Origin of the sequence: Agrobacterium genomosp. 13 str. CFBP 6927, from assembly GCA_900012615.1 — a bacterium.
Lineage (GTDB): Bacteria > Pseudomonadota > Alphaproteobacteria > Rhizobiales > Rhizobiaceae > Agrobacterium.
In genome coordinates this window covers 2759996-2874490 of record LT009756.1, presented here as the reverse complement: position 1 = coordinate 2874490, position 114495 = coordinate 2759996, and the positions used below count along the sequence as shown (strand labels likewise).

Here is a 114495-nt window from a genome sequence, read left to right as displayed (position 1 = left end):
GATAAACACGGGCGCCAAGCGCCATGGTCTGGTCACATCCAAGAACCAGAGCTGATGGATAGAGTGCACTGACCGCGAGCGCCTTGGCCCTGGCAAGTTCGAGTGCCACGTCCTCGGGACTGGCGCCATTTCTTTCCAATTCTTCATCGAGCGCGCGCTCGTTTATATCCGCGGGAATCGCCGAGAATGTCAGCCCAGCATTGCGCATCAGCATCTGGCGTGATGCGCTGGACGAGGCGAGGATCAATTCTTGTTTCATCGACTGTCTGCTCCGAATGGTGCGATCCGGATTATCGTGTCCTCGGACGAAGGGCAAGAATGGCCGCGGCCGTTTCCTCGATGGAGCGTCGCGTAACATCAATCAGTGGCCAATTGTTGCGGGCACAGAGCGCCCGCGCATATTTCAGCTCTTCCATGATGGTGGCGCGATCCGTGTAACGCCCGCTGTCAAATCCGCCGGTAACGCCGAGTTCACGATTTTCACGCACCTGCGATATGCGATCAGATGTTGCAACCAGACCGACGATCAGTGGCCTTGTCGCCGCATAAAGGCTTTCAGGCAGGGGCACATTCGGAACGACGGGTATATTGGCGGTCTTTATTCCCCTGTTGGCGAGATAGATGCTGGTCGGTGTTTTCGATGTGCGGCTGATCCCGATAATGACGATATCGGCCTCGTCATAGGTTTCCGGCATCTGCCCATCATCATGATCCATGGCAAAATTGAGCGCTTCGATCCGTGCGAAATAATCCGCATTCAAGACATGCTGCGCTCCGACCCGCCGTCTGGAAGGCGCACCGAGATAGGTCTGAAAAATGCCGATGATCGGCTCGAGGACGTTGACACAGGGTACTCCGATCGCATGGCAGCGTAAGTCCAGGAACTCAGCCAGCTGCTGGTCAACGATGGTATAGAGGACGATGCCGGGTTCCTTGTCGATAAGGTCAACCACCTGGGCGAGCTGCTTCTGGTTCCTGATCATCGGATAAACATGTTCCACTGGCATGGAGGCATGAAACTGGGCCGAGACGGCGCGGCCCGCCGACATGAGAGTCTCTCCCGTCGAGTCCGAAATCAGGTGCAAATGGAAGAAGCTTTTTTTGTTCTCCACGCTGTTTTTCTCCCGCTGTTGATAAACCGGGACAAACTTCCGAATTGTCCTGAAGGCCGAGCCGCGACGTGAATAAGGTGGTGTTTTTCCACAATCCGCAAGTGGCTTCAATCACCATCGGCGTGCCTGTGAATTGTTGGAAGAATGAAGACTTGTCCAGAATTTTCCCCAGGCTATCCACAGATCTGGATATTTTCCGTATAGGCATTAAATAAATGAAATCATTCAATAAATCTTAGTTTTCCTTATTATCGGAGAACTGGCTATCAAATGATATCCGCAAAGACCGGTCGCACTCCTCGACTGCGGCATTTCGACTGGAATGATTTTAATCCTTGCTACCCACAGACTCTAAGAAATAGAAAATCTTTTAAATCTCTTTGATTTTATTTTTTGAGAAGTTGGGTGGCATGAGCGAGCGCAAGGTTTTAAAGGTGTTGAACGGGCAAACGGTCACACCGCCGCCCATATGGCTGATGCGGCAGGCAGGGCGTTACCTTCCCGAGTACAGGGAAACGCGCAAGACCGCCGGTAGTTTCCTCGACCTCTGTTATAATCCCGAACTGGCGACCGAAGTGACCCTTCAGCCTATTCGCCGGTTCGGGCTCGACGCCGCCATTCTCTTTTCCGATATTCTGGTGATACCGGATGCGCTTCATCGCAACGTATCCTTCAGCGAAGGCAAGGGTCCGGCGATGGATCCGATCGATGTCAGCGGTATCGAAAAGCTCGATGCGGCGAATGTCTTGACACATCTTTCGCCTGTTTTCGAAACCGTCTCCCGGCTACGCACAGCCTTGCCGGATGAGACGACGCTTCTCGGATTTTGCGGCGCGCCCTGGACGGTTGCCACCTACATGATTGCTGGGCACGGAACGCCTGACCAGGCGCCAGCGCGGCTCTTCGGTTATCAGGAGCCGGTTGCGATGGAAAAGCTTCTCGCTTTCCTCGCGGATATCTCCGCAGACTATCTGGTGGCGCAGATCGATGCCGGGGCGGATGCGGTTCAGATTTTCGATTCCTGGGCCGGCGTGCTCGGCGAGAAGGAATTCGAGGACTATGCGGTAAAGCCCGTAGCGCGGATCATTGCCTCGGTGCGCGCCCGCCGTCCGTCCGCAAAGATCATCGCTTTCGCCAAGGGGGCGGGTTATCTTCTGAAAGATTATCGCCGCAAAACGGGTGCAGACGCCATTGGGCTAGATTGGTCTGTGCCCCTCAGCTTTGCTCGCGATCTGCAGAAGGAAGGCCCGGTGCAGGGCAATCTGGACCCGATGCTGATGGTGGCGGGCGGTAAGGCGTTGCAGGATGGCATCGATGCCGTGCTAGAGGGGCTCGGACAGGGTCCGCTGATCTTCAATCTTGGTCATGGAATTACCCCGCAGGCCGACCCGGAAAACGTCACGCGGCTGGTGCAGCGGGTGCGCGCTCACGGAGCCGGGGCATGAGCAACGAGAAACAGATCTCTGCCCGTTCGGGAAACAGGGCCGCACTTCGTGCGGGAGTGGCACTTGGTGTCTTTGCGGCATTTGTCGCCTTGCTGTTTTACGCCGATCCAGCCGATCTCTATCTCTGGATCAAAGCGCTTCATATCATCGCGGTGATTTCCTGGATGGCGGCGATTTTTTACCTGCCGCGGCTGTTCATCTATCACACCGATGCGCCGGTCGGTTCACAGCAATCCGAAACCTTCAAGGTGATGGAACAGCGGCTGATCAAGGTCATCATGAATCCGGCGATGATGATATCCTGGGTGCTGGGACTTTATCTCGCCTGGTCGGTTTATGGTTTTTCCGGCGGCTGGCTGCATGCGAAGATCGGACTGGTCGTGATTTTGACGATCACCCATGTTTATTTCACCCGCAGCGCCAAACGTTTCGCGCGGGATGAAAATACCAGACCGGCCCGTCACTGGCGGTTGATGAATGAGGTTCCGACCGTCCTGATGATCCTCATCGTCATACTTGTGGTTGTGAAACCCTTTGGTTAAGACGGGGTAACGATAAATTTCGCGGAATTCGTGCTTTCCTCTTGCGGCGGCCGTGTTCAATCGCTATTTTCGCTTCACTCATCTTCGTGGCATGTGAATTATTCAGTCATCTGCGGTATCTCCCTCAGCATCTGATTCGCGAACACGCCCTCCCCCAAATACATTATCAAACGGTCTTTCCTTCATGGCTGAAATGAAGCTTCAGGAACTTAAGAGCAAATCGCCTACCGACTTGCTGACTTTTGCTGAATCCCTGGAAGTTGAAAATGCGAGCACCATGCGCAAGCAGGAGCTTATGTTCGCAATCCTCAAGGTTCTCGCGAGCCAGGACATCGAAATCATCGGCGAAGGCGTCGTCGAAGTCCTGCAGGACGGTTTCGGTTTTCTGCGGTCCGCTAACGCGAATTATCTCCCCGGTCCGGATGATATCTATATTTCGCCCTCGCAGATCCGCCGCTTCTCGCTGAAGACCGGCGATACCGTCGAAGGCCCGATCCGCGGACCCAAGGAAGGCGAACGTTATTTCGCGCTTCTCAAGGTCAACACGATCAATTTCGACGATCCTGAAAAGATCCGTCACAAGGTTCACTTCGACAATTTGACGCCGCTTTATCCAAACGAGCGCTTCAAGATGGAACTCGATGTTCCGACGTCGAAGGATCTGTCTTCGCGGGTGATCGACCTCGTCGCACCGCTTGGCAAGGGCCAGCGTGGATTGATCGTCGCGCCGCCGCGCACCGGTAAAACCGTTCTGTTGCAGAACATCGCGCATTCCATCACGGCAAACCATCCGGAATGTTATCTGATCGTTCTGCTGATCGACGAACGTCCTGAGGAAGTCACGGACATGCAGCGTTCGGTCAAGGGCGAGGTTGTATCCTCCACCTTTGACGAACCCGCCGTACGCCACGTTCAGGTCGCTGAAATGGTCATCGAGAAGGCCAAGCGCCTGGTCGAACACGGTCGCGACGTCGTCATTCTGCTCGATTCCATCACTCGTCTCGGACGCGCCTATAATACGGTCGTTCCGTCTTCCGGCAAGGTTCTGACCGGCGGTGTGGACGCCAATGCGCTCCAGAGGCCGAAGCGCTTCTTCGGTGCCGCACGTAACATCGAAGAAGGCGGTTCGCTGACGATTATCGCAACCGCACTGATTGATACGGGCAGCCGTATGGATGAAGTGATCTTCGAAGAATTCAAGGGTACGGGTAACTCGGAAATCGTGCTTGACCGCAAGGTCGCCGACAAGCGCATCTTCCCGGCGCTCGATATTCTCAAGTCCGGCACGCGCAAGGAAGACCTGCTGGTGCCGCGTCAGGACCTGCAGAAGATCTTCGTACTTCGTCGAATTCTGGCACCTATGGGAACCATGGACGCCATCGAATTCCTCATCGACAAGCTCAAGCAGACCAAGACCAATTCGGACTTCTTCGAGTCCATGAATACCTGATCCGGAGTTTAGCCGGATTCATCGACCAAACTTTAAAGCCGCATCCGTTTGTTCGGATGCGGCTTGACTGTTTAAACGAGGTGAGTGATGTCAGCTTCCGCCGATACGATCTACGCACTTTCAAGCGGCGCTTTGCCGGCTGGTGTCGCCATCATCAGGATCAGCGGACCAAAAGCCTTTGAGGCTCTGGGAATATTGACCGGCCGTGCGCTTCCTGCTCCCCGACAGGTCACGCTGAGTTCGATTCGGGATCGAAATGAAGATATAATCGATCAGGCGCTGACGGTTGTTTTTCCTGCCCCAAATTCCTTTACGGGTGAGGACTGCGTCGAGATTCACAGTCACGGCAGTCGCGCCGTTATGGCTTCAATTTTTTCCGAACTCGAAAATCATCGGGGGCTCCGGCCTGCGGATGCGGGTGAATTCTCCCGCCGCGCATTTGAGAACGGCAAGATGGACCTTCTCGAAATCGAGGGGCTTGCGGATCTGTTGCAGGCGGAAACGGAAATGCAGCGACGCCTGGCGGTGGAGCAGAGTACGGGTAAATTGTCGGCCCTTTATGATGGCTGGGCAAACCGTTTGACTCGCGCCCGCGCGTTGATCGAGGCGGAACTCGATTTCGCCGATGAAGATGACATCCCGGACTCCGTCGCGTCCCAGGTCTGGCACTCAGTATCTGAGCTTAGGGATGAAATTGCCGTTCATCTTCGGAGCGGCGGGAATAGTGAGATCATCCGTGACGGCTTCAAGGTGGCGTTGGTCGGGGAACCCAATGCGGGTAAGTCCACTCTTCTGAACGCCTTGAGCGGCCGTGACGTGGCCATTGTGACCGACATAGCTGGCACCACCAGAGATGTTCTAAGCGTCGATATCAATCTGGATGGCTATCTGGTTCGGATATTCGATACAGCGGGAATCCGCGATACGCAGGATGTGGTCGAACAGGAGGGCGTTAGGCGCGCGGTTCTGACGGCGGAAACCGCCGATCTCATCCTGTTGTTGCGGGATAACGATTCGATTCCGAAACAATCCTTAACCTCCTTCGCGAACCAGCGTCTTTTGCAGGTGCGAACCAAATCGGCGCTTTCTCCTTTTGCTGAAGCGAGCTTTGACCTGTCTATTTCGGCGCGGGAAGGGCTCGGCCTGGATGAGCTGCGTGCAGCGATCAAGCGTGAGATCGAGAAACGTGTCGGCGCTGGACAAACATTGGTTCCCGCGCGTGCGCGCCATAAAAAACGCCTTGAAGAGACGCTGAATTATGTTAGTGATGCGCTCCATTCCGAAGCCATGGACCTTGCGATAAGGTCTGAATATTTGAGGCTCGCGGCGACCTCGCTCGGACGTATTACGGGCCGCGTGGATGTGGAAGATTTGCTTGGCGTAATCTTCTCGGAATTCTGCATTGGAAAATGATTCACGTGAAACATTGGCTGCGATGCGGCGAAGCTGATGAATAAGATAGGGCGCAGGGATATGCACCAGTCATTCGATGTCATTGTTATCGGGGGCGGCCATGCCGGCAGCGAGGCTGCGGCTGCGGCTGCGCGACATGGCGCTAAAACCGCTCTCGTTACCCATAAGCGCGAAACGATTGGCGTCATGTCCTGCAACCCGGCGATCGGGGGTCTTGGTAAGGGACATCTCGTTCGAGAAATCGACGCATTGGATGGGCTGATGGGCCGCGTTGCGGATGCTGCAGGCATTCAGTTCCGTATGCTCAATCGCAAAAAAGGTCCGGCCGTCCGCGGTCCTCGCACGCAGGCCGATCGACGTCTTTATCGCGAGGCCATGCAGCGCGAAATCAGTGCAATAGAGAATTTGACGATTATTGAAGGCGATGCTTTCGATATCGAAATGGCTGGTGATCGTGTTTCTGCTGTTATCATGGCAAATGGTAGCCGGATTCATTGCGGCGCCGTTGTGCTTACCAGTGGTACTTTCTTGCGTGGCCTCATTCATATCGGCTCCGAAAAGATTCCCGCCGGTCGCGTTGGTGAAGAACCATCTCTCGGCCTCTCGCAAACGCTCTCGCGTCTGGGTCTTGCCATGGGCCGCTTGAAGACGGGAACCCCTGCCCGGCTCGACGGCCGTACGATTGACTGGAATGCGGTGGATCGACAGGCGGCTGACGAGGATCCCATCCCTTTCTCCTTCATGACGGATCACATTCTCAATCCGCAGATCGAATGCGGTGTGACCCGGACGACCCCGGCCGGGCATAAGATCATTCAGGACAATATTCACCTCTCGGCGATGTATTCGGGGCAGATCGAAGGAGTAGGCCCGCGATATTGCCCGTCGATAGAGGACAAAATCACCCGGTTTGGCGAACGCGATGGCCATCAGATATTTTTGGAACCGGAAGGGCTGGACGATCATACCATCTACCCAAACGGAATTTCGACGTCGCTTCCGGCATTCGTTCAGGAACAATTTATCCGCACCATACCGGGCCTCGAAAGAGTTTCTATTCTTCAGCCGGGTTACGCGATTGAATATGACTATGTCGATCCGCGGGAGCTTAAACCCTCTCTGGAATGCCGTAAAATTCCGGGTTTGTTTCTTGCCGGGCAGATCAATGGAACGACGGGTTATGAAGAAGCCGCAGCTCAGGGTCTTGTGGCCGGGCTGAACGCTTCGCTTTATGCTGGCGATGCTGACGCGATTTATTTCAGCCGCACGGAATCTTACATCGGCGTGATGATCGATGACTTAACCTCAAAAGGTGTCAGCGAACCCTATCGCATGTTCACATCGAGAGCGGAATATCGACTTTCGCTGCGCGTCGATAATGCCGACCTGCGGCTAACACCTATTGGTGAAGCTGCCGGCATCATTGGTCGTGAGAGGCAAGAGCGCTTCTCGGGTTTCCTCTCGAATCTCGATAATGGGCGGGAGCTGATGAAAAACATGTCGATCAGCCCGTCTCAGGCGGCAAAGCAGGGATTGAAGTTGAATCAGGATGGCCAGCGCCGCACGGTATATGAATTGCTCGCCTACCCCGAGATGAGCCTGGAGACGCTTGCTGTGCATTGGCCGGAGTTGCGATCGATTGACAGCAAAGTTTCTGAGGTTCTGCAAATTGAGGCCAGTTATGCTGTCTATATGCAGCGCCAGAGCGCAGATATTGTCGATATCAAGCGAGACGAGGATAGAAAAATCCCCGATGATTTTGATTTTCAGACCTTGTCCGGCCTTTCCAACGAATTGAAACAAAAGCTGGAAAAGGCGCGTCCTGAAAACATTGCACAGGCTGCCCGTGTTGACGGTATGACGCCTGCTGCTATATCGCTGCTACTCGCACTGCTGCGGAAAAGCTCTGCAACGCGAAATGAAAAAATGCGCATGCACCAATAGCGAGTCGGACTATGAAGATAAACGGCCAGAGTGTTTCACGTGAAACACAGGAAAGACTCGAGCACTTTGTCGAGCTTTTCAAGAAGTGGAATAAAACCACAAATCTGGTGGCGCCTTCGACTCTTACTGAGCTGTGGAGCCGGCATGTGGCCGATAGCGCGCAGATATTTCAGCTTTCCCCTGAACCTAAAAAGTGGATCGATCTCGGCAGCGGCGGTGGATTTCCCGGCGTCATCACCGCGATTTTCCTGGCCGAGCTCGGCGATGGCTGGGTTGATCTCGTCGAAAGCAACAATAAAAAAGCAGCTTTCCTGCGCATTGCGCTGAAGGAAACCGGCGCAAGAGGCTCCGTTCATCCAGTCAGGATTGAAAAAGCGCCTCAATCGGTAAAAGACTGTGACGCCGTTTCCGCAAGAGCACTTGCGGAGCTGGATTTGCTGTTCGACTATATCCATCCTTGGGCGAAGAATAATCCGCATCTCAAGGCCTATTTTAATAAAGGCCGGGATTATGATTCCGAAGTGCAGAAAGCGCATGGCCGCTGGCAGTTTGATCTGGTAAAACATCAGAGTGTCATTGAGGCAGATTCTGTTGTTCTTGAAATCAGAAACCTCATTTTAAGGCACTGACGAACTGACCGGGTGCGGCATGAGCTTTGAGAAAAATCGGATTATCGCAGTTGCAAACCAGAAGGGCGGCGTTGGCAAAACAACGACGGCCATCAATCTGGCGACGGCATTGGCGGCGATCGGCGAGCGCGTGTTGATCATTGATCTTGATCCGCAGGGCAATGCCAGCACCGGGCTTGGTATCGATCGTAAAGAGCGCAAATTGTCGTCTTACGATCTCCTGGTGGGTGATAATGGCATCACCGAAGTCGCGGTTCCGACGGCGGTTCCGAACTTGGACATCGTTCCTTCGACGATGGATTTGCTCGGCTTCGAAATGCAGGTCGCGAATGTCAATAATCGTGTATTTCTGCTGCGCGCTGCCATGGAAACGCCGGAGGCCAGAGCTTATTCCTATATCCTCGTTGACTGCCCGCCCTCTTTTAACCTCCTGACCATGAATGCTATGACGGCTGCCCACTCCGTGCTGGTGCCGTTGCAGTGTGAGTTCTTCGCACTGGAAGGTCTCAGCCAGTTGCTGGATACGGTAAGTCAGATAAGGGGCTCGGTTAATCCGCAGCTGGATATTCAGGGTATCGTCCTGACGATGTTTGATGCGCGCAACAACCTAGCGCAACAGGTCGTTACCGATGTGCGGACGCATCTGGGCGAGAAGGTTTACCACACGCTTATTCCGCGTAATGTTCGTGTTTCCGAAGCGCCGTCTTATGGTAAGCCAGCAATTCTTTACGACCTCAAATGTGCCGGTAGCCAAGCCTATTTGCAGCTGGCATCTGAAGTGATCCAGAGAGAGCGTCTGCGCAAGGCCGCGTGACGTTCACCGGAATGTATGGAGTAATATCTTATGAGTGATGATCTTTCCAAGCGTCGGCTCGGGCGTGGTCTTGCGGCGCTGATCGGAGAAATGGATCAACCGGTGCCAGTGGGTGAGCCGCAGCGCGCCGTCAACGCTGATCGCACCATTCCGATTGAGTTCATTGCCCGAAGCCAGAGAAACCCACGCCGTCATTTTGATGAGAATGAGCTGCAGGATCTTGCCGCATCCATTCGTCAGCATGGAATTGTTCAGCCTGTGGTGGTGCGAACGGTTGGCGTCAACCGCTACGAGATTATCGCCGGTGAACGGCGCTGGCGCGCGGCGCAGCTGGCTGGTTTTACGGATGTGCCGGTCATCGTTCGTGATGTGGACGATCGCACGGCCCTGGAGCTGGCGATTGTCGAAAACGTGCAGCGTTCCGACCTTAATCCGCTTGAAGAGGCAATGGGTTACGAACAGCTGATTGCCGAACATGGTTACACCCAGAACGATCTCGGTGAAATCATCGGCAAAAGCCGAAGTCATGTTGCAAATAGCTTGCGATTGCTGAAGCTCCCCGATCCGGTGCGCGATATGTTGGCAGACGGGTCGCTTTCCGCCGGTCATGCGCGAGCGCTGGTGTCGACGTCCGATCCGGCGACTTTGGCGAAGACCATCGTCTCCAAGGGTCTCTCGGTGCGTGATGCCGAACGTCTTGCGCAAAATGATATCAAGTCGCAGGGCGATGTTACCGAGAAGCGTCCGGCTGCCGAGAAGGACTCCGATACCATTGCGCTGGAACGCAGCCTATCCGACGCCCTTGGTCTTGATGTGAAGATCAGCCACAAAGGCGGTTCCGGACAAATCCGTATTGGCTACCGTACACTGGAGCAACTGGAAGCGGTCTGCCGACTTTTGGAACAGAAATAAGTAAGCATCTGTTTTTATTGAAAAATACCCGCTTTTAGCGGGTATTTTTTGTTTTACCGATCAAAAATCGATCGCCCGACCTTTTATTTCATAGTCACCGAAACGAACGGGTTCTGCGCCGCCGCGGCCACCGGTTTCCGGTGGTAATTGAAGATCCGCCTGCTGTTTGCGGCGCTCTTCCGCTTCCTTCAATGCGCGTTCCGCCGCCGGCGAAAGCCGCTTCGCCATTTCCGCGCCGTTGTCATTGTCTGCATCCTGCATGAGAATCCTCCCTATGACGGGATATTGAAATATGTTTGCCGTTTACCAGATTATATAATCAAACCGGCTTTATAAACCCCCGGAATATTCCCTGATAGATGATGAGGAGAGTTTGACAGATGAACATGATGCGCACGGCAATGCTTCTGGCCTTCATGACGGCATTGTTCATGGGTGTCGGTTTTCTGATCGGCGGTAAAGGCGGCATGATGATTGCTTTCCTCATCGCTGCCGGCATGAATCTGTTCTCCTACTGGAACTCTGACAGGATGGTCCTTTCCGCCTATCGCGCGAAGGAGATCGATGAGGCCAATGCGCCCGAATTCTTTCATATGATCCGCGATCTCTCGCATAATGCCGGCCTGCCCATGCCCAAGGTCTATATTTACGATAGCCCGCAGCCCAATGCATTCGCGACGGGAAGAAACCCGCAAAATGCCGCTGTCGCCGCCTCGACGGGCCTGCTCGAGCGTCTGACGCCTGAAGAAGTGGCCGGTGTCATGGCGCATGAGCTGGCACATGTGCAGAACCGGGATACGTTGACCATGACGATCACCGCGACGCTGGCGGGTGCCATCTCCATGCTGGGCAATTTCGCTTTCCTGTTCGGCGGTAATCGCGAAAACAACAATAATCCACTTGGCTTCATCGGCGTTCTGGTCGCGATGATCGTGGCACCGCTGGCTGCGATGCTGGTGCAGATGGCCATCAGCCGCACACGGGAATATTCCGCCGATCGGCGAGGCGCGGAAATATGTGGCAATCCGCTGTGGCTGGCGTCTGCGCTACAGAAGATTTCCGGTATGGCGCAGCAGATTCACAATGACGATGCTGAGCGCAATCCGGCAACGGCGCATATGTTCATCATCAACCCGCTTTCGGGCGAGCGCATGGACAATCTCTTTTCCACCCATCCAAATACGGAAAACCGCGTGGCGGCCTTGCACGCAATGGCACATGAGTTTTACCCGCGAGGATCGACGCCGACGCCAGCGAATGATAAGCCTCTGCGCAAATCAGGCTCGGTTCCCACAACAGGCAGGGGCCGAGGCAATGAAAACGAGCGCAAAGGGCCGTGGTCTTGACATCCGATATGCAGAATAAGCCGGCGCGGTCCAAAAAGCCGAGGTCGGCCAATGGCAAGGGCCGTGAAGACGGCCCTTCGTCTTTCCAGGATAAGCCGGGCCTTGCAGCACGCATTGCCGCGACGCGCATTCTCGCAGCCGTTCTTGAAAAGAAGACCTCGCTCGACGGAATGTTGGACAGTGAAAACGGTAATCCCGTTTATCGCGCGCTTTCCCTTGCAGACAGGGCGTTGGTAAGAGCCATCGTCAACAGCGCGCTTCGTCACCTCCCGCGTATCGAGACGGCGCTATCGATGCTGCTTGACGGGCCGTTGCCGCAGGGCGCCCGTTCGCTGCATCACGTCCTTGTTGTCGGTGCGGCGCAGATGCTTTATCTCGACGTTCCGGATCATTCCGCTGTGGATCTGGCCGTGGAACAGGCCCATCGCGATCCGCGCAACAGGCGTTTCGTCAAGCTTGTGAACGCGGTTCTGCGACGGCTGGGTCGGGAAAAACGGACATCGAACAGGCCATTGCGCAGGTTCCGGTGCTTCCGGACTGGTTCTATGCGCGCCTGGTTTCGGCCTATGGCGATGAGACTGCAAAGCGGATTTCCGAGGCGCAGCTGACGCCGTCCTCCATCGATCTCACGGTCAAGGCCGATCCGGCTCTGTGGGCGGAGAAGCTGGGCGGCACGCTCCTGCCAAATGGCAGTGTGCGGCTTGGGGAATTCGACGGCCAAATTCCCTCGCTGCAGGGCTTTGCCGAGGGGGCGTGGTGGGTGCAGGATCTCGCGGCCAGTATGCCGGTGAGGCTGATGGGCGATATTTCCGGCAAGCGTGTTGCCGATCTCTGTGCGGCTCCGGGCGGCAAGACCGCCCAGCTTGCGCTTGCAGGCGCGAAAGTGACCGCGCTTGACCAGTCCGGCAATCGTCTTCGCCGCCTGAGGGAGAATCTCGACCGGCTCGGCCTTCACGCCGAAACGGTGGAGATCAATATGATGAAGTACCAGCCGGAACAGCCTTTCGACGCCGTCCTTCTTGATGCGCCCTGCTCGTCAACCGGCACGCTGCGTAAACATCCCGATGTCTGCTGGACCAAGGATGAAAATGATATTGCCAAACTTGCAGTTCTTCAGGGCCAGATGCTGCGACATGCACTCACCATGATCGATTCCGGCGGCATTGTTGTCTTTTCCAACTGCTCGCTCGATCCCTCGGAAGGGGAAATGATGATCGCGCAGGTTCTGGCGGAAAACCCCGGCATTGAGCGTATCGCCGTCCGCAAGGAGGACTGGCCTGCAATGGAAGCCGCCATCACTGCGGAGGGCGATCTTCGCACGACGCCGGATATGTTCGGTGGGGTCGATGGGTTTTTTAGCAGTGTCTTGCGTAAGAAGTAGAAAAAAGCGAAGCTTTCGCGAATCATTAGATATTTATCGATAACGTTCCGGTCATCGCGGTTCACTGATAAAAACAAAACATGTGAACGGGAAACACAGCTTGTTAGGGTCCTTCGCAGGCAGCATGAATGCGGCCGGTCTTCTTTCACGGATGGCGTATCGGCATCTGTGTGTCGGCCTCACTCCTTTGCGCCTGCATCTATCGCGGTTTGCCAATCGTGTTCCCGATGGGCTGGTGGCAGCGCCCACCGATCTCAGGGCCATCGACCCTTATTTTGCCGAGGAACTCCTGCACGGCCGCATAGCGCTTGCTGGTCGCGTGGTTGAAACCGGCGGCCTGTCGCCATTTCAGGTGGATTATCCTTCGCTGGTTTTCGAAGAGCGGCTACATGCGTTCGGCTGGTTGCGGCATATCCGTTCCGACAGATCGAGCGAGGCGTGTAAGCGCGCCCGCCGCATCGTTGCCGAGTGGATCGCCATCAATGGCAAGCGGCTCACCGGCACAGCCTGGTCACCGGAGATTGCGGCGCAGAGGTTGATCGCCTGGCTGTCCCACTCCCCCGTCGTTCTATATGAGGCTGACGCGGGCTTTTACCGCCGCTTTCTGAAAAGCCTTGCCTTTCATGTCCGTTATCTCGACAGGATCGTGAAACACGCACCCGATGGGGAAGCGAGGCTGCGGATCAGGATTGCTCTGGCCATGGCCTCCATCGCCATGCCCACCCGCCTTTCCCGCATTACCCGGCATGGAATGAAGCTGGCTCAGGAAATGGAACGCCAGATTCTTCCCGACGGCGGTCATGTTTCCCGTAATCCGCGGGTCATGCTGGATCTGCTGCTCGATCTTTTGCCGCTTCGGCAAAGCTATATCAATCTCGGCCACGACCTGCCGTCCGGGCTTGTGCCGGCGATAGACCGCATGTTTCCGGCAATCCGGTTTTTCCGGCATCAGGGCGGGGATCTGGCGCTGTTTAACGGCGCGACGGCCACGCTTGCAAATGAACTTGTCTCCGTGCTCCGTTATGATGAAACGGCGGGCCGGCCCTCCAAAGTGTTGCCCGATGTGAATTATCATCGGCTTGCGACCGATGATACCGTCATCATTGTGGATACGGGCTATCCCGGTTCGGCGGAGCTTTCACGCAACGCCCATTCGGGGTGTCTGTCTTTTGAGATGTCCTGCGGCAAGAACAGGTTCATCGTCAATTCCGGCTTTCCCAAAAATGCAGCACCGGAATATCAGCGGGCCAGCCGGTCGACGGCCGCCCACTCCACCGTGACACTGGCGGACACCTCGTCTTGCAGGCTGTCGCGTTCGAGACTGCTTGGACCCATCATGGTTTCCGGTGTCAGCCATGTCGATAGCCGGCGCGGAGCGGATGGAAACGGCAATGATGTCCTGTGGGCGTCACATGATGGATATCTGCAGAATTTCGGCTGTTATCACGAGCGGGAAATCGAATTGAATGCAGCGGGAACGAAGATAAAGGGCCGCGACCTGCTGCGTGCCGACGAAAATGCCGTGAAAGCGCAATTGCAGTCGGTTTCGGCCGTGTCGCGTTTCCATATCCACCCTCATATCCAGCTGCATCAGCGGGATGAGGAGTCGGTTTATCTGGAGGCGGCGGACGGAACGACCTGGCTGTTTTCGGCACCGGGACTGGAGCTTTTCGTCACCGAGGATGTCTTTATGGCCGATGCCTCCGGCATGCGGCCCTCGCAGCAGATCGAGCTGCCTTTTAACCTCGCCAATACGCGCGAAATCCGCTGGCTCATCGAACGCAGGGCCTAGACGATTCCGGGCGGGTTTCAGGCAAAAACCGCCCTTAGTTTACACCGTTCCTCGTTACCGCTGTTTATTAATACGGCAAGCTGTGTTAACGCGGCGGCAATTGCTGGATCAATCCCAGTCCAGCCTGTCCTCCCCGTTGAACGGAGTATGCCTGATGGCTGTCGTGTCCAAAAAAATCCCCGCGCCCGATAAGGTCAAAATCCGCACGGCGCTTCTTTCCGTGTCCGACAAGACGGACATTATCGAGCTTGCGACGGTTCTGTCGAAGCTCGGCGTCAAGCTCCTGTCGACGGGCGGAACGGCAAAGGCCATCGCGGATGCGGGCCTGCCGGTGACGGATGTTTCCGACGTGACCAATTTTCCGGAGATCATGGACGGCCGCGTGAAGACCCTGCATCCCAACGTGCATGGTGGGCTTCTGGCGATCCGGGATGATGCGGACCATGTCGAGGCTATGAAGGCGCATGGTATCGAGGCGATCGATCTCTCCGTCATCAACCTTTATCCCTTCGAGGAAGTGCGCGCCAAGGGCGGCGATTATCCGACAACGGTTGAGAATATCGATATTGGCGGCCCGGCGATGATCCGCGCTTCCGCCAAGAACCATGCCTATGTCACTGTTGTTACTGACCCATCCGACTATCCCGCTCTGGTGGAAGCCCTGCAGGCCGATGATGGCCAGACCTCTTACGCGCTGCGCCAGACATTCGCCGCCAAGGCCTATGCCCGCACCGCCGCTTATGACGCGGTGATTTCCAACTGGTTTTCCGAGGCGCTTTCCATCGAAACACCGGATTACCGAGCCATCGGTGGCGCGCTGAAGGAAAAGATGCGCTATGGCGAGAACCCGCACCAGAGCGCCGGCTTTTACCTGACCGGTGAAAAGCGCCCCGGCGTCGCAACGGCAACGCTGCTTCAGGGCAAGCAGCTTTCCTACAATAACATCAACGATACGGATGCGGCTTACGAGCTTGTGGCGGAGTTCCTGCCGGAAAATGCGCCGGCTGTCGCGATCATCAAACACGCAAACCCCTGCGGCGTCGCAACCGGTCCCACACTTGCCGAAGCTTACCGGCGGGCGCTGGCGTGCGATTCCGTATCTGCCTTTGGTGGCGTCATCGCCTTGAACCGCACGCTCGATGCGGAAACGGCGGAAGAGATCGTCAAGCTCTTCACGGAAGTCATTATCGCGCCTGACGTAACCGAGGAGGCCAAGGCAATCATTGCCCGCAAGCCGAACCTTCGCCTGCTGACCGCCGGTGGTCTGCCCGATCCGCGCGCGGCGGGCATTACAGCCAAGACCGTTTCGGGTGGTCTGCTGGTGCAGAGCCGCGACAATGGCATGGTCGAGGATCTTGAGCTGAAGGTTGTCACCAAGCGTGCGCCGACGCCGCAGGAGCTTGAAGACATGAAATTCGCCTTCAAGATCGCCAAGCATGTTAAATCCAACGCCGTGATCTACGCCAAGGACGGGCAGACGGCTGGTATTGGCGCTGGCCAGATGAGCCGGGTCGATTCCGCCCGTATCGCCGCTCAGAAGGCGGAAGATGCGGCCAAGGCGCTGGGGCTTGCCGAACCGCTTACACGCGGTTCCGCCGTGGCCTCGGAAGCGTTTTATCCCTTCGCCGATGGTCTGCTTGCTGCGATTGCCGCTGGTGCTACCGCTGTTATTCAGCCGGGCGGCTCGATGCGCGATCAGGAAGTGATCGATGCGGCGAATGAGCATAATGTAACGATGGTGTTCACAGGCATGCGCCACTTCCGCCATTGAGCCAATATCGTCAGTACAAATAGAAAAGCCCGGAAAGCAATTTCCGGGCTTTTTGTTTCACGTGGGACAATCGGGATTTCTCGAATGTAAACCCGTCATTGCCTTTTTATCTGAAGTGCTTCAGGTCACCGCTCCCACCTGCCATGGCACGAATTCATTGTCACCATAGTCGTAAATCTCACTGACTGTCTTGTCGCCCGAAGCCACTGCGAGAATGTGTTCAAAAATTCGTTCGCCGGATTCCTCGATGGTCTCAGCGCCGGTGACGATCTCGCCGCAGTTAAGGTCCATGTCTTCCTTCATGTGTTCATACATTTCGGAATTGGTGGCGATCTTGATGCAGGGCGCAGGCTTGAACCCCGAAACGGAGCCGCGGCCGGTGGTGAAACAGATGACGTTGCAGCCGCCAGCAACCTGGCCGGTGACGGCAACGGGATCGTAGCCAGGCGTATCCATGAAAACGAAGCCCTGTTCGGTCACGGTTTCCGCAAATTCATAAACGGCTTTCAGCGGCATGGAGCCGCCCTTGGCGACCGCGCCCAGCGATTTCTCCAGAATGGTGGTGAGGCCGCCGAGCTTGTTGCCGTGGGACGGGTTGTTGTTCAGCTCGTCGCCGTTGCGCGCGGTGTAATCCCGCCACCAGTCAATGCGCTGCAAAAGCTTTTCGGCGACCGCGGGCGTGACGGCTCGCTTTGTCAACAGGTGCTCGGCACCGTAAATTTCCGGGGTTTCGGAAAGAACGGTGGTGCCGCCGTTGCGGACGATGAGGTCGGAGGCATAACCCAGAGCCGGATTGGCGGATATGCCGGAGTAACCGTCAGAACCGCCGCATTCCAGCGCCACTTTCAGTTTTGAAAGCGGTTGTTTGGTCCGCTTGGCAGCATTGACCATTGGCAACATGGCCCTGATCTCGGCAATTGCCGCATCGATCGTCTTGCGCGTACCGCCGTGCTGCTGAATGGTCATGGTGCGCAGCCGCTCACCCTCTTCCATCTTGTAATGTTCAAGAATGGGGGCGATCTGGTTGGTTTCGCAACCGAGGCCGATCAGCAGAATGCCGCCAAAATTCGGATGGCGCGCGTAACCCTGAATGGTCCGGATCAGGAGGCGATACCCTTCCGATTTGGTATTGAGCGCACAGCCGCCGCCATGGGTGAGAGCCACGACGCCATCGACATTGTCGAAACCGTCAAGTCCGCCCTGCTTGTTGAAATAATCGGCGATGTAACGCGAGACCGTGGCGGAACAGTTCACCGAAGCGATGACGCCGATATAATTGCGCGTGCCGACGCCGCCGAGACCACGATCATAGCCCATGAAGGTGCGGCGCTCGGTTTCCGGCACCATGCCCTTTTCTTCGATATCGACACTGAACTGATGGGCGTGTTCAGATGGCACCATGGCCAGATTGTGCAGATGCACGTGCTTGCCGGGCTCGATATCCTGGGTGGCGATACCGATCACCTGCCCGTATTTCAGCACCTCGTCTCCGGACCGGATGAATTTCAGGGCCACCTTGTGTCCACGCCCGATCAGTTCACGGGCCGTCAGATCGCCCCTGCCCGTCGCACCACCGGCCGGAATCGACCGGCGCGCCACCGCGACATTGTCGTTGGCGTTCAGCAAAATGGTTGCCTCGAAATTCTCACTCACGGGTTTTCCTCCTCCCGGTATATTGCCTGCTATATTTTAGATTCAGCTATCCACCCAGCGCCTCTTGGAGCCTTCCAGATGGATGTGCATGGTGGCCTGCGCCAGCAGCGGGTCCTTCAGCTCCAGAGCCGCCAGAATTGCCTCGTGCTCCTGAAGAGCAAAGGCCCATGTGTCGCGATCTTCGAATTTCACGCGCAGCTGGGCCGAAATGGGGCTGTGGCGCTCATCGAAGAGGTTCGCCACCAGCCGCGCCAAAACGCTGTTTCCGGACTGCTCGGCAATAGTGACGTGAAACAGCCTGTCCTGATCCAGAGGCTTGCGTCCCGCCTCTATTTCCTTCTGCATGGTGTTCAGGATCTGACGAAGGCTGGCGATTGTTTCATCGGTCATGCGGCCTGCCGCCAAAACGATAGTCGCGCCCTCCAGTGCGGCCCGTGCCTGCATCAGTTCAGATGGGCTATCGCCCAGTGACTTGGTGTGATGGGTCGTCTGAAGGGCCTCTGTCGACACATAAACGCCGGAACCCATGCGAATTTCAACCGTGCTGTCGATTTCAAGCGCTATCAGCGCTTCGCGCAGGGACGGCCTTGAAACGCCAAGTTTCTGCGCCAGCTCCCGCTCTGCCGGAAGCCGGGTTCCGGGAAGAAACTCGCCCAAATCGATGAGCTCGCGTATCTGGTCCGCAATCTGCTGATAAAGCCTGCGTGGTTCCGCTATTTTGGCCTGACCATTCATGTGTTTTCTAATGAGCCCTGTCTGCGATCTATATTTGGCCTTACCGTAACGCCAAGCGTGTCAATACGCAAGAAATTACTTAAATATATGAATTTAAAGTATTATTATGAATATCGCTGCTAGGTAATCCTACGCACCTTCGAAGCCATTTTTCAAGTTTTGACCAAATTGGCTTGACCATTCGAAAAAACCGGCCTAACCATTCGGCCTGTTCATGATACCCCGGTGGAGCGGGGAGCACGGCTGGGAGGTTTTCAGATGTCGCAGGGCGCATCGACAATTCGGGGCGATTTTTCGCCTGAGAAGAAGGCGCGCGGCGAGCGTTCCGTTCTTCTGCGTCTCGACAATATCAGCAAGGAATTTCCGGGCGTCAAAGCGCTGTCCAACGTGCATTTCGATTTGCGCAGCGGTGAAGTGCATGCCGTCTGCGGTGAAAATGGTGCGGGAAAATCGACGCTGATGAAAATCGTCAGCGGGGTTTATCAGCCGAGTGACGGCACCATTCTGCACAAGGGCGTCAAGGTGCAATATGCATCGCCGCTGGAGTCCGAAGCCGCCGGTATCGCCATCATTCATCAGGAACTGAACCTCGTTCCGCATCTCTCCGTAGCCGAGAACATTTATCTTGCGCGCGAGCCGCGCCGCGGTTTCCTCGTTGACCGCAAAAAGTTACGCCTTGACGCCAAGCGCTGTCTCGACCGGCTGGGCGTCGATATCGACCCAGATCAGATTGTCCGCGGTCTTTCGGTTGCTCAATGTCAGATGGTGGAGATCGCCAAGGCGCTGTCTCTCGATGCTGAAGTCCTGATCATGGATGAGCCGACCTCCTCGCTGACCGAGCAGGAAACACGGCTCCTGTTCAAGGTCATTCGCGACCTCAAGGCATCCGGCGTCGGCATTGTTTATATTTCTCACCGCCTTGATGAAATGGCCGAGATCGTCGACCGGGTAACGGTTTTGCGCGACGGACGCTATATTTCGACCGATGATTTCGCCTCGATCACCGTTGACGATATCGTCACGCGCATGGTGGGACGTTCGCTGGAGGACAAATTCCCCGAGCGCACATCAAAGCCATCGGAAGACGTTATCTTCTCCGTTGAAGGGCTGACGCGGGCGGGCATATTCCAGGATATCTCGTTTTCCCTGCGGCGCGGCGAGATTCTGGGTTTTGCCGGATTGATGGGGGCTGGGCGCACTGAGGTGGCGCGCGCGATCTTCGGAGCCGATGCGCTGGACAGCGGGAAAATCGTATTTGAAAGCCGCGAGCTTTCCATTCGCTCACCGCAGGACGCCATCAGGGAAGGCATCGCCTATCTCTCGGAAGACCGCAAAAGTGATGGTCTCGCCATCAAGATGTCGGTCGCCGCCAACACAACGCTTGCCAATATAGGCGAAGTGTCCAACCGTTTCGGGCTGATCGATTTCAAGAAGCATGACGATGTCGCCAGGCGTTATGTCGACCTTCTGAATATCCGCACCCCATCGATCGAACAGACCGTGCGGCTGCTTTCGGGCGGCAACCAGCAGAAAATCATCATCGGCAAATGGCTGTTCCGGCAGTCGCGTGTGCTGTTCTTCGATGAGCCGACGCGTGGCATCGATGTCGGCGCGAAATTCGCGATCTACAAGATCATGGACGAGCTGGCCGCGCAGGGCATCGGCGTCATTCTCATCAGTTCGGAACTGCCGGAAATTCTGGGTCTGACGGATCGTATCGCCGTTTTCCATCAGGGCCGCATCACGGGCGTGCTCGAAACCGCCAAGACCAATCAGGAAGAAATCATGCGTTATGCGTCCGGTTACGGCCGGGCCGCGCAGTGAGGAACGACATGGCCAATATTGCAGAACCCAAGAAGAGCTTCGCTGTCAGCGACCGCCAGAAGGATATTATCCAGAAATTTGCGGCGCTTGGCAGCCTCTTTGCGCTTGTCGCGGTCTTTTCCGCAACCAGCAGTGCATTCTTCACCGTCAATAATGGCATGACGATCGCGCTGCAGGTGACCTCCATCGCCCTGCTCGGTATCGGCGCAACCTGTGTCATCATCACCGGCGGTATCGATCTGTCCGTGGGTTCGGTGCTTGCGCTTGCCGGTGTCGTTGCCGCCCTTGCGGTAAAGGAACTCGGCATGCCGGTGCCGATCGGCATGTTGCTCGGCATTCTCACCGGATCGCTCTGCGGTCTCATCAACGGTCTTCTGGTCACGCGTTTCAAGCTGCCGCCCTTCATCGCCACCCTTGGCATGATGCTGATCGCCCGTGGCGTGGCGCTGCAGATCACCGGCGCGCGCGCGGTCTCCGGCCTCGGTGAATCCTTCGGCGAACTCGGCAATGGCGCCCTCTTCCGCATCGTCAATATTGGTGACGACGGCTTTCCGAATGTTGTGTTTCCCGGCATCCCCTACCCCGTTATCCTGATGGTGGTGATTGCGCTTGCGGTTTCCTTCATGCTCAACCGCTCGATCCTCGGCCGTCATATCTATGCCGTTGGTTCCAATGCCGAAGCCGCACGCCTTTCCGGTGTCAACGTCGCCCGCGTTACCAATTTCACTTACATCCTGTCCGGCACACTCGCAGGCTTGACCGGCTGCGTGCTGATGTCGCGCCTCGTCACTGCCCAGCCGAATGAGGGCGTGATGTATGAGCTGGACGCCATTGCCAGCGCCGTTATCGGCGGCACATCGCTGATCGGCGGTGTGGGCACGATTTCCGGCACGGCCATCGGCGCCTTCGTCATCGGCATCCTGCGCAACGGTCTCAATATGAATGGCGTTTCCGCCTTCACGCAACAGATCATCATCGGCCTCGTCATTCTGGTCACCGTCTGGATCGACCAGCTGCGCAACCGCCGCTGATCAAAGGGCTGCGGACCCTTTCCGCAAAAAAGATCGGCAGGGGAGGCCCGGTATGCCGACATCACGGAGGAAGAAATGAAGAAAATTGCGACTGCCCTTCTGACATCCGCAATTGCGCTGTGGAGCGTTTCCACCGTGCAGGCCGGCGAAATCGCCGTCATCGTCAAGACCGTGAATTCCACCTTCTGGCAGAACGTCCAGAAGGGCGCTGACGCGGCGATGAAGAATTCTTCCGGCAATACCATGACCTTTCAGGGTCCGGCTGCCGAATCGGCCATCGCCGATCAGGTCAACATGGTCGAGAACGCCATCAACCGTAAGGTCGCGGGCATTGTTCTCGCACCTTCCGATCCGGACGCACTGGTTCCTGCCGTCAAGAAGGCCTGGGAAGCCCGTATTCCGGTGGTTCTGATCGACTCGCAGCTCGCAAAGGGCTCGGAGCAATATTACCAGTCGTTCCTGGCGACCGACAACAAGAAAGCCGGCGAACTGGCAGCGCAGGCACTGATCGACAAGGTGGGCAAGGAAGGCAAGATTGCCGTCATGTCCTACGTGGCCGGTGCCGGCTCGGAAATCGGCCGTGTTGGCGGTTTCACCGACTACATCCAGATGAATTCCAACCTGAAGATTGTCGGTCCTTTCTATTCGCAGTCGCAGATGGCGACCGCGCTGAACCAGACCACCGACGTTCTGGCTGCGAATTCTGATCTGAAGGGCATTTTCGGCGCCAATGAGCCAACGGCAATCGGCGTCGGCCGTGCGCTCGCCCAGAGCGGCAAGGCCGGTAAGGTCGTTGCAATCGGTTTCGACGGCAACCAGGACCTTCAGGGCTTCGTCAAGGATGGTACGCTGGCCGGCATCGTCGTTCAGGGTTCCTATCAGATGGGTGAAAAGGGCGTGGAGACCATCTCCAAGCTCATCAACAAGGAAAAGGTTGAGAAGTTCGTCGACACCGGCGTCGTTGTTGTCACCAAGGACAATGTCGACAAGCCGGAAGCCAAGAACGTTCTTTATTGACGCATGACGGCGCGCCGCCCCGGCGGCGCGCCTCAAAATCTAGAGATGCGGGGTCCCAGGCGAAAACCGCGTGTTATTTTTCGCTATCCCGCTCTGCAAATCAGAAAGCTCCGCGATGAAAGTTTCCGATACACGTAAATTGCCGCGCCGCGCCGTCGAAGTCACGGTCATGGGCCTCGGATGTGCCCAGATGGGTAACCTCTATCGCGTCACGCCCTATGAGGAATCCAAGGGCGCCTTCGACAAGGCATGGGAAAGCGGTATTCGCTATTTCGATACCGCGCCTTTTTACGGTTATACGCGCTCGGAACGCCGTCTTGGAACCATGGTGACGGAGCACGATCGTGTTGAATACATGCTCAGCACCAAGGTCGGTCGCGTCATGGTTCCGGATGCAACAGTTGGCCCGGAGGAGGACGCCTATATTGCGCCCCTGCCCTTCAGGCCGGTCTATGATTATTCCTATGATGGTATCCTGCGTTCCTTCGATGCGAGCCAGCAGCGGCTCGGTGTTCTGAAGCCGGATATTCTTTATGTGCACGATATCGGCTCCTACACGCATGGCGAAAAGCAACAGCATTACTGGGAGCAGTTGACCACCGGCGGCGGGTTCCGGGCGCTTGGCAAGCTGCGCGAGGAAGGATCGACAGGCGCCGTCGGCCTCGGTGTCAATGAATGGGAAATCGTCCGGGATGCCATGGATGTTTTCGACATCGACGTCGCCATGCTTGCCGGTCGTTATACGTTGCTGGAGCAGCAGAGCCTCGATTTCATGAACCGCTGCGCGCAAACCGGCGTCGCGATTGTGGTCGCAGGCGCTTTCAATTCCGGTATTCTGGCCGGCAACCGCAAATTCAACTATGCCGATGCGCCTGCCGACATCATCACGCGCGTGGATGCGCTGCAGGGTGTCTGTGACGAACTTGGCGTGTCCCTGCAGGCAGCCGCGCTGCAATTTCCGCTTGGGCATCCGGCGTCCGTTACGGTCGTCTCCGGTGCTCGCAATGCGCAGCAGCTCGCGTCAAACATCGAATGGTTCGAGCAGGCGATCCCGGATGAATTCTGGGCGGAGCTGCAAAAGCGCGGCCTGATTTCCGAAGGCACACCTGTGCCGGGCGGAAAGGCCTGAGGCGATGGTCATCGATGCCCACCAGCATTTCTGGCTGATGAAGGATCGTGCCGGGCAATGGCCGCCGCCATCTCTGGCTGCCATCTATCGGGATTTCCTTCCGGACGATCTTTCGCCTCTGCTGGCCAAGGCCGGCGTCTCCGGCACGGTGCTGGTGCAGACGATGGAAGACGCGGCCGATACGGATTTCATGCTGGAACTGGCGGCGAACACGGATTTTATCAAGGGTGTGGTCGGCTGGGTGGACATGAAGTCGGCCGATGCGGCGGTGGAAATTGCCCGCCGCGCAAAACATCCTGTCTTCAGGGGTGTGCGCCCGATGTTGCAGGGCATGGAAGATGTTGCCTGGATTGACGATCCGGCGCTCGGCCCTGCCGTGGACGCGCTGGTGAACCATGGTCTGGTGTTCGATGCGCTGGTGTTGCCACCGAATTTGCCGCATCTCCTGTCCTTCGCCCGCCGGCATCCGCAATTGCCTGTTGTCATCGATCACGGTGCGAAGCCGCTGATCGCCAGCGGTCACTATCGTGAATGGCGCAGGGACATGGCGGCTCTGGCGGCTCTTCCCAATCTCCATTGCAAGCTTTCCGGCCTGTTGACCGAGCGCGGCGAACTGAAGCCCCAAGCGGTGCGGCCCTATGCAGAAACCATTCTGGAGCTGTTTGGCGGCAACCGCGTGATCTTCGGCAGCGACTGGCCGGTGTTGCGGCTGGCCGGCGATTATCAGGAATGGCTGGATTTCTGCCGCGATATCGTCCCGGTAGAGGACCATGCGGCGGTCTTTGGTGGCAACGCCATTCGTTTTTATTCCCTTTCTGACAGGTGATGCATGCTGGCGATTTTCTGTGACACTCCCGGTCAACTCAGCGCCAAGGATCTGCCGAAACCCGTGCGTGGCGAAGGTGAAGTCTTGGTGCGCATTCGCCGCATCGGCGTCTGCGGCACGGATCTGCATATATTCACCGGCAATCAGCCCTATCTTTCCTACCCGCGCATCATGGGACACGAGCTTTCGGGCACGGTGGAAGAAGCGCCTGAAGGCAGCCAGCTTGCGGCGGGCGATGTTGTTACTGTCATTCCGTATATCTCCTGCGGCGCGTGCAGCGCCTGCCGGAAGGGCAAGAGCAATTGCTGCCGCAATATCGGCGTGCTCGGCGTTCACCGCGATGGCGGCATGGTCGAATATCTGAGCATTCCGCAACAATTCGTGCTGAAAGCGGATGGTCTTAGCCTTGATCAGGCTGCGATGACCGAGTTTCTGGCGATTGGCGCGCATGCCGTGCGACGTGGCGCGGTCGAAAAGGGACAAAAGGTTCTGGTCGTGGGTGCCGGCCCGATAGGCATGGCGGTGGCGGTTTTCGCCGTTCTTGACGGCGGCGAGGTGACCATGATCGATGGGCGCACCGACCGGCTGGATTTCTGCAAACGGCATCTGGGCGTTGCCCATACGGTGACGCTTGGCGAGGGCGACAGGGACAGCCTCTCGGATATTACCGATGGCGATTTCTTCGACGCGGTTTTTGACGCGACCGGAAATCCCAAAGCCATGGAACGCGGTTTTTCCTTCGTCGGCCACGGCGGTTCCTATGTTCTGGTTTCCATCGTCGCCAGCGATATCAGCTTCAACGATCCGGAATTTCACAAGCGTGAGACGACGCTGCTCGGCAGCCGCAACGCCACGCCGGAGGATTTTGAGCGGGTGTTGCAGGCGCTGCGGGAAGGCAAGGTATCGGAAGCCCTCATCACTCACCGCATGACACTTGCCGATGTGCCTTCCAAATTCGCCGGGCTGACCGATCCGAAAGCCGGAGTCATCAAAGGCATGGTGGAGGTCGCATGACAGCTGGTACACCCATCCTGCAATTCGGCACCAGCCGCTTTCTACTGGCGCATGCGGATCTGTTTATTTCGCAGGCGTTGGATAAGGGCGAGGCTCTCGGGCCTGTTGCGATTGTCCAGACAACGGGCAATGCGGAAAGCTTGAAGCGCGTTGCGGCGCTGAACAGCGGCGCGCCATACCCCGTGCGCATTCGTGGAATTCGCGACGGGCAGGAGGTGGACGAGGAAATTCAAGGCAAGGCTGTTGCGCTGGCACTGACGGCGGATACGGACTGGACCGAGGTTCGGCGCATTGCCTGCGTGGCCGAGGTCATCCTGTCCAATACCGGTGATCGCGGTTATGAGCTGGATTCGTCCGATGGACCGGCGCTTGCCGACGATTTGGCGCTCGTGCCGAAGAGCTTTCCGGCCAAGCTCTGCCTGCTGCTGCTGGAGCGTTTTCAGACCAATCCGGAAGCGACATTGTCAATCTTCCCCTGCGAGCTTGTTCCCCGCAATGGTGACCGGTTGAAGCAAGTCATTCGCCAGCTGGCAGATGAATGGCAGTTGCCGGCGGGGTTCGCCTTTTATCTGAATGAAAAATGCCGCTTCGCCAATAGCCTGGTGGATCGCATCGTCTCCGAGCCCATCGATCCGGTTGGTGCGGTTGCCGAACCCTATGCGCTTTGGGCGATCGAAAAGCAGGAAGGTCTCGTTCTGCCCTGTATGCACCCGGCAGTGGTGCTAACTGACGATCTTGACCACTACGAAAAGCTGAAACTGTTCCTGCTCAATCTCGGCCATTCCTATCTGGCGGAACGCTGGTTGCAGGATGCGCGGGCAAAGGACGAGACGGTGCGTCAGGCAATGGCCGACGGTGCTCTTGTTGCGGATCTGGAAACGCTCTGGCGAGACGAGGTTTTGCCGGTCTTTGCGGCGGAAGGCATGGGAGATGAGGCGCAGGCCTATATTGGTGTGTTGCGGGAGCGTTTGCGCAATCCCTTTCTCGCGCATCGGCTGGCTGATATCGCCGGCAATCATGATGAAAAGAAGCGTCGTCGATTCATCCCGATCATCGCTGCTGCGGAACGGCTGGGATTGGGCCTGCCGCAGCACCGGCTGCGCGCCGCGCTTGCCACCATCAAGCAATAACGGAGTTTTTCATGCAACGCATGGGCATGGTCATAGGCGTCAAACCGGAGATGATCGCGGAATATAAAAGGCTGCACGCTGCCGTCTGGCCGGAGGTTCTGGCGCTCATCAGCGACTGCAATATCCGCAACTACACAATTTTCCTGCGTGAGCCGGAAAATCTGCTGTTCGGCTACTGGGAATATCACGGCAGCGATTTCAGCGCCGACATGGCGAAGATGGCCGCCAGTCCCAAAAACCAGGAATGGTGGTCCTTCACCATTCCCTGCCAGCAACCGCTCGAAAGCCGAAAGGAAGGCGAGTGGTGGGCAATGATGGAAGAAACCTTCCACCACGATTGAACGATTTCCTTTGACACTGACCGCGAGTGAACGGCCATGACCAAAATTACAGATCTGCGTGTTTTCGACCTGCGTTTCCCCACATCCCAGAGCCTTGACGGTTCGGATGCGATGAACCCCGATCCGGATTATTCGGCGGCTTACGTCATTCTCGATACCGATGAGCCTGGTCTCAAAGGCCACGGACTGACCTTTACCATCGGTCGCGGCAACGACATTTGCTGCATGGCAATCGAGGCGATGCGCCATCTGGTGGTCGGCACCGATCTTGCGACCGTGACCGAGAACCCCGGCAAATATTGGCGGCATCTGACAAGCGACAGCCAGCTGCGCTGGATCGGCCCGGACAAGGGCGCGATGCATCTCGCCACCGGCGCGGTCGTCAATGCTGTCTGGGATCTTCTGGCCAAGAAGGCGGGCAAGCCGGTCTGGCAGCTCGTTGCCGATATGAGCCCGGAAGAAATCGCCGACATCGTTGACTATCGTTATCTGACAGACGTGCTCACCCGTGACGAGGCGCTGGCGATCCTGAAAAAAGCCGAAAGCGGCAAGAAGGAGCGGATCGAGACGCTGAAGAATGAAGGTTACGCCTGCTATACGACATCCGCCGGCTGGCTTGGTTATGACGACGCCAAGCTGCGGCGCCTTTGCCAGGAAGCGATCGATGCCGGCTTCAACCATGTAAAGATGAAGGTCGGCCGCGATCTGGAAGACGATATTCGTCGTCTCACCATCGCCCGCGAGGTGATCGGTCCCGACCGTTATCTGATGATCGATGCCAATCAGGTGTGGGAAGTGGATCAGGCGATCGACTGGGTCAAGAAGCTCGCCTTTGCCAAGCCGTTCTTCATCGAAGAGCCGACCAGCCCGGACGATATTGCCGGTCATCGCAAGATCCGTGCGGCCATCGGGTCCGTCAAGGTGGCGACCGGTGAAATGTGCCAGAACCGCATCATGTTCAAGCAGTTCATCGCCGAGGGCGCCATCGATGTGGTGCAGATCGACAGCTGCCGCATGGGCGGCCTGAACGAGGTGCTGGCGGTTCTGCTGATCGCCGCGAAATACGGCCTGCCGGTGTGGCCGCATGCCGGCGGCGTCGGCCTCTGCGAATATGTGCAGCATCTGTCGATGATCGACTATCTGGTGGTCTCGGGCACCAAGGAAGGCCGCGTGATCGAATATGTCGACCACCTGCACGAGCACTTCATCGAACCCTGCGATATCAGAAACGCTGCTTACATGCCGCCGAAGCTGCCGGGCTTCTCCATCGAAATGAAGCCGGAGTCTATCGAGACCTATACGTTCGAAGAATGATCAAACGGATGACAGCGCTTCTTCGAGGCGCTGCCATTCCACTTCGCTGCCGGGAAGGCCGAAACGCATGTCGTTCGGCCTTTCATCAAAAATGCGCACCAGAATGCCGCGCCGGCCAAGATGGTCGAACAACCCGGCGGCGCGATGGTCACGCACGAGGGTAAAAAGGGACGTGCCGCCCGCAATCGTTAGTCCGGCTTTTTGCAGCAGGCCATTCATACGCTGCGCTTCTTCAGCGAGCCGGAGACGCATGGAGAATTGCCATTCCCTGTCCGCCAAGGCTTGCGTCGCGATATGCAGCGCCGGGCCGGAAACAGCCCAGGGGCCAAGCCTGGCCTCCAGTTCAGCAGCGATATCCGGATGCGCAATCGCGAAACCCAGCCGGACACCCGCCATGCCGTAAAACTTGCCGAAGGACCGCAGGACCACCAGCGCATCGTGCCCTGCGGCACTCGCGAGGCTTTCTGCTCCTCCCGTTTCGATAAAGGCTTCATCCACGACAAGCAGACCGCCCTTGCGGCGCATCGCTTCGGCCAACGACAGCAACGCGTTGCGATCCGTGATGCGGCCATCGGGATTGTTGGGATTGACAACCACCGCATAGTCGTGAGCCGACAGATCGTGGATGTTCTCTACCTCGGTCACAGTCAATCCGGCCATGCGGGCGGTTCGGGCGTGTTCTGCATAGGCGGGGGAAAGCACGGCTCCGCTTTTAGCACCGCGTTTGAGCGCGATGTGAGCCAGCAATGGCATCAGCATCTGGGTGCCGGGAGAAAGCATGACATGCCGGGCTGAAGGTGCACCGAAGGAGGCGGCTGCCATCTCTTTCAATTTTTCGGCGGCGGCAGGCTCCGGCAGGCGGGCGAATGCGCTGGCGGGAACGGGCGAATGCGGGTAGGAGTGCGGATTGATCCCCGTCGACAGATCGATCCACGGTTCCGGCGCTTCAGGAAACATCAGGCGCGCCTTGCCGAGATTGCCACCGTGACGGATCGCAGCCTGCGCCTTTTCTGGTACTGTTTCGCCCATGTTCTTTGCTCTCGCTTTCCTGTCGCTCGTGATCGAACGCCTGACCGGCTATCCGGACTGGCTATTCAAACGCATCGGCCACCCCGTCACCTGGATCGGTTCGCTTATCGCGCTGCTGGACAAAAAATGGAACCGGGAGAGCGCGTCATTTTCGCAGCGTAAGGTCGCAGGCGTCATGGCACTGGCGGTTTTTCTGGGGTTGACAGTGGTTGTCGCATGGCTTGCGCAATCCGTTCTGCTTTTCCTTCCTTTCGGTCTGTTGCTTGCTGCGGTGCTCGGCGCGTCACTTCCGGCGCAGAAAAGTCTGGAACAGCATGTGGAGGCCGTTGCCATCGCGCTGGAACGTGAGGGTGTAGAGGGAGGCCGCAAAGCCGTTTCGATGATCGTCGGCCGCGATCCGCAGGCGCTTGACGAGGCGGCGATATGCCGGGCAGCGATCGAAAGCCTGGCCGAGAATTTTTCCGACGGTATCGTCGCCCCCTCGCTCTGGCTCGGTCTTCTGGGGCTTCCGGGTGGTGCGGGTTACAAAGCGATCAATACAGCCGACAGCATGATCGGCCATCGCTCGCCGCGCCATGAAGCCTTCGGCTGGGCCTCTGCCCGGCTGGACGATCTGGTCAACCTGCCGGCTTCCCGGTTGAGCGGCGGTCTTTTTGTCTTTGCGGCATTTTTTGTGAAGGGCGCATCGCCGGGCGGGGCCATCGCCGCGATACGGCGAGATGCGCATCATCATCGCTCGCCCAATGCCGGCTGGCCGGAGGCCGCGCTTGCGGGTGCCCTCGGTTTCGCCCTTGCCGGTCCGCGTTCCTATGGTGGGCAGATGATCGAGGCGCGGTTCATGGGCGAAGGCGGGAGGGCGTCGCTCGTCGCCGGTGATATTCGCAAGGCGTTGCGGCTGGCGCGGATCGCCGACCTCCTGCTGATCGGGTTGTTCGGGCTGCTGGCGGTCCTTATCGCGCTATAGAAAGCAGTCTGTCGAGATCGAGGTGCTGTTCCATATGCGCTGCCAGACGGTCGAGAACGTCGTCCACCTGCGCTTCGTAGTTCAGTTTCGTGCTGTGTCCGCCAAGCCGTTCAAGCCATGCGCCGCGCTGGCGGTCATCCGCGAACAGGCCGTGTATGTAGGTGCCGAAGATGCCGCCATCGGGCGATATGATACCGTCGGCACGTCCGTCTATGGTCGAAAACGGCTGGGCGCCCGCCGCGCTGTCGGTTTTGCCCACATGCATTTCATAGCCGGATAAGTTAATTCCGTCGAAGCTTCTGCCCTGCACGGAAACAAGCCTCTTGTCGCCGGTCAGAACCGTCGTCACGTCCAGCAGGCCAAGCCCTTCCACCGTCGCTGGCGGTCCTTCGATGCCATGAGGATCGGAAATGGTTTTTCCAAGTATCTGGTATCCACCGCACAGCCCAAGAACATAGCCGCCGCGTCTGGCATGGGACTTGATATCGATATCAAGACCCGCAGCTTTCAGCACGGCGAGATCGGCAATGGTGGATTTTGAGCCGCAGAGCAGGACCAGATGGCAATCCGCGGGAATGGTGTCGCCCGGCCGTATGCGGATCAACTCCACCTCCGGCTCCATGTCCAGCGGATCGAGATCATCGAAATTGGAAATATGCGGCAGGATCGGTACGGCGATGCGGATCTTTGCATCGGGCTTTCGCTCAGCCGGGCCGGAAAGTCCAAGAGCATCCTCCGCCGGCAGTTTCGCGGCATCGGAAAAATGGGGCAAAAGCCCAATTGACGCCCAGCCGGTCTTTTCCGCAATCATCCGCATGCCGTCCGAAAACAGAGCCGGATCGCCACGAAAGCGGTTGACAATAAAGCCTTTTATCATCGCGGCATCGTCTGGTTCGACCACGGTTTTTGTGCCGACGAGGCTGGCGATGACCCCGCCCCGGTCGATATCGCCGATCAGGATCACCGGCGCATCAGCGGCGCGAGCGAAACCCATATTGGCGATGTCGTTGGCGCGCAGGTTGATTTCGGATGCGCTGCCCGCGCCTTCCACCAGCACCAGATCCGCCTGATTTTTCAGGAGCTCGAAGCTTTCCAGCACACGCGGCATCAGCCCGGCCTTCATGTGCTGATATTCGGCCGCTTTGGCATTGCCGACGATTTTGCCCTGCACCACCACCTGCGCGCCGGTTTCACTCTGCGGCTTCAGCAGCACCGGGTTCATGTGAACGGAGAGCGGAACACCCGCTGCACGCGCCTGCAGCGCCTGTGCGCGGCCGATCTCGCCGCCATCGGCGGTGACGGCGGCATTATTCGACATGTTCTGCGGCTTGAACGGCATGACGGACAGGCCTCGCTTGACGAAGGCGCGGGCGAGGCCGGCGACCATCAGCGATTTGCCGACGTCGGAGCCGGTTCCCTGAAACATCAGCACGCGTGCAGCCATGTTAGAATTCTATCCCCGCCTGGGCTTTCACGCCCGCCTTGAAATGATGTTTGACGAGGGTCATTTCCGTCACCATGTCGGCCGCGTCGATGAGCGGTTGCTTGGCGTTGCGACCGGTAACGATGACATGCAGATCGGGCCTGCGGCTGGAAAGCGTTTCGACCACCTCTTCCAGCGGCAGGTAATCGTAACGGAGCGCGATGTTCAGCTCATCGAGGATCAGCAAGCCGACGGTCTTGTCCGCCATCAGGACCTTGGCTTCTTCCCAGGCCTTTGCCGCCGCTGCGACGTCGCGTTTCAAATCCTGCGTGTCCCAGGTGAACCCTTCGCCCATGGTGCGCCACACGACCTTGTCGCCGAACAAAGTCAGAGCCTGCTGTTCACCCGTTGACCATGCACCCTTGATGAATTGCACCACACCGACCCTGCGCCCGGTGCCGAGCATGCGCAAGGCGAGACCGAAAGCGGCCGTGGATTTGCCTTTGCCCGGGCCGGTATTGATCATCAGCAGGCCTTTTTCGATGGTCTTCCCGGCTACTTCAGCATCCTGAACCGTCTTGCGATTGACCATTTTCTGCCGGTGACGTTCGGCTTCGCCGTCGCTGATGTCGCGTGTCATCGCGTTTTCCTCTTTATCCAGCGGCGCGGGATCGGATGCCCCCGCCATTCGGAGCGGCGACTATACTCAATTTGCCGCACCCGGCAATGCGTGAGGGACAGGGGCGCGGCATTGACCCCCACGCCCGTTCAGCCTAAGGGTAAGGCACTGACGGTCTTTTCCCGGCAACGGGAAAAGCTAAGAGGGAACACGGTTCCACCCTGACAGGGTCATTCCGTGGCTGCCCCCGCAACTGTAAGCGGTAAGCCCGCACCGTAAAGCCACTGGACCTCCAATATGGTTCGGGAAGGCGGTGTCTGGGTGTAGAGCCGCGAGCCAGGAGACCTGCCGTTTCAGGAAAACGTCTGCCGGGCGGGGTGCTCCGGTCAGTCGGTTAGATCGAACATCCGGTTTGCGCCGACGCGTAAGCCGTTTTCGACATCCGCACCCCGAGATTTTTGCTAGGCGCGGGAAACGATACGGTTTGGATATTTCAGCGACATCTTCATGTTCGAGCGGGAATCCGCAAGACGAAAAGGCGTCCGGCGTGATCGTCTTCGTTTGCAGAAGCTGTCGCGATGAAGCCGACCCCAATGCCGAACCACGCCCCGGTTCGCGTCTCGCCGACGCCGTCATAGCGAAGGCGGAAGAATCCGGCACTATCGTTCGTTCCGTCAATTGCCTTGCCAATTGCAAGCGCGGCCTTAGCGCGGTGCTGCGCAGCGCCAATGGCTGGTCCTATGTATTCGGCGGGCTGACACCCGGTGACGCGGAAGACCTGCTGACCGGCGCACGGCTGCTCGCTGCTGCTCCCGATGGCCTGATGCCCTGGCGCGGCCGCCCCGACACATTGAAGCGCGGCATGGTGGCGCGCATTCCCCCATTCGATTTTACCGAGGAGAGATCATGAGCACCCTTCTGGACCGCGTTCCCTGCACCATCGTCACCGGTTTTCTGGGGGCCGGCAAAACAACGCTGCTGCGCGGCCTTCTCGAAAAACTCGACGGCAAGCGGCTGGCGATCATCGTCAACGAATTTGGCGATATCGGCATTGATGGTGAAATCCTCAAAGGCTGCGGCATTGAAAGCTGCCCCGAAGAAAACATCGTCGAACTGGCCAATGGCTGCATCTGCTGCACCGTGGCGGACGACTTCCAGCCTGCCATCGAACAGATTCTGAGCCGCCAGCCGAAGGTGGAGCACATTCTCATCGAGACCTCGGGACTTGCCCTGCCCAAGCCGCTGGTGCAGGCTTTCCAATGGCCGGCGATCAAGAGCCGCGTGACGGTGGACGCCGTAGTGACCGTCGTGGATGGTGCCGCCCTTGCCGAAGGGCAGGTGGCGCACGACATGGAAGCCCTTGCTGCCCAGCGGGCCAATGACGAGGCGCTCGATCACGACGACCCGGTTGAAGAGGTTTTCGAAGATCAGGTCGCTTGCGCCGATCTTATCGTGCTGACCAAGGCCGATCTTCTGGACGTTGCCGGCCTCGACAAGGCCAAGGCGCATATCCTCGAGCATTTGCCGAAGGCCGCAAAGATCGTGGTCGCTTCGAATGGCGCCATCGACCCCGCCGTGCTGATCGGTCTTGGTCTTGCTGTGGAAGAGGATATCGAAAATCGCCGTACCCATCACGATGATGAACTTGATCACGAGCACGATGATTTCGACAGCTTCGTCATCGATCTGCCGGCTGTGACCGATCCGGAAGCGCTGGCGGTCCGTATCGCCGAGACGGCGGCTGCGGAAAATGTCCTGCGCATCAAGGGCTTCATCGAGGTTTCCTCAAAGCCGATGCGCCTGCAGGTGCAGGCTGTCGGCAGCCGCGTGAACCACTATTACGACCGGCCCTGGGCGGCGGGCGAGGAGCGCCGCAGCCGCCTCGTCGTCATCGGCGAAAAGGGCATCAACCGCGAAAAGATCGAACAGATGCTGGCCGCCTGACCCATGCATATTCTCGCCACCACATCCTCGTCTCTGGACGATCTGATCGAGCCGGTTGATCTCAACCAGCCCCGTTCGGATGTGGTGGTCATGTCTTTTTCAACGAGTGATCTTGCCGGGCTGGAGCAGGCGTGGCGGCAGGCGGAGCGTGGCCTTCCGTCGCTATCCGCCGCCAACCTCTCCGAGCTTCGCCATCCGATGTCGGTCGATCTTTGGATCGAAAAGACGGCTGAACATGCCAGCGTCATTCTTATCCGGATTCTGGGTGGCGCGGAGCGCTGGCGTTACGGTGTTGAACAGCTTGCCATTCTCGCCCGGCGGCGGGGCATAAAACTGCTGCTCCTGCCGGGCGAATGCAGCGAGAGGGACGAAAAACTCGAGGCGGCCTCAACCGTTGATCGGCAAATTCTGGCCTCTGTCCTCTCCTTCTTCCGCGAGGGTGGGCGGGAGAATATGGGGCGGCTTGCCGCTGGTCTTGCGGCGCTTGCAAGGGGTGGCGCATGGCCAGATATCGAGGCCCAGCCGCTGCCGAAAGCCGGCTTCTACCGGCCGGGTAAAGGTGTCGTGGACCAGGGGGAAGCCAGGGCGGGTTTCTCCGCCGATGCAGCCATCCTGCCGGTTCTCTTTTACCGCTCCATGCTTTTGGCAAGCGATGCTGCGCCCGTGGACGCGCTTTTTCACGCACTATTGCAGCGCGGTTTTGCGCCATTGCCGATTTTTGTCAGCGGCCTGAAGGATGGAGAAGCGATCCGTTTTCTCGAAACGGTGCTACCTGATCTGGAGCCCGCCGCGATCATTGCCGCCACGGCCTTTGCCAGTCAGACGGATGAGGGTGGCAAGACACTCTTCGATCGTCTCGGGGTGCCGGTGTTTCAGGTGGTCATGGCGACCACGCGACGGGATGGCTGGGCGGAGAATGCGCGTGGTCTTAACCCGTCAGATCTTGCCATGCATGTGGTCTTGCCGGAACTCGATGGCAGGATTCTTGCTGGTGCGATTTCGTTCAAGCAAGTGCGGACCGATGGCGGTGTCAGTCTCCTGAACGTGCCCGAAGCGGATCGTGTGGAGCAGGTGGCAAACCGCATCGCCGCCTTTTTGCGGTTGAAGCAATCTGCCCCGCAGGAGCGGCACATCGTCATTCTGATGCCGGATTATCCCGGTGCCGCGCCGGGGCGCACCGGTTATGCCGTCGGCCTCGATGTGCCGCAGAGCGTGCTGGAAATGCTGCGCGATCTTGATGGGGCGGGATATGCGGTTTCGGATATTCCCGAAACGGCAAGGGCCTTGCTGGATTGTGTCGAGCAGCAGGAAGCGACTGTCGAATTTTCAGCCTATCAGGATTTTCTCGCGGGTTTGCCGCAGGAAGTGGTCGCCTCTCTGAATGCGACCTGGGGTTCGGCGGAACAGGACGATGCGCTTGTCGATGGCGCATTCCGTTTCCGCGTCGCCCGCTTCGGGAAGGTGTTCGTGGCGCTGGCACCGGACCGTGGACGAAACGAGGATAGGCGGGTGGATTATCATGACCCTGCTTTGCCGCCGCGCCATGCACTGGTTGCCTTCGGTGCGTGGATGCAGCGGGTCGCAGGCGCGCATGCCATCGTGCATGTGGGCGCGCACGGTACGCTGGAATGGTTGCCGGGTAAGACGGTGGCGCTTTCCCGCGATTGTTTTCCCGAGATCGTCACGGGCTCGTTGCCGGCGGTCTATCCTTTCATCGTCTCCAATCCGGGCGAAGCGGCTGTCGCCAAGCGGCGGATTGCCGCTGTCACCATCGGCCATGTTCCACCGGTGCTGATAGATGCCGGGCTTTCGCCGGCGCAATCCGCGCTGGAGCAGCTGGTCGATGAATATGCACAGGCGGACGGGCTGGATCGCCGCCGGCGTGACCGGCTGGCGAAACTGATTGTCGAAAAAGCGCTGGAAACCGGGCTAGCGGCGGATGCTGGGGTGGGGGCGACGGATGACGCCGATGCGGCACTGTCACGCATCGACGCGTTTCTTTGTGACCTCAAGGATTTCGCAATCAAGGACGGCCAGCACATTTTCGGTCGTTCGCCCGAAGGCGAGACCGATCTTCTGAGGCTCGAAAGCGCTGCGGCGGAAAAAGCAGCTCTGCTTGCAGCGCTCGCGGGCCGGCATGTTGTCCCCGGCCCTTCCGGCGCACCTGCGCGCGGACGGCTTGACGTGCTGCCGACGGGTCGCAACCTTTATGCCGCTGATCCGCGCACCATGCCGACGCCGACGGCTTTCGAACTGGGCCGCATGGCGGGCGAAGAGGTGCTGCGTCACCATCTGCAATCCCATGGAGACTGGCCGAAAAATCTGGTTTTCGATCTCTGGGGCAGCGCCAGCCTGCGCAATGGCGGCGAGGATGTAGCGCAGGCGCTGCATCTGATGGGCGCCAGACCGATCCATGACCCTGCGACGGGGCGCGTTACCGGCATCGAGGTTCTGCCGCCAGCCAGTATCGGGCGGCCGCGGGTCGACGTCACATTTCGGATTTCCGGCCTGTTCCGCGACATGTTTCCGGCGCTTATCGCTCTTCTCGATGCTGCCGCCAAGGCGGTCGCGCGGCGCCACGAAGCGCCGGGCGACAATCCGCTTTCGGAAGAAGCGGCCGCGCTCGGTCATATACCGGCGCGCATCTTCGGTTCGGCGCCCGGCACCTATGGTGCGGGCATAGAAGAGAAACTCGCCAGCGGACAATGGGACGAACGCGAAGATTTGGGGCAGGCCTATCTGGACGCGGCAAGCCATGCCTTCGGCGGCGAAGATGGGCTTGAGATTTTCGAGGATACCGGTTTTGTGGAACTGGTACGGCGGGCCGATCTTCTGGTTCACACCGGCGACGATCCCGGCCGCGATCTTCTTGATGGTTCTTCCGATGTTGCCTTCATGGGTGGTTTTTCTGCCGCAAAGGCCGCCCTTGGCGGCTTTGCCGATATTGTCGCACTGGATACGACCGATCCGGCGCGTCCACGCGCGCGATCCGTTTCACAAGCGCTGACGCGGGTTGTTCGGGCCCGTGCCATCAATCCACGCTTCATTGCCGGCCAGATGCGGCACGGCCCGCGCGGGGCGGCGGAATTTGCTGAGACGGTTGACCGGCTGATCGGCTTTGCCGAAACCACCTATGCGGTTTCCTCCTCACTGATCGAGGCAGTCTATGACGCCTATTTCGGCAATGAGGAGGTTCGCGACTTCATCCTGCGGGAAAATCCGAAGGCGGCGGAGGTGATGGCGGCGCGCTTTTTATCCGCTCGCCGTCGCGGCCTGTGGCATAGCCGGCGCAATGCGGTCGATGCCGAGCTTGAAATGCTGATCCTCCCGCGCCCTGAAAGGGTGAGCGCATGAGGACGGCCGTTTCCGAACCGGTTCAGCCATTCGGCCGCCGTGGGATGTGTCCAGCCCTATCGACACCGATGCTCACCGGTGATGGGTTTCTGTCGCGGATCGCATTCGAGGCGGATATCACGCCCCATGACATGATGGCGCTTTGCGATCTCGCGGAGCGGCATGGCAACGGTCTGATCGACATAACAGCGCGCGGCAACCTGCAATTTCGCGGCCTGACGCCGGAAAGCGCCTGCGCCCTGGAGAATGATTTTCTGGCGCTCGGTTTGCCGCTTCGGGAAGGGCTAGCCGTCGAGGCTTCTATTCTTGCCGGCCGGGACGCGCAGGAAATCGCCGATGGAAGTTCTCTTGCTGACGAGATTCGCAGAGAGGTCGGCGCACTGGCGCTGCATGAAAAGCTCGCAGCGAAAATGTCCGTTGTCATCGATGGCGGCGGCCGTCCCTCAATGGCGGATTTGCTGGCCGATATTCGCCTGAAAGCGGTGCGGCAGGACGGGCAGGTTTTCTGGCAATTGTTTGTTGGCGGCCCCGAGAGCAGGGCGCTGCGCGCGGGATTGGTTGAGACGGACAAAGCGGCTGATGTTGTCCTGCTGCTGCTTGTTTATCTTGCCGGCCAAGGGGTGTCTGCCCGCGGCCGTGATCTGGATCAGCAAACGATAAAAGCGATCTGCGGCGATCGTCTGCTGGATTGCGCAATTGAGAGAGAGGCGCTCGCGCCTTCTTCGCCTTTGGGGCTGATCCTGGCGGATAAGGGTATTTTTGCCGCCGGTATCGCGCCTGCCTTCGGACAAGTGCGGGCCTCCGATCTATCACGGCTCTGCGAGCGGGTGCGCGCAATCGGTATAGAAACATTGCGGCCGTCACTTAATCATAGCCTGCTATTCTTCGGTTCACGGGATGCTTGCAGTGCGGTGCTGGAAGTGGCCAGGGCTTCCGGTTTCATCATTGCGGCAGATGATGCGCGGTCTTTCATTGCCGTCTGTCCCGGGGCGCCGGGGTGCGCTTCGGCTTTCCTTCCCACACGTGATCTCGCCGCCTTTGCGTCGGAGGAACTGGTCTCTCTGCTCGATGGGTCATTTACGCTGCATATTTCCGGCTGCGGAAAGGGCTGCGCATATCCTGCCCCGTCACTTCTCACTTTTTCCGGCAGCGCCGATGGCCTGGGCTTTTCGATTTCGGGCCGCGCCTGCGACCCGCAGGACGGTATTTTACCTTTTGAGCAGCAGAGGAAGGCGCTTTCGCGGCTTGCCCGTCTTTACGAAAAAGAACATAAGCCCGGGGAAAACGCTGCCAACCTCTTTGCCCGGCTCGGCAAACAGGTGATCGGCGCGGCGCTTCGACAGGATGACCGATGACTGACTATGACTATATTCGCGACGGCAATGCGATCTATGAGCGCTCCTTCGCCCTCATTCGCGAGGAAGCGGATTTGTCCGCCTTTACCGAAGAGCAGGCGGATATCGCCATTCGCATGATCCACGCCTGCGGGCAGGTGGAGGCGGCCAGCCATTTCCGCTTTTCGCCGGATTTTGTTGCCGCTGCACGCGGTGCGCTGCTCGCCGGCAGGCCGGTTCTCTGCGATGCGGAAATGGTTGCCCATGGCGTAACGCGCGCCCGCCTTCCGGCTGATAATGAGGTGGTCTGCACCCTTCGCGATCCCCGCACGCCGGAGCTGGCGAAAAAGATCGGCAATACCCGCTCCGCCGCCGCGCTTGACCTGTGGGCAGAGAAAATGGACGGCGCTCTGGTTGCCATTGGCAATGCGCCGACTGCACTGTTCTATCTGCTTGAGATGCTGGAAAAAGGTGCTGCACGTCCGGCCGCCATCATCGGCATGCCGGTTGGCTTTGTCGGTGCGGCGGAATCGAAAGACGCGCTGGAGGCAAGTTTGCTCGGCATTCCCTATGCCATCGTCAAGGGACGCATGGGTGGTTCGGCGATGACGGCTGCTGCCATCAATGCGGTTGCGAGGGCTGGCCTGTGAGCGCGGCTCTTTTTGAACATCCGAAGGGTAAACTCGTGGGCGTCGGTACCGGCCCCGGCGATCCCGAGCTTTTGACGCTGAAGGCTGTCCGCGCCATTGAAAATGCCGATGTGCTTGCCTTCTTCTGCAAGAAAGGCAGTAGCGGCAACGGTCGCGGTATTGTCGAAGCCTTCATCCGGCCCGGAACGCTGGAAATGCCGCTGGTCTATCCGGTAACCATCGAAAGCGATAAAAACGGCAACGATTACCGTGATGCCATCGCCGCCTTTTTCGATCAGTCGGCGAAGGACATCGCTGTGCATCTCGAAGCCGGGCGCAATGTCGCCGTGCTGTCGGAAGGCGATCCGCTGTTTTACGGTTCTTATATGCACCTTCATCTGCGGCTTGCGCCATCTTACCCGGCGGAGGTCGTTGCTGGCATCACGGCCATGTCCGGCTGCTGGTCCATGGCCGGGCTGCCGCTGGTGCAGGGCGATGATATTTTGAGCGTGCTTCCCGGCACGCTTGGTGAAGATGTGCTGACGGAACGTCTGTCCGGCACGGATGGTGCCGTAATCATGAAGGTGGGGCGCAACCTTCCGAAAATTCGCCGGGCGCTGGAAAAAGCCGGGAAGCTTGAAGACGCGCTTTATGTCGAGCGCGGCACCATGGCCAACAGCCATGCGGTGCGGCTCATCGAACGCGATACATCGCCTGCGCCGTATTTTTCGCTGGTTCTGGTGCCGGGTTGGAAAACCAGACCCTCTGCAGGTGAAAAGCCATGACCGGCAGGCTGGTCGTTGTCGGTCTCGGCCCCGGCAGTGCGGCGCAGGTGACACCGGAGGCGCTTGCCGCCGTGGAGGCGTCGGAGGATTTCTTCGGCTATATTCCCTATCTCGACCGGCTGGCGCTGAGACCCGATCAACGCCGCCATGCTTCGGACAATCGTGAGGAAATCTCCCGCGCCGAACAGGCGCTGCGGCTTGCGGCCCAAGGCGGCAAGGTCTGTGTGGTTTCTGGTGGCGATCCCGGCGTTTTCGCCATGGCGGCGGCGGTTTGCGAGGCGATCGAAAGCGGCCCCGCCGAATGGCGCGATATCGATTTCTCCGTCGTGCCGGGTGTGACTGCCATGCTGGCCGTAGCCGCAAAGGCCGGCGCGCCGCTTGGCCATGATTTTTGCGCCATTTCGCTGTCGGATAATCTGAAACCCTGGGGCATTATTGAAAAACGGCTGATCGCGGCGGCGGAAGCAGGCTTTGTAATGGCTTTCTACAATCCCGTCAGCAAGGCGCGTCCGCACCAGCTCGGTACCGCTTTTGCTCTGTTGCGGGCACATTTGCCAGCCTCAGTGCCCGTAATCTTCGGACGGGCGGCAGGCCGGGCGGATGAGCGTATTCGGGTCGTGCCTCTTTCGGAAGCCTCGAGCGATATGGCGGATATGGCTACCTGCATCATCGTCGGCTCGGTTGAAACCCGTCTGATCGAACGTGCCGGCAAAGAACCGCTGGTTTATTCGCCGCGTTTTTCGAGAAGAGAGAGCTGATGGTGAATGGCGGTGAGTGCAGCGGCAATATCCGGCACCGTCACGTCATTCAGGGGCGCGTCGTTCCGCTGTCGCGGCCGGTCGATCATGATGACCGGCAGGCCGAGCCGTCTTGCGGCTTCGATCTTGCCATAGCTCGCGCTGCCACCGGAGTTTTTCGAGACCACCGTCGCGATGCGGTTTTCTTCCAGCATGCGGATTTCGTCGTCCAACGCAAAGGGGCCGCGCGCGGTAATATAGCACGCATGCGGCAGTTTCAGTGGCGGCTCCACCGGGTCGACGCTGCGGATGAGATAGTTGTGCTGGGGCGCGGCTTCGAAAGGAAGAAGCTCCTGCCGTCCCAAAGCCAGGAACACGCGTCTGCCTTCGCTGCCGAGCGCGGTGACAGCTTGTTCGACAGTGTCGACACCATGCCACCTGTCATCCGGCTGGCGCTGCCAGGCGGGACGCGAAAGGACGACCAGCGGAACTTTGGCAAGCCCTGCCGCCTCAACGGCATTGGCGGAAATCTTCGCCGCATAGGGATGGGTGGCGTCCACCAGAATATTGAAATTCTCGGTGCGAATGAAATCCGCGAGACCGCCTGCGCCGCCAAAACCGCCGCTGCGCATCGGCACCGGCTGTTCGACCGGCGAGAGCGTGCGGCCGGCCATGGAGAGCAGAATTCGGTAGCCGGGTTCTTCGGCCAGCCTGCCGGCCAGAATGCGGGCATCCGCCGTGCCGCCAAGGATGAGTATGGAGCGTGTCATGACGTCTGAATATTCCGGAACGGGCGATGCTTCCACAGAAAAGAAAGAGAAGCCGTGGCTTTCCATCGTCGGCATTGGCGAGGATGGGCTTCAGGGGCTGGGCCGGAACGCGATAGAGGCGATAGAGGCGGCCGAGGTGGTTTTCGGCGGCAAACGCCATCTGGAACTGGCGGCCGCGGCCATTCGAGGTGAAGCACGGCGCTGGCCGGTGCCGTTCGACACGGATATGGGCGATGTCGTGGCGCTGCGCGGCAAGCGGGTTTGCGTGCTGGCTTCCGGCGATCCGTTCTTTTATGGCGTCGGTGTTACGCTTCTGCGGCGGATCAAAGCGGGTGAGACAGTTTGTTATGCCTCGCCCTCCGCTTTCTCGCTGGCTGCCGCGCGGCTCGGTTGGGCGCTGCAAGCGGTCGACTGCGTTTCGCTGCACGGGCGTTCTATCGATCTCCTGCGGCCGCATCTCCATGCCGGCGCACGCATCATCGCGCTTACCTCGGATGCCCACGCCCCGGCCTTGATCGCGGAATTGTTGTCCGATTTGGGTTTCGGCCAGTCGGAATTCATTTTGCTCGAAGCCCTGGGTGGAAAGCGGGAGCGGCGGCAGCAGGCCATGGTGGCTGATTTCGCGTTTGCTGATATTGATCCGCTGAATGTGGTGGCGATTGATGTTGTGGCTGATGAGGGTGCGCGTATTCTGCCTTTCACATGTGGGCTTGATGACGGCCTGTTCGAACATGACGGGCAGATCACAAAGCGCGAAATCCGCGCCGTGACACTTTCCTCTCTGGCCCCACGGCGGGGCGAGTTGCTGTGGGATATCGGTGCCGGTTCGGGTTCGATCGGTATCGAATGGATGCTGTCGCATCCCTCGCTCCGTGCCATCGCCATAGAACAACACCCGGAAAGGGCGGAGCGTATCGCTCGTAATGCCGAAGCTTTCGGTGTGCCGGCGCTTGAGGTGATGATCGGTGCGGCCCCTGCGGCTTTTGAAGGCTTGCCTCAGCCGGACGCGATTTTCATCGGCGGCGGCGGCAGTGAAGCGGGCGTGCTAGAGGGAGCTATGGAGGCCCTGAAACCCGGCGGGCGGCTGGTCGCCAATGCGGTGACGCTGGAAATGGAGGCGGTGCTGCTTGCCGCCCATGCGCGGCACGGCGGCTCGATGATCCGTCTGGATGTGTCGCGGGTGACGGCTGTCGGTTCCATGTCTGGTTGGCGTCCGGCAATGCCGGTGACGCAATGGAGCTGGAACAAGCCATGGTGACCGTGGCTGGCATCGGTTGTCGCAGAGGTACGGGTTCAGATGCTGTTATTGCCGCCGTGCGTGCTGCGGAGCATGCTGTGGGTATGAGGGCGGAATGCTTGGCGACTGCGCCGCTCAAAGCCGATGAAGCCGGTCTTGTGGAAGCGGCGAAAAGCCTGTCGCTGCCGCTTGAAATCGTATCGCAGGAGCGGCTCGAGGCGGTTGCTTCGAAAACTATGACATTTTCACAGGCAAGCCTAGATCATGCCGGCTCGCCGAGCGTGAGCGAAGCGGCGGCGCTTGCCGTCGCCGGAGAGAATGCAAGGCTGGTCGCGCCGCGTCTTGTGGTTGGCAATGTCACGGTGGCCATCGCAACAACTGACAATGCCCCACGCGATAGCGGCTGCGCCATCGAATATGGAGAACAACAATGACAGTTCATTTTATCGGCGCCGGTCCGGGCGCCGCCGATCTCATTACGGTGCGCGGGCGCGATCTTATCGCCGCCTGTCCGGTGTGTCTTTATGCCGGCTCGCTGGTTCCGAAGGCGCTTATCGAATATTGCCCGCCGGGCGCCCGCATCGTCGATACGGCAGCACTTTCGCTTGACGAGATCGAGGCGGAATTCGTGGCCGCAGCAGAGGCCGGCAAGGATGTGGCGCGGCTGCATTCCGGTGATCTTTCCGTCTGGAGCGCCATGGGCGAGCAGATCCGCCGGCTGGAGCGGCTGGGTCTCGATTATACCGTCACGCCCGGCGTGCCCTCCTTTGCCGCTGCGGCCGCCACTTTGCAGCGGGAGCTGACGGTGCCGGAAGTGGCGCAGAGCCTTGTGCTGACCCGCATTTCCGGGCGCGCATCGAAGATGCCTGACGGTGAGACGCTGAAGGCTTTCGGTGCGACGGGTGCAACGCTCGCCGTCCATCTCGCCATTCATGCCATCGGCAAGGTGGTGGAAGAGCTGACGCCGCTTTACGGCTCCGACTGCCCGGTCGCCATCGTCGTTCGCGCGTCCTGGCCGGATGAGCGGGTTATCAGTGGCACGCTGTTCGACATTGAGGACAAGCTCGCCGCCGAACCGGTGGAGCGGACGGCCCTGATCTTCGTCGGGCGTGGACTTGCCTCGACGGATTTTCGTGAAAGCGCGCTTTATAGCACCGACTACGTCAGGCGGTTCCGGTCTCCGAAGGAAGATGCAAAGGGCTGATGCGACGGCGTGGAGGCGGTGCGCCCCTTGAGGGCGCCCTGACGATCGAACACCAGAATATCGAGCGCAATGGCTGGCGTCTTCAGCGCCGCCGCTGCGGTTACCCAGGCTTTTTCCGCCACGATCGCGCCGAGGTCTATCCCCGCGTGTTCGGCCAACTCAAAGGCGTGCGCGACCATATTGGCCTGACGAATGGCAATGGCGAGATTTTCATCTCCTCCGGCTTCCGTCGCCAGTGCCGCCAGCGCATCGAGATCGGCGAGCCCCTTCTTGGAGTGCACGTCGAGCATGCCCTGGGCAAGCTTGGTCATCTTGGCGACGCCGCCGGCAATCGTCACCCGCTCGACGGGGTGGCTGCGCAGATATTTCAGCATGCCGCCGATGAAATCTCCCATGTCGATCAGCGCGGTTTCCGGCAGATCGTAAAGCGCCTGCCCGGCTTTTTCGGAGGTGTTGCCGGTGGCGCCCAGCACATGGGTGCAGCCGGTGGCACGCGCCACATCGATGCCGCGCCAGATGGAGTGGATCCACGCCGAGCAGGAAAAGGGAATGACAATGCCGGTGGTGCCGAGGATGGAAATACCGCCGACGATGCCGAGCCTGCCGTTCAGGGTTTTTTCCGCCAGTTTCTCGCCATCGTGGACGGAAATCTCTACCTCGAAATCGGCACTTTCTCCGGCCACCTCGCGAATGGCGGTTTCGATCATCTTGCGCGGCACGGGATTTATGGCGGGTTCTCCCGGCGGCAGGGGCAGGCCCGGCCGGGTGATGGTGCCGACGCCCTTTCCGGCCTTGAAGGTGATGCCGCTTCCCGGTTGACCTCGCCGCACCGTGCTTTCGATCAGCGCACCGTGGGTAACGTCCGGATCGTCTCCGGCATCCTTGACGACGCCGGCGCGCGCGAAGTTTTCGCCCTTTTCCTCGGTGGCAAGGGAAAATGCCGGCCTCGCGCCGCTTGGAAGTTCGACCTCGACAGGGTAAGGAAACTCGCCGGTCAGAAGGGCGGCGCAGGCCGCCTTCGTGGCGGCTGCCGCGCAGGTGCCCGTGGTCCAGCCGCGGCGAAGGGTCTTTCCATCCGTATCCATATGAATTTCTATAGCCGGGACGGCTTTTTCCGTCATCGTTAAAAAGCAGCCAAGAAGAATGTCGATAGCGCAGATTTTGAACAGCATTGCCGCAAAAGGTCCGGTCTTCGAGGCCGGTCACGTCTGGCTCGCGGGCGCAGGGCCCGGCGATGTACGTTATCTGACGCTGGAAGTGGCGCTCGCGCTGTCTCAGGCCGATATCATCGTGCGTGATGCGCTGGTGAGCGACGAAGTCATAGCGCTTGGTCCGCAGGCGGAGATTGTTTTTGCGGGCAAAAGGGGTGGCAAGCCCTCCGCAACACAGGACGATATTACCGCTTCACTGATCGATTTCGCCGGCCAAGGCAAAAAGGTGCTGCGGCTGAAGGGCGGTGATCCCTTTATTTTCGGGCGCGGCGGCGAAGAGGCGGAGGCGCTTGTCCAAGCCGGCATTCCGTTTCGCATATTGCCGGGCATGACCTCGTCGTTCACCGCGCTTGCTTCGGCCCGCATCCCCGCCACGATGCGCGGCATCAGCCGCGCCGTAACTCTTGCCACGGGCCACGCTGCGGGCACCGAAGAGGATCTGGACTGGCTGGCGCTGGCGAAAACACGGGAACCTATTGTCGTCTATATGGGGCTGAAGAATATAGGCACGATCGCCAGCCTTTTGATGCAAGGTGGCCGTTCCGGCGAAACGCCGGTCGCCGTCATCATGTCGGCAACGACGGCGCAGGAGCGGATTTTCATCGGCTCGCTGGAAAGCATAGCTGACGATGCAAAGCGGGAAAATTTCGAAGCACCGGCTTTGATCGTCATTGGCGAGATTGTTTCGATGCGGGCGCGTCTTGGAGTTTCCGGTTCATGACGGCGCGGGCGATCATTATCGGTGCGCCACGTTCGGGTTCCGGCAAGACCAGCGTGACTATCGGCCTGCTCCGGGCCTTTGCCCGACGCGGTATCAAGGTGCGCGGCATCAAGACGGGCCCCGACTACATCGATCCCGGTTTCCACGCTTTCGCCACCGGCACATCGGGTCTTAATCTGGATAGCTGGGCCATGCGGCCGGAATTGTTGCGGCATCTGTTTTCGCAGCAGACCGAAGATGCGGAACTTGTTCTGATTGAAAGCGCCATGGGCCTGTTCGACGGTATTCCGGTTGCGGAAAATCGCACAGGTTCGGCGGCGGATCTGGCGCGGCTGTTCGGCATTCCCGTGCTGCTGGTGCTGGACGTATCCGGCCAGTCGCAGACGGCCGCTGCCGTCGCCCATGGTTTTGCCCACTACGATCCGGCCGTTACCATGGCGGCGGTGGTGCTGAACCGGGCGGGCAGCGAAAGACACCGGACGCTGTGCACGGAAGCCATCGAAAAAATCGGCCTTCCCGTTGCCGGCTGTGTGCTGCGTGATCCTTCGCTCATCCTGCCTGAACGGCATCTGGGGCTGGTGCAGGCCAGCGAACATCCCGAAATCGACGTGCATATCGAACGGCTGGCGGATGCGATGGAAAAATCCATCGATCTCGATGCCCTGCTTTCACTCGCCGCGCCGGTGAATGTGCCCTCCGGCTCGGTGGACACGGCGATTGCGCCGCCCGGCCAGCGCATTGCGCTGGCGGAGGATGCGGCGTTCACTTTCCTTTATCCGCATCTCAGGAAGCATTGGCAGGCGGCCGGGGCCGAGATCGTGCCGTTCTCCCCGCTCGCGGATGAGGCGCCCGACGGGAGCTGCGATATCTGCTGGCTGCCGGGTGGGTATCCCGAGCTTTTTGCCGGAAAGCTTGCGGATGCGGCTGGCTTCAAGGCTGGCCTTGCCCGCTTTGCCGCGACAAAGCCCGTTCATGGCGAGTGCGGCGGTTACATGGTGCTCGGAGAGGCGCTGGAAGATGCGGATGGGGTGACTCATGCCATGACCGGGCTTCTGTCCCATGCCACCAGCTTTGCGACCCGCAAGATGAATCTCGGCTACCGGCAGGCGACGATCGCGGCAACCGGACCGCTCGGCACGGCGGGGGATGTTCTGCGCGGCCATGAATTCCACTATGCGCGGGTTACCGATGCCGGCCGCGATGAGCCCTTCGCACAGATTGCTGACGGGCAGGGTCGTCCGCTCGGGCCATCCGGTGGCAGGAGAGGTTTTGTCTCGGGCACCTTTTTCCACGCCATCGCCAAAGGCGGTTGATCGTTTCCGGGTTTGGTCAGTGGACCTGCGGCAAAGTGGACCAAGCTGCGAAAGTTTGTAGGCCTGGATCACGGGAAAGTGCTATAGATTTCTCTATAGGGCATGGAAGAGCGGAGTTATCTCCCGTGATCCATGTTCGGTGAAGCGCGGTGGGACTGAAAGCCGCTTCATATGTCCCGGTCCGAACCTGCTCTCGCGCATTTATATCGAGCGTGCCTACCGATGATGAAACCCGGATTTTTTGTCTCTGCTGCTCTCGCCGCCTCCATTCTGCTGGCCCCCTTGGGCACCGGTGTCGATGGTATGGCTGCCCACGGCGGTGAAGACTATGCAACGCTGGAAAAGCTCGGTGCAGCGCTGTTCGACGATCCCAGTCTTTCCATGAACCGCACCATGGCCTGTTCCACCTGCCACATGCAGGCCGCCGGGTTTTCCGATGCGCGGGAGAGCGACAAGGTGGGGCGGGACGTATCGCTTGGCGATGACGGTATTTCACTGGGCGACCGCAACGCGCCGACTGCAGCTTATGCCCGCTTCACGCCGCCTTTCGGCAGGAATGCGGCGGGAGAATATGTCGGCGGGCAGTTCTGGGATGGCCGCGCCTCCCTGCTTGAAGATCAGGCGGGTGGTCCGCCGCTCAATCCCCTCGAAATGGGCATGCCGGACAAGGCCGCGGTCGTCAAACGGCTCAGGGAAAACCCGGATTATGTCGCGGCTTTTGGCACGCAGTTCGGCAAGGATGTTTTTGCGAGCGACGATACCGCCTATGCCGCGATGACGAAGGCGCTGGCGAGCTTTGAGCGCTCGGATGAGTTCTCCACCTTCGATTCCAAATATGACCGCTTCCTGCGCGGCGAGGAGAAGCTGACCGATCAGGAAGAGCTGGGTCGGGTTCTGATCTCCTCGACGCAATTCACCAATTGCAATACCTGCCATGAAATCCGCGGCGCCAAGGGCCTGGAAGACGGCCTCTTCACCAACCATAAATATTTCAACATCGGCGTTCCCGCCAATATATCGGTTCGGGCTGTGAACGGCTCCAAGCCGGGCGCGATCGATCTGGGGCTGGCGCAAAATCCTGAAGTTGCCGGCGATGTCGCCCAGCGCGGCAAGTTCAAGGTGCCGACGCTGCGCAATGTCGCCGTCACCGGTCCTTACATGCACAATGGCGTATTCAAGGATTTGCGCACGGTGGTGCTGTTTTATGTGAAATATAAAAGCAAGAAGCCGAGCCGCCAGATCAATCCGGAAACGGGCAAGACGTGGGATGCGCCGGAAGTGCCTGAAAATATCGCCATGGCGGAACTGACATCCGCGCCTGCGCTGGACGACAAGCGTGTGGACGCCATCGTCGCCTTTCTGAAGACGCTGACTGACAAAAGATATGAGCATCTTCTGCCGAAGGAAGATGGGCAGGCGAACGCGCCGCCTGCCCAACCGGTTTCGTCGAGCGTTACGCCGAAAGCGCCTTGAATTCGGCGAGAACCGCATCACCCATTTCGGAGGTTCCGACCTGGCGGCTGCCCTCGGCCATGATGTCGGCGGTGCGGATGCCCTTGTCGAGCACGTTTGCGATCGCTGCTTCGAGCTTCGTTGCCTCATCCACCATGTTGAACGAGTAACGCAGGCACATGGCGAAGGACGCGATCATGGCGATGGGGTTGGCGATACCCTTGCCGGCGATGTCAGGGGCCGAACCGTGTACCGGCTCATACATGGCCTTGCGCTTGCCGGTCTTGGCGTCAGGCGCGCCGAGCGAAGCGGATGGCAGCATGCCGAGCGAGCCGGTCAGCATGGCGGCGACGTCGGAGAGCATGTCGCCGAAGAGGTTGTCGGTGACGATCACGTCGAACTGCTTGGGCTTGCGCACCAGCTGCATGCCGCCGGCATCGGCCAGCATATGTTCCAGCTGAACATCCCTAAACTTGGCGGCGTGGGTTTCGGTGACCACCTGGTTCCACAAAACGCCTGACTTCATCACGTTGCGCTTTTCCATCGAGCAGACGCGGTTGTCGCGGGTGCGGGCCAGTTCGAAAGCGACGCTGGCGATGCGCTCGATCTCGAAAGTATCGTAGATCTGCGTATCGATGCCGCGCTTCTGGCCGTTGCCAAGATCGATGATCTGCTTCGGTTCACCGAAATAAACGCCGCCCGTCAGTTCACGGACGATGAGGATATCGAGGCCTTCGACCAGTTCCGGCTTCAGCGAAGAGGCGGCGGCAAGCGCCGGGTAGCAGATGGCGGGGCGCAGATTGGCGAAGAGTTCGAGATCCTTGCGCAGGCGAAGCAGACCGGCTTCCGGGCGGTGCTCGTAGGGGACGCCATCCCATTTCGGGCCGCCGACGGCGCCGAACAGGATCGCATCGGCGGCAAGCGCCTTTTCCATATCCGCATCGGAAATCGCCACGCCATGGGCGTCATAGGCAGAGCCGCCGACCAGACCTTCCGAGACGGTGAAACCGGCATTGTGCGCGCTGTTCATATAATCGATCAGCTTGCGAACTTCAGCCATGGCTTCGGGGCCGATACCGTCACCGGGCAGCAGGAAAAGCGAACGGACTGTCATGAGAAACCCTCCTTGGGCGGCGCGCCGAAAAACATCCTGAAGGGTTTTCGATTGCGGCGAGCGCGGCGTCAAACTCATTCCGTCCTGCACATGGCAAATCGTATCGCGGCCGGACGGGATCGGAGGCTTCTTATCTCCGCCTCAAGGGCTTTTCAAGCAAAGCAAAAGCCGATCCGGTACTGTTTGGTACAGGATCGGCTTTTTTGAAGAGCGGAAATGTGGTCAGGCCCAGGGGCGGACCGAGGCATTTGCCTTTTCGAACGTGTCGATGGCGCCGGAATGTTCCAGCGTCAGGCCGATATCATCAAGACCGTTCAGCATGCAATGGCGCTTGAATTCATCGATCTCGAAGGTGATCGTGCCGCCATCGGGGCCGCTGATTTCCTGACTTTCCAGATCGACGGAGAGAACGGCGTTCGATCCGCGCGACGCATCGTCCAGCAGCTTTTCGAGGTTTTCGGGGCTGACGACGATCGGCAGGATGCCGTTCTTGAAACAGTTATTGTAGAAGATATCGGCGAAGCTGGTGGAAATCACGCAGCGGATGCCGAAATCGAGAAGCGCCCATGGCGCATGTTCGCGCGAGGAGCCGCAACCGAAATTGTCGCCGGCGACAAGGATCTGGGCGTTCTGGTAGGCGGGTTTGTTCAGCACGAAATCCGGGTTTGGCGATCCATCCTCAAGATAACGCGACTCGGCGAAAAGGCCTTTTCCGAGGCCAGTGCGCTTGATGGTCTTCAGATAGTCTTTCGGAATGATCATATCGGTGTCGATATTTACAACCGGCATGGGCGCCGCAACGCCCGTCAGCTTCGTGAACTTTTCCATCTGTCGCTTCCCGTGTTTCCCTTGAACAAAATCCGGCACTGGCCAAAACCTGCCGCATGTTCTCTGCCGGGAAATACTGCAAAACTCGGCGCTTTAGAAGCGCAAACCCGCGTTCTTCGGTACGCCTCGTACGGCGCCCGCGCATTTTGACCGGATCAAACGATCTCAGAGATCGATAATCGTGCCTTTGCCGTCGTTCCAGACACGCATATCGCGCTGGTTGCGGGGCTTGACCGGAATGGGGGCCGGCTTCAGACGCGCCGAAAGCAGACGGGCAGCGCTAAGAACGGCGAGTACACCGATAAAAGCGACAGTGAGCGACGCCGTGAAAAGAGCGACAATCGCCAGAATTGCGATGCCGGAGGCGGCTATGAAAAATGAACGGATGCCTTGCATGATTCAACCTTTCTTTCTAGACGAATGTGGGCCTTCTTCTTCCGGCTTGCAAGAGGATTCGGTGGATTGTCAGGTTGCAGATGTCACAAAAGCTTGACACAAGTGCGGCATGACTAATTTTTTCGGAAATATTCTTGTGAGACCGCGCCGTTCGCTGCTGTCGGTTCCGGCCATCAATGCCAGAGCGCTCGAAAAAATCCGCGATCTCGATTGTGATGGGGTAATCCTTGATCTCGAGGATTCCGTTGCGCCGGAGATGAAGGGCGCAGCGCGGGAAAATCTCAGCAGGCTTTTTTCGGACGCGCCATTTGCCGGACGCGAGACCATTATCCGTATCAATCCGCTTTCCACGCCTGATGGGGCGGCGGATTTGAAGCTTGTGCTTTCCTGCCGGCCGGATGCGGTTTTACTGCCGAAGGTGGAGCAGCCCGCAGATATTCATGATGTGGCCGACCTTCTGGCGGAGGCCGATGCGCCCCAGGACCTGAAAATTTGGGCAATGATTGAGACGCCGCTGGGTGTTTTGAACGCCGCCTCCATCGCCGACGCTGCCCATACGCCGGATGCGCGGCTTGCCGCCTTTGTAATCGGGCTCAACGATCTGCGCAAGGAAACGCGTGTTCCAGTCCTCCCCGGGCGAACCTATCTCGTGCCCTGGATGATGCAGGTGGTGCTCGCCGCCCGCGCCTATGGCCTTGATGTCATCGACAGCGTGTCCAACGATTTTCGAGACATTGCAGCTTTTGACAGTGAATGCGAACAGGGTCGCGCCATGGGGTTCGATGGCAAGATGCTGATCCACCCGGCACAGATTGAGCCGGCCAATCGGCGCTTCGCGCCAGATGATGCCGCTGTTGCGGATGCGAGAGAGATTATTGCCGCTTTCGCAAAACCTGAATCTATGGAATTGAACGTCATCAACATGAACGGGCGGATGATCGAACGGCTGCATGTGGGGCAGGCCGAGAGGCTGGTTGCCATGGCCGATATCATCGCACAGAGAAAGGCAAAAAAGACGTGAAGGTCTATCGTTTCATAACTGGTCCCGATGACTCGAAGTTCTGCCATCGGGTCACCGAGGCGCTGAACAAGGGATGGGAGCTTGCCGGTTCGCCGAGCTACGCCTTCAACGCCGCAAGCGGCGTGATGCATTGCGGCCAGGCCGTGACCAAGGTGGTCGAGGGCAAGGAATACCATCCGGATATGAAGCTCGGCGAGCAATAAGACGCGCCGTCGGCGGGGCTATCGCTCCGCCGCGGCCTCGTCAGCGCTTTCCTCGATCCGCTCCATGTCATCATCCGAGAGGCCGAAATGGTGGCCGATCTCGTGGATGAGGACATGGGTGATGATGTCGCCCAGCGTTTCCTCGTTCTCGGCCCAGTAGTCGAGAATGGGGCGGCGATAAAGCGTGATGCGGTTCACCATTTCGCCCGTTTCCATGGTGAAACGTTCGGAGATGCCGCGTCCTTCAAACAGTCCGAGAAGATCGAAGGGTGTTTCGAGTGCCATGTCTTCGAACACGTCATCGGTCGGAAAATCGGCGATCTCGATGATGAGATCCTTCGTTAAAGCGCGGAATTCTTCTGGCAGGTGGCCATACGCCTCGATCGCAAGCGACTCGAAGGCGGAAAGTGTCGGCGCATGGCGGTCCCGCCAATCGTCGGTCTGGTCTATGCGGGCCATTTCTGCTCCTTGTTGGTAGGCCCATATAAACACTTGCTGCACAAATTTCGAGACCCGACTGCTTCACCTGCCGAAAAAGCATGAAATTCTTGGCGTTACAGTTACTTTTCAAGCCGTCGTCATCTTGACATAAACTGACGTCTCGCGTAATCGGCACCCAAATTGATGGCGTAGTGCGCCTTCTGTTTATTCCGCCCCTCAAAAGGCGGCTTCACCGGCAGACATTCAAAGGGGCATTCAGTCCTGACGGATTTCCGCTACTCCGACTGATAAAAAGACGGCCAGCTTGCATATGCGGGCAGAGCCGGAACGAACATGAAAGGATAAAAAATGTTCGCAGTCATCAAGACCGGCGGTAAGCAGTACCGCGTAGCGGCCGACGCCGTGCTGACCATCGAAAAGCTGGAAGCAGAGGCAGGCGCAACTGTAGAATTCACCGAAGTTCTCGTTGTTGGCGAAGGCGCCGACGCCAAGTTCGGTGCACCCTTTGTCAAGGGCGCCATCGTCAAGGCTGAAGTTGTCGAGCACAATCGCGGCAAGAAGGTCATCGCCTTCAAGAAGCGTCGTCGTCAGAACTCCAAGCGTTCGCGCGGCCATCGTCAGCATCACACTGTCGTCCGCATCACGGACATCGTTGCTGCCTGATCGGCGCGACACGGGAAACAAGGTTTAAAGGAGAACTCCAATGGCACACAAAAAAGCTGGCGGTTCCTCGCGTAACGGTCGCGATTCCGAATCCAAGCGCCTTGGCGTAAAGAAGTTCGGCGGCGAAGCCGTCATTCCAGGCAACATTATTCTGCGTCAGCGCGGCACGCAGTGGCATCCGGGCGCCAATGTCGGCATCGGCAAGGACCACACGATTTTCGCACTGACCGCAGGTAACGTGAACTTCCGCACGAAGGCCAACGGCCGCGTGTTCGTATCCGTGGCTCCGAAAGCGGAAGCCGCAGAATAAGCCGGTAAGCGTCATATGCAGCCGGTGTCCCATCGACCCGGCTGAGACGTATCAGGTTCAGTCAAGAAAACAGGGGAGATGGGGCACCACCCAACTCCCCTTTTTCTTTAACCCCAAGGAGGGACTGAACCATGCAAGCTGAATTGTTGAGGGTTGACCAATCACGGTCACCCGAGGAACGGCCGAGGCCCGATCGGTCGAGGAGCGATTGCCCCGTTTTACTGTCGCAGAGGCTGGTTTTGCGCAAGCCTCACGAAGAAGACATCGACGCCCTTGCCCATCTTGCCAACAACGCCAATATCGCGACCATGGTGTCGCGTATGCCGCACCCGTACACGGCCAAAGACGCCGCGGACTTCGTGCGACGCACCAAAGCTGGCGAGATTGGCAAGTGCGTCTATGCGATTACCCGCATGGACAATGGCGAGTTTCTGGGCTGCTGCGCGCTGGAACCCCAGGAAGACGAAAAGACGCTGGAGATCGGTTACTGGCTGGGGGAACCCTACTGGAACCGGGGTTACATGACGGAAGCCGCGCATGCGCTGATCGACATGGCCTTCCGCACGCGTGAAATCGACCAGATCGATGCGCGTTGCCGGGTCACCAACATTCCCTCGCGTCGCGTCATCCAGAAGTGCGGTTTCCAGTTCCAGGGCTCCGGCATGGTTGGTTCGCTGGCGCTGGGCGGCATGGTGCCGGTTGAATGGTACCGGCTGGACCGCAAGACCTGGGTTTCGCTGAAGAGCTGGGGGGATATGGGATGAGCACGCTCGAGCTTACCCGTCGCCGTGCAGCTGCAACCGCAGCGCCGCCCGGCCCCTGCCCTGTCATTGAGACGTCGCGTCTGGTGCTGCGCCCGCAGCGGCTTTCCGACGCTGGCAGCATTGCGGAATCGCTTGGCGATTTCGCCGTGACCAGGATGCTGGCTCGTGTTCCCGCACCCTACCACAGGCAGGATGCGCTGGAATGGCTGGTTCTGCGCACCTCCGGCACCCTGCCCGACTGGGATTTCGCCATCACCAGTGGTGACGATACCCTGATCGGGGTTGTCTCGATCGAGCTGCGGCACGGCGAGTGGCATCTGGGCTACTGGCTCAACCGTTTCTACTGGGGCAAGGGTTACATGACCGAGGCGGTGGCTGCTGTGGTCGAGCGGTTCTTCCGCCGCATGCCGGGGGTGGTTCTCCATTCCGGCGTGTTCGCGGATAACCCTGCATCCCTGCGTGTGCAGGAGAAACTGGGCTTCCGGGTGACCGGCTGCCACCAGATCTATGCCACGGCGCGTGCCGCCATGGTGGCGCATATCGATACGGTGATCACGGCTGAGGATTTCATTCCGCCGCATCGCTGACACCTGAAGAGCATCGGGCCGAAAACCATTACAGTTTTCGGCCCGATGCTTTGAACAGGGCCGGTTTATCCCAAACCGACCTTGTCTCACGCAGGGGCTTCCCGCACGATAGTCTTTGACCTCGTGAAGAAGCGCTTGTATTCGAAACGACGATATTTTTGTTTGGCGCAACGCGATTGACGAATGCGCCCGCAAACCGACAGAACGGCAGTCCGATGAAATTTCTCGATGAAGCAAAAGTCTATATCAAGTCCGGTGATGGTGGCGCAGGCGCTGTTTCCTTCCGGCGCGAAAAATTCATCGAATTCGGCGGTCCTGACGGTGGCGATGGCGGACGCGGCGGCGATGTCTGGGTTGAGGTGGTCAACGGCCTCAACACGCTGATCGATTTCCGCTTCCAGCAGCATTTCAAGGCCTCCATCGGGCAGCACGGCATGGGCAAGACCCGCACCGGCGCCAAGGGTTCGGATGTGGTGCTGAAGGTACCCGTCGGTACGCAGATATTCGAGGAAGACAATGAAACACTGATTGTCGACCTCACCAAGGAAGGTCAGCGCTTTCGTCTCGCCGCCGGCGGTAATGGCGGTTTCGGCAACGCCTATTTCAAGTCGTCCACCAACCAGGCGCCCACCCATGCCAATCCGGGTCTTGCCGGCGAGGAAAAGACGGTCTGGCTTCGCCTGAAGCTGATCGCCGATGCCGGTCTTGTTGGTCTGCCGAATGCGGGCAAATCCACATTTCTCGCGACTGTCACCCGTGCGCGGCCGAAGATTGCCAATTATCCCTTCACCACCCTGCATCCGAACCTAGGCGTCGCGACCATCGATGGCCGTGAATTCGTGCTGGCCGATATTCCGGGCCTCATCGAAGGCGCGCATGAAGGTGTGGGCATCGGTGACCGTTTCCTCGGTCATGTGGAGCGTACCCGCGTTCTTCTGCATCTCGTCTCGGCGCAGGAAGAAAAGGTCGGCAAGGCCTATAAGACGGTCAAGGCCGAGCTGGATGCCTATGGCGGCGGGCTGACCGACAAGCCGGAAATCGTGGCTTTGTCGCAGATCGACGTGCTCGATGAAAAAGAGCTGAAAAAGAAGGCCAAGGAACTGGAGAAGGCCTGTGGTCGTCCGCCGCTCCTGTTGTCTGCTGCCGCCCATATCGGCATGACGGAAGCGTTGCGTGCCCTTCGCGATATCATTGTCTCGGCGAGCCATGGCGGCGAAACCGCCCTTCCCGATCGTTCGATGCCTGCCGAGAGCGAGGTTGAGGAAGAGGACGATCGCCTATGAGCCTGACCCGCAAACCGCTGGCCAGCCATCACCGGATCGTCATCAAGATTGGTTCGGCACTTCTGGTGGACCGGAAAAGCGGGCTCAAGAAGGATTGGCTTGACGCCATCTGCGAGGATATCGCCGCGCTGAAGAAAAACGGCGCGGATGTGCAGGTCGTGTCTTCGGGCGCCATCGCGCTCGGCCGTACCGTGCTTGGCCTGCCCTCCGGCGCATTGAAGCTGGAGGAAAGTCAGGCGGCCGCCGCAGTCGGCCAGATTGCCCTGGCGCGGGCGTGGTCGGAAAGCCTGTCGCGGCATGAGATTGTCGCGGGCCAGATTCTGCTGACGCTCTCCGATACCGAGGAGCGCCGCCGTTATCTCAATGCGCGGGCGACCATCAACCAGCTCCTGAAGATCGGTGCCATACCGATCATCAATGAAAACGACACGGTCGCGACCACCGAAATCCGTTATGGCGACAATGACCGTCTGGCGGCGCGTGTCGCGACCATGACGGGTGCCGATCTTCTGGTGCTGCTGTCGGATATTGACGGGCTCTATACTGCACCACCGCATCTCGATCCGGATGCGAAATTCCTTGAGACGATTGCGGATATCACACCTGAGATCGAGGCCATGGCAGGCGGTGCGGCCTCCGAGCTTTCACGTGGCGGCATGCGCACCAAGATCGATGCGGGCAAGATCGCGACGGCTGCGGGCTGCGGCATGATCATCGCCTCCGGTAAGACGCTCAATCCGCTGAAGGCGATCGAAAACGGTGCCCGCTCCTCGTGGTTTGCGCCATCAGGCACACCGGTGACGGCGCGCAAGACCTGGATTGCCGGGCAGTTGCAGCCGGCCGGTGAAATCCATGTGGATGCCGGCGCGGAAAAAGCCCTCTATGCCGGTAAAAGCCTGCTTCCCGCGGGCGTGCGGGTGGTTAAGGGCAATTTCGGTCGTGGTGATGCCATCGCCATCATCGGCGTGGAGGGCCGCGAGGTCGCGCGTGGTCTTGCGGGTTACGATGCGGAAGAAGCGCGTCTCATCATCGGCCACAAGTCGAACGAGATCGAGGCGATCCTCGGTTATGTCGGACGTGCGGCGATGATCCATCGCGACGATCTGGTGATGACCGGTGCTGCCGTCAAAGTCAAAAATGCGAAGAAGGATGAGGTCCATGCCTGAACAGGCCGTGAAGCAGAGCCATGATATCGATGCGCTGATGATGACCATCGGCGCTCAGGCAAAAGCTGCTTCGCGACCGTTGTCCATTGCAGGGACTGAACAGAAGAACCGCGCGCTTCTTGCGATGGCATCCGCGATAGAGGCCTCCAGAGAAACGATCCTTGCGGCCAACAGGAAAGATCTGGCCGCGGCGGATAATGCCGGCCTTGCCGCCTCCTTCATCGACAGGCTCACGCTAAACGATGCGCGGATAGCCGGCATTGCCGAAGGCATTCGCTCGGTTGCCGGGCTGCCCGACCCCGTCGGCGAAGTCATTGCCGCCTGGGATCGTCCGAACGGGCTGAAGATCGAGCGTGTGCGCACGCCGCTTGGCGTGATCGGTGTGATTTACGAAAGCCGCCCGAATGTGACGGCGGATGCCGGGGCGCTCTGCCTCAAGGCCGGCAATGCCGTGATCCTGCGGGGCGGCTCGGATTCGCAACATTCATCGCGTGCTATCCATGCCTGCCTCGTTGAGGGCCTGAAGATCGCCGGACTTCCCGAACATGCCATTCAGCTGGTGCCGGTCACAGATCGTGCTGCCGTGGGTGCGCTTCTTGGCGGATTGAATGGCACTGTTGACGTGATCGTGCCGCGCGGGGGTAAAAGCCTCGTTGCGCGGGTGCAGTCTGAAGCCCGTGTTCCGGTCTTTGCGCATCTGGAAGGTATTTGCCATATCTATGTCGACAGCTCGGCCGATCTCGACATGGCGAAACGCATCGTCGTGAATGCCAAGATGCGCCGTACCGGCATTTGCGGGGCGGCCGAAACCCTGCTGGTGGATGCCGCTGCCGTTTCCACGCATCTGGAACCGCTCATCAAGGGTCTGATCGAGGCCGGATGTGAAGTGCGTGGTTCACAGGCCGTTCGCAATGCGGTTGAGGGCCTGAAAGCGGCGACGGAAGAAGACTGGCGAACCGAATATCTCGATGCGATCATTTCGGTTGCTGTCGTTGACGGTATATCCGGCGCCATCGATCATATCAGCACCTATTCATCCAATCATACCGAAGCGGTGATCGCCGAGGATCCTGATGTGGTGGAGCGGTTCTTCAACGAACTCGATTCGGCCATTCTGCTGCACAATGCCTCGACGCAATTTGCCGATGGCGGTGAATTCGGCATGGGTGCGGAAATCGGCATCGCCACCGGCAAGATGCATGCGCGGGGCCCTGTCGGCGTCGAGCAGCTCACTTCGTTCAAATACCGGGTGCATGGCACCGGCCAGACACGGACCTGATTTTGCCGACCGAGAAACGCCTCGACAGACGTTATCTCACCATGCCGCATGCGGAGCGCGGCATGGTTGTCGGGCTTTTCGGCGGCTCCTTTAATCCGCCGCATGCCGGTCATGCCCTCGTTGCTGAAATCGCGCTGCGCCGGTTGGGTCTCGACCAGCTCTGGTGGATGGTGACACCGGGCAATCCGCTGAAAAGCCGCTCGGAACTGGCGTCTCTGGAGGACCGCATCGCTGCGTGCGAAAGGCTGGTCAGCGATCCGCGCATCAAGGTGACGGCCTTCGAAAAATCGCTGGGAATCAGCTACACGGCCAATACGCTTGCCAAGGTGAAGGCGAAAAATCCGCATGTCCGGTTCATCTGGATCATGGGCGCCGATAATCTGAAAAGCTTCCATCGCTGGCAGAAATGGCGGGAGATTGCCGAGACTTTTCCGATTGCGGTGATTGACCGGCCGGGCTCCACCCTCTCCTATCTCTCCTCCACCATGGCGCAGGCCTTCAGTCAGGCGCGGATAGATGAGGACGATGCGGGGGTCCTGTGGAAGAAACGCGCCCCTGCCTGGGTTTTCATCCATGGCCCGCGCTCCACGCTCAGCTCCACGGCATTGCGTAATGGTCACAAATGACACGCATGATCACAAATGATGTATGCGCCAGAAGCCGAAGCCTCCATATCTTGAAAAGTTAATGCTTTGGTGCCACCTTTATTGAGCGACGCAGAGAATCGCGTCGCCAGTACCTGTTTTGTCATTCTTGGAAAGGGAAAACCTCTGACAACAGTACACGCCAAGGGAAGAGCATTTGTTGCTATCCCGAAGGGCCAGGACAGTGGCGCCGATGCCGCCGACCACGCCCTTGAAACCGTCCTCGCGAGCCTCGAGGACTCCAAGGCCGAAGATATCGTATCTCTCAACATTGCCGGAAAATCGGCGCTTGCGGACTACATGGTTGTGGTCTCCGGGCGATCGAACAGGCATGTCTCGGCGATTTGCGAGCATCTTCTTAAAGATATGAAGGGTGAAGGGTTCGGAAACGCCCGCGTCGAAGGTCTCGAGACCGGAGACTGGGTGCTGATCGATACCGGCGATATCATCGTTCATGTGTTCCGTCCGGAAACCCGCGCCTTCTATAACATTGAAAAAATGTGGGCGACGCCGGATATGCCGGAAGAAACGCTGCATTGACGCGGTGAGCCTTGTTGCGCATCGAGCTTCCCGACTATCTCGTTTGATGTCGGGCCGGTGCGTCTGGCCGGAAAGCGAACCGGCCGCATAGGAATCCGCAGGCTATGCTGTTAAGAGCGTGACCCTGTTGGGTCACGACGAATGCAGGTTTGCGATGCGGATTTCGATTTTTGCGGTGGGGCGGCTTAAATCCGGCCCGGAGAAGGATCTTGCGACCCGTTATATCGAGCGTCTAGCCAAGACCGGCCCGGCGATCGGGCTGGAGTTTTCGCGGGTGATAGAGGTCGCGGAAAGCCGTGCGTCGAATGCCGAGACACGCAAGCGCGAAGAAGCGGCGATGCTTGAAAAACATCTGGTCGACGGGGCGGTTCTCGTGCTTCTGGATGAGCGCGGCAAGGCGCTGGACAGCCCAGGTTTTGCGACATTTTTTGGTGATTTGCGCGATAGCGGCAAGCGCGATCTCGTGATCGCGATCGGTGGCGCCGACGGTCTCGACCCGGCCCTTTACGACAGGGCGGTCGCCGTTCTCAATCTCGGCAAGCTCACATGGCCGCATCAGATCGTTCGTATTTTGATCGCCGAACAGCTCTACAGGGCCGTCACGATCCTTTCCGGCCATCCCTATCATCGCGTTTGAACGGGTTTCGATTCGGCGAATTGTCTCAATTTCAACATGAAGCTCCGCGACACCGCTGACAGCGCACGGCTTTGGCGGCGGCTTTTCCAGGGCCTCTTGGAAGATCGCGGCAAAATCCCTAATATCGGCGCTCCTGCTTCGGCATCAAAGAAAGTTCACATGGACAACAGGTCTCAACGAAAACGGCACGCTGCCCTTGCGGGCGCGGTTATTGCTGTTTTCGTCATGGGGATCGGTCCGACCTATTCGCGGGACGATGCGGGCGCCGTTCCCGCCGCAGGCGATGATTCGTCGCCGGATGCGCTGCAAACGCTGGAAAAGCGCCGGGACCAGAACCGACAGGATCTGGAGGAACTGGTCGACAGCATCGGCCTTTCCGAAGACAAGACCCGCAATCTCGAGGAGAGCATCGCATCCCTCAATCAGGACAGTGCCCGTATCCGGGAGGAGCTGATCGCATCGGCTGCCCGGCGCAAGGCCCTCGAAACCAAGATCAGCGACGGCGAAGATCGTCTGGCGAAGCTCTCGGTTCGCGAAGATGGCGTCAAGGCATCCTTGCGGGAGAGACGCGGTGTGCTTGCCGAGGTTCTGGCCGCGCTGCAGCGCATGGGACGAAATCCGCCGCCTGCCCTTCTGGTCTCGCCGGAGGATGCGCTTGCTTCGGTGCGCAGCGCCATTCTTCTCGGCGCCGTTGTTCCAGGTATTCGCGGTGAAACTGACAAGCTGATTTCCGCTCTCAAAGAATTGACCGATCTCAGGCAGGCAATCGCTCGCGAAAAGGACGATCTTACGGGTATGATGACGGCAAGTCTGGAAGAGGAAAAACGCCTCGACCTGCTGCTGGCTGAAAACGGTCGCAAGAACACCCAGACGGCGGCGGAGCTGGAGGCGGAACGCAAGCGATCTGAAGAGCTTGCGAGCAAGGCGACGAGCCTCGAGGGGCTGGTCAGTTCGCTTGAAGGCGAGATTACCTCGGTGCGGGAGGCGATGGAAAAGGCGCGGGCGGAAGAGCAGCGGCTGGCCCGTCTTTCCGAGGCGGAGCGCGAAAAAGAGCGTGCTGCGGCCGAGGCGGGAATGCCTGATAAAAACCGTATTGCGCCCGCATATCCCTTCGCAAGTTTGAAGGGAAAGCTGGAGGTTCCGGTTGCGGGCGAGGTGCTTCGGCGCTTCGGCGATGCGGATGGTACTGGCCACTTTTCCAAGGGAATTGTCGTTGCGAGCGGACCGGAAGCCATCGTGACGGCGCCTGCAGACGGCTTTGTGGTGTTTGCCGGAGATTTTCGCAGTTACGGCCGGATGATCATCCTCAATACGGGTGATGGATATCATGTGGTGATGACGGGCATGGACAATGTGAGGACACGGCAGGGAATGTTTGTGTTCTCCGGAGAGCCCATCGCCTCCATGGGTGCAAAAAGAGTAGCGAGTGCAGCAGCATTGGCGCTGGAAACCGACAGGCCAACGCTTTACATTGAGTTCAGGAAAGATGGTGTGCCGGTTGATTCCCAACCGTGGTGGACCGCAAAAAATACCGGAAGGGCGCACAATGATTCGTAAGGTTTCGCTTCTCCTTATCGGTGGGCTTATGGGCGCCACGGCGATGAGCGTGATTTATTCGGCGAGCATGCCGGCACAGGCGGCCGGGCCTTCGACCTATAAGGAATTGTCGATCTTTGGCGACGTGTTCGAGCGTGTGCGTGCACAATATGTGACGCCGCCGGATGACGAGAAGCTGGTGGAAAATGCCATCAACGGCATGCTGAGCTCGCTCGATCCGCATTCGAGCTTCATGAATGCCAAGGATGCCAACGATATGCGCACCCAGACAAAGGGTGAGTTCGGCGGTCTCGGCATCGAAGTGACCATGGAAAACGAGCTGGTCAAGGTCATTACACCGATCGATGACACGCCGGCTTCCCGCGCGGGTATTCTTTCGGGTGACTTCATTTCGGAGATCGACGGTACGCCGGTTCGCGGCCTGAAACTGGAGCAGGCTGTCGAAAAGATGCGCGGTGCGGTCAAGACGCCGATCAAGCTGACGATCATCCGTCAGGGCGCGGACAAGCCGCTCGAATTCACCGTCATGCGTGATGTCATTGCCGTTCGTGCGGTGAAGTCCCGTGTTGAAGGCGACAATGTCGGTTATCTGCGTGTCATCTCCTTTACCGAAAAGACCTATGACGACCTCGAAAAGGCGATCAAGAAGATCAAGGCGGATGTGCCTGCCGACAAGCTGAAGGGCTATGTGCTTGACCTGCGCCTTAACCCGGGCGGTCTGCTCGATCAGGCGATCAATGTCTCTGACGCCTTCCTTGAGCGTGGCGAAGTCGTTTCGACCCGTGGCCGCAACCCGGACGAGACCCGCCGCTTCAATGCGACGGCAGGCGATCTGACCGATGGCAAGCCGGTGATCGTGCTCGTCAATGGCGGTTCTGCTTCGGCCTCTGAAATCGTCGCCGGTGCGCTGCAGGATCTGCGTCGCGCGACCGTGGTCGGCACCCGCTCCTTCGGTAAGGGTTCTGTCCAGACGATCATTCCGCTCGGCGAGGCAGGTGCGCTGCGCCTGACCACGGCGCTTTATTACACGCCGTCGGGCAAGTCGATCCAGGGCACGGGCATCGAGCCCGATATCAAGGTCGAACAGCCATTGCCGCCCGAACTGCAGGGCAAGGTGACCACCGAAGGTGAATCCGGTCTTTCCGGCCACATCAAGGGCCAGAGCGAAACGGACGAAGGTTCGGGTTCCTCCGCCTACGTTCCGCCGGAAGCCAAGGATGACATCCAGCTCAACTATGCGCTGGACCTGTTGCGCGGCACCAAGACGGATCCGTCTTTCCCGCCGAATCCGGAAAAGGCTGTGGTCAACAAGCAGTAAGATGGATGCGCCGGTCAGCCGGCGCGTTGTCTCCATTGCCCAACCGTTTGGACGGATTGTTCATTGTCTTCGGACCTGCGAAAACCGCTTCTGGGTCGTCAGAAAAAAAGCGCCGGTATCAACCGGCGCTTTTCCGTCATTATGGTTCTGTCTGCACTTGCCGTTCTGACGATCGGCGGGCTTTCCGTCTATACGGCCTTGTCTACGGGTAATTTGCAGAGGACGGCGGCTGAGCCGGATACTCAGCCCAAGCTTCCTGAAAATAAACCGGAAACAGCGGCGACCGACAGTGCGGGTTCCGGCGTAACGGCCGGTCTGCAGCCGGAAAGCGGACGTTCCGGCGCCAATATCAACCGGTCGACCATGCCGGACGGCAACGTCGTATCGGTCTATTCTCCTCGTCCGCGTGATGCCGACGGACCGGTCCTGATGAGCGGCCAGACCTATGGTCAGGACCCGCGCATGGCGATGCGGCCCAATGACGAATTGCTGGAAGAGACGGCTTTTGGCCGGCTGCCAATCATCGGTGCCGACGGTTTGCGGCCGATGGAGCAATATGCAAGGCCCTGGTCCGGCGCACGCGGCACCCGGGTAGCAATCGTAGTGGGCGGTCTCGGTCTCAGCCAGACAGGTTCGCAAAAAGCGATCCGGGAACTGCCGCCGGAAGTGACGCTCGGTTTCGCCGCGAGCGGCAACAGCCTGCAGCGGTGGATGCAGGAAGCACGCAGGGAGGGACATGAAATCCTCCTGCAGATACCCCTGGAGCCTTTCGGCTATCCCGGAACCAATCCCGGTCCGGACACGCTGCTGGCGGGCGATCCGGCGAAGGTCAACATGGACCGGCTGCACCGTTCCATGGCAAAAATCACCAATTATACCGGTGTCATGAATTATCTTGGCGGGCGCTTCCTTTCCGAGCAGGCGGCGCTGGAGCCGGTTATGCGTGACATAGGCAAGCGCGGGCTGCTTTTTCTGGATGATGCCTCGTCGGCGCAGTCTTTGAGCGGCGGGATTGCCAAGGCCATCTCCGCGCCACAGGGGTTTGCCGATGTGCTGCTCGACGGTGACGTGACCGAAGCTGCGATTTTACGCAAGCTGGACGAGTTGGAGCGGATCGCGCGCCGTAACGGCCAGGCGATCGGTGTGGCGTCGGCTTTCGACGAAAGCATCGTCGCCATTTCTAAGTGGTCTCGGGAAGCCGGTGGGCGGGGTATCGAGATTGTCGGTGTTTCTGCGCTTGTTTCGCAGCAGGCGGGACAGTAAACCTTCCGGGCGGCCATTTCCGCGCCTTTCAGGCGCCCAGACAATGCGGGTTTCCAATGACAATCAAAGCAGAAGATTTGCCTTACCGTCCCTGTGCGGGAATAATGGTTCTGAACGCCGAAGGCCTGGTCTGGGCCGGCCGGCGTATCAGGGAAGGTAACTCAGAATATGATGGCTCACCGCAATTGTGGCAGATGCCGCAGGGTGGCATCGACGAAGGAGAGCGGCCTTTGACGGCCGCCATTCGCGAACTCTACGAAGAGACAGGCATGAAATCGGTGACGTTGCTTGCGGAAGCGAGCGACTGGATTCACTATGACCTGCCGGCCGAATTGATCGGTATCGGCCTTAGGGGCAAATATCGTGGGCAGGCGCAGCGCTGGTTCGCGTTCCGCTTCGATGGCGATGAAAGCGAAATACAGATCGACCCGCCCCCGACCGGGCATACGGCCGAATTCGACGCCTGGGGCTGGAAACCAATGGAAAGCCTTCCCGAGCTGATCGTACCTTTCAAGCGTGCGGTTTACGAGAAGGTCGTGGCGGAGTTCCAGCATCTTTCCGGCAAATAAAAAAGGCGGCCTGTGGCCGCCTTTTCTCTGATCTATTGCGAAAGCTTATTCCGCTTCGTTGGCGGAATCGGCGTTGAGCTGACCGTATTTTTCCGCGCCAATCTTGCCGAGCAGGTCAAGCTGAGTTTCGAGGAAGTCGATATGGCCTTCCTCGTCAATCAGCAGAGCTTCAAAAAGCTTCATGGAGACGTAGTCTCCGGCCTCGGAACAGATATCACGGGATTTCTTGTAGGAGGTCCGTGCGTCGTATTCGCCGGCGAGATCCGCTTCCAGCACTTCCTTGACGTTCTGGCCGATGCGCAGCGGCGCCAGGGTCTGAAGGTTGGGATGGCCTTCGAGGAAGATAATACGATCGATGATCTTGTCGGCGTGCTGCATCTCTTCGATGGATTCTGCACGCTCCTTCTTTGCAAGCTTGGTGTAGCCCCAGTCGTTCAGAAGCCGGTAGTGAAGCCAATATTGGTTTACTGCACCGAGTTCGAGAAAAAGGGCCTCGTTAAGCCGCTCGATGACTTTTTTGTCGCCTTTCAATGTCCGCTCTCCTGTTCTCTTCATGGAATCGCTTCAGGCGGGACATAAAATCAAAAACATCGGCCTCAGTCGAGTGGCGACGGGCGTGATATTCTTCCGTGGTTTTGATGATCAGGTCGACAACGGTCGGGAAACAGCCGCAACAGCGACCGCGTTTTTCCATGGCGTGATACACTTTTGCAGGGACGATCAGCTGCCAACAGTCCTCATCCAGGAGCTCGTTGATGACGTCCCGGATATCGTGATCGGTGATGTAATTGCAGCTGCAAACCAGCATGATGGACTGCCTGTATGACGCAACACGTTGTTTTCGTTCTTAAACCAAAACAGGACACCAAATGTCAAGAAAAACCTCCTTCCAAAAGCCCGGCAGATTTCTAGACTCATTCTAAACTATACGAAAACTATCGTGTTTTCATCGGTTTAGCGGTTTCATTATTGCGGTGTTTTATGTTCAAGTTTTTGTGCTCCGCAAAATCGCAGCAGCAATTATCACGAAAAGTTTACCGCTTTCGATTGCCGCGACAGCTACGTGCACCGTTGTCAGGAGAAATATTGCCCGCCATTGGCCGTCATGGTGGAGCCGGTGATGAAGCCGGCCTCGTCTGACACCAGAAACAGGACGCAACGCGCAATTTCTTCCGGTTCGCCCAGACGGCCGACGGGAATTTGCGGCACAATCCGTTCGGCCAGCACTTTTTCCGGAATAGCTCTCACCATTTCCGTGCCGATATAGCCGGGGCAGATGGCGTTGACAGTGATGTTGCGGCTGGCACCTTCCTGCGCAAGCGCCTTGGTGAAGCCGATATCGCCTGCCTTCGAGGCGGAGTAGTTGGCCTGCCCCGCCTGCCCCTTCTGGCCATTGATGGAGGAAATATTGACGATGCGTCCGAAGCCGCGGTCGCGCATGCCCGGCCAGACGGGATGCGTCATGTTGAAGACGCCGGTGAGATTGGTGTCGATCACCTCACGCCACTGCTGCGGTGTCATCTTGTGAAACATTGCATCGCGGGTGATGCCGGCATTGTTGACCAGCACCTCGACCGGACCGAAGGTTTCTTCCACTTTTGCAATGCCATTCACGCAGGCATCATAGTCGCGGACGTCCCATTGAAAGGCGGGAATTCCGGTTTCTTTCTGGAATGCTTCCGCCCTGTCCGTCGTGAAGGCGTAGTTGACGGCCACCCGGTAGCCGGCAGCTTTCAAGGCGCGGGCGATAGCGGCGCCGATGCCGCTCGTCCCGCCGGAAATCAACGCAACCCGGCTCATATAGGCCTCCATGACCTGTCATTGAAGCGCCTGCATATGTGCGAGGATGCTTCATCCTGCTGAAATTCGTGTCGTGCTCAACGGCCATAGAAATGCGGCCAATGGGAGGCTGCTTCTACCCTATTGTTCGCTGAACCGGAATTGCTTTCTGGAAAACGGCGTTGCGGCCTTCAGAGCGCTTCGATGCACATGGCGACACCCATGCCGCCGCCGATGCAGAGCGTTGCAAGACCCTTGGACACGTTGCGACGGCGCATTTCGTAGATCAACGTGTTGAGGACGCGCGCGCCGGAAGCGCCGATCGGATGGCCGATGGCAATTGCGCCGCCGTTGACGTTGACGATAGCGGGATCGAGGCCGAGTTCGCGCACCACCGCACAGGATTGGGCGGCGAAGGCCTCGTTGGCTTCGACCAGGCCAATATCGCCAATCGACCAGCCGGCCTTGGCCAGAGCCTTGCGAGAGGCGGGGATGGGACCGGTTCCCATGATTTGCGGATCGACGCCGGCCGTCGCCCAGGACGCGATACGCGCCAGCGGCTTGATGCCGCGCCTTGCCGCTTCCTGCTCCGACATCAGGAGCGTGGCGGCTGCGCCATCGTTGAGGCCGGAGGCGTTGCCTGCCGTTACCGTGCCTTCCTTGTCGAAGGCCGGGCGCAGTTTTGCCATTGTTTCGAGAGAGGCGCCGGCGCGGATATGTTCATCCGCATCGATGACGATATCGGCCTTGCGGCCTTTAACCGTAAAGGCCACGATCTCGTCGGCGAAACGGCCGGAGTTCTGTGCGGCTTCGGCCTTGTTTTGCGATGCAACGGCGAACTGGTCCTGTTCATCACGGGAAAGCTGCCACTGGCGGGCAATGTTCTCGGCAGTTATCCCCATGTGGTAACCGTAAAAGGCGTCGGTCAGGCCGTCTTTCAGCATGGTGTCGATCATCTTGAAATCGCCCATCTTCACACCGCCGCGCAGATGGGCGCAGTGGGGCGCCATGGACATGGATTCCTGTCCGCCGGCAATGACGATGGCCGCGTCGCCCGTCACGATCTGCTGCATGCCGAGTGCGACGGCGCGCAGGCCGGAACCGCAGAGCTGATTGACGCCAAAAGCGGTTGCTTCCTGCGGAATGCCGGCCTTCATGGCCGCCTGTCGCGCTGGATTCTGCCCTTCGCCTGCGGTGAGTACCTGACCGAGGATGACTTCATCGATTTCACTCGCCGCAACGCCAGCCCGTTCCAGCACGGCCTCAATGACCGTTGCCCCAAGCTCGTGGGCGGGCGTATTGGCGAAGTGGCCATTGAAAGAGCCGACAGCGGTGCGGGCAGCGCTGGCAATCACGATTGAAGGCAATGTCATCTGTTTCTCCTCACATGCGGGCGGAGACTGGCAAAGCTTTCAATACAAGTCAAATGCCGAAAGTTGCTTTAAAAGATGTTGCTAAATCAAGCTGGAATCTTGCGAAAAATTGCTGCGCAAAAAACAAACTGTTGCGATGCACAAAACATTTGTCAGAGGGCTCGTTTTGCGCATACACTTTGCAGCGGGAAGAGCAATAACACCAAAAAACAAAAAATACCATCATCGCGAGGAGGCGGGCATGGCGAAACACGACGGCGAAACAATCATTAAAAAATATGCCAACCGGCGGCTCTATAATACCGGCACCAGCACCTATGTGACGCTCGACGACCTGGCGCAGATGGTCAAGCGTGGTGAGGACTTCAAGGTTCAGGACGCCAAGTCCTCCGAAGACATTACCCACGCGGTGCTGACGCAGATCATCGTCGAACAGGAAGCCAAAACCGGCAATACGCTGTTGCCGACGGCATTTCTGCGGCAGCTGATCTCCTATTACGGCGACCAGATGCAGATGGTCGTGCCGACATTTCTCGAACATTCGATGAAGACCTTTTCCGATCAGCAGAGCCAGATGCAGGAGCATATGGCTAAGGCTTTCGGCGACGGTTCGCTCGCCCGCAATTTTCAGGCGCCATTGCAGATGATGGAAGAGCAGATCCGCCGCAACACGGAACTCTTCCGGCAGGCGATGCAGGGTTTCACACCTTTCGCAATGCCGCAGGCGCCCAAGGAAACCCGCAAGCCGAATGCCTCCGAGATTGATGAGCTGAAGGCGCAGCTGCGCGCATTGCAGCAAAAACTCGACCAGCTGTGATGAAGGCCGTGGAATTCAGAAGCGGTGCGCTTCGCTTGCCTATATCCGCGATGCAGCTTCCAGCTTGTTGACCAAGGTGTTCAGACCTCTCCGCCGTCATCCTCGGGCTAGCCCCGAGGATCCACAACATGCAGAAATCAATGGATCCTCTGGTCTAGCCCGAGGATGACGTCGAATATGCGGAGCGATTTATCATCACTCGCGCGTCTTATAAGTTTCAGGTTCTTCAGTTTGCGGCCCGTTCGGGCACACGCAGCAACAGCAGAAATCCAGCCCCCAGGAACAGGATGAGCGTGGCCATGCCGATATGGGCAGAGCCGCTTACATAGGTTGCTATGGAAAACGATAGTGTCGCCATGAAACTCGTGGCGCGGCCGGAGAGCGCATAGATGCCGAAATAGCGGCCCGCCTCCGCCACGGTGATATTGCGGGCGAGATAAGAGCGCGACGAGGCCTGGACGGGGCCGAAGGCGAGGCCGATCAATACGCCATAAAGCAGATAGGCTTTTTCCGCGCCGGTTGCGAAGATGCCGCCATTATCCGTCGTCGACAATTGTATCCAGCCGAACAGGGTCGAGCCCTTTTCCGTGGAGACGATGCCGAGCGTGGCGAGCAGCAGGAGCACCAGACTGATGAGAATGGTGATGCGAGAACCGAGTTTCTGATCGACGCGTCCGGCCGCAAAGCAGCCTGCGATGGCGACGACATTGAGGAGAATGCCGAAGAGGCCGATTTCCATCGTCGCCCAGCCGAACATGCCGGCCGCAAAGGCGCCACCCAGAATGAGCACGCCGTTGACGCCGTCCTGATAAAGCATGCGCGCGATCAGAAACCGCAACAACACGGGGCGGTAGCGCAATTCGCGCAGGGTTATCTTGAGTTCCCCCAGTCCCGAGCGGATCGCGGCTCCGAAGGGCAGGCCCTTTTCGGCGTCCGGGGTCAGCAGAAACATCGGCAGAATGAAGATGAGATACCAGAGTGCCGCGAATGGACCGGTTATTCTGGCGTCCTCGCCGGTTGCCGGATCGAGACCGAAAAGCGGTTTGATGCCGGCGATCGTCAGTCCGGTTTGCGGGTTGGCGGCCAGAAGTGTCACCACGGCGATCAACACCACCATGCCGCCGAGATAACCGAGACCCCAGGCGAGATTGGAAATGCGTCCGACATTCTGCGGATTGGTCAGCCGCGGCATCATGGAATCGTTGAAGACGATAGAAAATTCCGCCGCGATGGAGGCGAGGATCATGCAGATGATCGGCAGGATGAGCGGTGAGCCTGGTGCTGCGAACCAAAGGAAAAAGAGACTTACGATCTTGATGACCGCAAAAAAGGCGATCCACGGCTTTCTCGCGCCGGACTGGTCAGCGATGGAGCCGAGAATGGGGGAGAAGAGGGCTATGATGATAGACGACACCGTCGCCATGTTGCTCCATGTCGCCTGCGCCGAAATCGGATCATCGGTGAGGCGGGCGACGAAATAAGGGCCGAAAACGAAGGTTGTGACGACCGTAAAAAAGGGCTGCGCCGCCCAGTCGAACATGACCCAGCCCCAGATGCCGCGTTTCGCAACCACTGTTTCCGCATTCGGGGTGGGGACAGTCATTCATCGTCCTATCGGATATCAGGGGGAGGATAGAAGGTGGGATGTTGGCGCATCGTGCCATCTATCGCCATCCGGGCCAATAACCCGGATGGCGTTTTTCGGATGGTCGATCAGCGCGCCTGAACGATATCGCCAAGCAGCCCTGCCGCCACTGTCAGGCGGGCGAGGTTGGTATCGCCGCTTTCGCTGAGCGCGCCGAGTTCGGAAACGATGCGGTTGACGCGCACGCGGTCTGCCGCATACCAGGCCTGAACCGGATCCTTCTCCTTCGCATGCTCGGTGAGCGCCGAAATGACGATCCGGCGTCTCGACAAGGCGATCTGGTCCTGGCTGCGCAGGAGGGCCAGGCTCTCATAGTGATCAACCGGCGTGATGCGCTGGCTGGCATCCAGCAGACGCGCGACACGGAAGGTCGACGAGACGGTGGCATAGCTTTCGGCGGCTCGGGCAAGCGTTGTGCCTGCACTTTCGGCAATGCGCATGATTTCCGGCACATAGACCAGCAGGGAAAGCGTATCCAGTTCTTCCAGAAGGCCGGAGGGAACGCCGTCGATTTCCGTGACACCAAGTTCGCGACGATATTTCGCCGCTGCCGGCGACAGCGTCTTGATGGCGGTTTTCAGGCGCTCGATTTCGGTCGCCATGTCACTCGTTCCCGCACCCGCGCTTCCGGTTTGCAGGTAAAGGCGGCTCGCATCCGAGAAGATGCGGGTGATCGTGGCATAAAGACCGTTCTGGATTTCACCGCCCACCTTGCCGTCAAGCGCGTCAACCTCGCCCCACAGGCGTTTGAGGCCGAAGCCATCCTCGACGATCACCGCCGCCTTAACGACATCGGCCGCCAGGAGGCCGCTTGCGTCAGCGAGTTTCTGCACGAAACCCGGACCTCCGCGGTTCACCACGGCATTGGCGAGTGCAGTCGCGACGATTTCACGGTGCAGGCGATGCGCCTTGATATCGTCGGCATAGTTCTTCTGCATCTTGGCCGGGAAATAGTCGACCAGGAGATGCTGGAGATAGGGCTCGTCGGGAAGCGGGCTTGCCACAAGTGCGTCGAACAGGGTCAGCTTGGCATAGGAGAGAAGTACGCCGATTTCCGGCCGGGTCAGCGGCTTTCCGGTGGCGTATCTTTCGCTGAGTTCGGCATTGTTCGGCAGGGTTTCAACCTTGCGGTTCAGTTGCCCGGTTGCCTCGAGCGCGCTCATGAGGCGGCCGAGCTCTTCGCGGTTTGCGAGCCCAAGCCGCTCCGTGAGCGAGATCGCCAGCGATTGCAGATAGTTGTTGCGCAGCACCAGTTGCGCCACTTCCGGTGTCATGGAAGCGAGAAGCTGGTTGCGCTTCGGCATCGTCAGGCGACCGCTATTGACGGCGGAGGCAAGCGCGATCTTGATGTTGACCTCGACGTCGGAGGAGTTCACGCCAGCCGAGTTGTCGATAGCGTCGGAATTGCAACGCCCACCCGCCAGCGCATAAGCGATGCGGCCCTTCTGGGTGATGCCCAGATTGGCGCCTTCGCCGATGACCTTGGCGCGCAGCTCCGTTGCGTTGACGCGGATGGGGTCGTTGGCCCTGTCACCCACCTCGGCATTGGTTTCCACCGCCGCCTTGATGTAGGTGCCGATGCCGCCGAACCACAGAAGATCGGTCGGCGCCTTCAGGATGGCGGTCATGATCTCGAAGGGTGTGGCGACGGATTTGTCGAGGCCGATGGCGGCCACGGCTTCCGGCGTCAGCGTCACAGATTTTTCGGAACGCGAAATGATCATGGCGCCGTCGGAGAGCGTCGAGCGGTCATAATCTTGCCAGCTGGAACGCGGCAGTTCGAAAAGCCGCTTGCGCTCTGCGAAGGATTTGTCGGTATCGGGATCCGGATCGATGAAGATGTCGCGGTGATCGAAGGCGGCGATCAGCCTGATCTTTTCCGACAGCAACATGCCATTGCCGAAAACGTCGCCGGACATGTCACCCACACCCGCCACCGTGAAGGGGGTGGTCTGGATGTCGGTATCCATTTCACGGAAATGGCGTTTCACCGTCTCCCATGCGCCCCGCGCGGTGATGCCCATCTTCTTGTGGTCGTAACCGGCCGAGCCGCCCGATGCGAAGGCATCGTCCAGCCAGAAGCCGGCGTCGTGGGCAAGGCCGTTCGCCGTATCGGAGAAGGTTGCCGTTCCCTTGTCGGCGGCGACGACGAAATAGGGGTCGTCACCATCCAGCCGCAGCGTATCGGCCGGCGGCACGATGGCGTCGTCGACGATATTGTCGGTGATGGAGAGCAGGGTGCGGATGTAGGTCTTGTAGGCTTCGCGGCCGGCGTTGAAGACCTCGTCGCGGGAACCGCCAACGGGCAGGTTCTTCGGGAAGAAGCCGCCCTTGGCGCCGACTGGTACGATCACCGCGTTCTTGACCTGCTGCGCCTTGACGAGACCGAGCACTTCCGTGCGGTAATCCTGGCCGCGATCCGACCAGCGAAGACCGCCGCGCGCGACCTTGCCGAAGCGCAGGTGCACGCCTTCAACCTCGGTTCCATAAACGAAGATTTCGCGGAAGGGACGCGGATCGGGCAGGCCATCCAGATGTTTCGGATCGAACTTGAACGCCAATAGGTCACGCGGCGTGCCGTCGGCATTTTTCTGGAAGTAGTTGGTGCGAAGTGTCGCGTCGATGGCGTTGACGTAGCGCCTCAGCGTACGGTCCTCGTCGAGGTTGGGAACGCCGCTCAATGCGGTCTCTATCGCCTTGTGTATCTCCGCGAGTTTCTTCAGCCGCTTCTTTTCTTCGATGGATGGATCGAAGCCAGCCTTGAAAAGCGCGAAAATATTCCGGGAAATGGCCGGGTATTTGAAGAGCGTTTCGGAAATATGCTCCTGCGAATAGACAATGCCGGTCTGGCGCAGATAACGGGCATAGGCGCGCAGCACGGACACTTCACGCACGGTCAGGCCGCAGGCGAGGATCAGGCGGTTGAAGTTGTCGTTATCCACCTTGCCGGAGAAGGCGGCAAGAAAAGCCTCTTCCAGTTTCTGCCCATAATGCGGCAGATCGAGCGTCGTGCCCTTGGCGACGGATAGTTCCATGTCATGCAGCACGATGTCGCGCTTTTCGCCATCCGAAACGACACCAACGTCGAAGGTGCGCTCGCTGATGACGTTGAAGCCCAGATTTTCGAGCAGTGGCACGCGCCGCGAGAGCGGCAGGTGGCCGTCGCGATGGAATATCTTCAGCGAAAGAGTGTCGGCCGATTGGCCTTCCTGCTGGTAGAACTCAATGCGGACTGGCTCGCCTTTTACGGCGGCCAGGATATCCGTCATGTCGCCGATCGCCTCTTCCGGCGTGAAGGCTTCCTGATAGGCCTGATCCACCTCCAGCACCGGAGCACCCGGCTCGGAGAGGGTGACAAAATGGTCTATCCAGCGTGCGGCGATATCGCTGACGGCATCTTCGAGCTTATCCTGGGCGATACGAGGCGTCTTGCCTTCCGTGCGGCCGACGATGAAGTGGACGCGGGCGACAGCCCCTTCTGGGAAGGCAGGATAATAGGCGGAAATATGCCCGTCATAGACCTTGCTCAGATAGTCGCCGATCTTCTCGCGCACATAGGAATTGTATTCCTCGCGCGGCACGAAAATGATGGCCGAGACGAAGCGGTCGAAACGGTCGATGCGGGCGAGGACACGCACGCGCGGACGGTCGCTCAATTCCATGATCTGCTCGATGAAGCGGATCAGCAAATCCGTTTCGATCTGGAAGAGATCGTCGCGGGGATAGGCTTCCAGCGTGTTCTGCAGGATGCGGCCGGAATGGCTGTTCGGATCGAAACCGAAGTGCCGCTCGACATCGGCCACCTTGGCGCGCAGCAGCGGTATCTGCTTGACCGAACGCGTATAGGCCGTGGCGGTGAACAGGCCGACGATACGCAATTCGCCAATGACATTACCGTCCTCGTCAAAGCGCTTGATGCCGATATAATCCATATAGGCGCGGCGATGCACGATGGACTTCACATTCGCCTTGGTGACGATGAGGAAATCCGGGCCATCGAGGAAGGCAAGAATTTCCGGCGTCGTCGTCACGGCATTCTTGCCGAGGCGCAGAACACGCACATCCGGATCGCTGAGGCTGCCGAGACCGACGCCGTCACCGCGTTCGATCTTCGCGTTCTTTCCCTTGCCGGAATAGGTGTAGTCGCGCATGCCGAGGAAAGTGAAATTGTCGTTGCGAAGCCAGTTGAGGAATTCGACGGCTTCCGTCCGCTCGGTCTTGCGCCGCGACGAGCCGCGCTTTGAGAGCTCGTCCAGCGCCTCATCGAGCTTTGCCAGCATGGGCCGCCAGTCGCGGTAGGCGAACTGGACCTGCGCCAGGACGAAACGCAGCCGTTCTTCCAGCGTTGCGGCGGCCTGCGCGGTCAGCGGCGCGATATGCAGCTGGATGAGGCTGATATTCTCGGTGGGATCATCTTCGGGCTCCGCAAGGCGGTAACCTGCCTGGGCGGTGTCGTCGCGAACGAGGATCGGATGCACCGCAAGATAAAGTCCACGATAGCTGCTTGTGACTTCGCCCATGACGGAATCATAGAGGAACGGCATGTTGCGGCCGATAATCGTGAGAACCGTTACAGGAATATCCCGCGGGGAAACGCCCTCCACCTGCGTGATGCTGATATGGGGCGCCTCTCCGGTCCAGTGCGACAGCGCGCCGAAACTGTGAGCGGCGCTCGCTGCCAGCATCTCTGCGGAATAATATTCTATATCGTCGGCGCTTGCCCTTCCATAAAGAATACCTGGATCAAGAAATTGGACATTTTCGGCAATTGCCTGCTGACGCGCTTTTTCGATCTGTTTTTCGCGTTTTGGATTATTTCTGTAGCCCATTTGACGTGGATTCCTCCAAAAATCACACTTTAATTTAAAAAAAGCACCGCCAATTTACGGATTTTGCCTTTTCAGTCGAATCGGATATTGGCGTGGAATTACGAAGAGTTTAAGAGGCTTTCGTGTTTCTTCAGTCGGTAAGTGAAATTTTTTTGCTTCTTTTGCCATGAGGGTCTGTCTCAAAGCATTCGACAGTATTTTTGCGGCTAATTTTTAGGCGGTTCTTGGACTGCCATGTGATGTTGCGGCCACGGTCGAAGCAAATTATTGATTTGCGCCTATTTTTGTGGTACACCAACGACACTGATCCACAGCGTGGCATTTGTGTGCCCAAAAACACCACGAAAGCAACACCTCTTTTGCACGCGGTTTCCGTGACATATCGAGCGTTTACGTTATCGAACCCCGCAAGACGGGAAGGTGTGTTTTTGCGTGCACGGCTGGACCAGTGCGGAGTCACCTGACGGTTCCCCCGTCTCATCAGGGCCTGACCGACCCAACCCCGGCATTGCCGGGTATGTAACAGGGAGTTTTTAGAACGAATGACGACCCAGCAGAAGAAATCTCCAGCACATCACGGTTTCAAGACCGGTGAAGCGATTGTGTATCCCGCTCATGGTGTCGGTACCATTTCTGCCATCGAGGAACAAGAAGTCGCCGGCATGAAGCTTGAGCTTTTTGTCATCGATTTCGAAAAAGACAAGATGCGTCTTAAAGTTCCCGTCGCAAAAGCCGTGAGCATCGGCATGCGCAAGCTTTCCGAAGGCGATTTTGTCGAGCGGGCACTGAAAGTGGTGCAGGGCAAGGCGCGTGTGAAGCGTACCATGTGGTCGCGCCGCGCTCAGGAATATGATGCAAAGATCAATTCCGGCGATCTTATCGCGATTGCGGAAGTGGTGCGCGATCTCTACCGTGCCGAAAACCAGCCGGAGCAGTCCTATTCCGAGCGTCAGCTTTACGAAGCTGCTCTCGACCGCATGGCGCGCGAAATCGCCGCCGTCAACAAAATGTCTGAAACCGAGGCTGTCCGCCTGGTGGAAGTCAACCTTGCCAAAGGCCCCAAGCGCGGCAAGACCGTTGAAGAAGACGATTCTCAGGACGAAGCCGCTTAATAACCGGCCTTTTCCGTCTAAAAAACCCGCCTTGATGGCGGGTTTTTTTTGCCCGGCTGCAGGGCGCGCTTCACAGGATGCGGATTTTTGTGCCCTTGCGCAGGTGCGGCAGGATACGCCGCATATCGCGGGGACGGAGAGCGACGCAGCCTGCGGTCGGTTCATACCCCGGGCGTATCAGGTGCATGAAGATCGCCGAGCCGCGGTTGCGGCTTCTGGTGGTGATGTTCCAGTCGAGCACCAGGCAGACGTCGTAAAGACCGTCCTTTCGCATCATCTCTTCATGGCTTGATGCAAAGGGTGCTTTGACCAGCCTGTTGTAATTGGCGTTGCTCGGCTCGTCGCACCACAGCATGGATGGTCGCGTCCGTTGCATCGGCAATGCCGTGGCGATGGCGGTGTTGCGATCGCCGCGATAAAAGCCGTGCAGCAGGCGGGTGGTGGAAATGGGGGATTTTCCGTCTCCCTCGCGTTTCAGCGCGGTGCGGCCATTGCGTCCGATTGCGGCGGGAAAGGTGAGATGTCCGAGCTGAACGATCGCCCGGCTTATTTTCGAAGGCGCCGGCCGAACCATGAGCGTCAATGCGCGTTTATGTTGCTTTACGGGCTGTTTGCTCATGTTTTTCACGAGATTTTGCTTTGCAGGTTATCTAACGTGAAGTCATAGCACTTCGTAATATCATGGCAATGGGTTGACCTTTTATCGGCAAACCGCTGAATTGGCTGACAATTAGAGCACCATGCGTCCCTTAGCAGGCACAAAGGATGCTCTAACTCTTTTAAACTACGCATCGTGCTTTCCGAGAATCGAACGCGATTTCCGGGCTGGTGCGCTAAAGTAAGAAAGGCTGAGAATCCGAATGACGGCTCGCACTATCCTTCTGGTGGACGATGACGACGATCTTCGGGAGACGCTGACCGAGCAACTGTCTCCTTATGAGGAATTCTCGCTGCTCAGCGGCGCAAACGCCGCACAGGCAATGCAGACCGCCAAGAGCGCCCAGGTCGATCTTCTTATCATGGATGTCGGTCTTCCGGATATGGATGGGCGTGAAGCGGTGAAGCTGCTGCGCAAGGGCGGTTTCAAGGCGCCGATCATCATGCTGACCGGGCACGACACCGATTCCGATACCATACTCGGGCTTGAAGCCGGCGCGAATGACTATGTGACAAAGCCTTTTCGTTTTGCCGTTCTTCTGGCGCGTATCCGCGCGCAGCTGCGCCAATATGAACAGAGTGAGGACGCGGTTTTCACCGTTGGTCCCTATCAGTTCAAGCCCAGCCAGAAGCTGCTGACGACGGAAGACGGCAAGAAAATCCGGCTGACGGAAAAGGAAGCGGCGATCATCCGTTACCTTTACCGCGCCGGAAGCACCGTCGTTACACGCGATGTCCTCTTGGAAGAGGTCTGGGGTTATAATTCCGGCGTGACCACGCACACGCTCGAAACGCATGTCTACCGCCTGCGCCAGAAGATCGAGCGTGACCCTTCCAACGCTGAAATTCTGGTGACCGAGAACGGCGGCTACAAGATCGTTCCCTGAACCGGGATAGTCTGATCGCTAGGTATTACATCCGTATTCTAAAGCTGGCGCCGTGCGTTTGAAAAAAACGCACGGCGTTCTAACTGCTTGTATTTTGAAGACCGATATTGGAAAACCGCTATAGTAGGGCAGGCGGCTTTCTGGAGTAGCGATCAAACATGGCGTTGACGGACGATATCATGCTTCTGGGGCAAGTGCCGTTGTTTGCGGGCTTCAGCGATGACCAGCTGCGGCTGATTGCCTTCGGCGCGGAGCGTCGCCGCGTCTCGGCAGGCCAGACACTGTTTCGGGAACATTCGCCGGCTGAATGCGCCTTTGCGGTGACATCGGGCCATTTCGAGCTTTTTACGGCAGGAAGGGACGGCAAGCCCGTGCTGCAGGCGACGCCCGGCAAGGGTGCCCTGCTTTCCGAACTGGCGCTTTTTACGCTCTGCGAACGGAAATTCACCGCTGTGGCCGCGGAGGATTCCGAGGTCATCCGCATCACGCGTATCCTCTTTCACCGGCTGGTAGAGGAGTTTCCGGAGGTTGCCGATATCGTATCGGCGCGCATTCGCGACAATATCGCGGCTCTGGCAACAGGTGCGGCCCGTTTGCAGAACCGCTTCGCCTGACGCCGCTCAAACCACATGCTCAGAAACGGAAATGGGCCGTAACCGGGACGTGGTCCGATGGCCGGTTCCAGCCGCGGGCCTCGCGCAATATGTCGATTTTTTCAAGCGAGGGACCTAGATCCTGAGATGACCAGATGTGGTCGAGACGGCGGCCACGGTCTGCGGCTTCCCAATCCTTGGCGCGGTAGCTCCACCAGGTATAAATCTTTTCACTATCAGGCACGTTCAGCCGCATCAGATCGAGCCAGTTGCCCTTCTTCATGATGTCGAGCATGCCGTCGGTTTCCACCGGCGTATGGCTGACGATCTTCAGCAGCTGCTTGTGAGACCAGACGTCATTTTCAAGCGGTGCGATATTGAGATCGCCGACGAGAATGGAAGAGGTGCCGGGCACACCATCGGCGCGGAGCGCCTTCATTTCCTCGATGAAATCCAGCTTGTGGCCGAATTTGGGATTTATCGAACGATCTGGTTCGTCGCCGCCGGCGGGAACGTAGAAATTGTGCAGCCGAACGCGGCGCGATCCCACCTGAAAAATCGCGGAAATATGCCGTGCGTCTCCAATCCCGCAATAGTCCTGCCGATGATCTTCGGTGAGGGGGATTTTCGAGGCGATGGCCACCCCGTGATAGCCCTTCTGGCCGTGGATGATGACGTGCTCATAACCGAGCGCCTTCAGCGGCTTCATCGGAAATTCGCCATTCGGGCATTTCGTTTCCTGCAGGCAGAGAATGTCGGGTTTGTAACGCACCAGAAACTGCTCAACGATCGGCATTCTGAGCCTGACCGAGTTGATGTTCCAGGTTGTTATCGAAAACGACATGCATGTGCTCCGCTTCTAGAGTGTTTTGTCGCATGTCCGGACGGAAAACCGATGGCCACTTTTCCTGGAAATGCGCTGTTGCCCCGAAGCCCGTTGTTTCGGAGCATGTTTCCGGAGCGCAGGCTTATAACATCACGACGAAAACGGGAATGGACTTTAGCGGCAAAATAAAAAGGCGGCCGCAAGGCCGCCTTTAGAAGAATTCTCGCAGGTTCGAAACCTCAGCCGCGTTTGCGGACTTCCTCGTAATTGATGTTGAAGACGCGTTCGTCAAGGTTCACGCCCGTCTGGACGTTGAAGATCATGACGGTCGTGTCCTTGTTCTGGGCGTCGGTCGTCGTCCACTGCCTCAGATCGAAGGTTTTCGGGTCGAACATCAGGGTAATGGTGGAATCACCAAAAATGCTCTTGTCGCCGAGCACGATGGTGGTCAGGTCCGACTCTTCCTTCACGTCCCGGACCTTCTGGTTGCCGAGGTCGATCTTGTCGGACAAAAGCAGGCTGAGAGGGGTCTTCGACAGCGGATAGAGATCCCATGTCTTCAGCTTCATGTTGCCTATGACGACATTCTTGCCATCGGCGATGACGCGCATGGGCGAGGGGTCCTCATAATTGAAGCGAAGCTTGCCCGGCCGCTCGATGTAAAATTTGCCGCCGGTCTGCTCACCACGGGGACCGAATTGTACAAATTCACCCATCATGGTTTTGACAGACGAGAAGTGGTTGGCGATTTTCTGCGCGGTCGCGCCATTGCCGGCGGCCTGCGCAAATGCGTTGAGCGGCGACAGGCCGGCCATGGCGGCTGCCATGGAAAATGCCGTCAGCACGCCGCGTCGCGTCACGCCGTTTTGCGGTGCGTTTGCGGCTGCAGTTTCGCCGGTGGTGAGGTCGTTCATTCTGTTCTCCTTCATCGCAGCGATTGTCCGCATAAAAGGCGGCGGCTTCATGACGTTGAAAGCGTGTAATAACGCTTCTCAACCCCGCTTGGTTGCGGACGTTATCGCTCGATGATGTCTGATTCCGTCGGTACGAGGATTTCGCGTTTTCCGGCATGGTTGGCGGGGCCGATAATGCCTTCCTGTTCCATGCGCTCGATCAGCGAGGCGGCGCGGTTGTAGCCGATGCCCAGACGCCGCTGCACATAGGAGGTGGATGCCTTGCCGTCCCTCAGCACGACCGCCACGGCCTGATCGTAAGGGTCTTCCGAATCGGAGAAATTGCCTGTCCCGGCCGGGCCGCCGGCATTACCTTCCTCGTCGTCTTCCTCGGTGATCGCTTCCAGATATTCCGGCGATCCCTGGGTCTTCAAATAAGCGACGATCTCCTCCACTTCGTTGTCGGAGACGAACGGGCCGTGCACACGCTGGATGCGGCCGCCACCGGCCATATAGAGCATGTCACCCATGCCGAGCAGCTGTTCGGCGCCCTGCTCGCCCAGAATGGTGCGGCTGTCGATCTTCGACGTCACCTGGAAGGAGATGCGGGTCGGGAAGTTTGCCTTGATGGTGCCGGTGATGACGTCGACGGACGGACGCTGGGTCGCCATGATAACATGGATGCCGGCGGCGCGGGCCATCTGCGCCAGACGCTGTACGGCGCCTTCAATGTCCTTGCCTGCTACCATCATCAGATCGGCCATTTCGTCGATGATGACGACGATATAGGGCAGGGGCTTCAGGTCGAACTCTTCCGTTTCATACATCGCCTCGCCGGTCTGGCGGTCGAAGCCGGTCTGCACCGTGCGGGTGAGGATTTCGCCCTTGTCGAGAGCCTGCTGCACGCGGCTATTGAAGCCGTCGATGTTGCGAACGCCGATCTTCGACATTTTCTTGTAGCGCTCTTCCATCTCGCGCACCGTCCACTTCAGGGCAACAACGGCCTTTTTCGGATCGGTCACAACAGGGGAGAGCAGATGTGGAATGCCGTCATAGATCGACAGTTCCAGCATTTTCGGATCGATCATGATCAGGCGGCACTGTTCCGGCGACATGCGGTAAATGAGCGAGAGGATCATGGTGTTGATGGCGACGGATTTGCCCGAACCCGTTGTACCGGCAACGAGCAGATGCGGCATCTTGGCGAGATCGGCGATGACGGGTTCGCCGCCAATGGTCTTGCCGAGCGCCATGGCAAGCTTGGCCTTGCTGTTTTCGAAATCGCGGCTGCCAACCAGTTCACGCAGGAACACAGTTTCTCGGGTCTGGTTCGGAAGCTCGATGCCGATGGCGTTGCGGCCGGGAACGACGGCAACGCGCGCGGCAATGGCGCTCATGGAGCGGGCGATATCATCCGCAAGGCCGATGACGCGCGAGGATTTGATGCCGGGTGCCGGTTCCAGTTCGTAGAGTGTCACGACCGGGCCGGGGCGAACATGAATGATCTCGCCCTTGACGCCGAAATCCTCGAGAACGCCTTCGAGCAGGCGGGCATTCTGCTCCAGCACTTCCTCGCTCAGCGTGTTGTCGCGCACGATATTCTTCGGCTCCGCCAGAAGATGGACGGAGGGCAGCTGGAAACCGTCGGCGGCGATGAAGGAGGCCTGCGCCTCGCGTGCCACGCGCTCGCTCGGCTTTGGGCGTGCGGAGGGGGCGGTTATTCTGGGCTGACCGCGTCCCGGTGCCTGTCTTGCAATGAACTTCGGGTCGGATTCGTCGGCACTGTCATCGTCCGAGAGAATACCGTTTGGCAGGCGTCGCCCGTCCGTATCGAAATGCAGCTCGTCATCCATGTCACCATCATGATCGAGTGCGATGGAGGGAGGCGACATCTGCCGGCGCGATGCGGCGCGTTCCTCGAAAGACGGTTCCGCGCGCTGGTCGAGGCGGTTGATCGCCGTCTTGAGGCGGGACGGTTCGTTCAACGTGCCGAATTCATATTCGTTGAAATCATAGGGATGTTCGAATTCGTCATGCAGGGATTTGGACTTGATGCCAAACAGGCGGCGAAGGCGGGCCTGGGTGATGTACCAGTAATGTGCCATGGCGCCAAAAGCGAGGATATTGGCGAAGAAGCCTTCACCGTCGTCATCGTCTTCTTCAGCCTCACGGACGGCGCGTGCCTTGTTCGACACCGGCGCGCGTTCTTCCAGTTCCAGGCTATCTTCCGGGCTTCCCATGAGGCCGGCGGCAAAGAGCATCAGCCAGGCAGCGGGAGCCGCAAATATAACGCCCAGTACTGTCGCAATGGTGCCGGTTGGGTAAGCGCCGATGAAAAGGGCGGGGAAGCGCAGGATCATATCACCGATAACGCCGCCAATGCCGTTTGGCAGCGGCCAGGTTACGGGTGCTGGAAAACAGCCGAGCGAAGCGGCGCAGACGATGGCGCCGGCAACCCAGGCAACGAGGCGGGCGGGTATCCGGTTGAACCTGCGTCCGGCGATGAGCGCGATCGCCCAGGCAATGACCGGCAAAAGCGAGATGATTGCGGAGAGCCCGAGGAACTGCATCACGATATCGGCGAAGATGGCGCCGCTGTAACCCAGAAGATTGGTAGGCTGGTTTCCCGTGGCATAGGAGAGGCTCGGATCCGCCACATTCCATGTGGCGAGGGCCGCAATACCCAGTGAAATCGTGGCCAGCAAAGCGAAACCGGCGAGAGCCATGATCTGCCGCACGAAAAACGCCGTCAGCACGAAGCGCGTGTGACGACCATCGAATGTCGGAGATTGCATTCTGCCCATGTCCCTGAACCCGTCGTTTTTCCTGGTTTCGGCAAGATCCGGCAGGTGACCTGATCCCGGATTGACAGGGAAAACTAACCGCTTGCTGGTTAATGTCGTGTTAACCATGCGGTTTTTTGCAGTTGCATGTGCATTTACGGCAAAGAAAAAGGCCCGCCGGAGCGGGCCTTCTTTTGGGTAAGGGGATGGAGAACCCCTTTTCCCGGATCTTAAGAGTGGTAGGCGGCTTCGCCGTGGGTTGCGAGGTCGAGACCTTCGCGTTCCGCTTCGACCGGAACCCGCAGGCCAACGATGACGTCGACGATCTTGTAGAGGATTGCCGAGACAATGGCGCACCAGACGATGGTGATGGCGACGGCGACGAACTGCGTCCAGACCTGCGAGGCGATGGAGAAGTCCGGCTTGCCCGTGCCGCCAAGCAGCGGCGAGGTGAAGATGCCGGTGCCGAGGGCGCCGATGATGCCGCCGATGCCGTGGACGCCGAAGACGTCAGCCGTATCGTCGTAACCGAACTTGTTCTTCACGACCGAGACGAAGAAGTAGCAGATCGGCGAAACGATGAGGCCGAGAACGATCGCACCCATCGGTCCAACCGAGCCGGCCGCAGGCGTGACGGCGACGAGGCCGGCGATCATGCCCGAAGCAGCGCCCAGCATGGAGGCCTTGCCGCGGGTGAAGCTTTCAACCAGCGACCAGGAAACGACGGCTGCTGCGGTTGCGAGGAAGGTGTTCATGGTTGCGAGAACCGCTCCGCCCGATGCTTCGAGGTTGGAGCCGGCATTGAAGCCGAACCAGCCGAACCACAGCATGGCTGCGCCGACCATCGTCAGCGTCATGGAGTGCGGTGCCATCATGTCCTTGCCGAAGCCGGTACGCTTGCCGACCATGATCGCGCCGATCAGGCCTGCCACACCGGCATTGATGTGAACGACCGTGCCGCCGGCGAAGTCGAGAGCGCCCATGCCGAAGATCAGGCCGTTCGCATCCCATACCATGTGTGCAATCGGGAAATAGACGAAGGTTGCCCACAGGATGGTGAAGAGGATGACGGCGGAGAACTTCACGCGTTCCGCAAAGGCACCGACGATCAGCGCAGGCGTGATGGCCGCAAAGGTCATCTGGAAGGCGATGAAGGTGTATTCGTAGATCACCACACCTTCGGAGAAGGTTGCCGACGTGCTGTCAAGCGAAACGCCCGAGAGGAACAGCTTGCCGAAGCCGCCGAAATAGGGGCCGGTGCCACCGCCGAAGGCGAAGGAATAACCGTAGATTACCCAGACGAGCATCATGACTGCAGCGACGACCGTGCACTGCATGAGGACGGAGAGCATGTTCTTGGTGCGGACGAGACCGCCGTAAAACAGGGCGAGACCCGGAATGATCATGAAAAGCACGAGGATCGTCGCGACATACATGAATGCGGTGTCGGCTTTTTCCGGAACGGGCGCCGCCGCCGCTACTGCCGGCGCGGCTTCCTGGGCAAAGGCGATGGCCGGTGCCATCAGGGCCGCCACACCGGCGCCCAGCTTGCCGAGCGTTGAAAACTTGTTGAGTTGCATAGCTAGAAAACTCCCCTGTCAGCCGTGCTTCAAAGCGCTTCTGTGTTGGTTTCGCCGGTACGAATGCGCACGGCCTGTTCGATAGAGTAGACAAAGATCTTGCCGTCACCGATCTGCCCGGTCTTTGCCGCAGATGCGATCGCCTCAACGGCCTTGTCGACGACGTCGGATGGAACCGCGATCTCGATCTTCAGTTTTGGAAGGAAGCTCACCGCATATTCCGTGCCGCGATAAATCTCGGTATGTCCCTTCTGGCGTCCGTAACCCTTAACCTCGGTCACGGTCAGGCCCTGGATGCCGACGCCGGTGAGCGCTTCGCGCACCTCATCCAGCTTGAACGGCTTGATAATGGCCATCACAATTTTCATCTGGTTTCCCATCCTTTGTTTGTCCTCGGCACGGAGCCGACTCTCCTTGCCGCTGGCAGATCAGTAACAGCGACTGCGGACATACATTCAAAGGGCGTGCCAGTTTTGATGGGTGGATATAAGTTATTGAAATATAAAACTTATATGAAATTCGTCTGAAAAAGGGGCATTTGTCGACGAAATTTGCGTCTATTAAATGTGCGATTTTCTAGAAAAGCACATTATTTAATCATTTGCCCTTTTGCGGATCAAACCTTCCTGTGCGACGGAGGCGACCAGCTCACCCTGTCTGGTGAAAATATTGCCACGCGTCAAACCGCGCGCACCGGAGGCGCTGGGGCTATCCTGCGTATATAGCAGCCAGTCATCCAGCCGGCAGGGGCGGTGGAACCACATGGCGTGATCGAGGCTCGCCACCTGAATGGAAGGATCAAAGATCGTCGTTCCATGGGCGTAGAGCGATGTATCGAGCAGGGTCATGTCCGACAGATAGGCGAGAATGGCCGACTGGAACCGCGGATTGTCGGGCACTTCGCCGACGGCGCGAACCCATATATCCTGTTGCGGTTCGAGTTTTTCCTTCGAGATATAATGGGTCAGCGACACCGGTCTTATCTCGATCGGGCGCTTGTTGCTCCAGTATTTGCGGATCGAAGCGGGTGCATTGGCAAGGAAGGCTGCCTGCATCTGCTCCTCGCTCATCAGTTTTTCGGGCGGCAGCACGTCAGGCATTTTTATCTGATGATTAAAGCCGTCCTCGAATATCTGAAACGACGCGGACATGGAAAAAATCGCCTTGCCATGCTGGATGGCGACCACACGGCGGGTGCAGAAGCTGGCGCCGTCGCGGATACGCTCCACCTGGTAGAGGATGGGGACGAGCGGATCACCGGGGCGCATGAAATAGGCATGCAGCGAGTGCACGAGGCGGTCGTCATCCACGGTTCTCTGTGCCGCGATCAGGGCTTGCGCTATGACCTGGCCGCCGAAGACGCGCTGCCAGCCGATTTGCGGGCTTTCGCCACGGAACAGGTTCTCTTCCAGCTTTTCGAGATCGAGCGTGGCGATGAGATTGGCCATCGGGTCTGACGTTTGCAAAGGATGCGACATTTTTTCGGCCTGCTCCGGCTGTAGGAAGACGTCACATGGTCTATAGTGCGCCGATGATGCGTGCACAAGATTTGAGGAGAAGCGCGATGCTCGACGTGGTGGTTGCAGGCGGCGGATATGTCGGTCTTTCCGTTGCTGTCGCAATTAAGCAGGCGGCCCGGCATCTTAACGTGCAGGTGGTTGAGGCGGCTCCAGAGGATGTCTGGAAGAAGGACGTCCGCGCCTCTGCGATCATCGCGGCGGCCACGCGCATGCTCGATGTTTTCGGGATATGGAGCGAAATCGAGCCGGAAGCCCAGCCGATCAACAAGATGATCGTTACTGATTCGAAGACTGCCGACCCGGTCCGTCCGGTATTTCTCACCTTCGACGGTGTGGTGGAAGAGGGCAGGCCCTTCGCCCATATGGTTCCGAATGTGGCGATGGTGGGTGCGCTGCGCGGCCTGTGCGAGCGCCTTGGCATAGACATCCGCCATGGCCTCAGTGTTTCCGGGTTTACCGCGGGGTCGCAATCGACATCCATCTCGCTTTCCGACGGTTCGGCGCTGGAAGCGCGGCTGCTTGTCGCCTGCGATGGCGTTCGCTCGGCGCTCAGGGATATGGCGGGCATCAAGACAGTGCACTGGGCTTATGACCAGTCCGGTATCGTTACCACCGTTGAACATGAGCGGCCGCATGAGGGCTGTGCGGAGGAGCATTTCCTGCCCTCTGGGCCTTTTGCCATCCTGCCACTGAAAGGAAACCGTTCGTCGCTGGTCTGGACGGAACGGACGGCCGATGCCGACAGGTTGGTCGCCTCCGACGATCTGGTGTTCGAGGAAGAGCTCGAGCGCCGGTTCGGTCACAAGCTCGGCCCTGTCCGACCCGTCGGTCCGCGCCGTGCCTTTCCCCTGGGGTTGACGCTGGCGCGCTCCTTCGTCGCGCCGCGTTTTGCGCTTGCCGGCGATGCGGCGCACGGAATTCACCCGATCTCGGGCCAAGGCCTCAATCTCGGCTTCAAGGATGTCGCGGCCCTGGCCGAAACCGTGGTCGAGGCTGACCGTCTCGGTCTCGATATCGGCTCGCTCAATGTTCTGGAGCGTTATCAGTCGTGGCGGCGTTTCGACACCTTGCGGATGGGGGTGACGACGGATGTGCTGAACCGGCTTTTTTCCAACGATGTCGGTCCCATCCGCATCATGCGGGATTTCGGTCTTGGTGTTGTGGATCGTTTGCCGGCGCTGAAATCCTATTTCATCGGGCAGGCCGCCGGAACGACAGATGCGAACGCGCCACGTTTGCTCGCCGGCGAGGCGCTCTGATACCGCGATTGCGGCTTGACAGCCGATTCCGGTATTTTGGGTCAAAAGTCGGTGCTGCAAACTTGAATCCGGGCAAGGACTTACCCGGATTCACAATCTGGTATGGGACGCCGGTTTGCCAACCAGATGCTGTGGGGAACAAAAGCTGAATCCCACCGAGTCAGCGATTCGTATTCGATTCGTTCGCAGACTGTTCCGCAACCGAATCGATTTCGTTTTCGCCGGATTCTTTTTGTCCTCTCAACCAGCTGAATCTGAACGGAAAAGTTGGTGCAGCAACAGCCGCGACCCACTTTACGGGCAAGGCCTATTGCCTTTGTCGGCGGGCATTGCCATGTGTGGTGCGTGCGGACCGCACCAGCAATGGCGGCCGGCACGACAAGCAGATGAAGTCGATTCGCGGATAGTACGTTGAATTTTCGCCCCATGATCCTGAGCGGCCGCGGTGTCACGGCCGTTCTCGGCCCCACCAATACCGGCAAGACCCATTACGCGATCGAGCGGATGGTGGCGCATGGCAGCGGTGTCATCGGCCTGCCGCTGCGCCTTCTGGCGCGGGAGGTCTATACCCGTCTCGTTGAAAAGGTGGGTGCGCCGAATGTGGCGCTGATTACCGGCGAAGAAAAGATTTCCCCTCCCAAAGCCAAATATTCGGTCTGCACGGTGGAAGCCATGCCGCGCGAGACGACGGCCGCATTCGTCGCGATCGACGAGGTGCAGCTGGCCGGTGATCTGGAACGTGGCCACATCTTCACCGACCGCGTGCTGCACTTGCGCGGGCGGGAGGAAACGCTGCTTCTCGGTGCAGGCACAATGCGCCCGATCCTTGAGAAGCTGCTGCCGGGAATTACCGTGGTCGAGCGGCCGCGCCTGTCGCAGCTTTTTTATGCGGGCCAGAAAAAGATCACCCGTCTGCCGCAACGCACGGCCATCGTCGCCTTTTCGGCCGAAGAGGTTTATGCCATCGCAGAGCTGGTGCGGCGCCAGCGCGGCGGTGCGGCTGTGGTGATGGGCGCGCTTTCGCCGCGAACGCGCAATGCCCAGGTCGGGCTCTACCAGTCCGGCGATGTCGAATATCTTGTCGCGACGGACGCCATTGGCATGGGGCTTAACCTCGATGTTGATCATGTCGCCTTCGCGCAGGACCGTAAATTTGACGGTTACCAGTTCCGCAATCTCAATCCGGGTGAGATCGGTCAGATCGCCGGCCGCGCCGGCCGACATCTTCGCGATGGCACCTTTGGCGTGACGGGGCGCGTTGATCCCTTTGACGACGAATTGGTGGAACGTATCGAAACCCATCAGTTCGATGCGGTGAAGGTGCTGCAATGGCGGACGAAGAATTTCGATTTTTCCTCCATCGCCAATCTGCGCGCGAGCCTTGATGCGGCACCCACGATCCAGGGGCTTTCCCGGGCCTTGCCCGCAATCGACCAGCAGGCGCTGGAATATCTGTCGCGTTATCCTGAAATCATCGACGTGACGACGAGCGATGCGCGGGTGGAAAAACTATGGGAGGCCTGCGCGCTTCCCGACTATCGCCGTATCGCGCCTGCCCAGCATGCCGACCTGATATCGACGCTCTATTTCGACCTCGTAAAACGCGGTGCCGTGAACGAAGATTTCATGTCAGAGCAGGTGCGCCGCGCCGATCGCACGGATGGAGAGATCGATACCCTGTCTGCAAGGATTGCGCAGATCAGAACATGGACTTATGTATCGAACCGCCCAGGATGGCTTGCCGATCCGACACACTGGCAAGAAAAGACGCGGGAAATCGAAGATCGATTGTCCGATGCGCTACATGAAAGGTTGACGAAACGCTTTGTTGATCGCAGGACATCTGTGCTCATGAGGCGCCTGAGAGAGAATGCGATGCTTGAAGCTGAAATCAGTGTAAATGGTGATGTCTTCGTAGAAGGACATCACGTCGGCCAGTTGGCCGGGTTCCGGTTCACGCCGGTGCCGGGAATGGAAGGGCCGGATCAGAAGGCCGTGCAGGCTGCGGCGCAAAAGGCGCTCGCGCTCGAATACGAGGCGCGTGCCGCGCGTCTGCACGCCAGTGGAAATGGCGATCTTGCTTTGGGCTCCGATGGTCTGGTTCGCTGGTTGGGCGAGCCGGTGGCCCGCCTTTCGGCAGGTGACAACATCATGAAGCCGCGTGTGATCCTGCTTGCCGACGAACAGTTGAGCGGCAATGCCCGCGATCACGCGCTGGCGCGCGTCGAACGTTTCGTCAATCACCAGATTGCGACGGTGCTGAAGCCGCTGGACGATATTTCACGCGCCGAAGACCTTCAGGGTCTGGCAAAGGGCCTGGCGTTCCAGCTGGTCGAAAATCTTGGCGTTCTGTTCCGCCGCGACGTCACCGAAGACGTGAAGTCTCTGGATCAGGACGCGCGCGCCTCCATGCGTCGCTACGGCGTGCGTTTTGGCGCCTATCACGTCTTCCTGCCTGCATTGCTGAAGCCGGCTCCGGCCGAGCTTGTGACGCTGCTCTGGGCGCTGAAGAATGATGGCCTCGGCAAGCCGGGTTATGGCGATCTCATTCCGGTGCTGGCTGCCGGCCGCACCTCCGTGGTAACGGACCCCGCCTTTGAGCGCATGTTCTACAAGCTTGCCGGTTTCCGTTTCCTTGGAAAGCGTGCGGTCCGTATCGACATTCTCGAGCGTCTGGCTGATCTCATTCGTCCGCTGTTGCAGTGGAAGCCCGGCCAGCAGCCGCGCCCGGAAGGCGCCTATGATGGCCGTCGCTTCACGACAACGACCGCGATGCTCTCCATTCTCGGCGCGACGCTCGACGACATGGAGGAGATTCTCAAGGGTCTCGGCTACCGTGCCGACCAGGTGACGGCGGAAGAGGCGCAGGCCTTCCTCGCCAGCCAGACCGGCGCTGCTGCTCCGGCCGCCACTGAGGCGGTGGCGGAAGAGGAAAGCGCTGAGGCCGAGCAGGATGAGCCCGCTTCGGAAGAACAGGCATCCGAAACGGCGGCTGTTGAAACCGTCGAGGAAACGCCGGTCGCGCAAGCCGTCAGCGACGAAGCTGCGGTTGGTGAGACCGTGCCTGCGGAAAGCACTGAGGTTGCCGAACCCAAGCCCGTTCTTCTGTGGCGCCCGGGTGGCCGCAACGAGAACCAGCGTAGCGAAAACCGTCGTCCGGGCAATCGCGGTCAAGGCCGTGATGGTGCGCGCGAGCAAAGCGAGCGTCGTGGTGAAGGCCGTCGCGATAATCGTGACGGCGCAAATCGCGAAGCCGCCAATCGCGGTGGCGAGGGTGAGCGCAAGCGTGATGGTGGACGCCCTGACCGCGGCAATCGCAACGATCGTCAGGATCGCGGCGAGCGCAAGGACAGGCCGGACCGTAATGACCGCGGCGGAAAACCGCAGGGTCAGCAGCGTTTCGAAGCCAAGCCTCCCCGCAAGGAGAAGCCGCTCGATCCGGATTCACCTTTCGCAAAGCTCGCTGCCCTTAAGGAGCAGCTGAAGAAGTAAGCCTATGGGGAGCAAAGAACAGCTATTGGAGAGTACGCGTCAGCGTCTGGACAAGTGGTTGTTCTTTGCCCGCATGGCTAAATCCCGCTCCCTTGCCCAAGGTTATATCCAGTCTGGCCAGGTTAAGGTCAATGGTGTCACTATCCGTCAGCCAAGCCATGCGGTGAAGGCGGGTGACAGGCTCGATATCGGTTTCGAGCGCATGGACAAGGTACTCGTCGTCAAGTCCGGCGGCGAGCGGCGCGGGCCCTATGAAGAGGCCAGGCTTCTCTATGACGATCTGACGCCGCCACGGGCGCCTTCCGACAGGCTGAGCCCCCTGGAGCAGGCGATGCGAGAGCCGGGCAGCGGTCGTCCGACCAAAAAAGAGCGCAGAGCGCTCGACAAGTTTCTGTCAGACAGTGACGGAAATACAGATTAGAATAAACCTCCAAGTCGAGCCGGTTTTTCAGAATTGTTTATCCTTGCTATCTGAAGGCAAAGGCATTACGTCACTTGCGAAATTGCCCTGTCTGAATTCCGGGCGACGGCTTGTGTTCCGAAGCCCAAAGACCCGGCCTGCATATTCTGGAGTTCATCATGACATATGTCGTGACCGACAATTGCATTCGCTGCAAATATACCGATTGCGTTGAAGTCTGCCCCGTCGACTGCTTTTATGAGGGTGAAAATTTCCTCGCGATCAATCCCGATGAATGCATCGATTGCGGTGTGTGCGAACCGGAATGTCCCGCCGAGGCGATCAAGCCCGATACGGAGCCGGGTCTCGACAAGTGGCTGAAGCTGAATGCGGAATATGCAGCGATCTGGCCGAACATCACGATAAAGCGTGATCCGATGCCCGAAGCCAAGGAAATGGACGGCGTCGAGGGTAAGCTGGACCTTTATTTTTCCGCTGAACCCGGTCAGGGCGACTGAGTTTTCGACGACCTGTTGTCTACGTATTATGATTTTAAGAGCCCTCGCAGCGTAAGCGCGAGGGCTTTTTGCTGGAATTCAGCCGCCTCGGCCGGATTGCAGCGTGGTCGAAAGCAGGGTCAGAAGGGCCACGCTTTCTTCCAGGCTTTGCCGCTGGCGGCTTTGCAATATGGCCGCCTGCAGGCGGTTCATCTCGCGGGCGATCGCCGCAGGCTGCCAGGTGCGCAGCGCTCTTTCGATGATCGGCTTTCTGCGGAAGTGGATGTGGCGTCCAAGCGTCTGCATGACCTGTCCGGCCTGCTGCTTCTTTTCATCCATTTCTGCCCGCATCTGATCAAGCAGCTGGAATTGCTTGAGGCATCCCTGCAGCACCAGGAAAATCGGCGTCTTCGAGGCGACGATCTTCTGGGTCGCATGGAAAAAGGCGTTTCTGTCGCCCTTCAGGATGGCATCGACGGCATCGTCAGCGGAAACAGTGCTTGCATCGCCGATGATCGCCAGCACGTCGTCTTCCTCGATCACCTCCGCGCCACGACAATAAAGCGCCAGCTTGCGGATTTCGTTTCGCGAGGCAATGCGGTCGCCGCCGAGCGATTCGATCAGTCTCTGCCGTGCGGCCGGCGCGATGCGCAGATTGTCGGCCGACAGCTCCTGATCGATCAGTGCGTTCAATGAGCGCGCATCGTCGGCATAACAGGGGATTGCGGCGATGGAACGCGCGGGTTCCGCTATCTTGCGCAGCCCCGTGCCCTTTTTGACATCGCCGGCTTCGATGATCAGGAAGCTCGCTTCCGGCGGCGTTTCGGCCAATAGCTGGAGGGCATCCACCAGCGCCTTTTCGGCCGAAGCACCTTTGACCCAGACGAGTTTCTCACCGCCGAAAAGGCCGATGGCATTCACCTCGTCTAGCAGACGGCCCGGGTCACCCTGCAGATCGGATGCGGTCAGCTTCAGCGACGCAAAAGCGTCGTCGGGATCGATACCGGTTTTCTTCGCGATGATGCTCGCACGCTCCGACACGAGGCCCCGATCCGGACCGTAAAGTACGAAAATGCGAAAGCGCTCCGCCGGGTTTTCGGCGAAGCGCTCAAATTCATGTGATTTTATCTCTGCCACGGCCCCGGCTCTCAGCGGCCGAGAGTGGCGGCGATATCGGTACGAATGATTTCAGCCAGTTCGCGTGCTGCCCGGTTTTCAGCGTCGCGGGTTGCCCTGATCTTGGCGAACTCCTGCTGCGGCAGATCGACCTGCGCCGTTACGCTGCGGCGTGCGGAGCGCAGGATCTGACCGTCGGAAATACGGGTCAGAACGTAGTTGCCGGTCATCACCACACGGCCGGGGTAGGGGCCGTCGTAATTGTTGTTCGCGCGGGTCGTCAGGTCGTAATTCTGCACTTCCGTCGTTGAGGAGCTCGAGCTGACGGAAATCTTGACGTTATATTGCGCCGTTGCCGGTTGGCCTGCACCGCCGGCCATCAGAAAGATCAGCTGATTACGGACTTCCTGCCCAACTCTGCCACCGACGTCGGAAATGCTGACGGCCGCCAGTCTCTCCTTGGTTCCGGAAGCTTCGCCATATAGCGGGCGCACCTGGCAACCCGCCAGAAGACCAGCCATCATCACGACGGAAATTGCCGCCGCGACGCGGCTCCATCTCGAAAAAACGTCAGACAACAATGTTCACAATCCTCTGCGGAACCACGATGACTTTCTTGGGCTCGCCACCGGCAAGAATGGATTTGACGGCATCCAGCGCAAGGGCGGCCGTGCGGACCGCATCTTGATCCGCATCGCGCGCGATTGTCAATTCGCCGCGCTTCTTGCCGTTGACCTGGACGGGCATGACCACATCGTTTTCCTCGACCAGCGAGGCGACGAAAGCTGGCCACGGCGTCTGGGCGACGAGACCTGTATTACCCAGTGCCGACCAGCATTCTTCGGCCAGATGCGGTGTCATGGGGGCGATGATGCGGATGAGGATTTCGACGGCGTCGCGTGCCGCAGCCTTCACGTCATCCGACCTGCCGCCCGCCGCGACATCGGCAAGCGGGCCTGCCAAGGCGTTGACCAGCTCGTAAATGCGGGCAATCGCCTTGTTGAAGGCGAGCTTGTCCAGATCTTCCTGGACGGCCTTCAGCGTCTTGTGGGCGGCCTTGGAGGCTGCCAGGCCTTCGCCTTCGGTCGCAGGCTTCGGCTTGACGCTCTTCAGTTCCCCGGCGACTTCGCCGATGATGCGCCAGACGCGCTGGACGAAACGGTTTGCACCCTCCACGCCAGCTTCCGACCAGATGACGTCGCGATCCGGCGGAGAGTCCGACAGGACGAAGAAGCGTGCGGTATCCGCCCCGTAGGACGCGATGATATCGTCAGGGTCGACAACGTTCTTCTTCGACTTCGACATCTTCTCGATTGAGCCGATCTTCACTTCCGCGCCGGAAGACAAAAGGAATGCCCGGCGTGCGCCGTCCGCCTCTTCGATACGCAGGTCGGCGGGTGCTATCCATTCGCGGCCTGTGCCCTCGCCATGGCTGTAGGTCTCGTGCACCACCATGCCCTGCGTGAACAGGCCCTTGAAGGGCTCCTTGACGCCGACATGGCCGGTCTCGCGCATGGCGCGGGTGAAGAAGCGCGAATAGAGCAGGTGCAGAATGGCGTGCTCGATGCCGCCAATATACTGATCAACCGGCAGCCAGTGATTGGCGACCTTGGGATCGGTCGGCTGGTCTTCCCAGGGTGCTGTGAAGCGGGTGTAATACCAGCTGGAATCGACGAAGGTATCCATCGTGTCGGTTTCGCGCCGCGCATCATGGCCACATTGCGGGCAGGCGACATGACGCCATGTCGGGTGCCGGTCCAGCGGGTTGCCGGGCACGTCGAAGGTCACGTCATCGGGCAGCTTGACCGGCAGGTCCTTCTTTGGAACCGGCACCACGCCGCAGACTTCGCAATGGATGACGGGGATAGGGCAACCCCAGTAGCGCTGGCGGGAAATGCCCCAGTCGCGCAGGCGGAAATTGACCTTGCGCTCAGCCTGCGGCGCATTGCCCAGCATCTCGGCGGAGAGCTTCTGCACGACCGCCTCAAAGGCGTCAGCCGTCTTCATGCCGTTCAGGAAGCCGGAATTGATCATCACGCCATCATCGGTGAAGGCTGTGTCCTCGACGGTGAAGCTTGCAGCATCGGGACCTTCGGGTGCGACGACGGCTACGACCGGCAGGCCGTATTTGCGAGCGAAATCCAGATCGCGCTGGTCGCCCGACGGGCAACCGAAAATCGCGCCGGTGCCGTAATCCATCAACACGAAATTGGCGACGTAGACGGGCAGTTCCCAGGTCGGATCGAGCGGGTGCACGACCTTGACGCCGGTATCGATGCCCTTCTTTTCTGCCGTCTCCAGCGCGGCCAGGGAGGTGCCATGGCGGCGGCATTCGTCGCAGAACTCGGCGATATCAGGGTTGTTCGCCGACAATTCTCTCGCGAGCGGATGATCGGCGGCGATCGCCAGGAAGGATGCGCCGAACAGGGTATCCGGACGCGTCGTATAGACGGTGATGTCGGAAAAACCTTCCGGTGCGGTGGACGCAACGGTCTGCCAGCGCAGCGACAGGCCTTCGGAGCGGCCGATCCAGTTCTTCTGCATCAGGCGCACTTTTTCCGGCCACTGGTCGAGCGTATCCAGCTCGTCCAGCAGGTCCTGGCTGAAATCGGTGATGCGGAAAAACCATTGCGTCAGCTCGCGCTGCTCGACCAGTGCGCCGGAGCGCCAGCCGCGGCCGTCGATCACCTGCTCATTGGCGAGAACCGTATGGTCGACCGGATCCCAGTTGACCTTGGACTGCTTGCGGTAAACCAGACCCTTTTCCATGAAATCGACGAACAGCGCCTGCTGGCGGTGGTAATATTCCACGTCGCAGGTTGCGAATTCGCGAGTCCAGTCCAGCGACAGACCCATGGACTTCAGCTGGCCGCGCATGGTGGCGATGTTCTGGTAGGTCCAGTCCTTCGGGTGGACCTTGTTCTGCATGGCCGCGTTTTCCGCCGGCATGCCGAAGGCGTCCCAGCCCATCGGGTGCAGGACGTTGAAGCCGCGCGCACGCTTGTAGCGCGCGACGACATCGCCCATGGCGTAGTTGCGGACATGGCCCATGTGAATGCGTCCCGATGGGTAGGGAAACATCTCTAGAACGTAATATTTCTCGCGCGGATCGCTGTTGTCGGTCACGAAAACCTTGTCTTCGTTCCATTTCTGCTGCCAGCGCGGCTCGGCGTCGCGAGGATTGTAACGTTCGATGGCCATTGTTCTGAATTCCGGGTATCGAGGGGAAAAATTTGCGCTGACCTTCACCATGAAACGACCGGGGCGTCAAGTTTGGCGGGGCGTCCGGGCGTTCAATCTTGGCCAGCGTGCCTCAAATGGTGCTAAACCCGCTTGGCATCAAGGCAATCGGCGTCTAGTTAGCTTGCGAATGGTTCAAATAAAGGTTCTGTGATGGAAATCGAAGCACGTCTTGAGGATGTCAGGCAGCGGATCGCGGAAGCTGCGGAGAAATCCGGCCGCAAGGCAGAGACGGTGGCACTGGTCGCCGTCTCGAAGATATTCGACGCGGAGGCGATCCAGCCGGTCATCAATGGTGGCCAACGCGTGTTCGGCGAGAACCGCGTACAGGAAGCGCAGGGCAAATGGCCTGCCCTGAAGGAAAAGACGCCTGACATCGAGCTGCATCTGATCGGCCCGCTGCAATCCAACAAGGCGGCGGATGCCGTTGCATTATTCGATGTCGTGCAGAGCATCGACCGGGAAAAGATCGCCCGCGCGCTTTCCGAAGAATGCGTCAAGCAGGGCCGCAGCCTTCGTTTCTATGTGCAGGTCAATACCGGGCTTGAGCCGCAGAAGGCCGGCATCGATCCGCGCGAGACGGCTGCCTTTGTTGCTTTTTGCCGGGATGAGCTGAAATTGCCGGTCGAGGGGCTTATGTGCATTCCGCCGGCGGAGGAAAATCCCGGCCCGCATTTTGCGCTTCTGGCGAAGCTTGCAAAACAATGCGGCCTCGAGAAGCTTTCCATGGGCATGTCGGGCGATTTCGAAACCGCAGTCGAATTCGGCGCAACGAGCGTGCGCGTCGGCTCGGCGATCTTCGGCGCTCGATAAATCATAAAACAAAAAACCCGGCGTTTCGGCCGGGTTTTCAAACAGCGCGAGACTTTCGATCAGTAGTGATCGTCCTCGTCTTCGTCCTTCGGTGTCGACTTCAGCGAAGAGAGCTTCTTGAAGACCGCGTCTGCATCGATCTGTTCTTCTTCTTCGCGCTGGAAGCTGTAGTCCAGACCTTCCGTTGCCGTTGCCGGCTGCAGCGTGTTGCCGAGTTCTTCGGTGGTCGGCAGCGGACGGCCGCGAGAGGCGCGTTCAACTTCGAGGTCGAGATCGATCTGGCTGCAGAGGCCGAGCGTTACCGGGTCCATCGGCGTCAGGTTGGCGGAATTCCAGTGGGTGCGGTCGCGGATCTGCTCGATGGTGGATTTGGTCGTGCCGACGAGGCGCGAAATCTGTGCATCCTTCAGTTCCGGATGGTTGCGAACCAGCCAGAGGATGGCGTTCGGACGATCCTGACGCTTGGAAACCGGCGTATAGCGCGGGCCGCGGCGCTTGGATTCCGGCACGCGGACCTTCGGCTCGGAGAGCTTGAGCTTGTGGTTCGGATTGCCTTCAGCGCGGGCGATCTCGTCGCGGGAAAGCTGTCCGGTCGCGATGGGGTCGAGGCCCTTGATGCCCTGCGCGGCTTCACCGTCGGCAATCGCCTTGACTTCAAGCGGATGCAGTTTGCAGAACGTGGCGATCTGATCGAACGACAGCGCGGTGTTGTCAACCAGCCATACAGCCGTAGCCTTTGGCATGAGCAATTGTTGAGCCATAGATACAGTCCTTCTGTCCGTCCGCGCCGGTGTCGCGGGCGTGGTATCAACCACTGATTTCCGGGATATTGGCGCTCTATAACCGGATTGCATCATAATTGCAATTCTTTGCAAAACAAATGCCTTTGTCTAATTGCCGTGCGTGATCGACCTGCTATGAATTCACCACATGCCTGAGGTGGGAGTCTCAAGGCGCCCGTTTAGAACAAGACATTTATGGTTTCAGGAGGAGTTTATGTCTGCCAAGATTTATCCGGTGCTCAAATCGGCGAAAGCCCGCACGCTCATCGACAATGAGCGTTACCAGAAATGGTATCAGGAGAGCGTCGAGGATCCCGAAAAGTTCTGGGACAAGCACGGCCGGCGGATCGACTGGTTCAAACCCTATACCAAGGTCAAGAACACCTCCTTCAAGGGAAGGGTGCCGATCAAATGGTTCGAGGACGGCCTGACCAACGTCTCCTATAACTGTATCGACCGGCATCTGAAGACCCATGGTGAGCGCACGGCGATCATCTGGGAAGGCGACAATCCCTATATCGACAAGAAGATCACCTATAACCAGCTCTATGACTATGTCTGCCGCCTGGCGAACGTGCTGAAGAAGCACGGCGTGAAGAAGGGCGACCGCGTCACCATCTACATGCCGATGATACCCGAGGCGGCCTATGCCATGCTCGCCTGCGCCCGTATCGGCGCCATTCACTCCGTCGTGTTCGGCGGATTCTCACCGGAAGCGCTGGCGGGCCGTATCGTCGATTGCCAGTCCACTTTCGTCATCACCTGCGATGAGGGCGTACGCGGCGGTAAACCGATCCCGCTCAAGGAAAACACCGACAAGGCGATCGATATTGCCGCCAAGCAATATGTCATCGTCAACAAGGTTCTGGTCGTGCGCCGCACCGGCGGCAAGACCGGCTGGGCGCCGGGCCGCGATATCTGGTACCATCAGGAAATCGCCACCGTGAAACCGGATTGCCCGCCGGTGAAGATGCGGGCGGAAGATCCGCTTTTCATTCTTTACACGTCGGGCTCCACCGGCAAGCCGAAGGGCGTGCTGCACACAACGGGCGGCTATCTCGTTTATACGTCGATGACGCATGAATATGTCTTCGACTACAAGGACGGTGAGGTTTTCTGGTGTACGGCCGATGTCGGCTGGGTCACGGGCCATTCCTACATCGTCTATGGGCCGCTTGCGAACTGCGCGACGACGCTGATGTTCGAGGGCGTTCCCAACTTCCCGGACCAGGGTCGTTTCTGGGAAGTCATCGACAAGCACAAGGTCAATATCTTCTATACCGCACCGACGGCGCTCAGATCGCTGATGGGGGCCGGCGACCAGTTCGTCCAGCGCTCCTCGCGCTCCAGCATCAGGCTTCTCGGCACGGTCGGCGAGCCGATCAATCCGGAAGCCTGGGAGTGGTATTACCATGTGGTCGGTGAGGACAAGAGCCCCATCGTCGACACCTGGTGGCAGACGGAAACCGGCGGCATTCTCATCTCGCCGCTACCGGGCGCGACCGACCTTAAGCCGGGTTCGGCGACAAGGCCGTTCTTCGGCGTGCAGCCGCAGCTGGTCGATGCCGAAGGCAAGGTGCTGGAGGGGCCGGCCGATGGCAATCTCTGCATCATCGACAGCTGGCCGGGCCAGTCGCGGTCCGTCTATGGCGATCACCAGCGCTTTATCGATACCTATTTCTCGACCTATAAGGGCAAGTACTTCACAGGTGACGGCTGCCGGCGCGATGAGGACGGCTATTACTGGATCACCGGCCGCGTCGATGATGTCCTGAACGTCTCCGGCCATCGCCTCGGCACGGCCGAGGTGGAGTCCGCGCTGGTGTCGCATCACCAGGTTTCGGAAGCGGCAGTCGTCGGTTATCCGCATCCCATCAAGGGGCAGGGCATTTATTGTTATGTCACGCTGATGGCGGGTCAGAATGGCGACTATGCGCTGCGGGAGGAGCTGATAAAGCACGTCCGCAACGAGATCGGACCCGTTGCGACGCCTGACAAGATTCAGTTCGCGCCGGGCCTGCCGAAGACCCGTTCGGGCAAGATCATGCGGCGTATCCTGCGGAAAATCGCCGAGGACGATTTCGGTGCGCTGGGGGATACATCGACGCTTGCCGATCCGGCGGTGGTCGAAGATTTGATCGCCAACCGGCAGAACCGCACGGCGTGATCTTTTGAAAAGGCTGCTTCGGCAGCCTTTTCTGTCGGCTATTTTTACAAACAAAAACACCCGGAGGCGGAACCTCCGGGTGTTTTTCGTTTCAACCTGATGGGCTTACTGGCCGCGGATCTTCTTCAGGTCCGCCAGAACGGCGTCAACGACGTCGGCACCGATTTCAGCCTTGTGCTTTTCGTAGACGACCATCGACTTTTCGCGAATGCGGGTCTGCTCTTCCGCAGACAGCGCGTTCACTTCGAGACCGGCAGCCTTGATCTTTTCCAGCGACTTCTGGTTCAGATCGCGGATGACCTTGCGCTCTTCGTCGCGGCCGACGACTGCGCATTCACGCAGGGCCGTCTGTTCTTCGGGCGTGTAGCTGTCGAAGATCGGCTTGGAGAAGAGGAAGAGGAACGGCGTGTAGGCGTGGTTCGTCTCGGTGATGTACTTCTGCACCTCGTAGAACTTGGAGGTGTCGATCGTTACATAGGGGTTTTCCTGCGCGTCGATCGCGTTGGTTTCAAGCGCGGAGAAGACTTCGCCGAAAGCCATCGGCGTTGCATTGGCGCCGAGGTTCTGGAAGGTGTCGAGGAAGATGTTGTTCTGCATCACGCGAACCTTGAGGCCGGAGAAGTCTTCCCACTTCGTAACGGCATGCTTGGAGTTCGAGAGATTGCGGAAGCCGTTTTCCCAGTAAGCGAGGTTCACGAGACCCTGCTCTTCCAGCTTCTTGTTCATCATGTCGCCGAAGGCGCCGTCCATGACGGCATCGGCTTCCTTGTCGTTGGCAAAGAGGAACGGCAGGTCGAAGACGCCGAGCGATGGGATGAGGCCGACGAGCGGCGATGACGATGTCACAACGGCTTCCTGAACGCCGGAGCGCAGGGCCTGCGTCGCCTGAAGGTCACCGCCGAGAGCGCCGCCCCAGAATGCCGTCAGCTTCAGCTTGCCGCCGGACTTGTCGTCGAGGCAGGCCTGCATGGCCTTGATGCCGTTGCCGACGGGGTGATCCTGGTTGATGCCGTTCGAAACACGGATGTTACGGCTGTTGAATTCGGCCATTGCCGGAGCTGCGGCGCCAACGGCGAAAGCGATAGCCGTGGTGGTCAGAAGAAGCTTTCTCATAATATCCTCCCTTGGATTATGTTCGAGAAACAGGTTGCGGATTAACGGAGATACTGCAGCGGTACGAGGACGATGTCCGGGAAAATCACCAGCAGCGCCAGGACGATGGTTTCGGCGACGAGGAACGGCCAGACACCGATCGTGACCTTGCCGAGCGGAATGCGGCCGACACCGCTGACGACGTTCAGTACGACGCCAACCGGAGGCGTAATCAGGCCGATGGCGTTGTTGATGATGAAGAGAACACCGAAATAGACCGGATCGATGCCCGCCTGTTTGACGATAGGCATCAGAACAGGCGTCAGGATCAGGATGGTCGGCGTCAGGTCGAGTGCCGTTCCGACAATGAAGACCAGTACCATCATTGCGGCCATCAGAAGCATCGGGCGGTCGATCAGCGGCTCGATATAGCCTGCGACTTCGTTCGGAATGTTCGCTGCCGTGATGAGCCATGCGGAGACGAGCGCCGCGCAAACCAGGAACATGATGATGGACGTGCTCTTGGCGGCGCGCAGAAGCACGTGGAACAGATCCGCCGGTTTCAGTTCGCGATAGATCACCATACCGACGAAAAGCGCGTAGACAGCCGCAACGACGGCAGCTTCCGTCGGCGTCATGATGCCTGCCTTGATGCCGCCGAGAATGATGACAGGCATGCCGAGCGCCCAGCCGGCGCGGGCCGTGGCGGTCAGACGTTCCTTGGCGGAGGTCTTCGGCAGCGGCTTGACGTTATCCTTGCGGACCACGATCAGCCAGGCGACGATTAGCGAAATGCCCATGAGAATGCCGGGAACGATACCCGCAAGGAAAAGCTGGGTGATCGAGACGTTGGCGGCAACACCGAAAACGATGAAGGCCATGGACGGCGGAATAACCGGGGCGATGATACCGCCTGCGGCGATGAGGCCACCGGAGCGCGGAATGTTGTAACCGGCCTTCGCCATCATCGGGATGAGGATTGCGGCAAGGGCTGCGGTATCGGCTGCGGCCGAACCGGAGATGCTGGCCATGATGATGGCCGCCACGATGGCCACGATGCCGAGACCGCCACGGATGTGACCGACGAGTGCGATTGCAAAGTCGATGATGCGGCGGGAAAGACCACCGGAATTCATCAGTTCGCCGGCCAGAATGAAGAAGGGGATGGCAAGCAGCGTGAAGGTGTCCGCGCCCGAGATCATGTTCTGGGCGATGATCGCGGTGTTGAACATGCCCATGTACCACATGAGCACGACGCCGCAGAACATCAGCGAGAAAGCGACGGGAACGCCAATAGCCATGGCTCCCAGCAGAGAGCCGACAAAAACGAGAAGTGTCATGGTATCAGCGCTCCGAAAGCTGTTCGATCGTCAGATTCTCGCCCGCGAACTGGGCGATTTCGTCTTCTGTCACGCGGCCCGTCAAATAACGGTACAGGCGCTCCAGTGCGATGATGAACATCAGGCCGCCGGTGAACATGCCGATGCCATAGACCCAGATCATCGACAGCTTGGTGACGGGAGCATGCATGCTGGCATTGATGCCGGACTGTTTCCAGGTTCCCCAGAAGAAGATGGCGGAACAGGCCAGAATGATGATGTTCGACACGATCATGCAGACGACGCGGGCACGGCGCGACAGGAACATCACGAGCGTTTCGATGCCCATATGGCTGTTTTCGCGGAAGGTCAGCACGGCGCCGATGAAGGTCAGCCACACGAAGAAATATCGCGACAATTCTTCCGAGATGTTGATGCCGGAGTTCATCGTATAACGCATGACGACGTTGACGAAGACCATGATCGACATGCCGGCGAGCAGCAGGACGAGAATGATTTCGAGAATCCGGTAAAAGAGATTGATGGTCTTTTGCATTTTCCCCTCCCGAAGAAATATCTAGAGCAGCCCTCGTTTCGCCAGGTTGCGCATCAGGGCCGCGGTACCGAATGTCCATTCCGGGCATTCGTCGGTCGTGGTGACCCAGTTGATCAGCTTACCGAGCTTGGGCGTGGAGATTTCGACACGGTCACCCTTTGAATGGGTGAAGCCGAGGCCTGGGCCATGGCGATCCTTCACCGGCGCGAACATCGTGCCAAGGAAAAAGACGGCGCCGTCAGGATATTGGTGATTACGGTTCAAGAGCTGCGAAGCGAGGTTTTCCGGTGTGCGGCTGATCGCTTCCATGGGGCTGACGCCCGTCATGGTGAAGCCGTCTTCGCCTTCGACCAGAAGCGATATCTGCGACTTCTTCACGTCTTCGATGGTGAAGTTGCCGTCAAACAGGCGGATGAAAGGACCGATGGCGCAGGAAGCGTTGTTGTCCTTCGCCTTGCTGAGGAGCAGGGCGGAACGGCCTTCGAAATCGCGCAGATTGACATCGTTGCCAAGTGTCGCGCCGACGATGCGGCCATCGGAAGCGATGGCCAGCACCACTTCCGGTTCCGGGTTGTTCCATTGCGATTTCGGGTGAACGCCGATCAGCGCGCCGCAGCCGACGGAAGCCATGGCCTGCGCCTTGGAGAAAATTTCCGCATCCGGGCCAATGCCCACTTCCAGATATTGCGACCAGAGGCCCATTTCCTGAAGCAGTTTCTTCACTTCGGCCGCTTTTTCGGAGCCGGCTTCAAGTCCCTTGAGATTGTCGCCGAGAACCGGCGCCAGCCTCCCGCGGATTTCCTGCGCGCGAAGCGGGTCACCCTTGGCCTGTTCTTCGATCACACGCTCCAGCATGCTGTCGGCGAAGGTGACGCCTGCGGCCTTGACGGCCTGAATATCATTGGGGGCAAGAAGTTCGCCTGCGGAACCGTCCAGAAATGCTTCCAGTGCGCCCAAGGCGACAAAAGTGCCGGTGTCGGCAAGCCGCTCAACCAGATCCGTCTTTTCCAGCAGCTCCGACATGGTGGGCGAGACGGAGGTGAGATCGTAAAGGACGCCGCCCTTGAGCAGGACCGGGCAGGGGCCACCTTCGCTTTTCGACCAGACGCGGCCAACGAGCAGCGCGTTCTCGAAATCTTCAGGCAAAATTGCGGCAGCGTCGATGGACCTTGTACCGGCCATGTAGTCCTCCCCTTCAGTCTCCAGACAATCCGCCTCCTGCGGTCTTATTGTCTGGATGTCTGACAACCAAATCCCATTCTTCTTAGTATGACTTTTCTGACGAGTCTAGCGGTGTCGCGGACAAAATTATCGTGTTTCGCCTCTGGACTACCGGAAAGCTGTGAAACCTGTCCTATAGCTTTGCGGTTGAGGCCTTTATTCTATCCTCAGAATATATCCAGTTCGAGGTTGACCCGGCTTGCCGCACCCATCAGGTGCTTGCGCATGGCATTCTTGGCCGCAGTCGCATCGGCGCTTTCGACAGCTTCGTAGATGGCGACATGTTCGGCGATCGTCACCTCGAGAATTTCACCAAAAACAGCCCGGGAGAAAGCGATGTTGATGGCGGAGCTGATGCGTTCCGCAATAAAGCCGAGGAACATCAGGAAATATTCGTTCTGCGTCGCTTCCGCCAGAATGCGGTGGAAGTCGAGATCGGCCGCAACGCCCTCTGTCGCCCAGTCGTCGGCGGTCTTCATCTTTTCCAGCGCCGCAGCGAGCCGTGTCAGTTGTTGTGGCGTGCGGTGCAGTGCTGCCAGACCCGCCGCCTCGATTTCCAGCGGCATGCGAAGCTGGAAAAGATCGCGGAAATTTTCCGGGTCGTTAAGACGGGAGCGCTCGATGCGGATGGACAGTCGCTGCCGGGGATCGGTGACGAATGCGCCCACGCCCTGCCGTGTTTCGACAAAACCCTCATTGCGCAATTGCGCGATCGCCTCGCGGATGACCGAGCGGCTGACGCCGAAGGTTTTCGCCAGAACATGTTCCGTCGGCAGCCTGTCGCCCGGCCCGAGTTTCGAATCATTGATCTCGCGGGCGATCTCCGCGGCGATCCGGCCGGGAAGATGGTCGTTGCGATGTATCTGATTGAACTCCAGCGTCATGGTTGCTCCCGTTCCACAGAAACGATTGGTTCGTTTTTCCCGCGGCAGCGGCTTCCTCCTCCGCTGCCAGCAGGTTTTTCAAAGTCGGCAGCTTGGCCGCCTTTGCCTTTTCCTGATTAGCTATCCGGTTGCAGGCTTATCTGGCAACCTGGATTCATTCGCAAATCGGGGTCGAAGGCGTTTTTCAACCCTGTGATCATCCGGCGCTGCACATCAGATAGCCGGCTTTCGAAATCGGAGCGCTTCAGACGGCCGATGCCGTGTTCGGCGCTGATGCTGCCGACGTAGCGGTCGAGCACCTCGTTAACCAGTGTCTTGGACTTGTAGATGAAGGCGTCGCGCTCTTCCGGCGTCGAACCATCGGGCGGCAGCACGTTGAGGTGGACGTTGCCGTCTCCAACATGGCCGTAGGAAACCGCGAGGCACTCCGGCAGCTTTTCCGCCAGTTCCGCTTCCGCTTCGGCCACGAAAGCCGCGAGTTTGGACAGCGGCACCGAAATATCGGTGCGCATATGGCTGCCGCGCAGCGCCTGGCCTTCGTTCATGCCCTCACGGAAAAGCCAGAGCGATTGCGCCTGTGCCCGTGAGGAGGCGATGACGCCGTCCAGTACCAGACCGTCTTCCATCACACCCTCGAGGAAGCGTCCCATCAGGTCGGCGGTATCGACCAGACCCGAGCCGGAAATTTCCATCAGCACATAGGCAGGGTAATCGCCGGCGATCGGCATCTTGAGGTCGGGTATGGCTTCGATCGCCAGTGTGAAGGCGACGGGCGGCATGAATTCGAAGGCGGACATGAGATCGCAGCATTCGCGGCGGGCGCGTCGGTAAAGCTTGATGGCATCGTCAAGTGAATTGAGGCCGAGCAGCGCCGTCTCGACATGTTCGGGATTGGGATAAAGCTTGACGGCAACGGCGGTTATGATGCCGAGCGTTCCTTCCGCGCCGATGAAGAGCTGCTTCAGATCGATGCCGCGATTATCCTTGCGCAGTGTCGACAGCCCGTTCCAGATGGTGCCATCAGGCAGGACCACTTCCAGACCCAGCACCAGTTCGCGGGTCATGCCGTAGCGCAGGACATTGATGCCGCCGGCATTGGTGGAGACGTTGCCGCCGATGCGGCAGCTGCCCTGTGCACCGAGCGACAGCGGGAAGAACATGCCTTTGTCCTGAACCGCATCCTTGAATTCCGAGAGAATGCAACCGGCTTCCACAACGGCGGAAAAATCGTCGCTATCGATGGTGCGGATGGCGTTCATGCGCTCGAGGCTCAATACGACCTGATGCTTGGGGGCATCTGGAATGCCACCGAGCACCAGTCCGGTGTTGCCGCCCTGGGGGATGATGGCAAGGCCGAGTTCCGCGCAGGCGCGAACAGTGTCGGAGACTTCCTTGGTTGAACGGGGGCGGATAACGGCCACGGCCGAACTGGTGACATCGCCGTGCCAGTCGCGGCAATAGCGCAGCATGTCTTCCTGCGATGTCAGCAGCAAAGCCTCGCCGAGCCTGTTCTTCAACGAGAACCGCAATTCCTCGATATCGGTTTCGCTCACGATCGTCATTCCACCCTCTCCGTCCAATCCGCCCTAAATTTCCGGACAGGGCTCTTTCGCCCTTGCTTTTGCCGGTTTGTGAAAAAATACTATTTTCAATCCGATCATATAAGGTTATCAGACAACCTTACAAGCTAATTTATCGGCGACTGGCCGATGATGTTTTTTCGGTCCCGGGAGAATGGCCGGGACAAAGAGGAGGAAGACATGCATATCGCAATCATCGGCGCCGCAGGCATGGTTGGCCGCAAGCTGACGCAGCGTCTCGTCAAGGATGGATCGCTCGGCGGCAAGCCGATCGACAAGTTCACGCTTATCGACGTGTTCCAGCCCGAAGCGCCTGCCGGTTTTTCCGGTACAGTCGATGCGCGCGCCGCCGATCTCTCCGCGCCGGGCGAGGCCGAAAAGCTGGTTGAAGCCCGTCCCGATGCCATTTTTCACCTCGCTGCCATCGTCTCCGGTGAAGCCGAGCTCGATTTTGACAAGGGCTATCGCATCAATCTCGACGGTACGCGTTATCTCTTCGATGCCATCCGCATCGCCAATGGCAAGGATGGTTACAAGCCGCGCGTGGTCTTCACCTCGTCGATCGCCGTCTTCGGTGCGCCGCTTCCCTATCCGATTCCGGACGAGTTCCACACCACGCCGCTGACCAGCTATGGTACGCAGAAGGCGATCTGCGAATTGCTGCTGTCCGACTACAGCCGTCGCGGTTTCTTTGACGGCATCGGCATTCGTCTGCCGACCATCTGCATTCGTCCCGGCAAGCCGAATGCGGCTGCCTCCGGCTTCTTCTCCAATATCCTGCGCGAGCCGCTGGTCGGCCAGGAAGCGGTTCTGCCGGTGCCGGAAAGCATTCGCCACTGGCACGCCTCGCCACGTTCCGCCGTTGGCTTCCTGATCCATGGCGCAACGATTGACGTCGAAAAGGTCGGCCCGCGCCGCAACCTGTCGATGCCGGGCCTCAGCGCCACCGTCGGAGAACAGATCGAGGCGCTGCGCAAGGTCGCTGGTGAAAAGGCCGTTGCCCTTATCCGCCGCGAGCCGAACGAGATGATCATGCGCATGTGCGAAGGCTGGGCCCCCGGTTTCGAAGCCAAGCGTGCCCGCGAACTCGGCTTTACGGCTGAAAGCTCGTTCGAAGAGATCATTCAGGTTCATATCGAGGACGAACTGGGAGGTTCACTGAAATGAGTGTCGACGGGGAGGAGAAGAAGCGGTCCGTTGCCTTTATCGGCACGGGCCTGATGGGCGGGCCGATGGCCCGGCGCCTGCTGGGCGCCGGCTTTTCGGTCACGGTCTGGAACCGCAGCGTCGATAAGGCCGAGGCACTGGTTGCCGATGGTGCGGTCGTCGCGGCATCGCCGGCGGAGGCCGCCAAGGGCGCCGATATCGTCATCACCATGCTGAGCGACGGCAAGGCTGTGGGCGAGGTGCTGTTTGCGGCCGGCGTGGCCGAAGCGCTGAAAGAGGGTGCGATCGTTATCGACAGCAGCTCGATTGCGCCGCCGATTGCGCGGGAACATTCCTCCCGGCTTGAGGCGCTTGGCATTCATCACGTCGATGCGCCGGTTTCCGGCGGTGTGCCGGGCGCGACCGCAGGTACGCTTGCTATCATGGCGGGTGGCGATGAGGCGCTGATCGCGGGTCTTGCGGATGTTTTCGCGCCGATGGGCCGCCTCACCTATGTCGGTCCCTCTGGCGCGGGCCAGCTCTGCAAGCTCGCCAACCAGCAGATCGTCGCCATCACCATCGGCGCGGTTGCCGAGGCGATGATGCTGGTGGAAGCGGGCGGCGCATCGCGTGAAGGGTTCCGCAACGCCATACGCGGCGGTTTTGCCGAAAGCCGGATCCTGGAACTGCATGGCGACCGCATGGTGAAGCGCAATTTCGTGCCGGGTGGTCCCTCCAAGTTCCAGCTCAAGGATCTGAACGGCGTGCTTGCGACGGCGAAGGATCTGTCTCTCAACCTGCCGCTTACCCAGCAGGTGACGCGGGAATTCGATGACTTCGTCGGTGACGGCGGTGCCGATATCGACCATAGCGGCATCCTGCTTTACCTCGAAAAACTGAACAACCGGGAACAGGGCTGAGGCAGGTTCATGAGCGACGAGAAGACACCGATGCGCCGCCTGCGGTCGCAGGACTGGTTCGACAATCCCGACCATCTCGACATGACGGCGCTCTATCTGGAGCGCTTCATGAATTACGGCGTGACGCCGGAAGAGTTGCGTTCCGGCAAGCCGGTCATCGGCATCGCCCAGAGCGGCAGCGACCTGACGCCCTGCAACCGCGTCCATGTGGAACTGGTCAAGCGGGTGCGGGACGGTATCCGCGATGCGGGCGGCATTCCCATCGAGTTTCCGACCCATCCGATGTTCGAAAACTGCAAGCGCCCGACGGCGGCGCTTGACCGCAATCTCGCTTATCTCAGCCTTGTGGAAGTGCTTTACGGTTATCCGCTCGACGGTGTCGTTTTGACCACGGGCTGCGACAAGACCACGCCTTCGGCATTGATGGCGGCAAGCACTGTCGATATTCCGGCCATCGTCTTGTCCGGCGGGCCAATGCTCGACGGCTACCATGATGGCGATCTGGTCGGTTCCGGTACTGTCATCTGGCGCATGCGCCGCAAATACGGCGCTGGCGAAATCACCCGTGAGGAATTCTTGCAGGCGGCGCTGGAATCTGCGCCTTCCGTTGGCCATTGCAACACCATGGGCACGGCCTCCACCATGAACGCCATGGCGGAAGCGCTCGGCATGTCGCTTACCGGCTGCGGCGCGATCCCTGCCGCTTACCGCGAACGTGGCCAGATGGCCTATCGCACCGGCCGCCGCGCCGTCGAGCTGGTTGTCGAAAATATCAAGCCTTCCGACATCATGACGCGAGAGGCGTTTTTGAACGCGATCCGCGTCAACTCGGCAATCGGCGGTTCCACCAATGCCCAGCCGCATCTGGCAGCCATGGCCAAACATGCGGGCGTGGAGCTTCGCGAGGAAGACTGGCAGGTCCACGGTTACGACATTCCGCTTATCGCCAATGTTCAGCCGGCCGGCAAATGGCTGGGTGAGAAATACCACCGCGCCGGCGGCACGCCCGCCATCATGTGGGAGCTTCTCAAGGCGGGCAAGCTCGAGGGAAACTGTCCGACCGTAACCGGCAAGACCATGGCGGAAAATCTGGAAGGGCGGGAATCGACCGACCGCGACGTGATCCTGCCTTACGATAAGCCACTGAAGGAACGGGCCGGTTTCCTCGTTCTCAAGGGCAATCTGTTCGATTTCGCCATCATGAAGACGAGCGTGATCTCGGCGGAATTCCGCCAGCGTTATCTGAGCGAACCGGGCCGCGAGGGGATTTTCGAGGGCAAATGCGTGGTGTTCGATGGTTCGGAAGACTATCACGCCCGTATCAACGATCCGTCCCTCGATATTGATGAGCGCACCATTCTCGTTATTCGCGGTGCGGGGCCGCTCGGCTGGCCGGGTTCGGCAGAGGTCGTCAACATGCAGCCACCGGATGCGCTGTTGAAAAAGGGCATCACCAGCCTGCCGACGATCGGCGACGGCCGGCAATCGGGAACGGCGGACAGCCCGTCCATCCTCAACGCCTCGCCGGAAAGTGCCGCAGGCGGCGGACTGGCATGGCTCCGAACCGGCGATGTCATCCGCATCGATTTCAATGAAGGTCAATGCAATGCGCTGGTGCCGGATGAGGAGCTTGCCGCCCGCAAGGCGGATGGGATTCCAGCCGTTCCCGCGGATGCGACACCATGGCAGCGCATCTACCGCCAGTCGGTGACCCAGCTTTCGGATGGCGCGGTTCTGGAAGGGGCCGCGGATTTCCGCCGGATTGCCGAGAAGATGCCCCGGCACAATCATTGATCACATAGGACAAAATCCCCGGTCACGTCCGGGGATTTTTCTTTTCCGGGCGGTTTCGCAATTGATTGCGACCTCTTAATGTACCCGCAAATCCGCATCACAGGGGCAGGACATGACAGATATTTCGATGATAGAAGCCGCGCGTGGGCGCATCGGCAACCATGCGGTTCGCACACCGCTTCTCTCATCGCCTTTTCTGGATGAGATTGCCGGGCGGAAGCTGTTCGTAAAGGCCGAATGCCTGCAGAGAACGGGTTCCTTCAAGTTTCGTGGCGGCTGGTCGGCCGTCTCCGGCCTTCCGGCGGAGGTGCGCGCCAAGGGCGTGATCGCCTTTTCCTCCGGCAACCACGCGCAGGGCGTGGCGCTTGCCGCCCGGCTGCACAATGTTCCCGCCGTCATCATCATGCCGTCGGATGCGCCGAAGATCAAAATCGACAATACCCGGGCCTATGGCGCGGAGGTGGTGCTCTATGACCGTGCTAACGAAGATCGCGATGCCATCGGAGATCGCATTTCTCGCGAGCGTGGGCTGACGCTGATCAGGCCCTATGACGAACCGCTGGTCATTGCCGGGCAGGGAACGGTGGGGCTGGAGATTGCCGAACAGGGCGCGGAGCTGGGCATCGGTGCGGCCGAGGTTCTGGTGCCCTGCGGTGGTGGCGGCCTCACCTCCGGCATCTCCCTGGCACTCGCAGCGAAAGCACCGGACTACAAGGTCAGGACGTCGGAACCGGAGCGGTTCGACGATGTGGCGCGCTCCCTTGCTGCGGGTAAGATCGAGCGTAACGCCACGACCTCGGGCTCGATCTGCGACGCTATCGTCACGCCGCAGCCCGGCAACATCACCTTCCCCATCATGGCCGGGCTGTGCGGAAAAGGCATTGCCGTGACCGAGGAGGAAGCGCTGCGGGCTATGGTTCTCGCCTTCAACCGGCTGAAGATCGTTGTCGAACCCGGTGGTGCGGTGGCGCTGGCGGCGGCCCTCTTCCACGGCGATGAACTGGAAAGCGAAACGGTGATCGCAGTCGCTTCCGGCGGCAATGTCGATCTGGAGATCATGGCCGGCGCCTTGTCCCGTTTCGGCTGAGGTTAAGGTTGGGCGTCTAGCCGTGCAGCGACCTCATCGGCAATCGCCAGCGAGGCGGTTAGGCCGGGGCTTTCTATGCCGAAAAGATTGACAAGGCCGGCAAGGCCATGCGTTTCCGGCCCATCGATGCGGAAGTCCATGGCCGGTTCGTCCGGGCCGGAAATCTTCGGCCGGATTCCGGAATAGGCCGGGATCAGCGCGTTATCGGGAAGGCCCGGCCAATAACGACGGATCGCATCGCCAAACCCCTCCATGCGGCGGGGATCGACGGCATAGTCGATGGTGTCCACCCACTCCACATCCGGCCCGAAACGGGCCTGGCCGGCGAGATCGAGGGTGAGATGCACGCCGAGGCCATGGGTGTGCGGCGCGGGGTAGATCAGCCGTGAAAAGGGCGACTTGCCGGCCAGCGAAAAATAGCTGCCCTTGGCGAAACGCGCCTGCGGGATATCATCCTCCGGCAATCCTTCGATCTTTCTCGCCACCATGGGTGCTACAAGCCCGGCGGAATTGACGAGCAGCCGGCATGTCAGGCTGGTGGGCTCCGCTCCGCCAGCATGAACGCGGAAACCATTGCCCATCGCCTCTGCCTTTTCGAAGGGTGCATTCAGGGCGAGGGCTGCGCCATGATCCTGCGCGTCTCCAAGCAGCGCCAGCATATAGGCGTGGCTGTCGATGATGCCCGTCGAGGGCGATATCAGGGCTGCGACGCAGGCGAGCGCGGGTTCGAGCAGGCTCGCCTGCCGCGCATCGATCAGCTCAAGGTCGTTGCAGCCGTTAGCTTTGCCTTTTTCGCGCAGGGTGGCGAGCATGGCGACCTCTTCATCGCTCGTGGCGACGATGAGCTTGCCGCAGCGGCGATGTGCCACGTCATGGCTTTGGCAGAAGGCATAGAGCCGTTCCTTGCCCTCCACGCAAAGTCGGGCCTTGAGGCTTCCGGCCGGATAATAGAGCCCGGCGTGGATGACTTCGCTGTTACGGGAGGAGGTGGCAGAGCCGAATTCCTTCCCGCTTTCGAGGATGATGACTGAGAGGCCACGCATCGCCAGTTCACGCGCTGTCGCGAGCCCGATCACCCCGGCTCCGATGATGATGGCGTCGATGTCAGTCATGGTCTTTTCCGTGCCCGCCACTGGTTTTGAACGGAAATGCCCTCCACCGCGTTAATCCCGAGCCATGGGTAGATTGATGCTTGCCGGTGGGCAAGTCGCAATCGGTATTTTTCCCGATGCGCCAATCTTATGGAATTTTATCTCTACTGAAACAGTGGGGAATAAAGCTATTCTACGAGTGAAATAAGCAATGCCCGCTTTGAAGGGCCGAGCAGGAAGGGAGTGTACAATGTCTTATTCCAAGGCAGGAAAAGTAAAAGACTTTGTCTCGCAGCCCCAGTCGCCGCGCAACTGGAAAGATTCGGTTCATGCGGCTCTTGTCGGCGTCTGCGTGGCTTTTGTCGCTGCCGTCATCTTCGGTCTCGTTCCCTGATCCTCCCGATTTTCTCATCAGGTAATTTGAGAATAAAAGGCCGGTCGCTCCTCCGACCGGCCTTTTTCATGACCGCTCACGCCTTCAGGTAATCTTCCGCGAGATCAACCCAGAAAGCGGTTCCGATCGGCAGGATATCGTCGTTGAAATCGAATTTCGGATGGTGCAGCGGTGGGTCATTCTCCGTGCGCGCGGTGCCGAGGAAGAAATAACAGCCGGGCCGTTTCTCCAGCATATAGGCGAAGTCTTCCGCACCCATCGATGGGCGCTGCATCTCCGCTACCTTTTCAGGTCCGGCAAAACGCCGGGCGAGATCGGCGACATAATCCGTTTCCGCCTTGTGGTTGACGGTTGCATTATAACCGCGCTCGTAATCAATGGTGACGCTCATGCCGTAGCTGGCCGCCTGGCCTTCGGCTATCGCCCGGATGCGCTTTTCCAGCTCGTCGCGCACGCCCGGATCGAAGGAGCGGATGG

The 114495-nt window shown here is 59.0% G+C and carries 103 protein-coding genes, 2 pseudogenes and 1 riboswitch (2 of these 106 only partly in view); of the genes and pseudogenes, 66 read left to right on the top strand and 39 right to left on the bottom strand.

The features are described from left to right. Together AGR13A_RS14130 and AGR13A_RS14125 are read right to left on the bottom strand one after the other, a co-directional pair. Positions 1 to 259 carry the start of a Maf-like protein gene (locus AGR13A_RS14130; RefSeq protein ID WP_080836339.1) on the bottom strand. It extends 341 nt beyond the left edge of the window, so 259 of the gene's 600 nt are visible here — the first part of the coding sequence; it begins with the start codon at positions 257 to 259; its stop codon lies beyond the left edge, outside the window. Between the two features lie 31 nt (positions 260 to 290). Next, positions 291 to 1112 (bottom strand): pyruvate, water dikinase regulatory protein, encoded by an 822-nt coding sequence (locus AGR13A_RS14125; RefSeq protein ID WP_003492790.1) that lies wholly within the window; start codon positions 1110 to 1112, stop codon positions 291 to 293. 410 nt (positions 1113 to 1522) lie between these two features. On the opposite strand from AGR13A_RS14125, the gene hemE reads away from it, so the two are divergent. The 8 genes from hemE to AGR13A_RS14085 all read left to right on the top strand — a co-directional run bounded on the left by hemE (position 1523) and on the right by AGR13A_RS14085 (position 10261). Next, positions 1523 to 2557, top strand: a complete 1035-nt coding sequence (hemE, locus tag AGR13A_RS14120) for a uroporphyrinogen decarboxylase (protein WP_080836336.1) — start codon at positions 1523 to 1525, stop codon at positions 2555 to 2557. Beyond that, complete coding sequence (gene hemJ / locus AGR13A_RS14115) at positions 2554 to 3099, top strand: protoporphyrinogen oxidase HemJ (RefSeq protein ID WP_080836334.1); 546 nt, start codon at positions 2554 to 2556, stop codon at positions 3097 to 3099. Before hemE ends, hemJ begins: the two co-directional genes overlap by 4 nt. A gap of 184 nt (positions 3100 to 3283) precedes the next feature. Further along, positions 3284 to 4549, top strand: coding sequence for a transcription termination factor Rho (gene rho / locus AGR13A_RS14110; RefSeq protein WP_003492784.1), 1266 nt, complete (start codon positions 3284 to 3286; stop codon positions 4547 to 4549). Positions 4550 to 4636: 87 nt separating this feature from the next. Continuing rightward, positions 4637 to 5962 carry a tRNA uridine-5-carboxymethylaminomethyl(34) synthesis GTPase MnmE gene (mnmE, locus tag AGR13A_RS14105; RefSeq protein WP_080836332.1) on the top strand — a complete coding sequence of 442 codons (1326 nt, stop codon included), beginning with the start codon at positions 4637 to 4639 and terminating at the stop codon, positions 5960 to 5962. Positions 5963 to 6022: 60 nt separating this feature from the next. After that, positions 6023 to 7906, top strand: coding sequence for a tRNA uridine-5-carboxymethylaminomethyl(34) synthesis enzyme MnmG (mnmG, locus tag AGR13A_RS14100; RefSeq protein WP_080836331.1), 1884 nt, complete (start codon positions 6023 to 6025; stop codon positions 7904 to 7906). 11 nt (positions 7907 to 7917) lie between these two features. Continuing rightward, entirely contained in the window at positions 7918 to 8535 is a 618-nt protein-coding gene (rsmG, locus tag AGR13A_RS14095) for a 16S rRNA (guanine(527)-N(7))-methyltransferase RsmG (RefSeq protein WP_080836329.1), read from the top strand. A 19-nt stretch (positions 8536 to 8554) separates the two neighbouring features. After that, positions 8555 to 9349 carry a ParA family protein gene (locus AGR13A_RS14090; protein WP_080836327.1) on the top strand — a complete coding sequence of 265 codons (795 nt, stop codon included), beginning with the start codon at positions 8555 to 8557 and terminating at the stop codon, positions 9347 to 9349. A 30-nt stretch (positions 9350 to 9379) separates the two neighbouring features. Continuing rightward, positions 9380 to 10261: a ParB/RepB/Spo0J family partition protein gene (locus tag AGR13A_RS14085; protein ID WP_080836325.1), complete on the top strand. Its 882-nt coding sequence runs from the start codon at positions 9380 to 9382 to the stop codon at positions 10259 to 10261. Positions 10262 to 10321: 60 nt separating this feature from the next. Here the strand turns inward: AGR13A_RS14085 and AGR13A_RS14080 are convergent, their stop codons facing one another. Next, positions 10322 to 10522 (bottom strand): DUF1674 domain-containing protein, encoded by a 201-nt coding sequence (locus AGR13A_RS14080; protein WP_035221936.1) that lies wholly within the window; start codon positions 10520 to 10522, stop codon positions 10322 to 10324. 119 nt (positions 10523 to 10641) lie between these two features. On the opposite strand from AGR13A_RS14080, the gene htpX reads away from it, so the two are divergent. The 4 genes and pseudogenes from htpX to purH all read left to right on the top strand — a co-directional run bounded on the left by htpX (position 10642) and on the right by purH (position 16551). Next, positions 10642 to 11607 (top strand): zinc metalloprotease HtpX, encoded by a 966-nt coding sequence (gene htpX, locus AGR13A_RS14075; RefSeq protein ID WP_080836323.1) that lies wholly within the window; start codon positions 10642 to 10644, stop codon positions 11605 to 11607. After that, positions 11604 to 12988: pseudogene (locus AGR13A_RS14070) on the top strand (RsmB/NOP family class I SAM-dependent RNA methyltransferase). The gene htpX and the pseudogene AGR13A_RS14070 overlap by 4 nt, the downstream one beginning before the upstream one ends. 124 nt (positions 12989 to 13112) lie before the next feature. Further along, positions 13113 to 14780 carry a heparinase II/III family protein gene (locus AGR13A_RS14065; RefSeq protein WP_167377547.1) on the top strand — a complete coding sequence of 556 codons (1668 nt, stop codon included), beginning with the start codon at positions 13113 to 13115 and terminating at the stop codon, positions 14778 to 14780. Positions 14781 to 14934: 154 nt separating this feature from the next. Next, a complete protein-coding gene (purH, locus tag AGR13A_RS14060; RefSeq protein ID WP_080836321.1) occupies positions 14935 to 16551 on the top strand; it encodes a bifunctional phosphoribosylaminoimidazolecarboxamide formyltransferase/IMP cyclohydrolase in 1617 nt (538 codons plus the stop codon). Between the two features lie 120 nt (positions 16552 to 16671). Here purH and AGR13A_RS14055 read toward each other — a convergent pair whose 3' ends face one another. Both AGR13A_RS14055 and AGR13A_RS14050 read right to left on the bottom strand, forming a co-directional pair. Then, a complete protein-coding gene (locus tag AGR13A_RS14055) occupies positions 16672 to 18204 on the bottom strand; it encodes a UxaA family hydrolase (protein ID WP_080836319.1) in 1533 nt (510 codons plus the stop codon). Between the two features lie 42 nt (positions 18205 to 18246). Beyond that, the gene (locus AGR13A_RS14050) at positions 18247 to 18939 is read right to left on the bottom strand and encodes a FadR/GntR family transcriptional regulator (protein WP_080836317.1); all 693 of its coding nucleotides are present in this window, start codon (positions 18937 to 18939) and stop codon (positions 18247 to 18249) included. Positions 18940 to 19197: 258 nt separating this feature from the next. Between AGR13A_RS14050 and AGR13A_RS14045 the strand changes: the two genes are divergently transcribed. From AGR13A_RS14045 to AGR13A_RS14005, 9 genes are all read left to right on the top strand, one after another. Then, positions 19198 to 20763 (top strand): sugar ABC transporter ATP-binding protein, encoded by a 1566-nt coding sequence (locus AGR13A_RS14045; RefSeq protein ID WP_080836315.1) that lies wholly within the window; start codon positions 19198 to 19200, stop codon positions 20761 to 20763. 8 nt (positions 20764 to 20771) lie between these two features. Beyond that, on the top strand, positions 20772 to 21794 hold the full coding sequence (locus AGR13A_RS14040; protein WP_035221922.1) for an ABC transporter permease: 1023 nt from the start codon (positions 20772 to 20774) through the stop codon (positions 21792 to 21794). A 75-nt stretch (positions 21795 to 21869) separates the two neighbouring features. Further along, a complete protein-coding gene (locus AGR13A_RS14035; protein WP_035221920.1) occupies positions 21870 to 22811 on the top strand; it encodes an ABC transporter substrate-binding protein in 942 nt (313 codons plus the stop codon). Between the two features lie 115 nt (positions 22812 to 22926). After that, positions 22927 to 23940: an aldo/keto reductase gene (locus tag AGR13A_RS14030; RefSeq protein WP_080836314.1), complete on the top strand. Its 1014-nt coding sequence runs from the start codon at positions 22927 to 22929 to the stop codon at positions 23938 to 23940. A gap of 4 nt (positions 23941 to 23944) precedes the next feature. Further along, entirely contained in the window at positions 23945 to 24766 is an 822-nt protein-coding gene (locus AGR13A_RS14025; RefSeq protein ID WP_080836312.1) for an amidohydrolase family protein, read from the top strand. A gap of 3 nt (positions 24767 to 24769) precedes the next feature. After that, complete coding sequence (locus AGR13A_RS14020) at positions 24770 to 25780, top strand: zinc-binding alcohol dehydrogenase family protein (protein ID WP_080836310.1); 1011 nt, start codon at positions 24770 to 24772, stop codon at positions 25778 to 25780. Then, complete coding sequence (locus tag AGR13A_RS14015; protein WP_080836308.1) at positions 25777 to 26910, top strand: mannitol dehydrogenase family protein; 1134 nt, start codon at positions 25777 to 25779, stop codon at positions 26908 to 26910. Before AGR13A_RS14020 ends, AGR13A_RS14015 begins: the two co-directional genes overlap by 4 nt. 11 nt (positions 26911 to 26921) lie before the next feature. Then, on the top strand, positions 26922 to 27251 hold the full coding sequence (locus tag AGR13A_RS14010; protein WP_080836306.1) for an L-rhamnose mutarotase: 330 nt from the start codon (positions 26922 to 26924) through the stop codon (positions 27249 to 27251). Between the two features lie 36 nt (positions 27252 to 27287). Further along, positions 27288 to 28565, top strand: a complete 1278-nt coding sequence (locus AGR13A_RS14005) for an L-fuconate dehydratase (RefSeq protein ID WP_080836304.1) — start codon at positions 27288 to 27290, stop codon at positions 28563 to 28565. Here the strand turns inward: AGR13A_RS14005 and cobD are convergent. After that, positions 28547 to 29594: pseudogene (gene cobD, locus AGR13A_RS14000) on the bottom strand (threonine-phosphate decarboxylase CobD). The gene AGR13A_RS14005 and the pseudogene cobD overlap by 19 nt on opposite strands. Here cobD and cbiB point away from each other — a divergent pair. Further along, entirely contained in the window at positions 29593 to 30558 is a 966-nt protein-coding gene (gene cbiB / locus AGR13A_RS13995) for an adenosylcobinamide-phosphate synthase CbiB (RefSeq protein WP_080836300.1), read from the top strand. The pseudogene cobD and the gene cbiB overlap by 2 nt on opposite strands. Here the strand turns inward: cbiB and AGR13A_RS13990 are convergent. Then, positions 30545 to 32002, bottom strand: coding sequence for a cobyric acid synthase (locus tag AGR13A_RS13990; RefSeq protein ID WP_080836299.1), 1458 nt, complete (start codon positions 32000 to 32002; stop codon positions 30545 to 30547). The two genes, cbiB and AGR13A_RS13990, sit on opposite strands and share 14 nt — an antisense overlap. Position 32003: 1 nt before the next feature. Beyond that, the gene (gene cobO, locus AGR13A_RS13985) at positions 32004 to 32621 is read right to left on the bottom strand and encodes a cob(I)yrinic acid a,c-diamide adenosyltransferase (protein WP_080836899.1); all 618 of its coding nucleotides are present in this window, start codon (positions 32619 to 32621) and stop codon (positions 32004 to 32006) included. 134 nt (positions 32622 to 32755) lie between these two features. Continuing rightward, positions 32756 to 32967: riboswitch (cobalamin riboswitch) on the top strand. A gap of 117 nt (positions 32968 to 33084) precedes the next feature. On the opposite strand from cobO, the gene AGR13A_RS13980 reads away from it, so the two are divergent. From AGR13A_RS13980 to AGR13A_RS13950, 7 genes are read left to right on the top strand one after another with little or no spacing between them, the layout of a single operon-like run. Further along, positions 33085 to 33510, top strand: a complete 426-nt coding sequence (locus AGR13A_RS13980) for a DUF1636 family protein (protein ID WP_080836297.1) — start codon at positions 33085 to 33087, stop codon at positions 33508 to 33510. Next, positions 33507 to 34544, top strand: coding sequence for a cobalamin biosynthesis protein CobW (gene cobW, locus AGR13A_RS13975; protein WP_080836296.1), 1038 nt, complete (start codon positions 33507 to 33509; stop codon positions 34542 to 34544). Before AGR13A_RS13980 ends, cobW begins: the two co-directional genes overlap by 4 nt. 3 nt (positions 34545 to 34547) lie before the next feature. Beyond that, entirely contained in the window at positions 34548 to 37898 is a 3351-nt protein-coding gene (gene cobN, locus AGR13A_RS13970; RefSeq protein ID WP_080836294.1) for a cobaltochelatase subunit CobN, read from the top strand. Beyond that, positions 37895 to 39253, top strand: a complete 1359-nt coding sequence (gene cobG, locus AGR13A_RS13965) for a precorrin-3B synthase (protein ID WP_080836292.1) — start codon at positions 37895 to 37897, stop codon at positions 39251 to 39253. The genes cobN and cobG overlap by 4 nt, the downstream gene beginning before the upstream one ends. Then, positions 39250 to 39882, top strand: coding sequence for a precorrin-8X methylmutase (locus AGR13A_RS13960; protein WP_080836290.1), 633 nt, complete (start codon positions 39250 to 39252; stop codon positions 39880 to 39882). Before cobG ends, AGR13A_RS13960 begins: the two co-directional genes overlap by 4 nt. Continuing rightward, positions 39879 to 40646 (top strand): precorrin-2 C(20)-methyltransferase, encoded by a 768-nt coding sequence (locus tag AGR13A_RS13955; RefSeq protein WP_080836289.1) that lies wholly within the window; start codon positions 39879 to 39881, stop codon positions 40644 to 40646. Before AGR13A_RS13960 ends, AGR13A_RS13955 begins: the two co-directional genes overlap by 4 nt. After that, the gene (locus tag AGR13A_RS13950; RefSeq protein ID WP_080836285.1) at positions 40643 to 41404 is read left to right on the top strand and encodes a precorrin-3B C(17)-methyltransferase; all 762 of its coding nucleotides are present in this window, start codon (positions 40643 to 40645) and stop codon (positions 41402 to 41404) included. Before AGR13A_RS13955 ends, AGR13A_RS13950 begins: the two co-directional genes overlap by 4 nt. On the opposite strand, the gene AGR13A_RS13945 is transcribed toward AGR13A_RS13950, so the two are convergent. Then, positions 41371 to 42153 (bottom strand): cobalt-precorrin-6A reductase, encoded by a 783-nt coding sequence (locus AGR13A_RS13945; RefSeq protein ID WP_080836283.1) that lies wholly within the window; start codon positions 42151 to 42153, stop codon positions 41371 to 41373. The two genes, AGR13A_RS13950 and AGR13A_RS13945, sit on opposite strands and share 34 nt — an antisense overlap. Here AGR13A_RS13945 and cbiE point away from each other — a divergent pair. The 3 genes from cbiE to cobM are packed head-to-tail and all read left to right on the top strand — an operon-like array spanning position 42152 to position 44594. Then, the gene (gene cbiE / locus AGR13A_RS13940; RefSeq protein WP_080836281.1) at positions 42152 to 43411 is read left to right on the top strand and encodes a precorrin-6y C5,15-methyltransferase (decarboxylating) subunit CbiE; all 1260 of its coding nucleotides are present in this window, start codon (positions 42152 to 42154) and stop codon (positions 43409 to 43411) included. The two genes, AGR13A_RS13945 and cbiE, sit on opposite strands and share 2 nt — an antisense overlap. Then, the gene (locus tag AGR13A_RS13935) at positions 43405 to 43824 is read left to right on the top strand and encodes a cobalamin biosynthesis protein (RefSeq protein ID WP_167377546.1); all 420 of its coding nucleotides are present in this window, start codon (positions 43405 to 43407) and stop codon (positions 43822 to 43824) included. The genes cbiE and AGR13A_RS13935 overlap by 7 nt, the downstream gene beginning before the upstream one ends. Further along, positions 43821 to 44594, top strand: a complete 774-nt coding sequence (gene cobM / locus AGR13A_RS13930) for a precorrin-4 C(11)-methyltransferase (protein WP_080836277.1) — start codon at positions 43821 to 43823, stop codon at positions 44592 to 44594. Before AGR13A_RS13935 ends, cobM begins: the two co-directional genes overlap by 4 nt. On the opposite strand, the gene AGR13A_RS13925 is transcribed toward cobM, so the two are convergent. Next, a complete protein-coding gene (locus tag AGR13A_RS13925; RefSeq protein WP_167377503.1) occupies positions 44549 to 45679 on the bottom strand; it encodes a cobalt-precorrin-5B (C(1))-methyltransferase in 1131 nt (376 codons plus the stop codon). The genes cobM and AGR13A_RS13925 overlap by 46 nt on opposite strands. A 58-nt stretch (positions 45680 to 45737) precedes the next feature. Between AGR13A_RS13925 and cobA the strand changes: the two genes are divergently transcribed. The 3 genes from cobA (at position 45738) to AGR13A_RS13910 (ending at position 49312) form a co-directional block, all read left to right on the top strand. Further along, entirely contained in the window at positions 45738 to 46526 is a 789-nt protein-coding gene (gene cobA, locus AGR13A_RS13920) for a uroporphyrinogen-III C-methyltransferase (RefSeq protein WP_080836274.1), read from the top strand. After that, positions 46523 to 47839 carry a cobyrinate a,c-diamide synthase gene (locus AGR13A_RS13915; protein ID WP_080836272.1) on the top strand — a complete coding sequence of 439 codons (1317 nt, stop codon included), beginning with the start codon at positions 46523 to 46525 and terminating at the stop codon, positions 47837 to 47839. Before cobA ends, AGR13A_RS13915 begins: the two co-directional genes overlap by 4 nt. A gap of 222 nt (positions 47840 to 48061) precedes the next feature. Continuing rightward, on the top strand, positions 48062 to 49312 hold the full coding sequence (locus tag AGR13A_RS13910; protein ID WP_139786057.1) for a cytochrome-c peroxidase: 1251 nt from the start codon (positions 48062 to 48064) through the stop codon (positions 49310 to 49312). On the opposite strand, the gene leuB is transcribed toward AGR13A_RS13910, so the two are convergent. The 3 genes from leuB to AGR13A_RS13895 all read right to left on the bottom strand — a co-directional run bounded on the left by leuB (position 49293) and on the right by AGR13A_RS13895 (position 51629). Next, on the bottom strand, positions 49293 to 50405 hold the full coding sequence (gene leuB, locus AGR13A_RS13905) for a 3-isopropylmalate dehydrogenase (protein WP_031233748.1): 1113 nt from the start codon (positions 50403 to 50405) through the stop codon (positions 49293 to 49295). The two genes, AGR13A_RS13910 and leuB, sit on opposite strands and share 20 nt — an antisense overlap. A 222-nt stretch (positions 50406 to 50627) precedes the next feature. Continuing rightward, positions 50628 to 51233: a 3-isopropylmalate dehydratase small subunit gene (gene leuD, locus AGR13A_RS13900; protein WP_020809820.1), complete on the bottom strand. Its 606-nt coding sequence runs from the start codon at positions 51231 to 51233 to the stop codon at positions 50628 to 50630. 165 nt (positions 51234 to 51398) lie between these two features. Further along, complete coding sequence (locus tag AGR13A_RS13895) at positions 51399 to 51629, bottom strand: hypothetical protein (protein ID WP_020809819.1); 231 nt, start codon at positions 51627 to 51629, stop codon at positions 51399 to 51401. A gap of 109 nt (positions 51630 to 51738) precedes the next feature. Here AGR13A_RS13895 and AGR13A_RS13890 point away from each other — a divergent pair, with 109 nt between their 5' ends. After that, positions 51739 to 52650: an HpcH/HpaI aldolase/citrate lyase family protein gene (locus AGR13A_RS13890; protein WP_167377502.1), complete on the top strand. Its 912-nt coding sequence runs from the start codon at positions 51739 to 51741 to the stop codon at positions 52648 to 52650. Next, positions 52647 to 52853: a DUF1737 domain-containing protein gene (locus tag AGR13A_RS13885; RefSeq protein WP_003492695.1), complete on the top strand. Its 207-nt coding sequence runs from the start codon at positions 52647 to 52649 to the stop codon at positions 52851 to 52853. Before AGR13A_RS13890 ends, AGR13A_RS13885 begins: the two co-directional genes overlap by 4 nt. Before the next feature lie 18 nt (positions 52854 to 52871). Here AGR13A_RS13885 and AGR13A_RS13880 read toward each other — a convergent pair whose 3' ends face one another. Continuing rightward, positions 52872 to 53312 (bottom strand): metallopeptidase family protein, encoded by a 441-nt coding sequence (locus AGR13A_RS13880; protein WP_003492693.1) that lies wholly within the window; start codon positions 53310 to 53312, stop codon positions 52872 to 52874. Positions 53313 to 53642: 330 nt separating this feature from the next. Between AGR13A_RS13880 and rplU the strand changes: the two genes are divergently transcribed. The 14 genes from rplU to AGR13A_RS13810 all read left to right on the top strand — a co-directional run bounded on the left by rplU (position 53643) and on the right by AGR13A_RS13810 (position 65874). Next, positions 53643 to 53957 carry a 50S ribosomal protein L21 gene (rplU, locus tag AGR13A_RS13875; protein ID WP_003492690.1) on the top strand — a complete coding sequence of 105 codons (315 nt, stop codon included), beginning with the start codon at positions 53643 to 53645 and terminating at the stop codon, positions 53955 to 53957. A 40-nt stretch (positions 53958 to 53997) separates the two neighbouring features. Continuing rightward, complete coding sequence (gene rpmA / locus AGR13A_RS13870) at positions 53998 to 54267, top strand: 50S ribosomal protein L27 (RefSeq protein WP_003492686.1); 270 nt, start codon at positions 53998 to 54000, stop codon at positions 54265 to 54267. 131 nt (positions 54268 to 54398) lie between these two features. Next, positions 54399 to 55031 (top strand): GNAT family N-acetyltransferase, encoded by a 633-nt coding sequence (locus tag AGR13A_RS13865; RefSeq protein ID WP_035221861.1) that lies wholly within the window; start codon positions 54399 to 54401, stop codon positions 55029 to 55031. After that, positions 55028 to 55618: a GNAT family N-acetyltransferase gene (locus AGR13A_RS13860; RefSeq protein WP_003492677.1), complete on the top strand. Its 591-nt coding sequence runs from the start codon at positions 55028 to 55030 to the stop codon at positions 55616 to 55618. The genes AGR13A_RS13865 and AGR13A_RS13860 overlap by 4 nt, the downstream gene beginning before the upstream one ends. 215 nt (positions 55619 to 55833) lie before the next feature. Further along, complete coding sequence (obgE, locus tag AGR13A_RS13855; protein WP_003492674.1) at positions 55834 to 56901, top strand: GTPase ObgE; 1068 nt, start codon at positions 55834 to 55836, stop codon at positions 56899 to 56901. Then, positions 56898 to 58067 carry a glutamate 5-kinase gene (gene proB, locus AGR13A_RS13850; protein WP_003492672.1) on the top strand — a complete coding sequence of 390 codons (1170 nt, stop codon included), beginning with the start codon at positions 56898 to 56900 and terminating at the stop codon, positions 58065 to 58067. The genes obgE and proB overlap by 4 nt, the downstream gene beginning before the upstream one ends. Next, a complete protein-coding gene (locus tag AGR13A_RS13845) occupies positions 58060 to 59346 on the top strand; it encodes a glutamate-5-semialdehyde dehydrogenase (protein ID WP_167377501.1) in 1287 nt (428 codons plus the stop codon). The genes proB and AGR13A_RS13845 overlap by 8 nt, the downstream gene beginning before the upstream one ends. 2 nt (positions 59347 to 59348) lie before the next feature. Then, positions 59349 to 59972 (top strand): nicotinate-nucleotide adenylyltransferase, encoded by a 624-nt coding sequence (locus AGR13A_RS13840; RefSeq protein WP_035221854.1) that lies wholly within the window; start codon positions 59349 to 59351, stop codon positions 59970 to 59972. A gap of 81 nt (positions 59973 to 60053) precedes the next feature. Beyond that, positions 60054 to 60530, top strand: coding sequence for a ribosome silencing factor (rsfS, locus tag AGR13A_RS13835; RefSeq protein ID WP_208612398.1), 477 nt, complete (start codon positions 60054 to 60056; stop codon positions 60528 to 60530). Between the two features lie 154 nt (positions 60531 to 60684). Then, complete coding sequence (rlmH, locus tag AGR13A_RS13830) at positions 60685 to 61167, top strand: 23S rRNA (pseudouridine(1915)-N(3))-methyltransferase RlmH (RefSeq protein WP_080836269.1); 483 nt, start codon at positions 60685 to 60687, stop codon at positions 61165 to 61167. A gap of 159 nt (positions 61168 to 61326) precedes the next feature. Further along, a complete protein-coding gene (locus AGR13A_RS13825) occupies positions 61327 to 62724 on the top strand; it encodes a murein hydrolase activator EnvC family protein (protein ID WP_080836886.1) in 1398 nt (465 codons plus the stop codon). Beyond that, positions 62714 to 64042: a S41 family peptidase gene (locus AGR13A_RS13820; protein WP_080836267.1), complete on the top strand. Its 1329-nt coding sequence runs from the start codon at positions 62714 to 62716 to the stop codon at positions 64040 to 64042. Before AGR13A_RS13825 ends, AGR13A_RS13820 begins: the two co-directional genes overlap by 11 nt. Positions 64043 to 64105: 63 nt before the next feature. Further along, entirely contained in the window at positions 64106 to 65305 is a 1200-nt protein-coding gene (locus AGR13A_RS13815) for a divergent polysaccharide deacetylase family protein (protein ID WP_080836265.1), read from the top strand. 56 nt (positions 65306 to 65361) lie between these two features. Beyond that, a complete protein-coding gene (locus AGR13A_RS13810) occupies positions 65362 to 65874 on the top strand; it encodes an RNA pyrophosphohydrolase (protein WP_080723072.1) in 513 nt (170 codons plus the stop codon). A gap of 45 nt (positions 65875 to 65919) precedes the next feature. Here AGR13A_RS13810 and bfr read toward each other — a convergent pair whose 3' ends face one another. From bfr to AGR13A_RS13790, 4 genes are all read right to left on the bottom strand, one after another. Further along, positions 65920 to 66405: a bacterioferritin gene (gene bfr / locus AGR13A_RS13805; RefSeq protein WP_045019385.1), complete on the bottom strand. Its 486-nt coding sequence runs from the start codon at positions 66403 to 66405 to the stop codon at positions 65920 to 65922. After that, entirely contained in the window at positions 66371 to 66682 is a 312-nt protein-coding gene (locus tag AGR13A_RS13800; RefSeq protein WP_080600126.1) for a (2Fe-2S)-binding protein, read from the bottom strand. The genes bfr and AGR13A_RS13800 overlap by 35 nt, the downstream gene beginning before the upstream one ends. A gap of 266 nt (positions 66683 to 66948) precedes the next feature. After that, positions 66949 to 67674: an acetoacetyl-CoA reductase gene (phbB, locus tag AGR13A_RS13795; RefSeq protein WP_080836883.1), complete on the bottom strand. Its 726-nt coding sequence runs from the start codon at positions 67672 to 67674 to the stop codon at positions 66949 to 66951. Positions 67675 to 67844: 170 nt separating this feature from the next. Beyond that, on the bottom strand, positions 67845 to 69026 hold the full coding sequence (locus tag AGR13A_RS13790; RefSeq protein WP_080836261.1) for an acetyl-CoA C-acetyltransferase: 1182 nt from the start codon (positions 69024 to 69026) through the stop codon (positions 67845 to 67847). A 241-nt stretch (positions 69027 to 69267) separates the two neighbouring features. Here AGR13A_RS13790 and phaR point away from each other — a divergent pair, with 241 nt between their 5' ends. After that, the gene (gene phaR / locus AGR13A_RS13785) at positions 69268 to 69843 is read left to right on the top strand and encodes a polyhydroxyalkanoate synthesis repressor PhaR (RefSeq protein WP_003520279.1); all 576 of its coding nucleotides are present in this window, start codon (positions 69268 to 69270) and stop codon (positions 69841 to 69843) included. Positions 69844 to 70069: 226 nt separating this feature from the next. Here the strand turns inward: phaR and AGR13A_RS13780 are convergent, their stop codons facing one another. Together AGR13A_RS13780 and AGR13A_RS13775 are read right to left on the bottom strand one after the other, a co-directional pair. Beyond that, entirely contained in the window at positions 70070 to 71446 is a 1377-nt protein-coding gene (locus AGR13A_RS13780; RefSeq protein ID WP_080836258.1) for an MFS transporter, read from the bottom strand. A 110-nt stretch (positions 71447 to 71556) separates the two neighbouring features. Then, complete coding sequence (locus AGR13A_RS13775; RefSeq protein WP_080836256.1) at positions 71557 to 76317, bottom strand: NAD-glutamate dehydrogenase; 4761 nt, start codon at positions 76315 to 76317, stop codon at positions 71557 to 71559. A 542-nt stretch (positions 76318 to 76859) separates the two neighbouring features. Between AGR13A_RS13775 and AGR13A_RS13770 the strand changes: the two genes are divergently transcribed. Further along, positions 76860 to 77429, top strand: coding sequence for a CarD family transcriptional regulator (locus AGR13A_RS13770; RefSeq protein WP_003505223.1), 570 nt, complete (start codon positions 76860 to 76862; stop codon positions 77427 to 77429). A 70-nt stretch (positions 77430 to 77499) separates the two neighbouring features. Here the strand turns inward: AGR13A_RS13770 and AGR13A_RS13765 are convergent, their stop codons facing one another. Further along, the gene (locus AGR13A_RS13765; protein WP_139786067.1) at positions 77500 to 78003 is read right to left on the bottom strand and encodes a L,D-transpeptidase family protein; all 504 of its coding nucleotides are present in this window, start codon (positions 78001 to 78003) and stop codon (positions 77500 to 77502) included. 286 nt (positions 78004 to 78289) lie between these two features. On the opposite strand from AGR13A_RS13765, the gene AGR13A_RS13760 reads away from it, so the two are divergent. Further along, complete coding sequence (locus AGR13A_RS13760; protein WP_035221829.1) at positions 78290 to 78973, top strand: response regulator transcription factor; 684 nt, start codon at positions 78290 to 78292, stop codon at positions 78971 to 78973. Between the two features lie 158 nt (positions 78974 to 79131). Then, entirely contained in the window at positions 79132 to 79587 is a 456-nt protein-coding gene (locus AGR13A_RS13755) for a cyclic nucleotide-binding domain-containing protein (RefSeq protein ID WP_080836253.1), read from the top strand. A 19-nt stretch (positions 79588 to 79606) separates the two neighbouring features. Here AGR13A_RS13755 and AGR13A_RS13750 read toward each other — a convergent pair whose 3' ends face one another. The 6 genes from AGR13A_RS13750 to tesB form a co-directional block, all read right to left on the bottom strand. Beyond that, positions 79607 to 80410, bottom strand: a complete 804-nt coding sequence (locus AGR13A_RS13750) for an exodeoxyribonuclease III (RefSeq protein WP_003492631.1) — start codon at positions 80408 to 80410, stop codon at positions 79607 to 79609. 221 nt (positions 80411 to 80631) lie between these two features. Next, the gene (locus AGR13A_RS13745; protein ID WP_051796093.1) at positions 80632 to 81357 is read right to left on the bottom strand and encodes an outer membrane lipoprotein carrier protein LolA; all 726 of its coding nucleotides are present in this window, start codon (positions 81355 to 81357) and stop codon (positions 80632 to 80634) included. Between the two features lie 50 nt (positions 81358 to 81407). Then, positions 81408 to 84080 (bottom strand): FtsK/SpoIIIE family DNA translocase, encoded by a 2673-nt coding sequence (locus tag AGR13A_RS13740; RefSeq protein WP_167377500.1) that lies wholly within the window; start codon positions 84078 to 84080, stop codon positions 81408 to 81410. A gap of 218 nt (positions 84081 to 84298) precedes the next feature. Further along, positions 84299 to 85648 carry an ammonium transporter gene (locus AGR13A_RS13735; RefSeq protein WP_035221823.1) on the bottom strand — a complete coding sequence of 450 codons (1350 nt, stop codon included), beginning with the start codon at positions 85646 to 85648 and terminating at the stop codon, positions 84299 to 84301. A gap of 29 nt (positions 85649 to 85677) precedes the next feature. After that, positions 85678 to 86028 (bottom strand): P-II family nitrogen regulator, encoded by a 351-nt coding sequence (locus AGR13A_RS13730; RefSeq protein ID WP_004444057.1) that lies wholly within the window; start codon positions 86026 to 86028, stop codon positions 85678 to 85680. Positions 86029 to 86241: 213 nt separating this feature from the next. Then, the gene (gene tesB / locus AGR13A_RS13725; RefSeq protein WP_080836250.1) at positions 86242 to 87126 is read right to left on the bottom strand and encodes an acyl-CoA thioesterase II; all 885 of its coding nucleotides are present in this window, start codon (positions 87124 to 87126) and stop codon (positions 86242 to 86244) included. On the opposite strand from tesB, the gene AGR13A_RS13720 reads away from it, so the two are divergent. The 4 genes from AGR13A_RS13720 to fdxA all read left to right on the top strand — a co-directional run bounded on the left by AGR13A_RS13720 (position 87102) and on the right by fdxA (position 92837). Further along, positions 87102 to 88427 carry a ubiquinone biosynthesis hydroxylase gene (locus AGR13A_RS13720; RefSeq protein ID WP_374701844.1) on the top strand — a complete coding sequence of 442 codons (1326 nt, stop codon included), beginning with the start codon at positions 87102 to 87104 and terminating at the stop codon, positions 88425 to 88427. The two genes, tesB and AGR13A_RS13720, sit on opposite strands and share 25 nt — an antisense overlap. Positions 88428 to 88853: 426 nt before the next feature. Beyond that, positions 88854 to 91919: a helicase-related protein gene (locus AGR13A_RS13710; RefSeq protein ID WP_080836246.1), complete on the top strand. Its 3066-nt coding sequence runs from the start codon at positions 88854 to 88856 to the stop codon at positions 91917 to 91919. A 4-nt stretch (positions 91920 to 91923) separates the two neighbouring features. Further along, complete coding sequence (locus AGR13A_RS13705) at positions 91924 to 92340, top strand: RNA-binding S4 domain-containing protein (RefSeq protein ID WP_080836244.1); 417 nt, start codon at positions 91924 to 91926, stop codon at positions 92338 to 92340. Positions 92341 to 92498: 158 nt separating this feature from the next. Beyond that, the gene (gene fdxA / locus AGR13A_RS13700; RefSeq protein WP_035222116.1) at positions 92499 to 92837 is read left to right on the top strand and encodes a ferredoxin FdxA; all 339 of its coding nucleotides are present in this window, start codon (positions 92499 to 92501) and stop codon (positions 92835 to 92837) included. A gap of 78 nt (positions 92838 to 92915) precedes the next feature. On the opposite strand, the gene holA is transcribed toward fdxA, so the two are convergent. From holA to leuS, 3 genes are read right to left on the bottom strand one after another with little or no spacing between them, the layout of a single operon-like run. Beyond that, on the bottom strand, positions 92916 to 93953 hold the full coding sequence (gene holA / locus AGR13A_RS13695) for a DNA polymerase III subunit delta (RefSeq protein ID WP_080836242.1): 1038 nt from the start codon (positions 93951 to 93953) through the stop codon (positions 92916 to 92918). An 11-nt stretch (positions 93954 to 93964) separates the two neighbouring features. Then, positions 93965 to 94510, bottom strand: a complete 546-nt coding sequence (gene lptE / locus AGR13A_RS13690; protein WP_167377499.1) for an LPS assembly lipoprotein LptE — start codon at positions 94508 to 94510, stop codon at positions 93965 to 93967. Then, complete coding sequence (leuS, locus tag AGR13A_RS13685) at positions 94503 to 97133, bottom strand: leucine--tRNA ligase (protein ID WP_080836240.1); 2631 nt, start codon at positions 97131 to 97133, stop codon at positions 94503 to 94505. The genes lptE and leuS overlap by 8 nt, the downstream gene beginning before the upstream one ends. Before the next feature lie 192 nt (positions 97134 to 97325). Here leuS and AGR13A_RS13680 point away from each other — a divergent pair, with 192 nt between their 5' ends. Beyond that, positions 97326 to 97985 (top strand): YggS family pyridoxal phosphate-dependent enzyme, encoded by a 660-nt coding sequence (locus AGR13A_RS13680; protein WP_139786056.1) that lies wholly within the window; start codon positions 97326 to 97328, stop codon positions 97983 to 97985. Positions 97986 to 98044: 59 nt separating this feature from the next. On the opposite strand, the gene AGR13A_RS13675 is transcribed toward AGR13A_RS13680, so the two are convergent. Further along, positions 98045 to 98746: a DUF1013 domain-containing protein gene (locus AGR13A_RS13675; RefSeq protein ID WP_167377498.1), complete on the bottom strand. Its 702-nt coding sequence runs from the start codon at positions 98744 to 98746 to the stop codon at positions 98045 to 98047. Between the two features lie 235 nt (positions 98747 to 98981). Between AGR13A_RS13675 and acs the strand changes: the two genes are divergently transcribed. Beyond that, positions 98982 to 100934, top strand: a complete 1953-nt coding sequence (acs, locus tag AGR13A_RS13670; RefSeq protein ID WP_080836233.1) for an acetate--CoA ligase — start codon at positions 98982 to 98984, stop codon at positions 100932 to 100934. 105 nt (positions 100935 to 101039) lie between these two features. Here acs and AGR13A_RS13665 read toward each other — a convergent pair whose 3' ends face one another. From AGR13A_RS13665 to AGR13A_RS13640, 6 genes are all read right to left on the bottom strand, one after another. Beyond that, positions 101040 to 102047: a TRAP transporter substrate-binding protein gene (locus AGR13A_RS13665; RefSeq protein ID WP_080836231.1), complete on the bottom strand. Its 1008-nt coding sequence runs from the start codon at positions 102045 to 102047 to the stop codon at positions 101040 to 101042. A 41-nt stretch (positions 102048 to 102088) separates the two neighbouring features. Then, positions 102089 to 103366, bottom strand: coding sequence for a TRAP transporter large permease (locus AGR13A_RS13660; RefSeq protein WP_080836229.1), 1278 nt, complete (start codon positions 103364 to 103366; stop codon positions 102089 to 102091). 4 nt (positions 103367 to 103370) lie between these two features. Continuing rightward, the gene (locus tag AGR13A_RS13655) at positions 103371 to 103901 is read right to left on the bottom strand and encodes a TRAP transporter small permease (RefSeq protein ID WP_080836225.1); all 531 of its coding nucleotides are present in this window, start codon (positions 103899 to 103901) and stop codon (positions 103371 to 103373) included. Positions 103902 to 103922: 21 nt separating this feature from the next. Continuing rightward, the gene (locus AGR13A_RS13650; RefSeq protein WP_035221794.1) at positions 103923 to 105083 is read right to left on the bottom strand and encodes a fumarylacetoacetate hydrolase family protein; all 1161 of its coding nucleotides are present in this window, start codon (positions 105081 to 105083) and stop codon (positions 103923 to 103925) included. Between the two features lie 206 nt (positions 105084 to 105289). Continuing rightward, the gene (locus AGR13A_RS13645) at positions 105290 to 106006 is read right to left on the bottom strand and encodes a FadR/GntR family transcriptional regulator (RefSeq protein ID WP_035221793.1); all 717 of its coding nucleotides are present in this window, start codon (positions 106004 to 106006) and stop codon (positions 105290 to 105292) included. A 116-nt stretch (positions 106007 to 106122) separates the two neighbouring features. After that, positions 106123 to 107568 carry an FAD-binding oxidoreductase gene (locus AGR13A_RS13640; protein ID WP_080836223.1) on the bottom strand — a complete coding sequence of 482 codons (1446 nt, stop codon included), beginning with the start codon at positions 107566 to 107568 and terminating at the stop codon, positions 106123 to 106125. 198 nt (positions 107569 to 107766) lie between these two features. Between AGR13A_RS13640 and denD the strand changes: the two genes are divergently transcribed. The 4 genes from denD (at position 107767) to AGR13A_RS13620 (ending at position 112533) form a co-directional block, all read left to right on the top strand. Further along, a complete protein-coding gene (denD, locus tag AGR13A_RS13635; RefSeq protein WP_080836872.1) occupies positions 107767 to 108753 on the top strand; it encodes a D-erythronate dehydrogenase in 987 nt (328 codons plus the stop codon). Continuing rightward, the gene (locus AGR13A_RS13630; protein WP_080836221.1) at positions 108750 to 109652 is read left to right on the top strand and encodes an NAD(P)-dependent oxidoreductase; all 903 of its coding nucleotides are present in this window, start codon (positions 108750 to 108752) and stop codon (positions 109650 to 109652) included. The genes denD and AGR13A_RS13630 overlap by 4 nt, the downstream gene beginning before the upstream one ends. Positions 109653 to 109661: 9 nt before the next feature. Continuing rightward, entirely contained in the window at positions 109662 to 111446 is a 1785-nt protein-coding gene (locus AGR13A_RS13625) for an IlvD/Edd family dehydratase (RefSeq protein ID WP_080836220.1), read from the top strand. A 112-nt stretch (positions 111447 to 111558) separates the two neighbouring features. Further along, a complete protein-coding gene (locus AGR13A_RS13620) occupies positions 111559 to 112533 on the top strand; it encodes a threonine ammonia-lyase (protein ID WP_080836217.1) in 975 nt (324 codons plus the stop codon). 2 nt (positions 112534 to 112535) lie between these two features. On the opposite strand, the gene AGR13A_RS13615 is transcribed toward AGR13A_RS13620, so the two are convergent. Further along, complete coding sequence (locus tag AGR13A_RS13615; protein WP_080836215.1) at positions 112536 to 113645, bottom strand: NAD(P)/FAD-dependent oxidoreductase; 1110 nt, start codon at positions 113643 to 113645, stop codon at positions 112536 to 112538. A 229-nt stretch (positions 113646 to 113874) separates the two neighbouring features. On the opposite strand from AGR13A_RS13615, the gene AGR13A_RS13610 reads away from it, so the two are divergent. Beyond that, entirely contained in the window at positions 113875 to 114018 is a 144-nt protein-coding gene (locus AGR13A_RS13610) for a hypothetical protein (protein WP_003505150.1), read from the top strand. A 76-nt stretch (positions 114019 to 114094) separates the two neighbouring features. Here AGR13A_RS13610 and AGR13A_RS13605 read toward each other — a convergent pair whose 3' ends face one another. Beyond that, positions 114095 to 114495: the end of a M20 aminoacylase family protein gene (locus tag AGR13A_RS13605; protein ID WP_167377497.1), read on the bottom strand. Its footprint extends 778 nt past the window's final position; only the last 401 of its 1179 coding nucleotides appear in the window; the start codon falls outside the window, past its right edge; the stop codon is at positions 114095 to 114097.

Coding starts and splice junctions, on each gene's coding strand:
- AGR13A_RS14065 (WP_167377547.1), top strand. CDS start 13,113: ATGAATGCGGCCGGTCTTCTTTCACGGATGGCGTATCGGCATCTGTGT.
- AGR13A_RS13770 (WP_003505223.1), top strand. CDS start 76,860: ATGACGACCCAGCAGAAGAAATCTCCAGCACATCACGGTTTCAAGACC.
- leuS (WP_080836240.1), bottom strand. CDS start 97,133: ATGGCCATCGAACGTTACAATCCTCGCGACGCCGAGCCGCGCTGGCAG.
- AGR13A_RS13650 (WP_035221794.1), bottom strand. CDS start 105,083: ATGGCCGGTACAAGGTCCATCGACGCTGCCGCAATTTTGCCTGAAGAT.
- rlmH (WP_080836269.1), top strand. CDS start 60,685: ATGCGGATTTCGATTTTTGCGGTGGGGCGGCTTAAATCCGGCCCGGAG.
- phbB (WP_080836883.1), bottom strand. CDS start 67,674: ATGAGCCGGGTTGCGTTGATTTCCGGCGGGACGAGCGGCATCGGCGCC.
- AGR13A_RS13750 (WP_003492631.1), bottom strand. CDS start 80,410: ATGTCGTTTTCGATAACAACCTGGAACATCAACTCGGTCAGGCTCAGA.
- AGR13A_RS14015 (WP_080836308.1), top strand. CDS start 25,777: ATGACAGCTGGTACACCCATCCTGCAATTCGGCACCAGCCGCTTTCTA.
- AGR13A_RS14085 (WP_080836325.1), top strand. CDS start 9,380: ATGAGTGATGATCTTTCCAAGCGTCGGCTCGGGCGTGGTCTTGCGGCG.
- AGR13A_RS14050 (WP_080836317.1), bottom strand. CDS start 18,939: ATGAATGGTCAGGCCAAAATAGCGGAACCACGCAGGCTTTATCAGCAG.
- phaR (WP_003520279.1), top strand. CDS start 69,268: ATGGCGAAACACGACGGCGAAACAATCATTAAAAAATATGCCAACCGG.
- AGR13A_RS13680 (WP_139786056.1), top strand. CDS start 97,326: ATGGAAATCGAAGCACGTCTTGAGGATGTCAGGCAGCGGATCGCGGAA.
- AGR13A_RS13860 (WP_003492677.1), top strand. CDS start 55,028: ATGAGCACGCTCGAGCTTACCCGTCGCCGTGCAGCTGCAACCGCAGCG.
- AGR13A_RS13990 (WP_080836299.1), bottom strand. CDS start 32,002: ATGGCTGCACGCGTGCTGATGTTTCAGGGAACCGGCTCCGACGTCGGC.
- AGR13A_RS13665 (WP_080836231.1), bottom strand. CDS start 102,047: ATGAGAAAGCTTCTTCTGACCACCACGGCTATCGCTTTCGCCGTTGGC.
- AGR13A_RS14035 (WP_035221920.1), top strand. CDS start 21,870: ATGAAGAAAATTGCGACTGCCCTTCTGACATCCGCAATTGCGCTGTGG.
- AGR13A_RS13845 (WP_167377501.1), top strand. CDS start 58,060: ATGCCTGAACAGGCCGTGAAGCAGAGCCATGATATCGATGCGCTGATG.
- AGR13A_RS13615 (WP_080836215.1), bottom strand. CDS start 113,645: ATGACTGACATCGACGCCATCATCATCGGAGCCGGGGTGATCGGGCTC.
- rho (WP_003492784.1), top strand. CDS start 3,284: ATGGCTGAAATGAAGCTTCAGGAACTTAAGAGCAAATCGCCTACCGAC.
- mnmG (WP_080836331.1), top strand. CDS start 6,023: ATGCACCAGTCATTCGATGTCATTGTTATCGGGGGCGGCCATGCCGGC.
- leuB (WP_031233748.1), bottom strand. CDS start 50,405: ATGACAGTCCGTTCGCTTTTCCTGCTGCCCGGTGACGGTATCGGCCCC.
- AGR13A_RS14010 (WP_080836306.1), top strand. CDS start 26,922: ATGCAACGCATGGGCATGGTCATAGGCGTCAAACCGGAGATGATCGCG.
- AGR13A_RS13675 (WP_167377498.1), bottom strand. CDS start 98,746: ATGGCTCAACAATTGCTCATGCCAAAGGCTACGGCTGTATGGCTGGTT.
- AGR13A_RS13630 (WP_080836221.1), top strand. CDS start 108,750: ATGAGTGTCGACGGGGAGGAGAAGAAGCGGTCCGTTGCCTTTATCGGC.
- AGR13A_RS13775 (WP_080836256.1), bottom strand. CDS start 76,317: ATGGGCTACAGAAATAATCCAAAACGCGAAAAACAGATCGAAAAAGCG.
- proB (WP_003492672.1), top strand. CDS start 56,898: ATGAGCCTGACCCGCAAACCGCTGGCCAGCCATCACCGGATCGTCATC.
- rpmA (WP_003492686.1), top strand. CDS start 53,998: ATGGCACACAAAAAAGCTGGCGGTTCCTCGCGTAACGGTCGCGATTCC.
- AGR13A_RS14005 (WP_080836304.1), top strand. CDS start 27,288: ATGACCAAAATTACAGATCTGCGTGTTTTCGACCTGCGTTTCCCCACA.
- AGR13A_RS13790 (WP_080836261.1), bottom strand. CDS start 69,026: ATGACATTGCCTTCAATCGTGATTGCCAGCGCTGCCCGCACCGCTGTC.
- AGR13A_RS13895 (WP_020809819.1), bottom strand. CDS start 51,629: ATGCAAGGCATCCGTTCATTTTTCATAGCCGCCTCCGGCATCGCAATT.
- rplU (WP_003492690.1), top strand. CDS start 53,643: ATGTTCGCAGTCATCAAGACCGGCGGTAAGCAGTACCGCGTAGCGGCC.
- AGR13A_RS13945 (WP_080836283.1), bottom strand. CDS start 42,153: ATGACACGCTCCATACTCATCCTTGGCGGCACGGCGGATGCCCGCATT.
- AGR13A_RS13645 (WP_035221793.1), bottom strand. CDS start 106,006: ATGACGCTGGAGTTCAATCAGATACATCGCAACGACCATCTTCCCGGC.
- cobW (WP_080836296.1), top strand. CDS start 33,507: ATGAGCACCCTTCTGGACCGCGTTCCCTGCACCATCGTCACCGGTTTT.
- cobA (WP_080836274.1), top strand. CDS start 45,738: ATGTCGATAGCGCAGATTTTGAACAGCATTGCCGCAAAAGGTCCGGTC.
- AGR13A_RS13915 (WP_080836272.1), top strand. CDS start 46,523: ATGACGGCGCGGGCGATCATTATCGGTGCGCCACGTTCGGGTTCCGGC.
- AGR13A_RS13710 (WP_080836246.1), top strand. CDS start 88,854: ATGATCCTGAGCGGCCGCGGTGTCACGGCCGTTCTCGGCCCCACCAAT.
- cbiE (WP_080836281.1), top strand. CDS start 42,152: ATGACGTCTGAATATTCCGGAACGGGCGATGCTTCCACAGAAAAGAAA.
- AGR13A_RS13740 (WP_167377500.1), bottom strand. CDS start 84,080: ATGCAATCTCCGACATTCGATGGTCGTCACACGCGCTTCGTGCTGACG.
- AGR13A_RS13730 (WP_004444057.1), bottom strand. CDS start 86,028: ATGGGAAACCAGATGAAAATTGTGATGGCCATTATCAAGCCGTTCAAG.
- AGR13A_RS14030 (WP_080836314.1), top strand. CDS start 22,927: ATGAAAGTTTCCGATACACGTAAATTGCCGCGCCGCGCCGTCGAAGTC.
- AGR13A_RS13820 (WP_080836267.1), top strand. CDS start 62,714: ATGATTCGTAAGGTTTCGCTTCTCCTTATCGGTGGGCTTATGGGCGCC.
- htpX (WP_080836323.1), top strand. CDS start 10,642: ATGAACATGATGCGCACGGCAATGCTTCTGGCCTTCATGACGGCATTG.
- denD (WP_080836872.1), top strand. CDS start 107,767: ATGCATATCGCAATCATCGGCGCCGCAGGCATGGTTGGCCGCAAGCTG.
- AGR13A_RS14020 (WP_080836310.1), top strand. CDS start 24,770: ATGCTGGCGATTTTCTGTGACACTCCCGGTCAACTCAGCGCCAAGGAT.
- AGR13A_RS13925 (WP_167377503.1), bottom strand. CDS start 45,679: ATGGATACGGATGGAAAGACCCTTCGCCGCGGCTGGACCACGGGCACC.
- AGR13A_RS13865 (WP_035221861.1), top strand. CDS start 54,399: ATGCAAGCTGAATTGTTGAGGGTTGACCAATCACGGTCACCCGAGGAA.
- AGR13A_RS14090 (WP_080836327.1), top strand. CDS start 8,555: ATGAGCTTTGAGAAAAATCGGATTATCGCAGTTGCAAACCAGAAGGGC.
- AGR13A_RS14045 (WP_080836315.1), top strand. CDS start 19,198: ATGTCGCAGGGCGCATCGACAATTCGGGGCGATTTTTCGCCTGAGAAG.
- AGR13A_RS13950 (WP_080836285.1), top strand. CDS start 40,643: ATGACCGGCAGGCTGGTCGTTGTCGGTCTCGGCCCCGGCAGTGCGGCG.
- cobG (WP_080836292.1), top strand. CDS start 37,895: ATGAGGACGGCCGTTTCCGAACCGGTTCAGCCATTCGGCCGCCGTGGG.
- AGR13A_RS14080 (WP_035221936.1), bottom strand. CDS start 10,522: ATGCAGGATGCAGACAATGACAACGGCGCGGAAATGGCGAAGCGGCTT.
- hemJ (WP_080836334.1), top strand. CDS start 2,554: ATGAGCAACGAGAAACAGATCTCTGCCCGTTCGGGAAACAGGGCCGCA.
- AGR13A_RS13705 (WP_080836244.1), top strand. CDS start 91,924: ATGGGGAGCAAAGAACAGCTATTGGAGAGTACGCGTCAGCGTCTGGAC.
- fdxA (WP_035222116.1), top strand. CDS start 92,499: ATGACATATGTCGTGACCGACAATTGCATTCGCTGCAAATATACCGAT.
- AGR13A_RS14025 (WP_080836312.1), top strand. CDS start 23,945: ATGGTCATCGATGCCCACCAGCATTTCTGGCTGATGAAGGATCGTGCC.
- cobN (WP_080836294.1), top strand. CDS start 34,548: ATGCATATTCTCGCCACCACATCCTCGTCTCTGGACGATCTGATCGAG.
- AGR13A_RS13960 (WP_080836290.1), top strand. CDS start 39,250: ATGACTGACTATGACTATATTCGCGACGGCAATGCGATCTATGAGCGC.
- AGR13A_RS13760 (WP_035221829.1), top strand. CDS start 78,290: ATGACGGCTCGCACTATCCTTCTGGTGGACGATGACGACGATCTTCGG.
- AGR13A_RS13735 (WP_035221823.1), bottom strand. CDS start 85,648: ATGCAACTCAACAAGTTTTCAACGCTCGGCAAGCTGGGCGCCGGTGTG.
- AGR13A_RS13810 (WP_080723072.1), top strand. CDS start 65,362: ATGACAATCAAAGCAGAAGATTTGCCTTACCGTCCCTGTGCGGGAATA.
- AGR13A_RS13780 (WP_080836258.1), bottom strand. CDS start 71,446: ATGACTGTCCCCACCCCGAATGCGGAAACAGTGGTTGCGAAACGCGGC.
- AGR13A_RS13745 (WP_051796093.1), bottom strand. CDS start 81,357: ATGAAGCCGCCGCCTTTTATGCGGACAATCGCTGCGATGAAGGAGAAC.
- AGR13A_RS13655 (WP_080836225.1), bottom strand. CDS start 103,901: ATGCAAAAGACCATCAATCTCTTTTACCGGATTCTCGAAATCATTCTC.
- hemE (WP_080836336.1), top strand. CDS start 1,523: ATGAGCGAGCGCAAGGTTTTAAAGGTGTTGAACGGGCAAACGGTCACA.
- mnmE (WP_080836332.1), top strand. CDS start 4,637: ATGTCAGCTTCCGCCGATACGATCTACGCACTTTCAAGCGGCGCTTTG.
- rsmG (WP_080836329.1), top strand. CDS start 7,918: ATGAAGATAAACGGCCAGAGTGTTTCACGTGAAACACAGGAAAGACTC.
- leuD (WP_020809820.1), bottom strand. CDS start 51,233: ATGGAAAAGTTCACGAAGCTGACGGGCGTTGCGGCGCCCATGCCGGTT.
- acs (WP_080836233.1), top strand. CDS start 98,982: ATGTCTGCCAAGATTTATCCGGTGCTCAAATCGGCGAAAGCCCGCACG.
- AGR13A_RS13880 (WP_003492693.1), bottom strand. CDS start 53,312: ATGGCCCGCATAGACCAGACCGACGATTGGCGGGACCGCCATGCGCCG.
- cobO (WP_080836899.1), bottom strand. CDS start 32,621: ATGACACGCGACATCAGCGACGGCGAAGCCGAACGTCACCGGCAGAAA.
- AGR13A_RS13755 (WP_080836253.1), top strand. CDS start 79,132: ATGGCGTTGACGGACGATATCATGCTTCTGGGGCAAGTGCCGTTGTTT.
- cobM (WP_080836277.1), top strand. CDS start 43,821: ATGACAGTTCATTTTATCGGCGCCGGTCCGGGCGCCGCCGATCTCATT.
- AGR13A_RS13935 (WP_167377546.1), top strand. CDS start 43,405: ATGGTGACCGTGGCTGGCATCGGTTGTCGCAGAGGTACGGGTTCAGAT.
- AGR13A_RS13825 (WP_080836886.1), top strand. CDS start 61,327: ATGGACAACAGGTCTCAACGAAAACGGCACGCTGCCCTTGCGGGCGCG.
- AGR13A_RS13640 (WP_080836223.1), bottom strand. CDS start 107,568: ATGACGATCGTGAGCGAAACCGATATCGAGGAATTGCGGTTCTCGTTG.
- AGR13A_RS14040 (WP_035221922.1), top strand. CDS start 20,772: ATGGCCAATATTGCAGAACCCAAGAAGAGCTTCGCTGTCAGCGACCGC.
- AGR13A_RS13765 (WP_139786067.1), bottom strand. CDS start 78,003: ATGGTTCGGCCGGCGCCTTCGAAAATAAGCCGGGCGATCGTTCAGCTC.
- obgE (WP_003492674.1), top strand. CDS start 55,834: ATGAAATTTCTCGATGAAGCAAAAGTCTATATCAAGTCCGGTGATGGT.
- AGR13A_RS13890 (WP_167377502.1), top strand. CDS start 51,739: ATGACTAATTTTTTCGGAAATATTCTTGTGAGACCGCGCCGTTCGCTG.
- tesB (WP_080836250.1), bottom strand. CDS start 87,126: ATGTCGCATCCTTTGCAAACGTCAGACCCGATGGCCAATCTCATCGCC.
- AGR13A_RS13625 (WP_080836220.1), top strand. CDS start 109,662: ATGAGCGACGAGAAGACACCGATGCGCCGCCTGCGGTCGCAGGACTGG.
- AGR13A_RS13660 (WP_080836229.1), bottom strand. CDS start 103,366: ATGACACTTCTCGTTTTTGTCGGCTCTCTGCTGGGAGCCATGGCTATT.
- AGR13A_RS13620 (WP_080836217.1), top strand. CDS start 111,559: ATGACAGATATTTCGATGATAGAAGCCGCGCGTGGGCGCATCGGCAAC.
- AGR13A_RS13800 (WP_080600126.1), bottom strand. CDS start 66,682: ATGCTGGTTTGCAGCTGCAATTACATCACCGATCACGATATCCGGGAC.
- AGR13A_RS13910 (WP_139786057.1), top strand. CDS start 48,062: ATGATGAAACCCGGATTTTTTGTCTCTGCTGCTCTCGCCGCCTCCATT.
- AGR13A_RS13610 (WP_003505150.1), top strand. CDS start 113,875: ATGTCTTATTCCAAGGCAGGAAAAGTAAAAGACTTTGTCTCGCAGCCC.
- purH (WP_080836321.1), top strand. CDS start 14,935: ATGGCTGTCGTGTCCAAAAAAATCCCCGCGCCCGATAAGGTCAAAATC.
- cbiB (WP_080836300.1), top strand. CDS start 29,593: ATGTTCTTTGCTCTCGCTTTCCTGTCGCTCGTGATCGAACGCCTGACC.